General features: G+C 69.8%; 110 protein-coding genes (2 of these 110 running past the window's edge). 70 read left to right on the top strand and 40 right to left on the bottom strand.

What is annotated here, in order from left to right:
• From EZ313_RS15945 to EZ313_RS15900, 10 genes are all read left to right on the top strand, one after another.
• Positions 1-529, top strand: the end of a protein-coding gene (locus EZ313_RS15945; RefSeq protein WP_135264264.1) for an acyl-CoA dehydrogenase family protein. It extends 728 nt beyond the left edge of the window; only the last 529 of its 1257 coding nucleotides appear in the window; its start codon lies beyond the left edge, outside the window; it ends in the stop codon at positions 527-529.
• 25 nt (positions 530-554) lie between these two features.
• Positions 555-1610 carry an ABC transporter substrate-binding protein gene (locus EZ313_RS15940; protein ID WP_167772607.1) on the top strand — a complete coding sequence of 352 codons (1056 nt, stop codon included), beginning with the start codon at positions 555-557 and terminating at the stop codon, positions 1608-1610.
• 10 nt (positions 1611-1620) lie between these two features.
• Complete coding sequence (locus EZ313_RS15935; RefSeq protein WP_135264262.1) at positions 1621-2481, top strand: ABC transporter ATP-binding protein; 861 nt, start codon at positions 1621-1623, stop codon at positions 2479-2481.
• Positions 2478-3275, top strand: a complete 798-nt coding sequence (locus EZ313_RS15930; protein WP_135264261.1) for an ABC transporter permease — start codon at positions 2478-2480, stop codon at positions 3273-3275. The genes EZ313_RS15935 and EZ313_RS15930 overlap by 4 nt, the downstream gene beginning before the upstream one ends.
• Positions 3272-4030 carry an ABC transporter permease gene (locus EZ313_RS15925; RefSeq protein WP_135264260.1) on the top strand — a complete coding sequence of 253 codons (759 nt, stop codon included), beginning with the start codon at positions 3272-3274 and terminating at the stop codon, positions 4028-4030. Before EZ313_RS15930 ends, EZ313_RS15925 begins: the two co-directional genes overlap by 4 nt.
• 22 nt (positions 4031-4052) lie before the next feature.
• Complete coding sequence (locus EZ313_RS15920) at positions 4053-5114, top strand: phosphotransferase family protein (protein WP_135264259.1); 1062 nt, start codon at positions 4053-4055, stop codon at positions 5112-5114.
• A 4-nt stretch (positions 5115-5118) separates the two neighbouring features.
• On the top strand, positions 5119-6306 hold the full coding sequence (locus tag EZ313_RS15915) for an acyl-CoA dehydrogenase family protein (protein WP_135264258.1): 1188 nt from the start codon (positions 5119-5121) through the stop codon (positions 6304-6306).
• Positions 6303-7358, top strand: coding sequence for an MBL fold metallo-hydrolase (locus EZ313_RS15910; protein WP_135264257.1), 1056 nt, complete (start codon positions 6303-6305; stop codon positions 7356-7358). Before EZ313_RS15915 ends, EZ313_RS15910 begins: the two co-directional genes overlap by 4 nt.
• Positions 7359-7494: 136 nt before the next feature.
• A complete protein-coding gene (locus tag EZ313_RS15905) occupies positions 7495-8151 on the top strand; it encodes a DUF433 domain-containing protein (RefSeq protein WP_135264256.1) in 657 nt (218 codons plus the stop codon).
• Entirely contained in the window at positions 8142-8579 is a 438-nt protein-coding gene (locus tag EZ313_RS15900) for a PIN-like domain-containing protein (protein ID WP_167772606.1), read from the top strand. Before EZ313_RS15905 ends, EZ313_RS15900 begins: the two co-directional genes overlap by 10 nt.
• A 7-nt stretch (positions 8580-8586) precedes the next feature.
• On the opposite strand, the gene EZ313_RS15895 is transcribed toward EZ313_RS15900, so the two are convergent.
• The 3 genes from EZ313_RS15895 to EZ313_RS15885 all read right to left on the bottom strand — a co-directional run bounded on the left by EZ313_RS15895 (position 8587) and on the right by EZ313_RS15885 (position 11959).
• On the bottom strand, positions 8587-9561 hold the full coding sequence (locus EZ313_RS15895; protein ID WP_135264254.1) for a Bug family tripartite tricarboxylate transporter substrate binding protein: 975 nt from the start codon (positions 9559-9561) through the stop codon (positions 8587-8589).
• Positions 9558-10826: an acyl-CoA dehydrogenase family protein gene (locus EZ313_RS15890; RefSeq protein ID WP_135264253.1), complete on the bottom strand. Its 1269-nt coding sequence runs from the start codon at positions 10824-10826 to the stop codon at positions 9558-9560. Before EZ313_RS15890 ends, EZ313_RS15895 begins: the two co-directional genes overlap by 4 nt.
• Before the next feature lie 89 nt (positions 10827-10915).
• The gene (locus EZ313_RS15885) at positions 10916-11959 is read right to left on the bottom strand and encodes a phosphotransferase family protein (protein ID WP_167772605.1); all 1044 of its coding nucleotides are present in this window, start codon (positions 11957-11959) and stop codon (positions 10916-10918) included.
• Positions 11960-12044: 85 nt separating this feature from the next.
• Between EZ313_RS15885 and EZ313_RS15880 the strand changes: the two genes are divergently transcribed.
• The 3 genes from EZ313_RS15880 to EZ313_RS15870 are packed head-to-tail and all read left to right on the top strand — an operon-like array spanning position 12045 to position 13948.
• Positions 12045-12845 (top strand): enoyl-CoA hydratase/isomerase family protein, encoded by an 801-nt coding sequence (locus tag EZ313_RS15880; protein WP_135264251.1) that lies wholly within the window; start codon positions 12045-12047, stop codon positions 12843-12845.
• 12 nt (positions 12846-12857) lie between these two features.
• Positions 12858-13220: a DUF6285 domain-containing protein gene (locus EZ313_RS15875; RefSeq protein WP_135264250.1), complete on the top strand. Its 363-nt coding sequence runs from the start codon at positions 12858-12860 to the stop codon at positions 13218-13220.
• Entirely contained in the window at positions 13199-13948 is a 750-nt protein-coding gene (locus EZ313_RS15870) for a tyrosine-protein phosphatase (protein WP_135264249.1), read from the top strand. Before EZ313_RS15875 ends, EZ313_RS15870 begins: the two co-directional genes overlap by 22 nt.
• On the opposite strand, the gene EZ313_RS15865 is transcribed toward EZ313_RS15870, so the two are convergent.
• The 4 genes from EZ313_RS15865 to EZ313_RS15850 are packed head-to-tail and all read right to left on the bottom strand — an operon-like array spanning position 13938 to position 18491.
• Entirely contained in the window at positions 13938-14945 is a 1008-nt protein-coding gene (locus tag EZ313_RS15865; RefSeq protein ID WP_135264248.1) for a Bug family tripartite tricarboxylate transporter substrate binding protein, read from the bottom strand. The genes EZ313_RS15870 and EZ313_RS15865 overlap by 11 nt on opposite strands.
• A 20-nt stretch (positions 14946-14965) precedes the next feature.
• Entirely contained in the window at positions 14966-16003 is a 1038-nt protein-coding gene (locus EZ313_RS15860; protein WP_167772604.1) for a phosphotransferase family protein, read from the bottom strand.
• Positions 16000-17226, bottom strand: a complete 1227-nt coding sequence (locus tag EZ313_RS15855; RefSeq protein ID WP_135264246.1) for a CaiB/BaiF CoA transferase family protein — start codon at positions 17224-17226, stop codon at positions 16000-16002. The genes EZ313_RS15860 and EZ313_RS15855 overlap by 4 nt, the downstream gene beginning before the upstream one ends.
• Positions 17223-18491: an acyl-CoA dehydrogenase family protein gene (locus EZ313_RS15850; protein WP_135264245.1), complete on the bottom strand. Its 1269-nt coding sequence runs from the start codon at positions 18489-18491 to the stop codon at positions 17223-17225. The genes EZ313_RS15855 and EZ313_RS15850 overlap by 4 nt, the downstream gene beginning before the upstream one ends.
• Positions 18492-18789: 298 nt before the next feature.
• Here EZ313_RS15850 and EZ313_RS15845 point away from each other — a divergent pair, with 298 nt between their 5' ends.
• Positions 18790-19791, top strand: coding sequence for a Bug family tripartite tricarboxylate transporter substrate binding protein (locus tag EZ313_RS15845; protein ID WP_135264244.1), 1002 nt, complete (start codon positions 18790-18792; stop codon positions 19789-19791).
• Positions 19788-20777, top strand: coding sequence for an NADPH:quinone oxidoreductase family protein (locus EZ313_RS15840; protein ID WP_135264243.1), 990 nt, complete (start codon positions 19788-19790; stop codon positions 20775-20777). The genes EZ313_RS15845 and EZ313_RS15840 overlap by 4 nt, the downstream gene beginning before the upstream one ends.
• 41 nt (positions 20778-20818) lie before the next feature.
• Here the strand turns inward: EZ313_RS15840 and EZ313_RS15835 are convergent, their stop codons facing one another.
• From EZ313_RS15835 to EZ313_RS15815, 5 genes are all read right to left on the bottom strand, one after another.
• Positions 20819-21361 carry a GAF domain-containing protein gene (locus EZ313_RS15835; RefSeq protein WP_135264242.1) on the bottom strand — a complete coding sequence of 181 codons (543 nt, stop codon included), beginning with the start codon at positions 21359-21361 and terminating at the stop codon, positions 20819-20821.
• 82 nt (positions 21362-21443) lie between these two features.
• Positions 21444-21830, bottom strand: a complete 387-nt coding sequence (locus EZ313_RS15830) for an EthD domain-containing protein (protein WP_135264241.1) — start codon at positions 21828-21830, stop codon at positions 21444-21446.
• Positions 21831-21838: 8 nt separating this feature from the next.
• On the bottom strand, positions 21839-22522 hold the full coding sequence (locus EZ313_RS15825; RefSeq protein ID WP_205960408.1) for an SDR family oxidoreductase: 684 nt from the start codon (positions 22520-22522) through the stop codon (positions 21839-21841).
• 7 nt (positions 22523-22529) lie between these two features.
• Positions 22530-24248 (bottom strand): N-acyl-D-amino-acid deacylase family protein, encoded by a 1719-nt coding sequence (locus EZ313_RS15820; protein ID WP_135264240.1) that lies wholly within the window; start codon positions 24246-24248, stop codon positions 22530-22532.
• A gap of 22 nt (positions 24249-24270) precedes the next feature.
• Positions 24271-25095, bottom strand: a complete 825-nt coding sequence (locus tag EZ313_RS15815) for an enoyl-CoA hydratase-related protein (protein ID WP_135264239.1) — start codon at positions 25093-25095, stop codon at positions 24271-24273.
• 165 nt (positions 25096-25260) lie between these two features.
• Here EZ313_RS15815 and EZ313_RS15810 point away from each other — a divergent pair, with 165 nt between their 5' ends.
• The 12 genes from EZ313_RS15810 (at position 25261) to EZ313_RS15755 (ending at position 38642) form a co-directional block, all read left to right on the top strand.
• Positions 25261-26253 carry an NAD(P)H-dependent flavin oxidoreductase gene (locus EZ313_RS15810; RefSeq protein WP_135264238.1) on the top strand — a complete coding sequence of 331 codons (993 nt, stop codon included), beginning with the start codon at positions 25261-25263 and terminating at the stop codon, positions 26251-26253.
• Positions 26240-28381: a fatty acid oxidation complex subunit alpha FadB gene (gene fadB / locus EZ313_RS15805; protein ID WP_135264237.1), complete on the top strand. Its 2142-nt coding sequence runs from the start codon at positions 26240-26242 to the stop codon at positions 28379-28381. Before EZ313_RS15810 ends, fadB begins: the two co-directional genes overlap by 14 nt.
• Complete coding sequence (locus tag EZ313_RS15800) at positions 28381-29175, top strand: SDR family NAD(P)-dependent oxidoreductase (protein ID WP_135264236.1); 795 nt, start codon at positions 28381-28383, stop codon at positions 29173-29175. Before fadB ends, EZ313_RS15800 begins: the two co-directional genes overlap by 1 nt.
• A gap of 8 nt (positions 29176-29183) precedes the next feature.
• The gene (locus tag EZ313_RS15795) at positions 29184-30329 is read left to right on the top strand and encodes an acyl-CoA dehydrogenase family protein (protein WP_135264235.1); all 1146 of its coding nucleotides are present in this window, start codon (positions 29184-29186) and stop codon (positions 30327-30329) included.
• Between the two features lie 8 nt (positions 30330-30337).
• The gene (locus tag EZ313_RS15790) at positions 30338-31159 is read left to right on the top strand and encodes an enoyl-CoA hydratase-related protein (protein WP_135264234.1); all 822 of its coding nucleotides are present in this window, start codon (positions 30338-30340) and stop codon (positions 31157-31159) included.
• A 27-nt stretch (positions 31160-31186) separates the two neighbouring features.
• The gene (locus EZ313_RS15785) at positions 31187-32170 is read left to right on the top strand and encodes a tripartite tricarboxylate transporter substrate binding protein (RefSeq protein ID WP_135264233.1); all 984 of its coding nucleotides are present in this window, start codon (positions 31187-31189) and stop codon (positions 32168-32170) included.
• Positions 32171-32183: 13 nt separating this feature from the next.
• Positions 32184-32990, top strand: a complete 807-nt coding sequence (locus tag EZ313_RS15780; RefSeq protein WP_135264232.1) for an enoyl-CoA hydratase — start codon at positions 32184-32186, stop codon at positions 32988-32990.
• Positions 32991-33130: 140 nt separating this feature from the next.
• Entirely contained in the window at positions 33131-34231 is a 1101-nt protein-coding gene (locus tag EZ313_RS15775) for a CaiB/BaiF CoA transferase family protein (RefSeq protein ID WP_135264231.1), read from the top strand.
• Positions 34232-34244: 13 nt separating this feature from the next.
• Positions 34245-35393 carry an acyl-CoA dehydrogenase family protein gene (locus EZ313_RS15770; protein ID WP_135264230.1) on the top strand — a complete coding sequence of 383 codons (1149 nt, stop codon included), beginning with the start codon at positions 34245-34247 and terminating at the stop codon, positions 35391-35393.
• Positions 35394-35405: 12 nt separating this feature from the next.
• Entirely contained in the window at positions 35406-36581 is a 1176-nt protein-coding gene (locus EZ313_RS15765; protein WP_135264229.1) for an acyl-CoA dehydrogenase family protein, read from the top strand.
• Between the two features lie 78 nt (positions 36582-36659).
• Positions 36660-37442: an SDR family NAD(P)-dependent oxidoreductase gene (locus tag EZ313_RS15760; protein ID WP_135264228.1), complete on the top strand. Its 783-nt coding sequence runs from the start codon at positions 36660-36662 to the stop codon at positions 37440-37442.
• 21 nt (positions 37443-37463) lie between these two features.
• Entirely contained in the window at positions 37464-38642 is a 1179-nt protein-coding gene (locus EZ313_RS15755) for an acetyl-CoA C-acetyltransferase (protein ID WP_135264227.1), read from the top strand.
• Here EZ313_RS15755 and EZ313_RS15750 read toward each other — a convergent pair.
• The 7 genes from EZ313_RS15750 to EZ313_RS15720 all read right to left on the bottom strand — a co-directional run bounded on the left by EZ313_RS15750 (position 38620) and on the right by EZ313_RS15720 (position 46016).
• Positions 38620-39345, bottom strand: coding sequence for a TerC family protein (locus EZ313_RS15750; RefSeq protein WP_135264226.1), 726 nt, complete (start codon positions 39343-39345; stop codon positions 38620-38622). The genes EZ313_RS15755 and EZ313_RS15750 overlap by 23 nt on opposite strands.
• 232 nt (positions 39346-39577) lie before the next feature.
• On the bottom strand, positions 39578-40942 hold the full coding sequence (locus tag EZ313_RS15745) for an MmgE/PrpD family protein (protein ID WP_167772603.1): 1365 nt from the start codon (positions 40940-40942) through the stop codon (positions 39578-39580).
• A 7-nt stretch (positions 40943-40949) separates the two neighbouring features.
• Positions 40950-42140, bottom strand: coding sequence for an acyl-CoA dehydrogenase family protein (locus tag EZ313_RS15740; protein WP_135264224.1), 1191 nt, complete (start codon positions 42138-42140; stop codon positions 40950-40952).
• Positions 42141-42156: 16 nt separating this feature from the next.
• Positions 42157-43110, bottom strand: coding sequence for a hydroxymethylglutaryl-CoA lyase (locus EZ313_RS15735; protein ID WP_135264223.1), 954 nt, complete (start codon positions 43108-43110; stop codon positions 42157-42159).
• A 1-nt stretch (position 43111) separates the two neighbouring features.
• Positions 43112-43909 carry an enoyl-CoA hydratase/isomerase family protein gene (locus EZ313_RS15730; RefSeq protein WP_135264222.1) on the bottom strand — a complete coding sequence of 266 codons (798 nt, stop codon included), beginning with the start codon at positions 43907-43909 and terminating at the stop codon, positions 43112-43114.
• Positions 43906-45045, bottom strand: a complete 1140-nt coding sequence (locus tag EZ313_RS15725) for a CaiB/BaiF CoA transferase family protein (RefSeq protein WP_240788664.1) — start codon at positions 45043-45045, stop codon at positions 43906-43908. The genes EZ313_RS15730 and EZ313_RS15725 overlap by 4 nt, the downstream gene beginning before the upstream one ends.
• 2 nt (positions 45046-45047) lie before the next feature.
• The gene (locus tag EZ313_RS15720) at positions 45048-46016 is read right to left on the bottom strand and encodes a Bug family tripartite tricarboxylate transporter substrate binding protein (RefSeq protein WP_167772602.1); all 969 of its coding nucleotides are present in this window, start codon (positions 46014-46016) and stop codon (positions 45048-45050) included.
• A gap of 125 nt (positions 46017-46141) precedes the next feature.
• Here EZ313_RS15720 and EZ313_RS15715 point away from each other — a divergent pair, with 125 nt between their 5' ends.
• Genes EZ313_RS15715 through EZ313_RS15705 form a run of 3 tightly spaced genes read left to right on the top strand, consistent with a single transcriptional unit; the run spans position 46142 to position 48896 of the window.
• The gene (locus EZ313_RS15715) at positions 46142-46915 is read left to right on the top strand and encodes an SDR family NAD(P)-dependent oxidoreductase (RefSeq protein WP_135264220.1); all 774 of its coding nucleotides are present in this window, start codon (positions 46142-46144) and stop codon (positions 46913-46915) included.
• Between the two features lie 5 nt (positions 46916-46920).
• The gene (locus EZ313_RS15710; RefSeq protein ID WP_135264219.1) at positions 46921-47688 is read left to right on the top strand and encodes a GntR family transcriptional regulator; all 768 of its coding nucleotides are present in this window, start codon (positions 46921-46923) and stop codon (positions 47686-47688) included.
• Entirely contained in the window at positions 47685-48896 is a 1212-nt protein-coding gene (locus EZ313_RS15705) for an MFS transporter (RefSeq protein WP_135264218.1), read from the top strand. Before EZ313_RS15710 ends, EZ313_RS15705 begins: the two co-directional genes overlap by 4 nt.
• Before the next feature lie 11 nt (positions 48897-48907).
• On the opposite strand, the gene EZ313_RS15700 is transcribed toward EZ313_RS15705, so the two are convergent.
• The gene (locus EZ313_RS15700) at positions 48908-49663 is read right to left on the bottom strand and encodes an IclR family transcriptional regulator (protein ID WP_135264217.1); all 756 of its coding nucleotides are present in this window, start codon (positions 49661-49663) and stop codon (positions 48908-48910) included.
• A gap of 72 nt (positions 49664-49735) precedes the next feature.
• Here EZ313_RS15700 and EZ313_RS15695 point away from each other — a divergent pair, with 72 nt between their 5' ends.
• Genes EZ313_RS15695 through EZ313_RS15675 form a run of 5 tightly spaced genes read left to right on the top strand, consistent with a single transcriptional unit; the run spans position 49736 to position 54570 of the window.
• The gene (locus tag EZ313_RS15695) at positions 49736-50512 is read left to right on the top strand and encodes an enoyl-CoA hydratase/isomerase family protein (protein ID WP_135264216.1); all 777 of its coding nucleotides are present in this window, start codon (positions 49736-49738) and stop codon (positions 50510-50512) included.
• A gap of 1 nt (position 50513) precedes the next feature.
• Positions 50514-51710, top strand: coding sequence for a CaiB/BaiF CoA transferase family protein (locus tag EZ313_RS15690; RefSeq protein WP_135264215.1), 1197 nt, complete (start codon positions 50514-50516; stop codon positions 51708-51710).
• Between the two features lie 36 nt (positions 51711-51746).
• Complete coding sequence (locus EZ313_RS15685; RefSeq protein ID WP_135264214.1) at positions 51747-52730, top strand: tripartite tricarboxylate transporter substrate binding protein; 984 nt, start codon at positions 51747-51749, stop codon at positions 52728-52730.
• Positions 52731-52740: 10 nt separating this feature from the next.
• Positions 52741-53718: a quinone oxidoreductase family protein gene (locus EZ313_RS15680; protein WP_135264213.1), complete on the top strand. Its 978-nt coding sequence runs from the start codon at positions 52741-52743 to the stop codon at positions 53716-53718.
• Positions 53719-53724: 6 nt separating this feature from the next.
• Positions 53725-54570 (top strand): alpha/beta fold hydrolase, encoded by an 846-nt coding sequence (locus tag EZ313_RS15675; protein WP_135264212.1) that lies wholly within the window; start codon positions 53725-53727, stop codon positions 54568-54570.
• Here EZ313_RS15675 and EZ313_RS15670 read toward each other — a convergent pair.
• From EZ313_RS15670 to EZ313_RS15650, 5 genes are all read right to left on the bottom strand, one after another.
• The gene (locus EZ313_RS15670; protein WP_135264211.1) at positions 54560-55432 is read right to left on the bottom strand and encodes a carbohydrate ABC transporter permease; all 873 of its coding nucleotides are present in this window, start codon (positions 55430-55432) and stop codon (positions 54560-54562) included. The two genes, EZ313_RS15675 and EZ313_RS15670, sit on opposite strands and share 11 nt — an antisense overlap.
• A complete protein-coding gene (locus tag EZ313_RS15665; protein WP_135264677.1) occupies positions 55429-56328 on the bottom strand; it encodes a carbohydrate ABC transporter permease in 900 nt (299 codons plus the stop codon). The genes EZ313_RS15670 and EZ313_RS15665 overlap by 4 nt, the downstream gene beginning before the upstream one ends.
• Before the next feature lie 31 nt (positions 56329-56359).
• Positions 56360-57673, bottom strand: coding sequence for an ABC transporter substrate-binding protein (locus tag EZ313_RS15660; RefSeq protein WP_135264210.1), 1314 nt, complete (start codon positions 57671-57673; stop codon positions 56360-56362).
• 41 nt (positions 57674-57714) lie between these two features.
• Positions 57715-58794, bottom strand: coding sequence for an ABC transporter ATP-binding protein (locus EZ313_RS15655; protein WP_135264209.1), 1080 nt, complete (start codon positions 58792-58794; stop codon positions 57715-57717).
• A 122-nt stretch (positions 58795-58916) separates the two neighbouring features.
• Positions 58917-59615 (bottom strand): DUF938 domain-containing protein, encoded by a 699-nt coding sequence (locus EZ313_RS15650; protein ID WP_135264208.1) that lies wholly within the window; start codon positions 59613-59615, stop codon positions 58917-58919.
• A gap of 231 nt (positions 59616-59846) precedes the next feature.
• Between EZ313_RS15650 and EZ313_RS15645 the strand changes: the two genes are divergently transcribed.
• The gene (locus EZ313_RS15645) at positions 59847-60815 is read left to right on the top strand and encodes a hypothetical protein (RefSeq protein WP_135264207.1); all 969 of its coding nucleotides are present in this window, start codon (positions 59847-59849) and stop codon (positions 60813-60815) included.
• A 40-nt stretch (positions 60816-60855) separates the two neighbouring features.
• Here the strand turns inward: EZ313_RS15645 and EZ313_RS15640 are convergent, their stop codons facing one another.
• On the bottom strand, positions 60856-61611 hold the full coding sequence (locus EZ313_RS15640) for an IclR family transcriptional regulator (RefSeq protein ID WP_135264206.1): 756 nt from the start codon (positions 61609-61611) through the stop codon (positions 60856-60858).
• 106 nt (positions 61612-61717) lie between these two features.
• Between EZ313_RS15640 and EZ313_RS15635 the strand changes: the two genes are divergently transcribed.
• The 10 genes from EZ313_RS15635 (at position 61718) to EZ313_RS15590 (ending at position 70167) form a co-directional block, all read left to right on the top strand.
• Positions 61718-62683, top strand: a complete 966-nt coding sequence (locus EZ313_RS15635; RefSeq protein ID WP_135264205.1) for a Bug family tripartite tricarboxylate transporter substrate binding protein — start codon at positions 61718-61720, stop codon at positions 62681-62683.
• Positions 62684-62697: 14 nt separating this feature from the next.
• Positions 62698-63378 (top strand): RraA family protein, encoded by a 681-nt coding sequence (locus EZ313_RS15630; protein ID WP_135264204.1) that lies wholly within the window; start codon positions 62698-62700, stop codon positions 63376-63378.
• Positions 63375-64307 (top strand): NAD(P)-dependent oxidoreductase, encoded by a 933-nt coding sequence (locus EZ313_RS15625; protein WP_135264203.1) that lies wholly within the window; start codon positions 63375-63377, stop codon positions 64305-64307. Before EZ313_RS15630 ends, EZ313_RS15625 begins: the two co-directional genes overlap by 4 nt.
• A 153-nt stretch (positions 64308-64460) precedes the next feature.
• Positions 64461-65357 (top strand): NAD(P)-dependent oxidoreductase, encoded by an 897-nt coding sequence (locus EZ313_RS15620; protein ID WP_135264202.1) that lies wholly within the window; start codon positions 64461-64463, stop codon positions 65355-65357.
• Entirely contained in the window at positions 65354-66037 is a 684-nt protein-coding gene (locus EZ313_RS15615; protein WP_135264201.1) for an amino acid ABC transporter permease, read from the top strand. The genes EZ313_RS15620 and EZ313_RS15615 overlap by 4 nt, the downstream gene beginning before the upstream one ends.
• The gene (locus EZ313_RS15610) at positions 66034-66702 is read left to right on the top strand and encodes an amino acid ABC transporter permease (RefSeq protein ID WP_135264200.1); all 669 of its coding nucleotides are present in this window, start codon (positions 66034-66036) and stop codon (positions 66700-66702) included. Before EZ313_RS15615 ends, EZ313_RS15610 begins: the two co-directional genes overlap by 4 nt.
• Positions 66699-67427 carry an amino acid ABC transporter ATP-binding protein gene (locus tag EZ313_RS15605; RefSeq protein WP_135264199.1) on the top strand — a complete coding sequence of 243 codons (729 nt, stop codon included), beginning with the start codon at positions 66699-66701 and terminating at the stop codon, positions 67425-67427. The genes EZ313_RS15610 and EZ313_RS15605 overlap by 4 nt, the downstream gene beginning before the upstream one ends.
• 36 nt (positions 67428-67463) lie before the next feature.
• Positions 67464-68264, top strand: coding sequence for a transporter substrate-binding domain-containing protein (locus EZ313_RS15600; RefSeq protein WP_205960407.1), 801 nt, complete (start codon positions 67464-67466; stop codon positions 68262-68264).
• Positions 68265-68274: 10 nt separating this feature from the next.
• On the top strand, positions 68275-69282 hold the full coding sequence (gene araD1, locus EZ313_RS15595) for an AraD1 family protein (RefSeq protein WP_240788663.1): 1008 nt from the start codon (positions 68275-68277) through the stop codon (positions 69280-69282).
• Between the two features lie 3 nt (positions 69283-69285).
• Positions 69286-70167, top strand: a complete 882-nt coding sequence (locus EZ313_RS15590) for an amidohydrolase family protein (protein WP_135264198.1) — start codon at positions 69286-69288, stop codon at positions 70165-70167.
• 15 nt (positions 70168-70182) lie between these two features.
• Here the strand turns inward: EZ313_RS15590 and EZ313_RS15585 are convergent, their stop codons facing one another.
• Positions 70183-71148 (bottom strand): LysR family transcriptional regulator, encoded by a 966-nt coding sequence (locus tag EZ313_RS15585; RefSeq protein ID WP_135264197.1) that lies wholly within the window; start codon positions 71146-71148, stop codon positions 70183-70185.
• A gap of 104 nt (positions 71149-71252) precedes the next feature.
• Between EZ313_RS15585 and EZ313_RS15580 the strand changes: the two genes are divergently transcribed.
• The 7 genes from EZ313_RS15580 (at position 71253) to EZ313_RS15550 (ending at position 81125) form a co-directional block, all read left to right on the top strand.
• Positions 71253-72551, top strand: coding sequence for an L-fuconate dehydratase (locus tag EZ313_RS15580; protein WP_240788662.1), 1299 nt, complete (start codon positions 71253-71255; stop codon positions 72549-72551).
• 32 nt (positions 72552-72583) lie between these two features.
• On the top strand, positions 72584-73543 hold the full coding sequence (locus tag EZ313_RS15575) for a Bug family tripartite tricarboxylate transporter substrate binding protein (RefSeq protein ID WP_135264673.1): 960 nt from the start codon (positions 72584-72586) through the stop codon (positions 73541-73543).
• On the top strand, positions 73543-74553 hold the full coding sequence (locus tag EZ313_RS15570; RefSeq protein ID WP_135264196.1) for a 4-hydroxythreonine-4-phosphate dehydrogenase PdxA: 1011 nt from the start codon (positions 73543-73545) through the stop codon (positions 74551-74553). Before EZ313_RS15575 ends, EZ313_RS15570 begins: the two co-directional genes overlap by 1 nt.
• A 28-nt stretch (positions 74554-74581) precedes the next feature.
• Positions 74582-75553 (top strand): Bug family tripartite tricarboxylate transporter substrate binding protein, encoded by a 972-nt coding sequence (locus EZ313_RS15565; protein WP_135264195.1) that lies wholly within the window; start codon positions 74582-74584, stop codon positions 75551-75553.
• Entirely contained in the window at positions 75553-76746 is a 1194-nt protein-coding gene (locus EZ313_RS15560) for a fumarylacetoacetate hydrolase family protein (RefSeq protein WP_135264194.1), read from the top strand. Before EZ313_RS15565 ends, EZ313_RS15560 begins: the two co-directional genes overlap by 1 nt.
• 264 nt (positions 76747-77010) lie before the next feature.
• Positions 77011-78108 (top strand): hypothetical protein, encoded by a 1098-nt coding sequence (locus EZ313_RS15555; RefSeq protein WP_167772601.1) that lies wholly within the window; start codon positions 77011-77013, stop codon positions 78106-78108.
• Complete coding sequence (locus EZ313_RS15550; RefSeq protein WP_135264192.1) at positions 78105-81125, top strand: IPT/TIG domain-containing protein; 3021 nt, start codon at positions 78105-78107, stop codon at positions 81123-81125. The genes EZ313_RS15555 and EZ313_RS15550 overlap by 4 nt, the downstream gene beginning before the upstream one ends.
• Here EZ313_RS15550 and EZ313_RS15545 read toward each other — a convergent pair.
• Positions 81091-82362 carry an MFS transporter gene (locus EZ313_RS15545; RefSeq protein WP_167772600.1) on the bottom strand — a complete coding sequence of 424 codons (1272 nt, stop codon included), beginning with the start codon at positions 82360-82362 and terminating at the stop codon, positions 81091-81093. The two genes, EZ313_RS15550 and EZ313_RS15545, sit on opposite strands and share 35 nt — an antisense overlap.
• 187 nt (positions 82363-82549) lie before the next feature.
• Here EZ313_RS15545 and EZ313_RS15540 point away from each other — a divergent pair, with 187 nt between their 5' ends.
• Together EZ313_RS15540 and EZ313_RS15535 are read left to right on the top strand one after the other, a co-directional pair.
• Positions 82550-82876, top strand: a complete 327-nt coding sequence (locus EZ313_RS15540) for an ArsR/SmtB family transcription factor (protein ID WP_135264191.1) — start codon at positions 82550-82552, stop codon at positions 82874-82876.
• Between the two features lie 21 nt (positions 82877-82897).
• Entirely contained in the window at positions 82898-83578 is a 681-nt protein-coding gene (locus tag EZ313_RS15535; protein ID WP_135264190.1) for an aquaporin, read from the top strand.
• Between the two features lie 131 nt (positions 83579-83709).
• On the opposite strand, the gene EZ313_RS15530 is transcribed toward EZ313_RS15535, so the two are convergent.
• The 9 genes from EZ313_RS15530 to EZ313_RS15490 form a co-directional block, all read right to left on the bottom strand.
• Positions 83710-85287 (bottom strand): gamma-glutamyltransferase, encoded by a 1578-nt coding sequence (locus EZ313_RS15530; RefSeq protein WP_240788661.1) that lies wholly within the window; start codon positions 85285-85287, stop codon positions 83710-83712.
• Positions 85287-86180 carry a polysaccharide deacetylase family protein gene (locus tag EZ313_RS15525; protein ID WP_205960406.1) on the bottom strand — a complete coding sequence of 298 codons (894 nt, stop codon included), beginning with the start codon at positions 86178-86180 and terminating at the stop codon, positions 85287-85289. The genes EZ313_RS15530 and EZ313_RS15525 overlap by 1 nt, the downstream gene beginning before the upstream one ends.
• On the bottom strand, positions 86177-87133 hold the full coding sequence (locus EZ313_RS15520) for a Bug family tripartite tricarboxylate transporter substrate binding protein (protein WP_135264189.1): 957 nt from the start codon (positions 87131-87133) through the stop codon (positions 86177-86179). Before EZ313_RS15520 ends, EZ313_RS15525 begins: the two co-directional genes overlap by 4 nt.
• 25 nt (positions 87134-87158) lie before the next feature.
• Positions 87159-88169 carry a Gfo/Idh/MocA family protein gene (locus EZ313_RS15515; RefSeq protein ID WP_135264188.1) on the bottom strand — a complete coding sequence of 337 codons (1011 nt, stop codon included), beginning with the start codon at positions 88167-88169 and terminating at the stop codon, positions 87159-87161.
• A gap of 114 nt (positions 88170-88283) precedes the next feature.
• Positions 88284-89288 carry a Bug family tripartite tricarboxylate transporter substrate binding protein gene (locus EZ313_RS15510; RefSeq protein WP_135264187.1) on the bottom strand — a complete coding sequence of 335 codons (1005 nt, stop codon included), beginning with the start codon at positions 89286-89288 and terminating at the stop codon, positions 88284-88286.
• A gap of 13 nt (positions 89289-89301) precedes the next feature.
• Positions 89302-90477 (bottom strand): 4-hydroxybenzoate 3-monooxygenase, encoded by a 1176-nt coding sequence (locus tag EZ313_RS15505; protein ID WP_135264669.1) that lies wholly within the window; start codon positions 90475-90477, stop codon positions 89302-89304.
• Complete coding sequence (locus EZ313_RS15500; RefSeq protein WP_135264186.1) at positions 90477-91319, bottom strand: class III extradiol dioxygenase family protein; 843 nt, start codon at positions 91317-91319, stop codon at positions 90477-90479. Before EZ313_RS15500 ends, EZ313_RS15505 begins: the two co-directional genes overlap by 1 nt.
• On the bottom strand, positions 91319-91681 hold the full coding sequence (locus EZ313_RS15495; RefSeq protein WP_135264185.1) for a protocatechuate 3,4-dioxygenase: 363 nt from the start codon (positions 91679-91681) through the stop codon (positions 91319-91321). The genes EZ313_RS15500 and EZ313_RS15495 overlap by 1 nt, the downstream gene beginning before the upstream one ends.
• Before the next feature lie 156 nt (positions 91682-91837).
• On the bottom strand, positions 91838-92974 hold the full coding sequence (locus EZ313_RS15490; RefSeq protein WP_205960405.1) for an MBL fold metallo-hydrolase: 1137 nt from the start codon (positions 92972-92974) through the stop codon (positions 91838-91840).
• Between the two features lie 587 nt (positions 92975-93561).
• On the opposite strand from EZ313_RS15490, the gene EZ313_RS15485 reads away from it, so the two are divergent.
• The 3 genes from EZ313_RS15485 (at position 93562) to murI (ending at position 95084) form a co-directional block, all read left to right on the top strand.
• Positions 93562-93810, top strand: coding sequence for a hypothetical protein (locus EZ313_RS15485; protein ID WP_135264184.1), 249 nt, complete (start codon positions 93562-93564; stop codon positions 93808-93810).
• A gap of 62 nt (positions 93811-93872) precedes the next feature.
• Positions 93873-94292: an arsenate reductase (glutaredoxin) gene (arsC, locus tag EZ313_RS15480; RefSeq protein WP_135264183.1), complete on the top strand. Its 420-nt coding sequence runs from the start codon at positions 93873-93875 to the stop codon at positions 94290-94292.
• Positions 94293-94304: 12 nt separating this feature from the next.
• A complete protein-coding gene (gene murI / locus EZ313_RS15475) occupies positions 94305-95084 on the top strand; it encodes a glutamate racemase (protein WP_135264182.1) in 780 nt (259 codons plus the stop codon).
• A gap of 19 nt (positions 95085-95103) precedes the next feature.
• Here murI and EZ313_RS15470 read toward each other — a convergent pair whose 3' ends face one another.
• Positions 95104-95967 carry an IclR family transcriptional regulator domain-containing protein gene (locus EZ313_RS15470; protein ID WP_135264181.1) on the bottom strand — a complete coding sequence of 288 codons (864 nt, stop codon included), beginning with the start codon at positions 95965-95967 and terminating at the stop codon, positions 95104-95106.
• Positions 95968-96047: 80 nt separating this feature from the next.
• Here EZ313_RS15470 and EZ313_RS15465 point away from each other — a divergent pair, with 80 nt between their 5' ends.
• From EZ313_RS15465 to EZ313_RS15455, 3 genes are read left to right on the top strand one after another with little or no spacing between them, the layout of a single operon-like run.
• Positions 96048-97043, top strand: a complete 996-nt coding sequence (locus EZ313_RS15465) for a Bug family tripartite tricarboxylate transporter substrate binding protein (RefSeq protein ID WP_135264180.1) — start codon at positions 96048-96050, stop codon at positions 97041-97043.
• 14 nt (positions 97044-97057) lie between these two features.
• The gene (locus tag EZ313_RS15460) at positions 97058-98473 is read left to right on the top strand and encodes an FAD-dependent oxidoreductase (RefSeq protein WP_135264179.1); all 1416 of its coding nucleotides are present in this window, start codon (positions 97058-97060) and stop codon (positions 98471-98473) included.
• A 10-nt stretch (positions 98474-98483) separates the two neighbouring features.
• Positions 98484-99458, top strand: a complete 975-nt coding sequence (locus EZ313_RS15455; RefSeq protein ID WP_135264178.1) for a Bug family tripartite tricarboxylate transporter substrate binding protein — start codon at positions 98484-98486, stop codon at positions 99456-99458.
• A 27-nt stretch (positions 99459-99485) separates the two neighbouring features.
• Here the strand turns inward: EZ313_RS15455 and EZ313_RS15450 are convergent, their stop codons facing one another.
• The gene (locus tag EZ313_RS15450; RefSeq protein ID WP_135264177.1) at positions 99486-100421 is read right to left on the bottom strand and encodes a LysR family transcriptional regulator; all 936 of its coding nucleotides are present in this window, start codon (positions 100419-100421) and stop codon (positions 99486-99488) included.
• A gap of 106 nt (positions 100422-100527) precedes the next feature.
• Between EZ313_RS15450 and EZ313_RS15445 the strand changes: the two genes are divergently transcribed.
• From EZ313_RS15445 to EZ313_RS15410, 8 genes are all read left to right on the top strand, one after another.
• Positions 100528-101493, top strand: coding sequence for a Bug family tripartite tricarboxylate transporter substrate binding protein (locus EZ313_RS15445; protein ID WP_135264176.1), 966 nt, complete (start codon positions 100528-100530; stop codon positions 101491-101493).
• Between the two features lie 4 nt (positions 101494-101497).
• Positions 101498-102520 (top strand): 4-hydroxythreonine-4-phosphate dehydrogenase PdxA, encoded by a 1023-nt coding sequence (locus EZ313_RS15440; protein ID WP_135264175.1) that lies wholly within the window; start codon positions 101498-101500, stop codon positions 102518-102520.
• 37 nt (positions 102521-102557) lie between these two features.
• Complete coding sequence (locus EZ313_RS15435) at positions 102558-103754, top strand: L-rhamnonate dehydratase (protein WP_135264174.1); 1197 nt, start codon at positions 102558-102560, stop codon at positions 103752-103754.
• Positions 103751-104680: a dihydrodipicolinate synthase family protein gene (locus EZ313_RS15430; RefSeq protein ID WP_135264173.1), complete on the top strand. Its 930-nt coding sequence runs from the start codon at positions 103751-103753 to the stop codon at positions 104678-104680. Before EZ313_RS15435 ends, EZ313_RS15430 begins: the two co-directional genes overlap by 4 nt.
• A gap of 100 nt (positions 104681-104780) precedes the next feature.
• Positions 104781-105764, top strand: coding sequence for a tripartite tricarboxylate transporter substrate-binding protein (locus EZ313_RS15425; protein ID WP_240788660.1), 984 nt, complete (start codon positions 104781-104783; stop codon positions 105762-105764).
• A 10-nt stretch (positions 105765-105774) separates the two neighbouring features.
• Entirely contained in the window at positions 105775-107178 is a 1404-nt protein-coding gene (locus EZ313_RS15420; RefSeq protein ID WP_135264172.1) for an FAD-dependent oxidoreductase, read from the top strand.
• A 19-nt stretch (positions 107179-107197) separates the two neighbouring features.
• Positions 107198-108820 (top strand): thiamine pyrophosphate-dependent enzyme, encoded by a 1623-nt coding sequence (locus tag EZ313_RS15415; RefSeq protein WP_135264171.1) that lies wholly within the window; start codon positions 107198-107200, stop codon positions 108818-108820.
• 73 nt (positions 108821-108893) lie between these two features.
• The gene (locus tag EZ313_RS15410) at positions 108894-109703 is read left to right on the top strand and encodes an enoyl-CoA hydratase/isomerase family protein (protein WP_135264170.1); all 810 of its coding nucleotides are present in this window, start codon (positions 108894-108896) and stop codon (positions 109701-109703) included.
• A 12-nt stretch (positions 109704-109715) separates the two neighbouring features.
• Here the strand turns inward: EZ313_RS15410 and EZ313_RS15405 are convergent, their stop codons facing one another.
• A complete protein-coding gene (locus EZ313_RS15405) occupies positions 109716-110612 on the bottom strand; it encodes a LysR family transcriptional regulator (protein WP_167772599.1) in 897 nt (298 codons plus the stop codon).
• Positions 110613-110753: 141 nt separating this feature from the next.
• Between EZ313_RS15405 and EZ313_RS15400 the strand changes: the two genes are divergently transcribed.
• Positions 110754-110800, top strand: partial view of a thiolase family protein gene (locus EZ313_RS15400; protein ID WP_135264168.1) — the 5' portion only. The gene runs 1153 nt beyond the window's last position; 47 of the gene's 1200 nt are visible here — the first part of the coding sequence; it begins with the start codon at positions 110754-110756; its stop codon lies off the right edge, out of view.

The following is a 110800-nucleotide window of genomic DNA, read 5'->3' as shown; positions in this document are numbered from 1 at the left end:
GCGGGTTCCCGCGTCGAACATCCTGCTGGGCGAAGGCCGCGGCTTCGAGATCGCGCAGGGCCGCCTGGGCCCCGGGCGCATCCACCACTGCATGCGGCTGGTCGGACTGGCCGAGCGCTGCCTCGAACTCATGTGCAAGCGCGTGGTGAGCCGTGTGGCCTTCGGCAAGCCCCTGTCGGCGCAGACGGTGACGCAGGAACGCATCGCGGAGGCGCGCTGCCGCATCGACATGGCGCGCCTGCTCACGCTGCGCGCCGCCTGGAAGATGGACAACCACGGAAACAAGGTGGCGAAGAACGACATCGCGATGATCAAGGTGGTCGCCCCGAGCATGGCGCAGCAGGTCATCGACTGGGCCATGCAGGCGCACGGCGGCGCCGGCCTGTCCCAGGACTTCCCGTTCGCCAAGTTCCTGGCGAGCGCGCGCACGCTGCGCATCGCCGACGGGCCGGATGAAGTGCACCGCAACGCGATCGCCAAGAACGAACTCGGCCCCCACCTCGCCGCGGCGCAGGCCGCTTCCCGCTGAAACCACGATCCCACGGAGACACCCCATGAAGCGATACATCCTCGCGGCCGCTCTGCTGCTCGGCCTGCAACTGCCCGCAGTGGCGAACGAGAAGGTCGTCCTGGCCATCCCGACGAGTGTCGGGGCCCAGTATTCGGACATGCTGTACGGCAAGGAGCTGGGCTACTTCGCCGAGGAAGGCATCGACCTGCAGCTCACCGGGTTCACCGGCGGCACCGCGGTCGTCGTGCCGCAGGTGGCGAACAAGTCGGTGCTTTTCGGTCTGGGCGAGCCGTCGCTGCTGATCGCCAACGTCGCCAAGAAGACGCCGCTGCCGGTGCGCTACGTCTACAGCTACCTGGCCTCGACGACCTACGACTTCGCCGTGCTGCCGGACAGCCCGATCAAGTCGATCCCCGACTTCAAGGGCAAGAAGGTCGGCGTGGTGAGCATGGCGGCAGGCAACATCATGCTGACGCGCGCGCAGTTCAAGCAGGCGGGCCTGGCCGTTCCGAACGACGTGACCCTGGTGCCCGTCGGCAGCGGCCCGGCCGCCTGGAAGCAGTTGCAGGAAGGCAAGGTCGACGCGCTCAACCTCTGGTTCAGCGAGGACGCCCGCATGGTGCTGGGCGGCGTGCCGATCCGGCGCATCCCGCACTCGGAGAACCTGCGTCCCATCTTCTCGTCCGGGATGATGGCCCACGTGGACACGATCAAGGAGCGCCCGCAGCTCGTCGCCGGCATGGGCCGCGCGATCGCCAAGTCGTCGGTGGCGTGCGCCGCCGCGCGCGAGAAGTGCGTGCGCGCCTACTGGCGCTTCGACCCGACGAGCAAGCCCACGCCCGACAAGGAGGCCGAGTGGGTCAAGGGCGCGGTGGCGGTGCTGGAGGCGAACTACGCGGCGATCGACTACGCGCTCAAGCGCAACCCGCAATGGGGCGCCTTCGATCCCGCGGTGATCGACACCTACGTGAAGGTGCTGGAGCAGGGCGGCACCGTGCCGCCCGGCGCGACCGTGCCGCCGGGCGAGATCGTCACCAACCAGTTCGTCCCGGAGTTCAACAAGTTCGACGCGCTGGTGGTGCAGCGCGCTGCCCGCTGAGGCAGGCGCCATGAAGGAGGCAGTGCGAGCGCAGGGCGCCGCGGCCCCCACGGGCGCCGTCGAGGCCGAGATCGCGCTGGCGGCGCCGGCGGCGAATGCGCCGCACTCGGCATCGCTCGCGATCCGGGACCTCGACCTCGTCTATGAGTCCAGCCGCGGGCCCGTGCCGGCGCTGCAGCGCCTGTCGTTCGACGTGGCTCCCGGCGCGTTCGTCTCGGTACTCGGTCCCTCCGGCTGCGGGAAGTCGACGCTGCTGAAGCTGGCCTCGGGCCTGCTGCGGCCGAGCGGCGGCCGCATCGAACTGTCGGGCCGCGCGATCGACCGGCCGAGCCCGGAAGTGGGCATCGTCTTCCAGCAGCCGACGCTGCTGCCGTGGAAGACGGTGCTGGAGAACGTGCTGGTGCCGGTGCGCTCGATGCGCGGCGACGTCGCGGCGGCTCGCGAGCGCGCCGCCAAGCTGCTGCGCATGGTCAAGCTGGAGAACTTCGCGTCGCACTACCCGCAGGAGCTCTCGGGCGGCATGCAGCAGCGGGTCGGCATCGTGCGTGCGCTGGTGCACGACCCGGCCCTGCTGCTGATGGACGAGCCGTTCGCGGCGCTGGACGCGATGACGCGCGAATCGATGATGGTGGAGCTGCAGAAGATCTGGGCGGCCACCCAGAAGACGGTGCTGTTCATCACGCATTCGATCCCCGAGGCGGTGTTCCTGTCCGACCGCGTGGTCGTGATGTCGCCGCGGCCCGGCCGCGTGCTGCAGACGCTGGAGATCGACCTGCCGCGCCCGCGCACCATCCAGACCATGGCCAGCCCGCGGTTCGCGGAACTCTCCACGCAGCTGCGCGAGGTGTTCGCCGGGATGGAAGCGGCATGAAGAGCCGCATTGCCGCGCATGGCGGCCTGCGTGCCGCCGCGCCTTTCATCACGATCGCCGCCGTGCTGCTCGCCTGGCTGCTCGCTACCCGCGTGCTCGGCGCGCCGGCGATGCTGCTGCCCGATCCCTGGCTGACGCTGCAGGGCCTGTGGGCCGGACTGCGCTCGGGCGAGATCCTGCTCGATGCCTGGGCGACGGTGTCTGCCGCGGCCGTCGGTTACGCGATCGGTGCCGGGGTCGCGTTCGTGCTGGCCGCGGCCATGGCCCTGTCGCGGCCGATCGAGCGGCTGCTGGTGGTGCCCGTGATGGCGTTCCAGTCGATCCCGAAGGTCGCGCTTGCCCCGCTCATCTACATCTGGATCGGCTTCGGCATGCGCAGCAGCGTGGCGCTGGTGGCGCTCGCCTGCATCTACCCGGTGTTCGTCAACAGCTTCATCGGCTTCCGCTCCGTCGATGCCGCCCTGATCGACCTCTACCGCGCGAGCGGAGCGGGCCCGCTGCGCATCCTGTGGTCGGTCCGGCTGCCGTCGGCGGCGCCGCAGGTGTTCGTCGGGCTCGAGGTGTCCGTCGTGTTCGCCTTGCTCGCCGCCGTCGTGATGGAACTGGTGGCCGGCGAGCGCGGGCTCGGCGTGCGCATCCAGTCGGCCTCGACCACGCTCGACATGGCGACGGTGTTCGGCGCGGTGGCGGTGCTCGCCGCTATCGGCGTGTCGGCCAGCGCAACGCTGCGCGCGGTGCGCCGGCGCATCGTGTTCTGGCAGCGCGAGGAAGCTTTGGTGGAGGCCACCGCATGAAGGACGCGGCCAAGACCTTCGCCGCGTCGCTGGTGACGCTGGCCGTGCTCGTCACGCTGTGGTGGTGGCTCACGCTGCCCGGCGGGTTCGAGAAGTCGGTGCTCCCGTCGCCGCTGGACGTGGCCGGCGCCCTCAGGGCCGGGCTGGTCGACGGAACGCTGCATCCGCACATCGCGGCCACCGCACGCGCGGCGCTCGCCGGGCTGGCCCTGGGCGTGGCGCTCGGCGTCGCCGCCGGCAGCATGGTGGTGCTGGTGCCGGTGCTCGAGATGTTCCTGCTGCCCGTGGTCACCGCGATGCAGTCGATCCCGAAGGTTGCTCTGGCGCCGCTGATCGTCGCCTACCTCGGCTTCGGGATCGCGTCCAAGATCTTCACGGCGGCGCTGCTCGCTTTCTTCCCGGCTTTCCTGGCGGCCGTGGCGGGCCTGCGATCGGCGGACCGCGCGCACCTGGACCTGTTCCGCGCCTGCTCCGCCTCGCCCCTGCGCACCTTGTGGCACGTGCGCCTGCCGGCGGCGGCACCCTTCCTTTTCGGCGCGCTGCAGGTGGCGGTCGTCTTCAGCCTGATCGGCGTGGTGGTCTCCGAGTTCATCGCCGCGACGCAAGGCCTGGGCTTCGTCATCAAGGCGCGCTCGCTCGAGCTGGACGTCTCGATGATGTTCGCGGCCATCATCGTGCTGTGCGCGATGGGCGCGGGCGCGGGCCTGCTGGTCCGCCTGCTGCAGCGGCGCATCGTCTTCTGGCGGCACGCCTGAAACGGGACTTCTTCGGCAACACATGATCAACGAGACCATCGACGTCCTGCCGCAGAACCGCATCGACGAAGCGGCGCTGGACCGCTACCTGTCCGCTCACCTGCCGGGCTACGCCGGTGAGCTGCAGGTGCGGCAGTTCCCGGGCGGGTTCTCCAACCCCACCTACGCGTTGAACGCGCGCATGGCCAACGGCGGCCGGCGCGACTTGGTGATGCGCAAGCGTCCGGCGGGGAACCTGCTGCCTTCCGCGCACCAGGTCGACCGCGAGTTCCGCGTCATCCGGGCCCTGCAGGGCAGCGGCGTGCCGGTGCCGGCCACGCACTTCCTCTGCGAGGACGAGGCCGTGCTCGGCCAAAGCTTCTTCGTAATGGACCACGTGCCCGGGCGCATCTTCGGCGACCCGGCCATGCCGGGCTGCCCGCCCGCGGAGCGCCGGGCCGTGTACGGGGCCATGATCGACACGCTCGCGCGGCTGCACGCGGTGGAACCGGGGGAAGTCGGGCTGGCCGACTACGGCAGGCCGGGCGATTTCCTGGCGCGTTTCGTCGACCGGTGGTCGCGCCAGTACCGCGCCTCGCAGACCGACGACCTTCCGGAGATGGAGCAACTCGCCGCCTGGCTGAAGGCGAACCTGCCGCCCGCGCAGCCCGCGTGCGTGATGCACGGCGACTACCGGCTCGGCAACCTGATCGTGCACCCCCGGGAGCCGCGCATCGTCGCCGTGCTCGACTGGGAGCTGAGCACGCTGGGCGACCCGTTCTGCGACCTGGCGTACACCTGCCTCGTCTACCACATCCACGAAGGGCCGATCGGCCTGGAAGGCGCGGACTACCGCGCGCTCGGCATCCCCGACGAGGACGAGCAGGTGCGGCGCTACTGCCAGGTGCGCGGCATCGACCAGGTCCCGCACTGGCGCTTCTACATGGCGGTCAACCTGTTCAAGCTCGCCGCCAACGCGCAGGGCGCGTACAAGCGGGCGCTGGACGGCACCGGTTCGGCCGCCGGGCTCCGGCGCAAGCACCATGTGGCGCGCCGCGCCCGCATGGCCTGCGAGCTGGCCGGGCTCGCGACCTCCGAGGCCTGATGCGATGACCCCCTCCGCTCCCACCGAACGCAGCCGCGAGATCGCGGCCCGCGTCGAAACCTTCGTGCGCGACGTGGTGTTCCCCTACGAGCGGGACGCTCGTTGCGGGCCGCACGGCCCGTCCGCCGAGCTGGTTGGCGAGTTGCGCGCGAAAGCGCGCGACGCCGGCGTGCTGACCCCGCACATCCTGTCCGACGGCAGCCACCTGACCCAGCGCGAGACCGCCGTGGTGCTGCGGCGCAGCGGCCTTTCGCCGCTCGGCCCCGTGGCGGTGAACACCATGGCGCCCGACGAAGGCAACATGTTCCTGCTCGGCAGGATCGGCACGCCCTGGCAGAAGGACCGCTTCCTCGCGCCGTTGGTGCGCGGCGAGGCGCGCTCGGCCTTCTTCATGACCGAGCCGGCGGCCGAGCAGGGTGCGGGTTCCGATCCTTCGATGCTGCAGACCACCGCGGTGCGCGAGGGCTCCGGCTGGCGGATCTCCGGCCGCAAGATGTTCATCACCGGCGCGGAGGGCGCTTCGGTCGGCATCGTCATGGCCCGCACCGGCGGCGCGGACGAAGGCAAGGCCACGATGTTCCTGGTGGACCTGCCGGACCCCGCCGTCCGCCTCGAACGGGTGATCGACACCATCGACAGCTCCATGCCCGGTGGGCATGCGCAGGTGCTGCTGGACGGCCTGCGCCTGGGGGACGAGCACGTGCTCGGCGAAGTGGACGAAGGCTTCCGCTACGCGCAGGTGCGGCTCGCGCCGGCGCGTCTGTCGCACTGCATGCGCTGGCTGGGCTCGGCAACGCGCGCGCAGGAGATCGCGACGGAGTACGCCACCACCCGCAAGGCCTTCGGCAAGCTGCTCATCGACCACGAAGGCGTGGGCTTCATGATGGCCGAGAACGCGATCGAGCTGCAGCAGTGCGAGCTGATGATCGAGTGGTGCGCCGGCGTGCTGGACGCGGGCTCGCCGGGGGGCACGGAAAGCTCGATGGCCAAGGTGGCCGTTTCCGAGGCGCTGTACCGCATCGCCGACCGTTGCGTGCAGGTGATGGGCGGCTCGGGCGTCGCCCGCGACAGCGTGGTCGAGCAGGTGTTCCGCGAGACGCGCGCCTTCCGCATCTACGACGGCCCGAGCGAGGTGCACAAGTGGTCGCTGGCGCGCAAGATCAAGCGCGACGCGCTGGCGGCCAGGGCATGACGCAGGGCGCCCGCGACGGCAATCCCCTGCTGACGTATCCGCTGGCCACGCCCGGAGAAGGCAGCTTTGTTCCGGTCGCGCCGGGCGTGTGGTGGGTCCGGCTGGCCTTGGCGGGTCCGCTCGCGCACATCAACGTCTGGGCCCTGGAGGAGGGGGAGGGCTGGACGCTGGTCGACACCGGCGTGGGATCGGAAGCCACCATCGCGGCGTGGGAAGCGTTGCTCGCGCAGGAGCCGTTCGCGCGCCGCCTCCGCCGCGTGATCGTCACGCACATGCATCCCGACCACATCGGGATGGCCGGCTGGTTCACACGCCGATTCGGCGTGCAGCTGTGGATGTCGAGGCTGGAGTACCTGACCTGCCGCGTGACCGCGTCCGACACCGGCCGTGAGCCGCCGCCCGACGCGATGGCGTTCTACCGCGCGGCCGGCTGGGACGATGCCGCGCTGGCCGCCTACCGCCAGCGCTTCGGCCGCTTCGGCCGCTACATCCAGCCGATGCCCGACAGCTACCGCCGGCTGCGCGACGGCGAACGCATCCGCATCGGCGATGACGAATGGGAGGTCGTGACGGGCAACGGCCACTCGCCCGAGCATGCGTGTCTCTACTGCGCCGGACGCCGCCTCCTGATCTCGGGCGACCAGGTGCTGCCGCGCATCTCCTCCAACGTGTCGGTGCAGCCGATGGAGCCGGGAGCGAATCCGATGGCGGACTGGCTCGCCTCGCTCGAGAAGCTCCGGTCGCGGGTGCCGGACGACGTCCTGGTCCTGCCCGCGCACAACGAATGCTTCCGCGGCCTGCACGCGCGGCTCCGGCAACTCGAAACCGGCCAGCACGAAGCCCTGGACAAGCTGCGCGAGCGGCTGCGCGAGCCGCGGCGGGTGGTGGACTGCTTCGTTGCGCTGTTCCGCCGGACGATCGAACCGGGCGACGCGAGCCTGCTGGGGATGGCGACGGGAGAGACCGTCGCCTGCCTCAATTGGCTGATCGCGCGCGCCGAGGCCGTGCGCTGGATCGAACGCGATGTGGCGTGGTACCGCATGGCCAATTGATCTCCACTGATCGTGACTTTGAGGGAAACACAAAGCACTGATTGCATGTACAGTCGCGGCTAGTATCCCCCCGAGATGGATAGTTGCCGTGACGACCTTGGTTGCTGAGCGTGGAGTCGCGCCGTGGAGGCGCCGATTGTTCCTGCCCGCGTACAGGGTGTCGGACGCCGCGAGGTACGCCGATATCTCGGGGCAGACGATCAGGAACTGGCAGGCCGCCGGCGACTGTGTTCCCCCGGCGATCGGAGAGCGTGAGCGCGGTGAGTCACTGAGCTATCTCCAGCTCGTGGAGGTCGCGTTCGTGGCCGCAATGCGGCGAACGGGCGTGAAGCTTCAGGACATCAAGAACGCGCGCGAATACCTGGCCGTCCAACTGCAATCCGAGTATCCGTTTGCTGAAAGGCGCTTCAAGACCGATGGCAAGGACATCTGGATGTCCCTGGACAACCTGGTCGCGGGAGAGTCGAGGAGCAAACTGGTCAAGGTGAACAAGGGCGGGCAGATCGCCTGGGCCGAAATCGTCCAGACCCGGTTCACTGAGTTCGAGTATGAGGACGACTTGGCCGTTCGCTGGCATGTTGCGGGGACGGACTCACCAATCGTGATCGACCCGCGCGTGTCCTTCGGAGCGCCCGCGGTCAAGGGAATCGCCACTTGGGCGATCAAGGGGCGGTGGCAAGCCGGCGAGTCCATCGACGACATCGCGGACGACTTTTCGCTGCCGGAATCCGAAGTGAAGCAAGCCTTGCAGTTTGAGGGCATAGACCTCTCCGAACTCAAGGCGTGGCAATAAAGCTGTACTTCGACAAGAACGTAGGACTCAGGCTGCCGGAGATCTTGGCCAGGCTGGACATGGATGTCGCCTGGCACGCAATGCCGAAGTCGAAGCTCGGCGTCACCGGTTCAGCGCACAACGAGCCCCTGTTCCATCCGGAGGAGTCCGACGACGCCTGGCTGGCCGAGGTCGGCAGAAGAGGCTGGATCGTTTTCAGCCACGACAGGAAATTCCACACGGTGGGCTTCGAGTCCGAGCTGTCGGCGATCAAGCAGCATGGCGTGGGCTGCTTCTATCTGTGGGGTGGCAGTGCGAAGAAGTACGAGAAGGCCCAGTGCTTCTTCAAGGCCTATGACCGCATCCTCGCTGCCATCGAAAGCACGCCGCTACCCTTCATCTTCGACGTTCAACGCAGCGGCAGGTTGAAGCGGGTCGAAATTCCTTGAGGGGCGCTTACTCCGCCGGCTTGATGCCCGTCGCCTGCACGACGCGCTTCCAGTAGTCGATCTCCTTGCGCATGTCGCCGGCGACGTCCTCGCGCTGGCCGGAGGTCGGCTCCAGGCCGATGGCGAGCATCTTCTGCTGGATGTCGGGCATGCGCAGCACGCGCAGGACGGCTTCGCGGATCTTCTCCACCGTATCGGTCGCGACGCCGGCGGGCAGCAGCAGCCAGTAGCGGCCGCCGGCCGTGATGTCGTAGCCGAGTTCCTGGAAGGTGGGCACTTCGGGCAGCAGCGCGGAGCGCTTCGTGCCGGTGATGGCCAGCACCCGCAGCTTGCCCGCCTTCACGTGCGGCAGGCTGTCGAGGTTGCTCACGCCGGTCTTGACATGGCCGCCGAGCAGCGCATTGGTCAGCGGCGGCGTGCCCTTGAACGGCACGTGCACCAGGTTCAGGCCGTTCTTCTGGTTGATCAGGCTGGAGTACACGTGCCCGGTGGTGGCCGGGCCGTAGCTGCCGAAGTTGTACTGCTCGGGGTTCTGCTTCGCCCTGGCGACGAAGTCCGACATGCTCGTGATCGACGGGTCGCCGGTCAGCAGCACAAGCGGCACGTCGTTCAGGCGCGCCACCGGGACGAAGTCCGCCATCGGGTCATAGGGCGTCTTGACGCCGAATGCCGGCGCCTGCACCAGCGCGCTGAATCCGAGCAGCATGGTGTGGCCGTCCGGCGGCGCCTTGGCCACGAACTGCGCGCCGATGGCGCCGTTGGCGCCCGGCTTGGACTCGACGACGACGGGCACCTTCCATTCGTCCTTGAGCTTGTCGCCCAGCATGCGCAGCACCTGGTCGCCCGCCGAGCCGCTGACGGAAGGCAGCACCAGCGTGATCGGCTTGCCCGGCGTGGGAAAGGGATCGGCCGCGAGCGCGCCCATGGAGGCCGCGGCCAGCGCACCGGCGGCCGCGAGATGAAGTGCCTGTCTCCTGTTCATTCCGTCTCCTTGCTTCGCTTGATCTTGTTGGGGCCCGCCATGCCGAAGAGGAAGCCCGCGACCTTGCGGATCTGGACCTCGTCGGAACCTTCGGTGATGCGGTAGCGGCGGTGGTGGCGGTACATGTGCTCGAAGGGCTTGCCGCGCGTGTAGCCGATGCCCCCGTGCACCTGGATCGCCAGGTCGGCCGCCTTGCAGGCGAGCCGGTTGGCGCGGAAGTTGGCGATGCCCACCATGTCGCTGATCTTCTCGTGCGGCGTGCGGTCCATCTCCCACGCGGTCTTGAAGACATAGTTGCGGACGATCTCGACCTCGGCATGCATCTCGGCGAGCGGGAACTGGATGGCCTGGTGCTGCGCGATGGCCTTGCCGAACGTCTTGCGCTCGCGCGCGTACTTCACCGACTCCTGCACGCAGTAGCGGGCCGCGCCCACGCTCTGCGCGGCCTGGCGGATGCGGTTCTTGTGCACCACGTGCTGCGCGAGCATGAGGCCGTCGCCCTCGCGGTGCAGGATCGCCGAGTGGGGCACGCGCACGTTGCGCAAGCTCACTTCCGCATGGTCCGTGGGCATGTTGAAGGTGTAGTGGTAGTACTCGATGTTCACGCCGAGCGTGTTCATCGGGACGATGAAGCCGGTGATGCCCTGCGCGTCTCCCGCCTTGCCGGCCGTGCGCGCGAGCACCAGGTCGGCCGCGGCGGTGTGCACGCCGCTGTTGAAGCGCTTGGCGCCGTTGATCACCCAGAAGTCGCCCTCGCGCACGGCGGTGGTCTCCATCCAGGTCGCGTCGCTGCCGTGGTCGGGTTCCGTCAGGCCGAAGGCGACGCGCTTCTCGCCGGTGATGATGCCTTCCAGGTATTCGGCCTTCTGCTGCTCGTTGGCATAGCGGTCGAACACCTCGGCCATCGAGATGCTGCCGACCACCGAGATCTCGCTCTGCAGGTCCGCATGCAGGCCGATGCCCTTGCCGGCCAGGTGCTCGCGCAGCACGGCCTGGCCCAGGTTGCTGCCGTCGCGACCGCCCAGCCGCTTGGGCAGGCCGTAGCGGTAGAAGCCCGCGCGGTCGGCGCGGCGGCGCATCTCGCCGAGCAGCGCTTCCCACTCGGCGGTCGGCACGCCGCCGGCGTCCCAGTTGGTGCGGGCGTGCTCGCGGCGGTGGTCGAAGAACTGCGGGTTGGCGGCCTCCAGCGGCTTGATCTCGGCCTGGATGAAGGCGTCCATCGTGGCGATGAGGTCCTGCAGTTCGCGGGGGATGTCGAAGTCCATGGATGGGGCGGAAGGAAAGGGTCGGACGATCATCCGCAGCCCGCGCGGCGGGGCCATCGTCCGTTACGACGAAAACACGCGCGACGCGTCTAGCGCGCCACCAGCTCGAGCGCGATGCAGGCGCGCTGCGCGACCTGTGCCTTCTTCGACAGGCCGGCGCTCGGCCCCGAGCCCTCCAGCGCCCGCCGGTACACGCCCTGCAGGAGGGAGGCGCTCTTGTACAGCTGCAGCGCCATGTGGAAGGGCCAGTCGGTCACCGGCACGCCGGCCCTTCGTTCGTAGCGCTCGATGAATTCGCGCTCGGACGGGATGCCCAGCGACACCGGGTCGGCCCCGCCGAAGCCCACCGGCGGCTCGGCGATGTGGTAGCACAGGCAGGTGTAGGCGACATCGCAGAGCGGATCGCCCAGCGTGCTCAGCTCCCAGTCGAGCACCGCGACGACCCGCGGCTCGCCCGGGTGGATCAGCACGTTGTTCAGCCGGTAGTCGCCGTGGACGATCGCCGTGCGCCCGTGCGCGGGCAGGTGCGCCGCCAGCCACTGGCCGAGCGCTTCCATCTCCTCGAGCGCCTCGGTCTGCGCGCTTCGGTACTGGCGCGTCCACAGGTCGACCTGGCGCGCGAGGTAGTCGCCGGGCTTGCCGTAGCTCGCCAGGCCGAGCCGTTCGACGTCCTGCGCGTGCAGCCGTGCCAGCACGTCGACCAGGCTGTCCCAGATGGCGCTGCGCTCGCCGGGGCTGAAGCCGGGCAGCGCCGGGTCGGTCAAGAGCCGGCCCTCGACCCGGTCCATCACGAAGAAGCTGGTGCCCAGCACATCGGGGTCTTCACAGAGGACCCGCGCCTGCGGCACCGGCACATCCGACTCACGCAGCGCTCTCAGCACGCGGAACTCGCGGTCCACCCGGTGCGCCGACGGCAGCAGCTTGCCGGCGGGCCGCTTGCGCAGCACGTACTGCCGAGGCCGCCCATCGCGGTCGTTCGCCGCAAGCGCGTAGGTAGGGTTGGAGAAGCCACCGGGAAACTGCCGCACCCGCAGCCCGCCGCCGTACTCGGGCAGGTGCGCGGCGAGGAACCGGTCCAGGGCGGCCTCGTTGAGCCGGTGCTGCGGCGGCACCTCGACGGTCTGCGGGATCATGCGGGCACTGTAGGGATGGCGCGGTGCCGCAGGCATCGTCGGTTGCGACGAAGCGGCGAGGGTCGCGCGAGCACACACTGGCGCCATGGACGTGCTCCTGATCGAACGCCACGGCGCGACCGCCGTGCTCACCATGAACCGCCCCGAGCAGCGCAATGCGCTCGCCCCGGCGTTGCGGGACGCATTCGCCTCGGCCATCGCGCAGGTGCGCGACGACCCGGAGGTGCGCGCCGTCGTGCTCACCGGCGCGGGCGGCCATTTCTGCGCCGGCGGCGACGTCAAGGCGATGGCCCCGGCGCCCTCCGGCCAGGACCGCGTGTTCGGCGGCCGCGAGCGCCTGCTGCGGCTGGACCGCTGGTTCGACCAGCTCGTGGACCTGGAAAAACCCGTGATCGCGGCCGTCGACGGCGTGGCCTTCGGCGCCGGCCTGTCGCTGGCCCTCGCGGCGGACTTCATCCTGGCCTCGCCGCGCGCGCGCTTCTGCAGCGTGTTCGCGCGGCTGGGCTTCGTGCCCGACGCGGGCGGCATGTACCTGCTGCCCCGGGCGATCGGCCTGGCGCGCGCCAAGGACCTGGTGTTCAGCGCGCGCGTGGTCGAGGCGTCCGAGGCGCTCTCCATCGGCCTCGTGCAGCAGCTCTGCGAGGGTGACGTGCTGCAGGCGGCGCTCGCGTTCGCGCATCGGTTCCATTCGGCGCCGACCGCCGCCCTCGGCATCGCCAAGAACGTGATGAACCACGCCTTCGAGTCCGAGCGGCGCGAAGTCTATGCGCAGGAAGCGCTGGCCCAGGCGCTGTGCCTGCAGAGCGAGTTCCACCGCGAGGCGGCGCGTCGCTTCGTCGCCAAGGAACCCCCGCTGTACCAGTGGCCCGACCCGCCCAAGGCCTGAGGAAAAGAAGCCATGCCCAACAGCCGCCCCGTTGCGACCGACCTGCTCGCGATCGTGCAGGAGTACCTCGAGACCGAGATCTCCCCGCAGGTGAGCCCCGTCCACCAGTTCCAGCTGAAGATCGTCTCGCGCGTGCTGTCGACCGTGCGGCGCGAGCTGCACCAGTTGCCGTCCGCCAACGAAGCGGAGGCGCAGCGCCTGCACTCGCTGCTGCGGCGCGAGGGCACGCTGGAGGACCTCAATGCCGAGCTGGCGCGCGCCATCCGCGCGGGGGAATTCGCCGTCGACGACACGGCGCTGCTCGCGCACCTGCGCGCGTCGATCGAGGACGCGCTGCGCATCAACAACCCGAAGTGGCTGGCCCCGACCGCCTAGCGGCGATGCTGCACGGCGCGCCGAACTTCCGCGACCTGGGCGGGCTGCCGACGCATGACGGACGCACGGTGCGGCCCGGGTGCCTGCTGCGCTCGGGCCAGCTCGGCGACCTGCACGCCGGGGACATCGAGCTGCTTCACGCGCGCGTCGGCCGCGACGTCTGCGTGATCGACCTGCGCGGCGCCGGCGAACGCGCGGGCAAGCCCGCCTGCGCGTTGCCGGGCGCCACGGTGCATTCGCTGCCGATCGAGCCGACGGTCGCGCGCAAGCTGGACGCGCTCGCGGCCGCCGGCATGTCCCTGGAAGTGGAGGCCGCGCGCCGATTCATGCGGGAGGCCTACGAGGGCTTCGCGCGGAACGCGCACGCGCAGCTGGCCATGCTGTTCGAGCACGTGCTGTCGCGCGCCGGCCGGCCGCTGCTGGTGCATTGCGCGCACGGCAAGGACCGCACCGGCTTCATGGTGGCGATGCTGCTGTCCGCGCTGGGCGTGCAGCGCGCCGCGATCATGGAGGACTACCTGTTGACCAACCAGCGGGTGGTGCCGCGTGCCAGCGGCCGCTATCCCGCCGGGATCCTGCACGTGCTCGGCAGCGTGCGGGCCGAGTACCTGCAGGCCGCCTTCGATGCGATCGACGCGCAGGGCGGCGTCGACGCCTACCTCGAGCGGGCGGGCGGCCTCACGCCGCCGCGCCGCGAGCGCCTGCGCCAGGCGCTGCTCACGCCCTGACCTGCACGCCCGCCTTCTTCAGCAGCTCGCGCCAGACCGGCCGCTCGCGCGCGAAGGTCTCGGCGAAGGTCTGCGCGTTCGCGCCGATCGGTTCCAGGCCCATCTCGCTGATCTTCTCGTTCACTTCCGGGTGCTTCACGGCGGCGGAGAACTCGGCTTCGAGCCGGCGGACGGCTTCCGCCGGCGTCCCCGCCGGCGCGATGATGCCGATCCAGCCCGCATTCATCTGGTAGAGCGGGTTCTTGAAGCCCTGCTCGGCGAAGGTGGGCACGTTGGGGAACAGCTTGATCCGCTTGGTGCCGGACACGGCCAGCAGCTTGACGCGCTTGGCTTCGGCCATGGCGCGCACGGCGGGCGGCGTGATCAGCGCCATCTGGATCTGGCCCGAGATCAGGTCCTGCAGCAGCGGCGCCTCGCCCTTGTAGGCCGCGTGCACCATGCCCGCCTCGAAGGTGTCGCTCACGTCCTTGAGGACGACGTGGCCGAAGTGGCCGACGGCCATCGACCCATAGCTCAGCTTGCCCTTCTGTTCCCTGAGGTAGGCCGGCAGCTCCGACGCGCTGTTGACGGGGACGGACGTGTTGACCGCCAGCAGCATGGGCGCGACGGCCAGCAGCGAGACGAACACCAGGTCCTTCTGCACGTCGACGGTGGATTCCGGATTGGTCAGCGGCGTGGCGATCAGCGTCGACGTGGCGCCCACGCCGACCGTGTAGCCGTCCGGCGGCGCCTTGGCGACGACGTTGGTGCCCACCACCCCGCCCGCGCCGGGGCGGTTGTCCACCAGGATGGGCTGGCCGATCTTCTCGGCCACGTGCTTGCTCACCAGCCGCAGCGTCACGTCGTTCGCGCCGCCCGGCGCGTACGGCACGATCAGCCGGATCGGCTGCTTCGGCCAGTCGGACTGCGCGAAGGCGCGCGGCCCGGCGGAAATGGCGAGGCCGGCGGCGCCGGCATGCGCCAGCCACTGGCGGCGCGTGAGGGGGAATCGGTTCATGGCTGTCTCCTTGGCGGGCGTCAGTCGCGCCCTTCGATCACATTGAGCAGATCGTAGACCGGCTCCTCGATGCGCCGGCCGACGGCGGCGAATTCAAGCTTGCGTTCGCGCTGGTGGCGCCACGCGTGCGCGCGCCGCACGCAACCCAGCGCCCAGCGCATCGCGCCCACGACTTCCCAGAAGCGCGCTTCCTGCGGATCGACGGTGAGACCCGAAGCCTTCTCGTAGGCCGCGAACAGTTCCTCGCGCGCGCCGAAGCCGCCCACCGGGCCGGGTCCGCCGAAGCGCCAGGTGCGCATGCACAGGTAGCCCAGGTCTTCCATCGGGTCGCCGACGTGGGCGATCTCCCAGTCGAGCACCGCGCGGATGCCCTCCGGGCCGACGATGAAGTTGCCGGTGCGGAAGTCGCCGTGCACGAGGCTGCGCCGCGGCGCGCGCGGCATGCGCTCGCGCGCCCAGCGCAGCGCGAGTTCGAGGGGCGGCAGCGGCAAGCCCACCGCATCCAGCGTGCGCTGGAACAGGTCGAGCGTGGCCTGCGCGTCGAACTCGCGCAGGAAGTGCAGCCGGTCCACGGGCACGCGGTGGATGCCGGCCAGGATGCGTCCGCATTGCGCGGCCATGCGCACGCGCGCACCTTCCAGTTCCGGCTGGCGCAGCACGCGCGCGGGGATCGTCTCGCCGTCGATGCGTTCGGTCACCGCGCCTTCACCGAGCCCGTCGTCGGGTTCCAGGATGTGCCGTACGTGCGGCACCGGCACGTCGCCCGCTTCGGCGGCCAGCATCACCTGGAACTCCTGCGTGCCGTCCAGGTGCGGCACCCAGTCGTCGGGGCCCGCGTCCGGATCGGGCGCGCCGGAGGGCGCCTGGCGTTGCAGGATGAACGAGGCCTGCCGGTCGTCCACCGGCGCGCGGAACGCCCAGGTGCCCTTGTTCGCGCCCGCCGTGAGCGTCTGCAGGTCCGTCACCGGCCCGGTGGCGCCCAGGCGCCGGCGCGCGAGCGCCTCGACGCGCGCGTGCAGCGTCTCGCCCGTGGAGAACGTGGAGGCCGGGTCGCTCAAACGGTGGCCCCCGCCTGCCACTGGCGCGCGACGCCTTCGGCCAGCAGGCCGTCGACCTCGTCGCCGCGGAACTCGTACTCGCGCAGCACCTCGCGCGTGTGCTCGCCCAGGCGCGGCGCGAGGCGCCGGATCGAAGGCGGCGTGCGCTTCAGGCCGATCGGATTGGAAGCGACGCGCAGGGTGCCCTCGGTGGGATGTTCCATCGACTGCCAGAAGTCGACGCTCTTGAGGTGGGGGTGCTCCAGCATGTCCTCGATCTGGTTGACCGCGGCCATCGGGATGTCCTGGTCGCCGAACAGCTTCACCCACTCGGCGGTGGTGCGCTCGCGCAGCGTCTCGCGCACGAAGCTGAACACCAGGTCGTAGTTCTTCATGCGCGCCGGGAAGGTCGACAGGCGCTCGTCGTCGACCAGCTCGGGCCGGCCGACCAGCCGGAAGAACTTGTGCCAGTGCAGGTCCGAGTAGGGCAGGAACGCGAGGTAGCCGTCCTTGGTCGGGTAGGGCTTGCGCACGCCGCGGCGCACGCTGTCGTAGCCCATCGAGCCCAGCGGCGGCTGGAACGCTTCGCCCCACAGGTGCTCGGTGAGGTTGAACGCCGTGATGGTCTCGAACATCGGCAGTTCCACCTCCTGGCCCTGGCCGCTGTGCTCGCGCTCGAACAGGGCCAGCAGGATCGCGTACGCAGCGTGGATGGCGCAGATCTTGTCGACGATGGAGGATGGCACGTAGCGCGGCTCGCCGGCCACGACGGACTGCAGCATCGCCAGGCCGCTCTCGGCCTGCATCGTGTCGTCAAAGGCGGGCTGCCCGGCGTAGGCGCCGTCGTCGGAATAGCCCTTGACATGGCAGTAGACCAGGCGTTCGTTGAGCTTGCGCAGCTCGCCATAGTCCAGCCCCAGCTTGCGCGCGGGAGCGGTGCGCACCGAGTGGATCAGCACGTCGCTGCCGGCGACCAGCCGATGCAGCACCTCGCGTGCACGCGGCTGCTTGAGGTCCAGCACGATGCTGCGCTTGTTGCGGTTGCAGGTGATGAACACCGCGCCCATGTCGGCCGACTTGCGCGGGCCGATCGATCGCGTGAGGTCGCCCTCGGGCGCCTCCACCTTGATCACGTCGGCGCCCATGTCCGCCAGGTGCTGCGCCGCCACCGGTCCCATGATGACCGAGGCGAGGTCCAGCACCTTGATGCCCGCCAGCGGGCCCTTCCTGCTTTCGGGCTTCATGTCTCCACGCCTTTCTTCGGCAGCTTGCCGGGACCGGCGAAGCCGAACAGGAAGGCGGCGATCTTGCGGATCTGCACCTCGTCGGAGCCCTCGGTGATGCGGTAGCGGCGGAAGTGCCGGTAGAAGTGCTCGAACGGCTTGCCGCGCGTGTAGCCGATGCCGCCGTGCACCTGGATCGCCATGTCCGCCGCGTTGCAGGCGAGGCGGTTGGCGCGGAAGTTCGCGATCGCCACCTGGTCGCTGACCGATTCCATCGGCTTGCGGTCCAACTCGTTGGCGACCTTGAAGACGTAGTTGCGCACCATCTCCACCTCCGCGTGCATCTCGGCAATGGGGAACTGGATGGCCTGGTGCTGCGCGATCGCCTTGCCGAACGTCTTGCGCTCGCGCGCGTACTTCACCGATTCCTGCACGCAGTAGCGCGCCACGCCCGCGCTCTGCGCGGCCTGCCGGATGCGGTTCTGGTGCACGAAGTTCTGCGCCACGTCCAGGCCCTTGCCTTCGCGGCCCACGATCGCGGTGTGCGGCACGCGCACGCCGGCCAGCTTCACCTCGGCGTGGTCGCTCGGCATGTTGAAGGTGTAGTGGTAGTACAGCACTTCCAGCCCGGGCGCGTCCATCGGCACCAGGAAGGCCGTGATGCCGTCGGCGTCGCCCGCCTTGCCGGAGGTGCGCGCGAACACCAGGTCGGCCGTGGCCTTGTGCGTGCCGCTGTTGAACCGCTTCATGCCGTTGATGACCCAGTGGTCGCCTTCGCGCACGGCGGTGGTCTCCAGCCAGGTGGCGTCGCTGCCATGGTCGGGTTCGGTCAGCGCGAACGCGAGGCTGTGCTCGCCCGTCACCAGGCCTTCGAGGTACTTCGCCTTCTGTTCGGGCGTGCCGAACGCATTCATGAGGTGCACCATCGGCATGCTCGGCACGACCGACGACTCGTCGTGCAGGTTGCCCTGCAGGCCGATGCCGCGCGCCGAGAGGTGCTCGCGGATGATGACCACCGTGAGGTTGGAGGCTTCCTGGCCGCCCACCGATCTGGGCAGGCCCAGGCGCAGGAAGCCGGCGCGGTCGGCGCGGCGGCGCGCCTCCAGCACCAGGTCCTCGAACTCGCGCGTGGGCAGGCCGCCGCGCTCCCAGTCGGTGCGCGCGTGCTCGCGGCGGTGGTCGAAGAACTGCGGGTTGGCCCGCTCCAGCGGCGCCAGCTCACGCTCGACGAAGGCGTCGATCTCGCGCAGCGTGCTGCGGATGCCCTCGGGAATGTCGAAGTCCAAAGCTCTGTCTCCTGCTCTCGTGGCGCGTGCTGCGCCACCGTGGAGGGGATGCTAGGAACGGGGTGCCGCAGGAACATCGTCGCAAACGACGAATCGGGCGCAGGCCGCCGGGCTTGACGCTTCGTGCCGCCCCGGCGGCCCGAAATCGTGCCGCCGGGCGGCTCGAAATCGTGCCGCCGGGCGGCTCGAAATTCGTCGCAACCGACGATGGCCCCCGCGGGGGGCGTTCCTAGCATGCCCCGCAGGCTTGCCGCACGTACGGTCGCAGCCGCATCCGCACATCCCCGAAGGAGACAGCATGGACACCCGCATCTACACCCGCCGGCAACTGCTGGGCCACGCGGCCGCCGGCGGCGCGCTGCTGGGCCTCGGCTCGCGCGCCCTGGCCCAGTCCGACTACCCGAAGCAGCCCATCCGCTTCATCCTGCCGTACGCGCCCGGCGGCGTGACCGACCTGACGATGCGCACCGTGAGCAAGGAGGTCGAAAAGAAGCTCGGCCAGACCATCGTCATCGACAACCGCGCGGGCGCCGGCGGGGCCGTGGGCATGACGGCGGTGGCCAAGGCGCCGCCCGACGGCTACACCATCGGCGCGACCGCCAGCTCGACCATCATCGCCACGCCGATGCTCAATGCGGTCTCTTACGACGGCAGCGACTTCGCCTTCATCAGCTTGCTGGCCACCGTGCCGATGGTGCTGACCGTCAACGCGTCGGTTCCGGTGCGCACCGCCGAGGAGTTCCTGAAGTACGTGAAGGCCAACGCGGGAAAGCTCAACTACGGCTCGACCGCTATCGGCCACTACGGCCATGTCGCGATGATGGAAGTGAGCGAATCGACCGGATCGGCGATGGTGCACTCGCCCTACAAGGGCGAGTCGCCGCTGATGCAGGACCTGGTGGGCGGCCAGCTGCAGTTCGCTTTCTTCGCGCCCTCCACCGCCAAGCCGATGGCCGAGAGCGGCAAGCTGCGCATGCTGGGCGTGTCCGGCACCAAGCGCATCAAGTCGCTGCCCAACGTGCCCACGCTGGCCGAGCAGGGCTGGAGCGCGCCGATCTTCAAGATGAACCCCGGGTGGGTCGGCGTGGTGGCTCCGGCCAAGACGCCGCAGGCCATCGTCCAGCGCCTGAGCGCCGAGTACGTGGCCGCGATGAAGGTGCCCGAGATCAACGACCAGATCGCCAACTACGGCATGGATCCGGTGGGCAGCACCAGCGAGCAGTTCGCCGCGACCTTCCAGGCCGAGAAGCCGATCTGGCGCCAGCTGCTGACCAAGGCCGGTCTCGAAGTGAAGGGATGAGGGCCGTCCTCGCGCGCCGCCACGGCCCGCCCGAGACGCTGGTCGTCGAGGACCTGCCGCCGCTTTCGCCGAGCGCGGGCGAGGTGGTCGTGTACGTGCACGCGAGCGCGGTCAACTTCCCCGACACGCTGATCATCGAGGACAAGTACCAGATCAGGCCGCCGCTGCCCTTCTCGCCGGGCAGCGAGGTGGCGGGCACGGTGAAAGCGGTGGGCGAGGGCGTGTCCGGCTTCGCGCCGGGCGATCGGGTCATCGCAGCGTGCCGCTGGGGCGGCTACGCGGAGGAGGTGGTGACGACGCCGGACCGGCTGGTGCCGATCCCGGCGGGTGTCGCGATGGACGTGGCGGCCTCGCTGCTCGTCACCTACGGCACCACGCATTACGCGCTGCAGGACCGCGCGCGGCTGCGGCCCGGCGAGACCCTGCTGGTGCTGGGCGCGGCCGGCGGCACGGGCCTGTCGGCGATCGAGCTGGGCAAGCTGATGGGCGCTCGCGTGATCGCCGCGGCCTCCAGCGAGGAGAAGCTGGCGCTGTGCCGCGAGCGAGGCGCCGACGACACGATCCTCTACACGCCCCAGAACCTGAAGGACGAGATACGCAAGGTGACGGACGGCCGCGGCGTCGACGTGGTGTACGACCCGGTCGGCGGCGACTATGCCGAGCCCGCGCTGCGCGGCATGGCCTGGGGTGGGCGTTACCTCGTCATCGGGTTCACCGCGGGCATCCCGAAGCTGCCGCTGAACCTGCCGCTGCTCAAGGGCTGCAGCATCGTGGGCGTGTTCTATGGCGCGTTCGCGCGCGCCGAGCCGCAGCGGTACGCGCAGTTGCGCCAGGAGCTGGTCGGCTGGCTGGCGCAAGGGCGGATCCGGCCGGCGATCACGGCGCGGTATCCGCTCGAACAGGCCGTCGACGCGTTGAAGGTCGTGGCCGCGCGCAAGGCGATCGGGAAGATCGTGCTGACGACCCGGCTGGGCCGGGGCGAGTGAGTTCTAAGGAGAGCTGAGCAGGCGAGTGACCCACTGCGCGGCTACGCGTGCGGGTGTTCTGCCCGCGCCCGGCCAAGCGCGTCGCCGATGACGCGGGCGACCTCGCGCAGTGCATCGCCGTCCGATTCCACCAGGTCCGGCCGCGCGCTGCGGCTGAAGCAGCAGAGCGTGCCGAACGCGCGTCCGTCAGGCAGCACCACCGACGCACTCACGTAGCAGCCGATGCCCAGGCGCTCGGTGATCGGGAGCAGCGCCGCTCGATGCGCGCTCGTGCGGACATCCCGGATCACCGGCGGCAGGCGCCCCTGGACGACGTACATGCAATACGTGTCGAGCAGCGCATCCGAGTGACCGGCCTGCAGGTCCGGGTCGGGCCCGCGCGACGAGCTGACGACCTGGAAGACCCGCCGCTCGTCCACCAGCTCCGACACGAAGGCGACCTCCATGCCCAGCGCTTCGCGGACCTCGGCGAGATAGGGCGTGAGCCACCGCAGGCGCTCATCGGTGGCGCCGGCCGAGGTCGCGAAGGCAATCGCCTGCGCGATATCGACGAGCCGTGAGGCCCGGGACGCACTCGGTTCCATGCGGTCACGGTAGGCGCTGGCGTGCCCGGGTGCAAGCAGGCGCGCACCGGCTGGGGTTCATCGCCCGGTCGGGATGAGCGGGTCAGGGAGCGCGCGAGTCCACGAATGTCCGCAGCACCTCGTGGTCCTCCACCAGGAAGATCGGCGAGTTCGGCAGGTCGATGAAGCGTCGCTCGTCCTGCAGCAGCTCGGCATTCGCGAGCCGCGCCGCCTCCTTCTCGCCGGCCGTCCTCTGCCGTTCTTGCCACCACAGCTGCGCAACCCCATCGAACGACGGCGGCGCGCCGCGCTCGAGCGCCAGCCGTCCGGAAGCCTCCTGCGGCAGCGCGTGGCTTTGCACGTAGGCAGACAACCCGAACGCCTGCGCATGCGATCGCACCAGCGGGCCGTGCACGTCGCGCCAGTAGTCCTGGAACTGCTCGCGCGTGAGGTGCGGCAGCCGGCGCAGGCAGAACATCAGGTGCGCCATGCGAGCGCTCAGGTCTTTCCGGTGACGGGGATGAGCGCGCCGGTGACGGACGCCGCGGCGTCGGACAACAGGAACGCGATCACGCGCGCGATGTCGCGCGGCGGCACCCAGCGGTCGTGCTTCGCCTGCGGCATTTCGGCGCGATTGGCGGGCGTGTCGATGATGCTGGGCAGCACCGCGTTGACGGTGACGCCCTTGAGCTTGAGTTCGTCGGCCAGCGCCTCGGTGAAGCGCATGACGCCCGCCTTGGACGCGGCATAGGCGCCCATGCCGCTCGCCCCCTTGACCGCGCCCATCGCGCCGACGCTCACGATGCGCCCGGCCCCGCTGCGCAGCAGGTGGGGCAGAGCCGCCTTCGAGGCCGTCACGCAGGTGCGCACGTTCATCGCGTGCAGCAGGTCCCATTCGGAGAGGTCGCTGCTCGCTTCCAGCGTCTGCCATCGAAAGCCTCCCGCCACGTTGGCCAGTGCATCCAGGCGGCCGAAATGCTCGGCGATCTCGTCGAAGGTGCGTGTCGCATCCGCCAGCGAAGTGAGATCGACCCTCCAGGCGCGCGAGCCCTCGGGAGCCTGGCCGCCCGAGACGTCCAGCAGCGCCACGCGGGCGCCCTGGGCCCGCACTTCCTCGACGACCGCGCGGCCGAGCTGCCCGAAGGCGCCCGTGACCGCCACCACCTTGGCTTGCATCTGCATGGCGGGCTCAGGCGGCGACAGCGGCCTGCGGACCGCGCACGAGCCGGCCCGGCAGTTGGCCCGTGGCTTCGCCGTCGCGGTAGGTGACGGCGCCCGAGACGATGGTGGCGCGGTAGCCGTCCGCCTTCTGCAGCAGGCGCTTGCCGCCCGCTGGCAGATCGAACGTCATCCGGGGCGCCGTGAGGCCCAGCTTGTCGACGTCGATGATGTTGATGTCGGCCTTCATCCCGGGCGCGATCACGCCGCGGTCGTTCAGGCCCACGGTGCGCGCGGTGTCCGACGTCTGCCGCTTGATCAGCCAGCTCAGGTCGAAGCCGTCGCCGCGGCCGCATTCCTTGGACCAGTGCGTCATCAGGAAAGTCGGGAAGCTGGCGTCGGAGATCATGCCCACGTGCGCGCCGCCGTCGCCCAGGCCGATGACCGTGTTCGGGTCGGCCATCATCTCGCGGCAGGCCTGCAGGTTGCCGTCGTGGTAGTTGGCGAAAGGCGTGTACAGGAACGCGCGGCCCTCGTCCTGCAGGATCAGCTCGTACGCGAGCTCGTCGGGGTTGCGGCCCGAGCGCTCGGCCTGCGCGGCGATCGAGGTGGACGGGTCCGGCTCGTAGTTGGGCGGATCGCCGAACGGGAACAGCAGCCGCAGGTCCAGGCGCTTGCGCGTGGTGCGCGACAGGTGGTCCAGCACCGCCGCCTTGAACTTCGGGTCGCGCATGATGGCCACGCGCTCGGCCAGCGGCTTGTCCGCGATCTCGCGGACCATCGGCGAGCCGGAGAACGGGTTCAGGCTGGCCTGCAGCCCGAGCAGCATGCCGATCGGTCGCGGCGCCACCTGGCCGCGGATGGGCAGGCCGTCCTTCACCGCCTCGTCGATCAGCTTGAGCAGCTTGCGCCAGCCCTGCGGGTCGTCGTGCTTCTGCGCGACGGTGAACGACAGCGGCCGGCCGGACTTCTCCACCACCCGGCGCAGCATCGCGAACTCCTCTTCCATCGACGGCGTGTCGAAGTCCGACAGCAGCTGCAGCACGCCGCGGCCGGCGTCGGCCAGGCCCATGGCGATGCCGGTCAGCTCGGCCTCGCTGGCGCGCAGCGAAGGCGTGGGGTCGCCCTTGATCGTGCGGTGGTTGATGGAGCGCGACGTGGAAAAGCCCAGCGCGCCCGCGCGCATCGCTTCGGCCGCGATCTCGCGCATGCGCGCGACGTCCTCGGGCGTGGCCGGCTCCAGGCGCGCGGCGCGCTCGCCCATCACGTACACGCGCAGCGCGCCGTGCGGCAGTTGCGCGCAGACGTCCACGTCGTGCGGCCGGCGCTCCACGGCGCCCAGGTAGTCGTCGAAGCTCTCCCAGGCCCAGTCCAGGCCCTCGTGCAGCGCGACGCCGGGGATGTCCTCCACGCCTTCCATGAGTTCGATGAGGCGCTCGCGGTCGTGCTCGCGCACCGGCGCGAAGCCCACGCCGCAGTTGCCCATCACCACGGTAGTCACGCCGTGCCAGCTGGACGAAGCCAGGCGCGAGTCCCACATGGCCTGGCCGTCGTAATGCGTGTGGATGTCGACGAAGCCGGGCGCGACCACCGCGCCGGCCGCGTCGATCACCTCGCGCGCGTTGCCGTCGATGCGTCCCACGGCCGCGATGCGTCCGTCGCGCACCGCGACGTCGGCCTCGAACAGGGGCGAGCCCAGCCCGTCGGCCACGCGGCCGTTGCGGATGAGCAGGTCGTAATTCGTGTTCATCGTGTCGTCTCCTTCACTGCCGTCACCACCACGGGTACAGCGCCGGCAGGTCCTGGCTGGCGCGGCCGGGGAAGCGCGGCAGCCGCTTCTCGCGGAAGGCGGTGAAGCCTTCCTTCACGTCCGCAGTCTGCGCCAGTGCGAGGTTGAGCGCGGAATCGACGCGCAGGGCGCCTTCCGGATGAGGTGCGGCCGAAGCGCGCCACATCAGCTGGCGCGTGAGCACAGTTGCGACGGGCGCGGTGTTCTCCGCGATCTCGCGGGCGATGGCGCGGGCGCGCGGCAGCAGCTGGTCCGGCGGAACCACTTCGCTGACCAGCCCGGCGGCGCGCGCGTCTTCCGCGTTGACGGTGCGGCCCGCGTAGACCCATTCCAGCGCCTTGGGCAGCCCGACGATGCGCGGCAGGAACCACGCGCTGCCCGCCTCCGGCACCAGGCCGCGGCGGGTGAAGACTAAGCCGAACTTCGTGTCCTGCGCGCAGATGCGGAAGTCCATCGGCAAGGTCATGGTGACGCCCACGCCCACGGCCGCGCCGTGGATCGCCGCGATCAGCGGCTTGTGCGACTCGAACAGGCGCTGGCCGATGCCGCCCGGCGGCAGGCCCTTGCGCTCCATGCCGGAGCCGGCGCCCACCGAGCCGCCGTCGGAGATGTCGGCGCCTGCGCAGTAGCCGCGCCCGGCGCCGGTGAAGATGACGACGCGGACGTCGTCGTCCCGGTCCGCGCGATCCAGCGCGGCGCCGATCTCCTGGCCCATCTGCGTGGTGAACGCGTTCAGCTTCTCGGGCCGGTTGAGCGTGATGGTGAGGATGCCCTCGGACAGTTCCGTGGTGATGTGTTCGCTGGCCATGGCGGATGGGTTTTGGGGGAGCCTGGAGTCTAGGAAGCGGGTGGGCCGCGGCCATCGTCGGTTGCGACGAATTCCGGCGCCGCGCGGCCCGCCGGGCAAATTCGTCGCATGCGACGAGGACCCCGCCGCACCCCCTGCCTAGCATCCGCCGGGCAAGGAGATTCCATGAAGACGCGCGTCACCGAGAAACTCGGCATCGCCTACCCGATCATCCAGGGCGGCATGCAGTGGGTGGGCCTGGCCGAGCTGGCCTCGGCCGTGTCCAACGCCGGCGGCCTCGGCATCCTCACCGGGCTCACGCAGCCCACGCCCGAGGCCCTGCGCGACGAGATCGCCCGCTGCCGGTCGATGACCGGCAAGCCCTTCGGCGTGAACCTCACCATCCTGCCCACCGTGAAGCCGCCGCCGTACGCGGAGTACGTGCGCGCCATCATCGAGAGCGGCGTCAAGATCGTGGAGACGGCGGGCAACAGCCCTCGCGAGTTCATCGCCGCGTTCAAGGAGCACGGCATCACCCTCGTCCACAAGTGCACGACGGTGCGCCACGCCCTCTCGGCCGAGCGCAATGGCGTGGACATCGTCTCCATCGACGGGCTCGAATGCGCGGGCCATCCGGGCGAGGACGACGTCGGCGGCCTGGTGCTGATCCCCGCCGCGGCGCGCGCGCTGAAGATCCCGGTGGTGGCCTCCGGCGGCATCGCCGACGGCCGCGGCATGGCGGCTGCGTTCGCGCTCGGCGCCGAGGGCATCAACATGGGGACGCGCTTCTGCGTGACGCGGGAGGCGCCCATCCACGACAACATCAAGCAGGCGCTGGTGGGCGCCAGCGAACGCGACACGGCGCTGATCTTCCGGACGCTGAAGAACACGGCGCGCGTGTACAGCAACGCGATCGCGCGCGAGGTGCGGTCGATGGAGTACCGCCCGGGCGGCTGCCGGTTCGACGAGATCCGCCCGCTGGTGGTCGGCACCCGCGGCCGCGCGGCGCTGCAGAGCGGCGAAGTCGATGGCGGCGTGATCTCGGCCGGCCAGGGCGTCGGCCTGATCGACGACGTGCCCACCTGCGCCGACCTGATCGAGCGCATGGTGGCCGACTGCCGCCAGCGCCTGCACATCGCTTCCGCCTGGGCCGAAGGAGCCGCCGATGTTCGCCGGTGACTGCGTACGGGTGACGCCGCTGGAAGGCGGGCTGGTGGAGTTGTGCTTCGACCGCGCGGGCGAGGCGATCAACAAGCTCGACGACAAGGCCGTGGCGGAGTTCGGCCGCGCCGTGCAGGCGATCGCCGGGGCGGACGGCGTGCGCGGCGTGCTGGTGACGAGCACCAAGGACGTGTTCATCGTCGGCGCGGACATCACCGAGTTCGGCCGCAAGTTCCGGCACTCGGGCGAGCAGGTCGCGCGCGACGTGCTGGCCGCGAACCAGGTCTTCGTGCGCTTCGAGGACCTGCCGGTGCCCACCGTGGTCGCGATCAACGGCTTCGCCCTCGGCGGCGGGCTGGAGCTGGCGCTGTCCGCGTCGCAACGGGTGATGTCGGAGAAGGCCCAGGTCGGCGTGCCCGAGGTCAGGCTGGGCCTCTTCCCCGGATTCGGCGGCACCGTGAGGTTGTCGCGCGTGGCGAGCGAGCGCGTCGCGATCGAATGGGTGATGAGCGGCCGTCCCGCGAAGGCGGCCGATGCGCTGCGCGCCGGCGTGGTGGACGCGGTCGCCGCGCCGGATCGCCTGCGCGAGGAGGCACTGGCCCATTTGTGGCGCTGCGTCGAAGGCGCGGTGGACTGGCAGGCGGCGCAGCAGCGCAAGCGCGAACCGGTGCGCACGCCCGATGCGGCCGCTTACGACGAGGCGTTCGCGCAACTGGCGAAGCAGGCCGCGCGCCACCAGCCTGCGGCGGAAATGGCCGTCAGCATGATGCGTGAGGCGGCCCGCTGCGACCGCACTCGCGCACTGGAGCTCGAAGCCGCGGCGTTCGGGGCCGTGACACAGACGCAGGCGGCCCGATCGATGGTGCAGACCTTCCTGAACGAGCAGGCGGTGAAGAAGCTCGCGCGCCGGCATGCACAGGGCGGGCGTCCCGTGGCCCGCGCCGCCGTGATCGGCGCCGGCATCATGGGCGGCGGCATCGCCTACACGACGGCGCTGCGCGGCATGGCAGTGCGCATGAAGGACATCGCGCCGGCCGCGCTGGAGCTGGGCATGGGCGAGGCGCGCCGGCAGCTCGACAAGCAGGTGCAGCAGGGCCGCATGGGCCGCGAGAAGGCCGATGCGGTGCTGGCCGCCATCAGGGCGCAGCTGGACGACGCGGACCTGCAGGAATCCGACCTCGCCATCGAGGCCGTGGTGGAGAACCTGTCCGTGAAGCACAAGGTGCTCGCGGACCTGCAGGCCAAGTTGCGGCCCGGCACCGTGCTGGCGTCGAACACGTCCAGCCTGCGCATCGACCACATCGCCGCGCCGCTGCCTCGGCCGGCCGACGTGGTCGGGCTGCATTTCTTCAACCCGGTGCCGGTGATGCCGCTGGTCGAGGTGGTGCGCGGCAAGGCGAGCAGCGATGCCGCCGTGGCCACGGCGACGGCTTATGCGAGCGCGCTCGGCAAGACGCCGATCGTGGTGAAGGACTGCCCCGGCTTTCTCGTCAACCGCATCCTCACGCCGTACATCATCGCGTTCTGCGACCTCGTCTCGGAAGGCGCGGACTACGAGCGCGTGGACCGCGCGCTGGAAGCCTTCGGCTGGCCGATGGGCCCTGCCTACCTGGAAGACGTGGTGGGCATGGACACCGGCAGCCACGTGATCGACATCATCTCGGCCGGCTACCCGCAGCGCATGCGCCCGCCCGAGCGCAATGCCATCCGGGCCCTGGTGCGCGAGAAGCGCCTGGGCCAGAAGAGCGGCGCGGGCTTCTATGACTACGACTCGGCCGGCGGCAAGCCGCGCCGCAGCGCCTCCCCGGCCGCACGTGCGCTCATCGCGCAGCTGCAGCAGGGCGGGGGCGCGAGCTTCAGCGACGAGCAGGTGGTCGAACGCATGATGGTGCCGATGCTGCTGGAGGCGATCCGCTGCCTCGAGGAAGGCGTGGCCGGCAGCGCGGCGGAGCTGGACATGGCGATGCTGCTCGGCGTGGGCTTTCCGGCCTACCTGGGCGGGCCGCTCAAGTACGCGGACTGGATCGGCTTGCCCAAGCTGCTGCAGCGCTGCGAGGCGCTGGCCGCGCACGGGCCGATGTACGAGCCCCCGGCGCTGCTTCGGGACATGGCGGCAAGCGGCCGCGAGTTCTACCCGGTGGCGTGATGGACGCGTCCACGGCTGCCACCGCGGTCTTCGCGCCGTTCTCGCTCGCCGGCCGCTGCGCGCTGGTGACCGGCGCTTCCTCCGGCCTGGGCGCGCACTTCGCCGGCGTGCTGGCCGATGCGGGTGCGCAGGTCTGGCTGGCGGCACGCCGCACCGACCGCGTGCAGGCGCTCGTGGCCTCGCTGCGCCAACGCGGCGCACGCGCGCAGGGCGTTGAACTGGACGTCACGCGCAGCATCTCCGTCGCGGCCGCGTTCGACGCCATGGCGACTGCGGGGACCCAGCCCGACATCGTCATCAACAACGCCGGGGTCGGGCTGGGCACGCCCGCATTGGAAACTTCCGAAGGCGACTGGGACGACGTCGTTGACACCAACCTCAAGGGCGCCTGGCTGGTCGCCACCGAAGCCTCGCGGCGGCTCGTGGCCGCCAACCGTGCGGGCAGCATCGTCAACATCGCTTCCATCCTGGGCGAGCGGGTGGGCGCCTTCGTCGCGCCGTATGCCGCCTCCAAGGCCGGGCTGATCCAGCTGACCAAGGCGCTCGCGCTCGAATGGGCGCGCCACGGCATCCGCGTCAACGCGCTCGCGCCGGGCTACATCGCCACCGACATCAACCGCGAGTTCCTCGCCAGCGAGGCCGGCGACAGGATGCGCAAGCGCATCCCGCAGCGGCGGTTCGGCGAGGCGCGCGACCTCGATGGTCCGCTGCTGCTGCTGGCGAGCGACGCGGGCCGCTACATGACCGGTGCGGTGGTCGCGGCGGACGGCGGCCACCTGGTCAGCGGTCTCTGAAGGACGGCATGCGATTCGAACCCGACACCGACCAGGAACAGCTGCAGGGCAGCCTGCGGCGGCTGCTGCAGTCCGAAGCGTCGTTCGAGCGGCGCCGCCGCACCGCGGCGGGCGAGACGGGCTGGGACAGCGCGCTGTGGCGCAGCCTCAGCGAGCTGGGCGTGACCGCGCTCACGCTCACCGAGGACCACGGCGGCTTCGGCCAGCGGCCGGTCGCGTGGTTGCCCGCGCTGCAGGAGCTCGGGTACGCGTTGGCCTTGCAGCCCTTCATCCCTTCGGCCGTGCTGGCGGCCACCGCGATCTCGCGCGCCGGGACTCCCGCGCAGCAGCAACGCCTGCTGCCAGGCGTGGCGCAGGCTTCGCGCGTGCTGGCCTTCGCGCACGACGAGGCCGCGGCTCGGCATGCGGCCCTGTGGGTCGAAGCCACCGCGCGACAGGAAGGCGGGCAGTGGCGGATCGACGGCGTCAAGCAGGGTGTGCTGTTCGGCGCGGCGGCGGACCTGCTGGTCGTGACGGCACGCACCGGTGGATCGCCCGGCGATCCCGCGGGACTCGCGCTGTTCATCGTCGATCCCGCGCAGGAAGGCGTGCGCCGCACGCCGCTGCGCCTGATCGACGACACGCCCGCCGCGGATATCGCGCTGCACGCCGCGCGCGCGGAGCCGCTCGGCGAGATCGACGGTCCCGGGCCCTGGCGCGCCGTGCAGGCCGCGCAGGAAGCCGGCCTCGCAGCGGCCTGCGCGGAAGGCCTGGGCGTCGCCGAGCGCGCCTACGCGCTCACCGTGGAGTACGTCCAGACCCGCCAGCAGTTCGGCCGCCCGATCGGCGCCAACCAGGTGGTGCGGCACCGTGTGGCCGAGATGCGCGTTGCGCTCGAGATGCTGCGCAGCGCGGCGCTCGCGGGCCTGCTCGCACTCGAGGAAGAGGATGCGCAGGCGCGGTCGCGGGAGCTGTCGCGCGCCAAGCTGCTGCTCTCGCGCCACGGCAGCTTCGTCACCGGCCAGGCCATCCAGCTGCACGGCGGCATCGGCATGACGGCCGAATACGCGGCGGGGCATTGCCTGCGCCGCTTCACCGTGCTGGACCAGCTTTTCGGCGACGGCCCGACGCATGCGGCGCGCCTCGGCGCAAGCCTGGCCGCAGCGGCGCACTAGGAGACCCCATGCAACTCGAGCACATCCGGATGGAGCGCGACGGCGACGTGGCCGTGATCACGCTGGACAACCCGGGCCGGCGGAACGCGCTGAGCCGCCCGATGCAGGAGGGCCTGGGCCGGCTGCTGCAGCAGGTGCGCGAAACACCGGACATCCGCGCCGTGCTGCTCACGGCGGCCGGCGATGCCTTCTGCGCCGGCGCCGACCTCGCGGGCAACGCGATCCCGCCCGGCGACGAGCACCTCACGCGCGGCCAGTCCACGCGCAAGGTGATGGAGCAGCTGTCCAACCCGCTCATCACCGGCCTGCGCGAGCTGCCGGTGCCGGTGGTCTGCGCGCTGCCGGGCGTCGCGGCGGGCGCGGGGGTCGGCATCGCGCTCGCGGCCGACGTGGTGATCGCCGCGCGCTCGGCCTACTTCTACCTGCCCTTCATCCCGAAGCTGGGGATCGTCCCCGACCTCGGCACTACCTGGTTCCTGGAGAAGCTCCTGGGCCGCGGCCGCGCGACCGCGCTGACCCTGCTCGGCAGCCGCCTCGGCGCGGAGCAGGCGCAGGCCTGGGGCCTGGTCTGGTCCTGCGTCGAGGGCGAGAAACTCCGCGAGGAAGCGATGGCCGTCGCGCGCCAGCTCGCGAGGCTGCCCTCGCATGCGGCGCTGGAGACGCGCCGCGCCTACGACGCCGCCGGGCGCAACGACCTGGCCGCGCAACTGCAGTACGAAGCCGATCGGCAGGCCGAGCTGATCGACCGTCCCGATTTCGAGGAGGGCGTGCGCGCCTTCCTGGAAAAACGAGAGCCCGACTTCGCCCGGCTGGGGAAGCGGGGCACCTGAGCAAACCCACCACAGGAGACACGACGCATGCCCCATCCGATGTCCCGCCGCACCAGCCTGGCGGCCCTGGCGCTCGCCGCAGCGGCGGCTTCGCTGCCGCTGGCCGCGCAGGAGAGCTTCCCGATCGCGGGCAAGCCGGTCACGCTGATCCTGCCGGCCGTCGGCGGCTCCACGGGCGATCGCGTGCTGCGCATGTTCGCCGACCGCCTGAAGGAGGACTGGAAAGTGCCGGTGATCGTGGAAGCGAAGCCCGGCGCCGCAGGCGTGGTGGGCACCGTCCACGGCGTCAACGCCCCGCCGGACGGCCACACGATCCTGCTGGGCTACAGCCACCTGACGCAGGCCTACGCTTTTAACCAGAAGCGGCCGTACGACGCACTGACGGACCTGATCCCGGTCGCACGCATCTGCGACCTGCCCATGATGTACCTGACGGCCGACACCTCCGTGCGGACGCTGGACGCGGCGATCGCGAAGATGAAGAACGCCAAGGGCAGCTATGGCAGCTACGGGAACGCGACCACCTCGCACATCTATTCCGAGCTGGTGAACAGGCGCAACAACCTGGGCATGGTGCACGCAGCCTACCGCGGCACGCCGCCCCTGATCACGGACCTGCTGGGCGGCCAGATCAACACCGCCGTGGTGGACCTGGGCAACACGATCTCGCACGTCAAGGCCGGCAAGCTGAATGCCCTGGCGATCACGGGCAACCGCCGCAACAGGCTGGTGCCGGACGTGCCGACCTTCGCCGAGCTGGGCTACACCGAGGTGTCGCAGCCCGGGCGCTACTGGCTGATGCTGCCCAAGGGAACGCCCGCCGCAACGGTGGAGCGCATCCGCACGTCGGTGCTGAACGTGCTGAAGTCGCCCGAGGTGCAGGAGCAGATGCTCGCGATGGGCATCGACCCCGCGCCGCCCGAGCGCGAGGACGTCGCCGCCAACATGCGCGCCGACGTCGAGTACTGGAAGCGCGTGGTGCAGATCACGGGCATCAGGGCGAACGACTGAGCCGGACCGCGGCATGGCCGACGAGCAAGCTTCGCTGCTGACCGTGGAGCGGCCCGAGGAGGGCTGCGTGCTGCTCACGCTCCAACGCCCGCAGGCCTTCAACGCGCTGTCGTTCGCGCTGCGCCGCCAGCTCGCGCGTACGCTGCAGGAACTCGGGGCCGATGGCCGCACGCGGGTGGTGGTGCTGACCGGCGCCGGCCGCGCGTTCTGCGCCGGCGTCGACCTGCGTGAGCTGGCGGGCGCCGAGAACCTGTCCGAGATGGCCGTGGGCGGCGCGGCCGACGATCCGGTGCACGCCGTGCTCGCCTTCCCGGGGCCGGTGATCGCGGCGGTCAACGGCCCGGCTGTCACCGGCGGGCTGGAGCTGGCCATCGCCTGCGACATCGTGATCGCGTCCGAGCGCGCCACCTTCGCCGACACGCATGCGCGCGTGGGCGTGCTGCCGAGCTGGGGCCTGTCGCAGCGGCTGCCGCGGCTGATCGGCCGCGGCCGCGCGCTGGAGATGTCCCTGTCGGGCAACTTCGTCGATGCGCGGCAGGCGCAGGCCTGGGGACTGGTCAACCGCACGGTGGGCCACGACGAACTCCTTCCCGCCGCGCTGCGGCTCGCGTCCGACATGCTCTCCACGGCGCCGGGGATGCTGGCGCAGTACAAGCGGCTGATCGATGACGGACTGGCCACGACGTTGCAGGAAGGGCTCGTGATCGAAGCCCGGCGGGCGCGTGAATGGGCGGCGTCCGTCGATCGCTCGGCGCTGTCCGCCCAGGCCGCGGCCGTCAAGGAGCGCGGCCGCGGCGCGAACCCGCGAGGCGAGGGTTGAGCCGATTCGTCGTAACGGACGATCCAGTGCGCGGGACCGATCCCTACGATCGGTTTCTACGTCATTCCCATGAAGAGTGAAGGTTTTCGTCATGGCCCCACGTCAACAGCGCGCTGCGCAGCAACCGAAGAAGGCCGCACATGCCCGGGCCGCTTGAAGGCGTCCGCGTCGTCGAGATGGCCGGCATCGGCCCCGGCCCGTTCTGCGGGATGGTGCTGGCCGACCTGGGCGCGGACGTGGTCTGCATCGAGCGCCCGGGCACCGAGCGCGATGCCTCGGACATCACCGCGCGCGGCAAGCGGCGCGTCGCCATCGACCTGCACGCATCCGGCGGCCGCGAGGACGCGCTCTCGCTGATCGCGCAGGCGCAGTTGCTGGTGGAGGGCTTCCGCCCCGGTGTGATGGAGCGCCTCGGGCTCGGCCCCGCCGCCTGCCACAAGCTCAATCCCGCGCTGGTTTACGGCCGCATGACGGGCTGGGGCCAGACCGGCCCGCTGTCCGGCGCGGCCGGCCACGACATCAACTACATCGCGCTGACAGGCGCGCTGCATGCCATCGGCCGTCCGGGCGAATCGCCGCCACCGCCGCTGAACTACGTGGGCGACTACGGCGGTGGCGCGATGCTGCTGGCGGTCGGCCTGCTGGCCGCGCTGCACGAGGCGCAAAGGTCCGGGCGCGGCCAGGTGGTCGATGCGGCGATGACGGACGGCGCGGCGCTGCTTTCGGCGCTGTTCTACGGCATGAAGGCCGCGGGCCGGTGGAGCACGCAGCGTGGCGAGAACCTGCTGGACGGCGGCGCGCACTTCTACGACAGCTACGCCTGCGCGGACGGCCGCTTCATCTCGGTCGGCGCGCTGGAGCCGAAGTTCTTCGCCCGGCTTTGCGAGCTGTGCGGGCTGGAGGACGAGTTCTGCGCGGGCCAGATGGACCGCTCGCGCTGGCCGCTCATGAAGCTGCGGCTGGCGGACGTCTTCCGCACCCGCACGCGCGACGACTGGTGCGCGCTGCTGGAAGGCACGGACGCCTGCTTCGCGCCGGTGCTGGACTGGGACGAAGCGCCGGCGCATCCGCACAACCGCGCGCGCGGCACCTTCATCGACCTGCAGGGTGTGGTGCAGCCCGCGCCGGCGCCGCGTTTCTCCCGCACGGCGGCGGCGCAGCCCATGCCCGCGCGCGTCGAGCCGCTCGCTCGCGTGCTCGAGGGCTGGGGCGCAGCGGCCACCGCCGGCGCCGAGGCCTGAGACGAACCAAGCCATGGCCCTCGAATTCAAGCGAAGCTGGAGCGATCCCGAGCTGGAGCTGTACCGCCAGACCGTGGTGCGGTTCATCGACGAGGAGCTCGCGCCGGGCGACGAGGAGGCGCGCAAGCGCGGCCACGTCGGGCACGCCGTCTGGCGCCGGGCGGGCGAGCTGGGGCTGCTGTGCGCGGACATCCCCGACGATTGGGGCGGCGGTGGCGGCGATTTCCGCCACGAGGCCGTGGTCTACGAGGAGATGGCGCGGCGCAGCCTGACGGGGATGAACACCTCGGTGCACGCGATCGTGGCGCACTACCTGCTCAACCACGGCACCGAGGAGCAGAAGCGCAAGTACCTGCCGCGCATGGCGCGCGGCGAGTTGGTGGGCGCCATCGCGATGACGGAGCCGGGCACCGGGTCCGACCTGCAGGCGATCCGCACCCGCGCGACGCGCACCGCCGAAGGCTGGCGCATCGACGGCAGCAAGACCTTCATCACCAACGGCTACCTGGCCGGGCTGGTGCTGGTGGTCTGCAAGACCGACCCGGCGCAGCGCGCCAGGGGCACGTCGATCCTGATCGTGGAGACCGAGGGCGCGCGCGGCTACAGCGTCAGCCGCGTGCTGCCCAAGATGGGCCTGAAGGCGCAGGACACGTCGGAGCTGTTCTTCGACGGCGTGGAAGTGCCCGGGCAGAACCTGCTGGGCGGCGTCGAAGGCCAGGGGTTCTACCAGCTGATGAGCGACCTGCCCTACGAGCGGCTGATCATCGGCGTGATGGCGCTGGCCGCGATGGAAGGCGCCTACCACGCCACGCTCGACTACGTGCGCGAGCGCCAGGTGTTCGGCAAGCCGCTCGTGGAGCAGCAGAACACGCGCTTCAAGCTGGCGGAGATCGCCACGCAGATCATGGCGGGCCGCGCTTTCATCGACCAGTGCGTGGACAGGCTGCTGCGCGGCGAGCTCGACACGGCCACAGCCTCGATGGCCAAGCTGTGGGGTTCGGAAGCGCAGGGCCGCGTGGTCGACGAATGCCTGCAGCTCTTCGGCGGCTACGGCTTCATGGACGAATACGTCATCAGCCGCATGTACACCGATGCGCGCGTGCAGCGCATCTACGGCGGCACCAGCGAGATCATGAAGGAAGTGATCGCGCGGGCGCTCTGAAGGACCCGACGCATGGACCTGCAACTCGAACCCGCGCACGCCGCCTTCCGCGACGAGGTGCGCGCCTTCCTGCGCGAGCGCCTGCCGCCCGAACTGCGCGACCGCGTGCGCCGCGGCCTGCGGCCCTCGCGCGAGCAGACGGTGCAGTGGCAAAGGACGCTGCACGAGCGCGGCTGGGCTGCCCCGCACTGGCCGCGCGAGTTCGGCGGCGCCGACCTCGGGCAAATGGAGCGGCTGATCCTGGTCGACGAGCTGCAGCGAGCGCCGGCCCCGATGCCGCTGCACTTCAACGTCACGATGCTCGGACCGGTGCTGCTGCGCTACGGCACGCCGGAGCAGAAGCGCGACTGGCTGCCGCGGCTGGCGCGCCTGGACGTGTGGTTCTGCCAGGGCTTCTCCGAGCCGGGCGCCGGCTCCGACCTGGCTTCGCTGCGTACCGCGGCGCGGCGCGAGGGTGACCACTACGTCGTCAACGGCCAGAAGATCTGGACGACCTACGCCCACATGGCCGACTGGATCTTCTGCCTGGTGCGCACCGACCCCGGGGCCACGCGCAAGCAGGAGGGCATCAGCTTCCTGCTGGTCGACCTGCGCTCGCCGGGCATCACCATCCGGCCGATCCAGACGATCGACGGCGAGCACCACCTCAACGAGGTGTTCTTCGACAACGTGCGCGTGCCGGTGGCCAACCGGGTGGGCGACGAGCACCGCGGCTGGGACGTCACCAAGTACCTGCTGGGCAGCGAGCGCACCGGCCTGGCCTACGTGGGCACGAGCCGCGATCGGCTGGACCGCGCGCTGGAACTGGCGCGCGGCACGCGTGACGGAGCGCGGCGAGTGATCGACGGTCCCGCGGTGCAGGCGGAGTTCGCGCGGGTGGACGCCGAGCTGCGCGGCCTGGAGATCGCCAACTGGCGGCTGCTGCTGTCGGAAGCCGCGCAGCGCGACAACCCCGCGTTCGCCTCCGTGCTCAAGCTCAAGGGCGTGGAGATCCAGCAGCAGATCGCGGAGCTGATGCTGCGCATCGCCGGGCCGGCGGGGCTCGCGCGCTGCGACGACGAAGAGGACAACGCACGGGCGGATCGCGCCGCGCCCGCGACCCGGTTCCTGTTCTCGCGCGCCTCGTCGATCTACGGCGGCACCAGCGAGGTGCAGAAGGACGTGCTGGCCCGCTCCATCCTGGGTTGATTTCGTCGCTTTCGACGGTTCGCGGGGGCAAGCGCCTGCCTAGAGTCGTGCCATTCCCAAGGCACAGAACTCTCCCCCATGAAGCTCGATTCCAGCATCTCCGCCGTCGTCACCGGCGGCGCCTCCGGCCTCGGCGCGGCCACCGCGCGGCGCCTGGCCTCGCAAGGCGTGCGTGTGGCCCTGTTCGACCTCAACGCCCAGGCCGGCGAGGCGCTCGCACGCGAACTCGGCGGTGTCTTCTGCAAGGTGGACGTCACCTCGGAGGAGCAGGTCCAGGCCGGCTTCGCGAAAGCCCGCGGCGTGCACGGGCAGGAGCGCATCCTGGTCAACTGCGCCGGCACCGGCAACGGCATCAAGACCGCCAGCCGCGACAAGGCCACCGGCCAGCCCAGGCACTTTCCGCTGCCCGAGTTCGAGAAGATCATCCAGATCAACCTCATCGGCAGCTTCCGCTGCATCGCGCATGCCGCGGCGGGCATGCTGACACTGGAGCCACTCCAGGACCGCGAGCGCGGCGCGATCGTCAACACCGCTTCGGTCGCGGCCGAGGACGGCCAGATGGGGCAGGCGGCCTACTCCGCATCGAAGGCGGGCATCGTCGGGCTCACCCTTCCGGTGGCGCGCGACCTGATGGGCGAGGGCATCCGCGTCAACACCATCCTGCCGGGCATCTTCGCGACGCCGCTGCTGATGGCGCTGCCCGACCACGTGCTGAAATCGCTCGGCGAGTCCGTGCCGTTCCCCAAGCGTCTGGGCGACCCCGAGGAATACGCCCACCTCGCCGAGACCATGATCACCAACGGTTATTTCAACGGCGAATGCGTGCGCCTGGACGGCGCGATCCGCATGGCGCCGCGCTGACCCCTTCAGGAGGAATTGCAAATGGCAGAAGCTTTCATCGTCTCCGCGGCTCGCACCGCGGGGGGCCGCCGCGGCGGCAAGCTGGCGGGCTGGCACCCGGTGGACCTCGCGGCGCAGGTGCTGAACGCGCTGATCAAGCGCGCCGACTGCGATCCGGCGCTGGTCGAGGACGTGCTCATGGGCTGCGTGAGCCAGGTCGGCGAGCAGTCCACCAACGTCGCGCGCAACGCCGTGCTGGCTTCGCGACTGCCCGAATCGGTGCCCGGCACCTCGATCGACCGGCAGTGCGGCTCGTCGCAGCAGGCGCTGCATTTCGCCGCGCAGGCGGTGATGTCGGGCGCGCAGGACGTCGTGATCGCCGCCGGTGTCGAGAGCATGACCCGCGTCCCGATGTTCACGCCCTCCGCGCTGCCGCAGAAGAACGGCATGGGCCACTACATGGGCCCCGAGATCCGCCGCCGCTACGGCGACCGGGATTTCAGCCAGTTCACCGGCGCCGAGATGATCGCGGAGAAGTACGACCTGCCCAAGGAGGCGCTGGACCGGTACGCGCTGCTGAGCCACCAGCGCGCCGCGAATGCCACGCGCGAGGGCCGGTTCGAGGGCGAGATCGTGCCCGTGCGCGTGCGTGACGCGAACGGCGCCGACACCGGCGAGGTGCACACGCGCGACGAAGGCATCCGCGCCGAGGCGAGCCTGGAGGCGATCGCGGGCGTGAAGCTGCTGGCCGAGGGCGGCCGCATCAGCGCCGCCAGCGCCAGCCAGATCTGCGACGGCGCCAGCGGCGTGCTGGTCGTCAACGAGCGCGGCCTGAAGAAGCTGGGCGCCAAGCCGCTGGCACGCATCCACCACATGAGCGTGATGGGCCACGACCCGGTGATCATGCTGGAGGCGCCGATCCCCGCGACGCAGCGCGCGCTGGACAAGGCCGGCCTGAAGATCGGCGACATCGACCTGTACGAAGTCAACGAGGCCTTCGCGCCGGTGCCGCTTGCCTGGCTGCAGGTGCTGGGGGCGGACCCCGACAGGCTCAACGTGCATGGCGGTGCGATCGCCCTGGGCCACCCGCTCGGCGCTTCGGGCACCAAGCTGATGACGACGCTGCTGTACGCCCTGCAGCAGACCGGCGGCCGCTACGGCCTGCAGACCATGTGCGAGGGCGGCGGCATGGCGAACGTCACGATTGTCGAGCGCTTGTGAGGCCGCCCCGGCGGGCCGCCAGCTGCTGGCGCCGCCGCGCGCTGAACCAGCCCGCAACCAGCACGCCCGCGACCGCCACTGTGTAGAGGCTCCAGCGCAGCGCCGTGTGGTAGGCGGCCGGCGCGTCGAACACGGGGTCGAGCAGCGGCTCACCCACTATCATCTTGGCGGCCGTGAAGGCCAGGACCGCGGCGCCGCCCTGGATGATGAGGGGGAAGCGATCCACCAGCTTCAGCACGACCGAGCTGCCGAACACCACGATGGGGATGCTGACCAGCAGGCCGATGACCACGAGGTCGAACGAGCCGTGCGCCGCACCGGCGACGCCCAGCACGTTGTCCACGCCCATGAGCGCGTCGGCCACGATGATGGTCTTCATCGCGCCCCAGAAGGTGGACGCCGCCGGGCCGTGTTCGTCCTCGTCTTCGCCTTGCGCGAGCAGCTTGTAGGCGATCCACAGCAGTCCCAGGCCGCCGACGAGCATCAGGCCGGGGATCTTGAGCAGCCAGACCACACCGATGGTCATCACGGAGCGCACGGCGATGGCGCCGACGGTGCCCCAGACGATGGCGCGGCTGCGCAGGTGCGACGGGAGGTTGCGCGCAGCCAGCGCGATGACGATGGCGTTGTCGCCGGCCAGCACCAGGTCGATCAGGATGATCGCCAGCAGCGCCGAGAACCAGGCGGTCGAGAACAGTTCCATGTGAGCTCCAGGTCAGTCGTGAATGGACGACCCGGCACCGGGAACGAGGACGCGAGCGGCGCCTGAGCCTCGAACGGGCCCGGTGCAGGGCCGCTGTTCGAAGGTCTTGCTCGGCTTGCTTGAAGTCGGGCCCGGCGCGCCGGAAGCCGCGCGGGCTCCGTATTGACGACACGCCGATCGGCCGCCGCGGGGCGCGGCGGGCCGGGGAGCTACTCCCCTTCGTGGGACCGGATTAGATCACACCGGGTCGCTGCTGCGGCGCAGCGGGCCAGCGGACTCGAGCGTCCTCTGCGGCCATGACCGACGCCCACCACGCGTCCGCCACCGCGCCCTCCAGCATCAGGGAAGCGCACGTGAGGAACTTCTGCCGCAGCGCCGCGTCGCCGATGGGACGGCTGGCATGCCCCAACGCCCGGTGCACCGGTTCGGCCTCGAGCCTGGAGCCGTCGCGCAGGCGGACGATCAGCCGATCCTGCGGCGAGAAGAGCGGCTCGAGCGGATCGCGCTCGGCCTGCGTTGCCACACGCACCTTGCGCAGCAGCTGCTGCACGTCGGGCGCCTTCACGGTTTCGTCGGTAAGGTCCTGCAGATCCACGTGGCCGCGCGCCAGGGCGCAGGCCACCGTGTACTGCGCACTGAACTTGGCGTCCAGGGCGGTCTCGGGCCGGCTGGATCGCAGCATGGCGGCCTGCAGCTCGCCGATCTCGACGACGGCTTCCTCGATTTCGCCGATCCGGTCCGACACGTGCGGATGCAGGGCCAGCGCCGCATCGATGATGCGGTGCGTCGCATAGCAGGTCGGGTAGCGCTTGACGTTCAGTCCCTGGCGCACGATCTGCCACTCGCGCCCCGCGCCGGAGGGTCCATCGAGCCGCACGCGACCGGCCGGCGACAGTGCAGCCAGCAACCCGCGCGGGCTTTCCAGCGCATCGTCCGCAGCGGTCACGCCTCGCTCCGCGAGCGAGGCCGCGACGATCGCATTGCGCGCCGCGAAGCCGACCTGCAGCGGTTTGGTCATCGAACCGAAGTTGGCGACCAGGCCGCCCGCCATCGACGCCGCGATCCCGAGCGCATCGCTCACGAGTTCCGCGGGCAGGCGGCGCAGGCAAGCGGCGGCGGCCGCGCCGGCGACCACGCCGAACACCGCCGTGGGATGCCAGCCCTTGCCGTGGTGCTTGTCCTGGTCGCGCCCGATCAGCTCGGCCCAGGTTTCATAGCCGGCCACGTATGCGGTGACCGCATCGCGCCAGCAGCGGCCGAGCCGCTCCGCCTCGGCCAGCACCACCGGCGCGAGCACCACGCTCGGGTGGCCATCCAGCCCCGTGTCGTCGAAGTCCAGGGCATGGGCGATCGTGGCATTCACCAGGGCCGCATCGGCCGCTGCCACCGACTCCGGCCGGGTCCAGATGCGCGAGGCACCTGCCGCCGCGGCGTCCACGAGCGCCATGGCGTGGCCGGCGACCGGCTCATTCGCCCCGGCGAACGCAACGCCGACGCAATCGGCGATCCCGCGGCGCACGGTGGGGATCGCTTGCGCCGGGATCGCGGCTGCATCGAGCCCGGCCACGAAGCGGGCGAGTTCCTGCGTCAGGCCCATGCGGCGCTCAGTAGGACCGCGGCAGGCCGAGCACATGCTCGGCGATGTACGACAGGATCAGGTTGGTCGAGATCGGCGCCGTGCGCTGCACCCGCGCCTCTCGCCACTTGCGCTCGATGTCGTACTCGCGCGCATAGGCGAAGCCGCCGTGCGTCTGCATGCACGCTTCGCCCGCTTCCCAGGCCGCCTCGGCCGTCAGCAGCTTGGAGAGGTTCGCGTATTCGCCGCAGGGCTGGCCCGCCTCGAACATCGCGGCGGCCTTGCGCAGCATCAGCTCGGCAGCCTGCGTCTGGGCGTAGGCCTTGGCGATCGGGAACTGGATGCCCTGGTTCTTGCCGATCGGGCGGTCGAACACGACGCGGTCGTTAGCATAGCGCACGGCGGTTCGGGTGAACCACTTGGCATCGCCCAGGGATTCATGCGAGACCAGGATCCGCTCGGCGTTCATGCCGTCGAGGATGCAGCGCAGGCCCTTGCCTTCCTCGCCGATCAGGCTGTCGGCGGGGATGCGCAGGTTGTCGAAGAACACCTCGGTCGTGTTGTGGTTGATCATGGCCTTGATCGGCCGGATGGTCATGCCGTTGCCGACCGCCTGCCGCATGTCGACCAGGAACACGGACAGACCGTCGGTTCGCTTGGTGACCTGCTCCAGCGGCGTGGTGCGCGCCAGCAGCAGCATCAGGTCGGAGTAGAGGGCGCGCGAGGTCCAGATCTTCTGGCCGTTGATCACGTAGTGGTCGCCCTGGCGCTCCGCGCGCGTCTTCAGCTTCGTGGTGTCGGTGCCGCTGGTCGGCTCGGTCACGCCGAAGGCCTGCAGCCGCAGTTCGCCCGAGGCGATCTTGGGCAGGTAGCGCTCCTTCTGCGCGGCGCTGCCGTGGCGCAGCACCGTGCCCATGGTGTACATCTGGGCGTGCGTGGCTCCGGCGTTGCCGCCGCTGGCATGGATCTCCTCCAGCACGACGCCGGCTGCGCGCAGGGGAAGTCCGGCGCCCCCGTATTCCTCGGGGATCAGCGATGCCAGGTAGCCCGCCTCGGTCATGGCCTTGACGAACTCCGCGGGGTAGGCCTCGCGTTCGTCGAGGTCGCGCCAGTAGGCGCCCGGGAAGTCGGAGCAGATGCGGCGCACGCTTTCGCGGATCTCGGGATAGTCCTCGCCGAGGTCCAGGGAGACGTGGGCGGTGTCGTGGGTCGTGTTCATCAGTGGTCGCTGTCGTTCAGTGCACGGCGGCCGCGCGCTCCGCGGCGGTGCGGTAGTGGCGGGGGAGCCCGGCGCGCGCGAGGGCGCCGGTGAGGGTGGATTCGCCCAGGTGCTCCGCGGGGATGCGCCGCACTTCGAGCAGCCGGCCCAGGTCGACGCCGGTGCGCAGGCCCATGGAATCCAGCATGAAGCAGAGGTCTTCCATGACGATGTTGCCGCTGGCGCCCGGCGCATAAGGGCAGCCGCCCAATCCCCCGAGCGATGCATCGAAGCGGCGGATGCCGCAGTCCAGCGCCGCGGAAACGTTGGCGAGGCCGGTGCCGCGCGTGTCGTGGAAATGCGCGGCGACCGGGATGTCGCCCGTTTCCGCCAGCACGGCCCGGAAGACCTCGCGCACCTGCTTCGGATCGGCATAGCCCACGGTATCCGCGACCATGATCTCGTCAGCCCCGGCCTCGGCCAGGAACGCGGCGCATTGCCGCACCTCGTCGACCTCGATGCGGCCTTCGTACGAGCACCCGAGCGCGGTGGACAGGCCTGCGGCCAGCTGCGTCCGCGCCTTCAGGCCGGCCGCATCGCGCGCTTGCACGATCCGCTTGAAGTCCTCCAGCGAGGCTTCGCGTTCGCGGCGCACGTTCTTCAGGTTGTGCGTGCGGCTGACGGAAACCACGTAGTCGACCTTGTGCACGCCCAGCGCGAAGCCGCGCTCCGCGCCTCGCAGGTTGGGCGCCAGGGTCATCACCGTCAGGCCCGGCAGCTTCATCGCTTCCACCGCCACCTGTTCGGCGTCGGCGAACTGCGGGATCAGCTTGGGCGGCACGAACGAGGTGACCTCGATCTCGCCCACGCCGGCCGCCAGCTCCGCGCGGATCCACGCCAGCTTGGCTTCGGTCGGCACGAAGGTGGAGACCATCTGCAGCCCGTCGCGCAGCCCCACCTCGCGCACGAGCACGTCGTTGCCGTTGTCCATCTCATCGTCCCTGGAAGTTCGGCGCGCGCTTCTCGTTGAAGGCGCGCACGCCCTCGTGCCGGTCTTGCGAGGACACGAGGCGGTTGTAGGCTTCGATCTCGAAGCGGCAGCCGGTCCGCAGGTCGCCCTGCAGGCCGAAGTGGATCGATTTCTTCGCCTGGCGGACCGAGAGCGGTCCGTTGCGCGCGATGTCCGTGGCCGCGGCGAGGGCATCGTCGAGGACGCGGCCCGGCTCGCTCAGGTGGTTCACCAGTCCCCACTGCAGGCCTTGTTCCGCGTCGAACGCCTGCGCGCGCAGGATCAGCTCCTTGGCGCGGCGCTCGCCGACCGCGCGCGCCAGCGTCTGCGTGCCGCCGCCGCCGGGCATGATGCCCAGGCGCGTCTCGGACAGGGCCAGCCGCGCATTGCGGGCCGCGTAGATGAAGTCGCAGGCCAGGGCCGTCTCGAAGCCGCCGCCATAGGCATGGCCGTTGACCGCGGCGATCACCGGCACCGGCACGTCCAGCAGCGCGAAGAACGAGCGCTCGAAGATCTCGTGCTGCGCCCGCCATTGCTCGTCGGTCATGCCGTGGCGCTCCTTCAGGTCGCCGCCGGCGCAGAAGGCCCGGTCGCCCGCGCCGGTCAGCACCACGCAGCGCGTGTCGCCCGTGTCGGCGGTCAGCCGCGTCCACAGGTCCAGCATGTCGCGGCCCATCTGCGTGTTGATCGCATTGAGCGCGTCGGGCCGGTTGAGCGTGACGACCAGCAGGTGCGGCCCGCCGGCGGAAAGCTTCAGGGTGGCGTAATCGGGATGGCTCATTCGAGGCTCGCGTTCATCTCGCCCAACGCAGGCGATGCACTGCGCGGCGCGGGCCGCTCGCCGTCGAAGCGGATCGGCAGGCCCAGCAGGGGGATGGAACTGCCCGGCACCGGTTGCAGCATGCCGAGCGCCTCGGTCTGCGGATGCCGCAGCATGCCGGCCACGTCCTGCACCGGCGCGCAGGGGATGCCCGCCCGGTCCAGCAGCTCGATCCACTCGCCGCTGGTGCGGCGCTCGAAGTGCTTCTCCAGCATCCCGTACAGCAGCGCGGCGTTTTCCACGCGCGAGGGGTTGTCGGCGAAGCGCGGGTCCTCCGGCCAGCCGGGCTCGTCCAGCACCTTGCACAGGCGGCGGAACAGGTCGTTGTTGCCGGCCGCCACCACCAGGTCGCCGTCCGCGGTGCGGTAGGCGCGGTACGGCACGATGCCCACCTGGCCCGAGCCGTTCTTGCCGGGCAGCCGGCCGCTGGCGAGGTATTGCGCGGAATACATCGTCATCCAGGTGGCGGCGGTCTCGAACAGCGAGACGTCCACCAGCCCGCCTTCGCCGGTGGACTGCCGGCGCATCAGCAGCGAGACGATGCCGAGCGCCGCCCACATGCCGGCGCCCATGTCCACGATCGAAGGACCGACCCGAACCGGATTGCCGCCCGGCTCGCCGACCACGCTCATGATGCCGCTGAAGGCCTGCATCAGCGGGTCGTAGCCGGGCCGGTCGGCCAGCGGCCCGACGGAGCCGAAGGCGCCCAGGTTGCAGTACACCAGCGAAGGCTTTCGCGCGCGCAGCGTCGCGGCATCGAGACCGAGCGTGTCCACTTGGCCCGGGCGCATGTTCTGCAGCACCACGTCCGCGCGCTCGTCGATCAGGCGGTTCAGCTGCGCGAATGCCTTCGGGTCGCGCAGGTCGAGCACCAGCGACCGCTTGTTCCGGTTGAGGGACTGGAACGTGGCCGCCGCGCCGTCCACGAAGGGCGGCCCCCACTGGCGCGCGTCGTCGCCCGCGGGCTTCTCGACCTTGATGACCTCGGCGCCGAGATCGCCCAGGATCTGCCCCGCGAAGGGCGCGGCGACGCTGTGGCCCATCTCGACGACCACGCGGCCGGCGAGGGGAAGCTGCGATGCGTTGTCGGCGGGCAAGTTCAGTCCGCCTTCACGCCGGCATCGCGGATGATGCGGCCCTTGAGTTCATAGTCCTTGCGCTGCATGTCGGCCAGCTCCCTGGGACCGCCGCCGACCACGATCAAGCCGCTTTCGGTGAGCTTGGCTTTCACCTCGGGGTCGTTGAGCGCTTTCACGATCTCGCCCGAGAGGCGGCTGGCGATCGGCGCAGGCAGGTTGGCCGGGCCGAAGAAGGCGAGCCAGGAGGGAACGTCGAATCCTTCCAGCGTCTCGGCGATGGTCGGCACGTTGGGCATCTTCTCCCAGCGCGCCGCGCTGGTGATGGCGATGGCCTTGGCGCGGCCGCCCTGGATGTGCGGGATCACCGTGATGGCGCTGGCGAACAGCATCGGGATCTGGCCGCCGATCAGGTCGTTCAGGGCCGGGCCGCCGCCGCGGTAGGGCACGTGGGTGAACGGCGCGCCGGTGCGCGAGCGCAGCAGTTCGCCGGCCAGGTGGTGCGGCGAACCGGTGCCCGAGCTGCCGAAGCCCGCCTTGTCCTTGTTGGCCTTCACGTACGCGATCAGCTCCTGCAGGTTGCTGGCCGGCACGGACGGGTGCACCACCAGCACGATCGGGTTCATCGCCGCCAGCGCCAGGGGCGTGAAGTCGCGCAGCGGCTGGAACGGCGGGTTGGCCACCAGGTGGGTGTTGGCCGCGTGCGTGGCATCCGTGCCCAGGCCGAACGTGTAGCCGTCCGGGGGCGACTTGGCGACCGCCTCGGTCCCGATGTTGCCGCTCGCGCCGCCGCGGTTGTCCACCACGACGGGCTGGCCGATCGAGGCCGAGACCTTCTGGCCGACGAGCCGGCCCAGGGCGTCCGTCGACGCGCCGGGCGGATAGGGGACGATGAGCCTGATCGGCTTGTCCGGGTAGGTCTGGGCCGAGGCCAGCCCGGGAAGCGAGAAGGCGAGGGCGGCCAGTACAAAGCCGGCGTGGCGTCGGTGCATGGAGTCTCCTGGGTTCTTTCGGTGGCCCGGCGGCTCCTCGACACGAGAAAACCGCAAACGTCCGGACGTCCGCATGTTATGCTCGCGGCGACACGGACGTCAACTGAACCGCTCGAGATTCCCCCATGGCTGAAGCACCGATCCCGCGCTCGCTCGCAGGCCGCACCGCGGTCGTCACCGGCTCCGGCCGCAACATCGGCCGTGCGATCGCGGTCGCGCTGGCGGCGCAGGGGGCCAAGGTCGTGGTCAACGGGCACAGCGACTCGTCCGCGGTCGATGAGGTCGTCCAGCAAATCCGGCTGGCGGGCGGCGAAGCGACGGGCGTGATGGCCGACGTCGGGCGCGACGACGAGGTCGCGCGGCTGATCGCCGCGGCCGCTGCGCAATTCGGCTCGGTCGACATCGTGGTCTCGAACGTCGGCATCCGCCGCAAGCAGCCGTTCCTGGAGATCACGCCCGAGCAGTGGGACGAGGTGCTGCGCACCAACCTGTCGGCCGCGTTCTATCTCGCACGCCACGCGGTCCCGCACATGCAGGCGCGCAAATGGGGCCGCATCGTCCTGATCTCCGGCTTCGACGGCTTCTGGGGCCAGGTCACCCACCGCGCCCACAACATCACGGCCAAGGCCGGGCTGCACGGGCTGGCCATGGCGCTGGCGCGCGAGTTCGGCCCGGACGGGATCACGGCCAACACGGTCGCGCCGGGCGCGATCGACACGGTCCGCGACTGGTCGCAGTACACGCACCAGCAGCGCGAACAGCTCGAGCGCGAGATCCCGCTCGGCCGCTATGGCAAGCCCGACGAAGTGGCCGCCGCCTGCGACCTGCTCTGCTCCGAGCGGGGCGGCTTCATCTCCGGGCAGGTGATCCACGTCAACGGCGGCCACTACATGTATTGACCGCCATGCACGCTGCCCCCCGCGAGTCGGCGGCGCCCGCCAACGCGCCGCGCTACCAGCAGTTGAGCGCGATGCTCGCGCGCGAGATCGGCGACGGCCGCTATGCCGTGGGCAGCCTGCTGCCGCCCGAGCCGCAGCTTTGCCAGCGGTTCTCGGTCTCGCGCCATACCGTCCGCGAGGCGGTGCGGCAGCTCTGCGACATGGGCCTCGTCTCGCGCCACCAGGGCGTGGGCACCGTGGTCCGGGCGAGCCGCAGCGACAAGCAGTATTCCGCTTCGCTCGCGTCACTGGGCGACCTGATGGCCTACGCGCAGGGCACGCGGCTCAAGGTGCTGGGTTCGCGCTGGGTCGAAGCCGACGCCGCGCTGGCTGCGCAGCTGCGTTGCCAGGAGGGCGAGCGCTGGCTGGAGTGGAACACCGTCCGGCTGCCCGCCGAGGGCGGCGAGCCGATCGTGCACATGCGCGTGTTCGTGCGTCCGGAGTGCGAGGGCATGCGCGAGGAGCTGGAAAGCGGAAAGGCCTGGGTGTTCGGACTGATCGAGAAGTACGGCGGCGAGCGCATCCACGAGGCGCAGCAGGTGGTCGCCGCGGTTGCCGTGCCTGCGGCCAGCGCGCGCCTGCTGGGCGTGAAGCCGCGCTCGCCGGGGCTGCTGGTGCGCCGCTTCTACCTCGGCCGCAACGGCCGGCTGCTGTCGGTGTCGCTGAACGTGCATCCGCCCGGCCGGGTCGAGTTCACCACCACCTGGCGCCTGGACAACACAGCCGCCGCATGACCGGCAGTCAGCTGCCGGGCCATCCCTGGCTGGCGCTGCAGGTGACCCTGGCCGCGCAGATGCTGTCGACGGTCGTGCTCAGCGCCGCGCCGGTGCTGGCGCCGGCCGTCGCGCCGGCCCTGGGGCTGGCCCCCGAACGCGTGGGCCTCTTCACCGGCACCGCCTACCTGTTCGCGATGGTGTCCGGCCTTGCCGGCGGGCCCTGGGTCAACCGCATCGGCGGGGTGCGGCTGACGCAATGGGTCCTGCTCGCCGTCGCGGCGGGCGCCGTCTCGGCGACTCTCGGCATGCCGGCGGTGCTGCTGCTGTCCGCCGCGCTGATCGGCGCCGGCTACGGCGTGGTGAACCCGGCCGCCGCCGCGATCCTCGGCCGGCATGCGCCGGCTGGTTCACCCGGCCTCTTCTTCTCGCTCAAGCAGGCCGGCGTGCCGATCGGCGTGGCCTTGTCGGGCCTGTTGATGCCGCTCGGCCTGGTGGCGATCGGCTGGCGCGGCACCGCGTGGGCCACCGCAGCCGCTTGCCTTGCGCTGGCGGCGTTGTTGCTGCCTGCGGGCACGCGCCTGGATGCCGGCGAGCGTGGCACGGCGCCACCCCGCGCGGCCTGGCTGCAGACGCTGCGGACCGTGTTGCAGCATGCTCCGCTGCGGCGCCTCAGCCTCGTCTCGCTCGCGTACGCGATGGCGCAGCAAGGCTTCCTGACCTTCTCGGTTTCGCTGCTGACCCTGGAACTCGGGATGCCGCTGGCCCTGGCGGCCGCCCTGCTCGCTGCTTCGCAGGTCGCCTGCACCGTCATGCGGATCGTCCTGGGACACGTCGCCGACCGCTGGGTCACACCGCGCGTGCTGCTGGGCGCGCTCGGCCTGTGCATGTCGGCCAGCTGCGTCGCGCTCGGTGCGCTGCCGACAGGCGTTGCGCTGCCGCTCGCAGCGCTCGTGATGGTGGCGTGCGGTGCGACGACGATGGGCTGGAACGGCGTCTACTTCGCGCAGCTGCTGCGCACCGTGCCGCGCGAGGAGCTGGCGGCCAGCGCCGGCGGCACGCAGTTCTTCACCTTCGCGGGCGGAATGGCAGGACCGTTCCTGTTCGCGCAACTGCTGCACGTCTGGGGCTCGTACACGGCCGGGTACGCGTGCCTGGCGGTGCTGTCGGGGGCGGCGGGGCTGGTGATGCTGTGGCGTCCGGCGCAGCCCGCTGCGGTCACGTCATAGCCCGATGCGGCTCATTGCGAGACGATCTTGAGCATCGGCGCCACCGCGTCGTGGAGGATGCGCAGGAGCCTCGTCTTCTCCCGCGTGATCTCCTTGACCGGCCCGCCCACGCTCAGCGTCATCGGCTTGGCGCCGCGCGCCACCGGCAGCAGGATCGCCAGCGCGCCGGCGCCGGGCACCGACGTGCCGGTGGACATCGCATAGCCGTTGCGCAGGTTGGTCTCCCGCTCCCGCAGCACGCCGGGCAGGTCGAGCGCAAGCTTGCGGTCCGTTTCCAGGGCGTTCGCGCGGCGCAGCAGCAGCGCGACTTCGCGTTCGGTCTTCAGGGTCAGCAGCATCTTGCCGGTCGCGCTGCGGAACAACGGTCGCAGCGAGCCGGTCTTGGCGGTGAAGCTTCCCTCCCTCGTCGCCTGCAGCACGTGCAGGTAGCGCACGTGCACGCCGTGCTGGGCGCCGATCATCACGGTGTGGCCGGTCGGGCGGTGCACCTGCTCCATCAGGCGCAGCAGGCTCTGTTCGCTGAAGAGCTGCTCGCCGATCCACTCGGCGGCCAGCAGGATGCGCACGCTCGGCGCATACATCGCGGTGCGCGGATCGTGGTCGTAGTAGCCGGCTTCGGCCAGCGCGCTCAGCAGCATGGAGGTGCTGGACTGCGGATAGCCGAGCGACTGCGAGATCTCCTTGACGCTGGCCGGGCGCCGCCAGTCGGCGAAGAACTCCAGCAGTTCCATCGCCCGCTGAGCCGACTTCACGCCGCCTTCGCGCATTCACGATCCTGATCTTGAATCACGAATGTGATTGTGCGACATGGACGCTCCCGGCGGCCCTATGCTGCGCCGATGCAAGCCGAAGCCTCCCAGACGCCGCGTTTCTCCGTGCAGGACGGCATCGCCCGCATCACGCTGGCGCGTCCCGCCCACCGCAACCGGCTGCAGAACGAGGACCTCGCGGTCCTGAAGGATCGTTTCCACCAGATCGACCAGGACACAACGGTGCGCGTGGTCGTGCTGACGGCCGAGGTCCTGCCGGAGCGGCCGGTGTTCAGCGCCGGCTACAACACGGCCGACTTCGAGGCGGGTCCCCCGGCGGTCGGATTCGAGGAAGTGGTGGAAGCGCTGGAACGCTTGCGGCCGGTCACCGTCTGCGCCCTCAACGGCAGTGTCTACGGCGGCGCCACCGACTTCGTGCTGGCCTGTGACCTGGCACTGGGTGCGGAAGGGATCGAGATGCGCATGCCGGCCGCCTCGCTGGGCATCCACTACTACGCGAGCGGACTCGTGCGCTACGTCTCGCGCCTGGGTGTCAGCGCGGCCAAGCGCGCCTTCCTCACGGCCGAGCCGCTCGACGCGCAGACGCTGCTGCGCATCGGCTATCTCCAGGAAGTAGTTCCGGCCGCGCAGCTGGACGAACGGGTCGAGGCCCTGGCGCGTCACATCGCCGGGCTGGCGCCGATGGCCGTGCAGACGCTCAAGCAGTCCTTGAACGAGCTCGCGCGCGGCGAGTACGACATCGCGCAGCTGCGGGCGCGCGAGAAGGCCACCATGCAGAGCGACGACTTCGCCGAGGGCCGACGCGCGTTCGCCGAACGCCGCGCGCCGGTCTGGAAGGGGCGCTGACATGGCGCGCATACGAGCGGGTGAGGCGCTGGCGCCGTTTCGCGTGCTCGATCTGTCACGGGTGCGCGCAGGGCCGACCTGCGTGCGGATGCTGGCCGACTTCGGCGCCGACGTCATCCGGGTCGAGCCGCCGCCCGGCGTGGACGCCAACGACAACATGTTCGTCGACAGCCGCGAGGGCGGGGACTTCCAGAACCTCAACCGCAACAAGCGCTCGCTCACCCTGAACCTGAAGCGGCCCGAGGGGGTCGCGCTGTTCAAGCGGCTGGTGAAGACCGCGGACGTGGTGGTGGAGAACTGGCGGCCCGACGTGAAGACGCGGCTCGGGATCGACTACGAGTCGCTGCGAGCCGTCAATCCCCGCATCGTCCTGGCCAGCATCTCCGGCTACGGCCAGGACGGTCCGTATGCGAAGCGCCCGGGGTTCGACCAGGTCATCCAGGGGATGGGCGGGCTGATGTCCGTGACCGGCTTTCCGGGTCAAGGCCCGGTGCGCGCGGGGTTGGCCGTGGCCGATTCGAGCGCGGGGCTGTATGCGGCGCTGGGCATCTTCGCCGCGCTGCTGGAGCGCGAGCGCTCGGGCCAGGGCCAATGGGTGCACACGTCGCTGCTGCATGCGCAGATCGCGATGATGGACTTCCAGGCCGCGCGCTACCTGAATGACGGTGCGGTGCCGGTCCAATGCGGCAACGACCATCCGAGCGCCAGCCCGATGGGCCTGTACCGGGCGAGCGACGGGCACCTGAACATCGGCGCCGCGGGCGGCGGCAACTGGCGGCGCTTCTGCGAAGCGCTGGACCGCACGCGCTGGCTGGCCGACGAACGCTATGCCACCGACGCCGCCCGCATCGCCAACAGGGCCGCGCTGTCGGCGGAGATCGAGGAAGTGTTCGCGACCGCAACCGTGCAGCACTGGGTGGACCTGCTCAATCGCGCGGGCGTGCCGGCCGGGCCGGTCTACACGGTGCCGCAAGTGTTCGAGGACCCGCAGGTGCGGCACATGAACGCGACCGCCCAGGCCGTGGCATCGAGCGGCAAGACCTGCACCTTCATCACGCAGCCGGTGCACCTGGAACGCACGCCCGGCTCGGTGCAGGCGGCGGCGCCCGACTGCGGGGAACACACGGACGAGGTCCTGCGCGAGGCGGGACTCGACGACCAGGAGATCCGCGCGCTGCGCGAACTTGGCGTGGTGTAGCACCACCGCATCGATCACCAGCACAGGAGACAAGCCATGCATCCCAACACCCGCTCGATGACTCCCGTGACGCGACGAGTCGCCTTGGCCGCCGCGGCGTGCGCGCTGTGCGGCGCCGCTTTCGCGCAAGCCTGGCCCGAGCGCGCGATCAAGCTGGTGGTGCCGTTCCCGGCCGGCGGCGGCGCCGACGCGGCCGCTCGCGCCTACGGCGACAAGCTCTCGGCCGCCCTGGGACAACCCGTGATCATCGACAACCGCCCGGGAGCGTCCGGCAACATCGGCGCCGAGCTGGTGGCCCGCGGCCCGGCCGACGGCTACACGCTGCTGTTCGCCAACGAGTTCCTCGCGACCAATCCCTTGATGTTCAAGGAGATCCGCTACGACACGCTGCGGGACTTCACGCCGATCGCCAAGGTGGCGAGCACCGCGGTCGCGATCGCCGTGCATCCCTCGGTGCCGGCCAAGACGATGCAGGAACTGCTGGCGCTGGCGCGCACCAGGCCGCTGAACTATGCGTCGCCCGGCGTCGGCACCGGGCCGCACCTGTTCGGGCAGCTGATCGCGCTGAACGCGGGCGCGAAGCTGAACAACGTGCCGTACAAGGGCTCGGCGCCGGCGATGGCCGATGCCGTCGGCGGGCAGGTGGACTTCATCATCTCGACCCTCGCACCGATGGTGCCGCACCTTCAGTCCGGCAAGCTTCGTGGCCTGGCGGTGACCGGTGCCAAGCGTTCCCCGCAGGCACCGGACGTGCCGACGCTGGCCGAAACGGGTTCCGTCGCGCAGCGCTACGAGGTCTGGTACGGCGTCGTCGCGCCGGCCGCCACGCCCAAGCCCGTGCTCGCGCGGCTGCTGCAGGCCTCGACGCAGGTGCTGCGCGATCCGGAGCTGCTGAACAAGCTGCGCGTTGCGGGCTACGAGGTGGAGCCCACCATCGGCGACGACTTCGGCGCCGAGATCCGCGCCGACCAGGAACGATGGGCCCGCGTCATCCGCGACGCGAAGATCCAGCGGGAGTGAGGAGATGCTCATGAAGTCGTGGTGGATCCGTACGGCCGGCGACGGCATGGCCGTGGAACTGCGTGAGGTTCCGCCGCCGCGGCCCGGTCCGGGGCAGGTGGCGATCCGCATCCGCGCGGCCTCGCTCAACCGCGGCGAGTTCATCGCCGGCCACGGGCTGCATGCCGCATCGGCTCCTGCGCGCCCGGCGGGTTTCGAGGCGGCCGGCGAAGTGACGGCCGTGGGGGAGGGTGTGGTCTCGCACCGCGCAGGCGACCGTGTCATGGGACGGTGCGACGGGGCGTTCGCCGAGCACGGTTGCATGCAGGCCGTTGAAGCCTTTCCCGTGCCCGCGGGAATGGCATGGGAGCAGGCCGCGTGCGCCACCCTGGTCTACGGCACGGTACACGACTGCCTGATCGCCCAGGGACGCCTGGCCGCCGGCGAATGGCTGCTCGTGACCGGTGTCTCCTCCGGGGTGGGCGTGGCCGCGCTGCAGGTGGGCAAGGCGCTCGGCGCGCGCGTGATCGGCACCTCCGGCTCGGCGGAAAAGCTCGAGCGCCTGCGAGGCATGGGCCTGGACGTGGCGCTGCAGACGCGCACCTCCGACTTCGTGCCGGCGGTGCTGCAGGCGACGGGCGATGCCGGCGCCGACGTCGCGGTGAACACCGTCGGCGGGTCGATGTTCGCCGCGTGCGTGGAGGCCCTGGGCTTCGAGGGGCGGCTCGCGGTCGTCGGTTACATGGACGGCATCGTCCGTGCCGGCATCGACCTGGCCGCGGTGCACAAGAAGCGGCTGCAGCTGTTCGGCGTGTCGAACAAGATGCGCAAGCTGGAGCATCGCGAGCAGGCGGCGCGCGCGTTCGAGCGGGACCTGTTGCCGATGCTGGCGGACGGCAGGCTGGTGCCTGTGGTCGACCAGGTCTTCCCGTTCGCTGAGCTGCCGGCGGCCCAGGCCTGCATGGAACGCAGCCAGGCGCTGGGCAAGATCGTCGTGCGGATGGACTGACGGACGATGGTCGAGCCGGACGCACTGCCGCCCTCGGCACTCTCCTGCTTGCGGCAGGCGACGCGGATCGACTCGAACTGGAATGGATCGCGCGTCGTCTGGCGTGAATGGGGCGACGCGGCGGGAAGGGCGCTGGTGCTGCTGCACGGGGGCAGCGGCAGCTGGACGCACTGGCTGCGCAACATCCCGCACTTCGCTGCCGCGGGAGCGCGGGTCCTGGTCCCGGACCTGCCCGGGTTCGGCGACTCCGACGCCTTGCCGGGCGTGGAGGACGTCGACGGCGCCTGGCCCGCCGTTGGTGACGGCCTGCAGCAGCTGGTGGGCGCGCGACCGTTCGATGTGGCCGCCTTCTCCTTCGGCGGCATGGTCGCGGGCTACCTGGGCACGGAACGGCCGCAACTGCAGATGGACCGGCTGGTGCTCGTCGCCCCGGCAGCCCTGGGACTGCCGGTTCCGGAGCTTGGATTGGAGTCGGCGCGTGGCGTCACCGATGCAGGCGATCGCGCGCGGATCCATGCCGGCAACCTGGGCAAGCTCATGCTGCACAGGCCGCAGAGCATCGATGCGGAAGCGATCGCGCTGCAGGAATCCAACATCGCGCGCGACCGGATGCGCCGCCGAAAGCTCGCACGCACGGACCTGCTGCTGCGGCAGCTCCCCCGGCTGCGCTGCGACGTCCACGCCATCTACGGCACGGAAGATGCGCTCTATCGCGAGGTCCTGGGCGAGGCGGAAGCGCTGCTCGCGCGGGCGCCTTCATTCAAGGGCATGTCCCGCGTGGACGGGGCGGGGCACTGGGTCCAGTACGAAGCGCCCGCCGCGTTCCACTCGACCGTGGACGCTATTCCTTGACCGCGCCGGTGAGGCCCGACACGTAGTACTCGACAAAGAACGAGTAGATGACGGCCACCGGCAGCGAGCCCAGCAGCGCGCCGGCCATGAGCGCACCCCAGTGGTAGACGTCGCCTTCGACCAGCTCGGTGACCACGCCCACGGGCACCGTCTTGACCTCGGACGAGGAGACGAAGGTCAGCGCGTAGATGAACTCGTTCCACGACAGGGTGAACGCGAAGATGCCGGCCGAGATGAGGCCCGGCACCGACAGGGGCAGCACGATCTTCCACAGGATCTGCAGGCGGCTGGCGCCGTCGATCAGCGCGCATTCCTCCAGCTCGAACGGGATGGAGCGGAAGTACCCCATCAGGAGCCAGGTGGAGAACGGGATCAGGAAGGTGGGGTAGGTGAGGATCAGCGCCCACTTGGTGTCGAACAGGCCGAGCTGGAACACGATGCTGGCCAGCGGGATGAACAGGATCGAGGGCGGCACCAGGTAGGCCAGGAAGATCGACAGGCCGACCTGGCGCGAGCCGCGGAACCGAAGCCTCTCGATGGCGTAGGCGGCGAGCACCGACGCCAGCAGCGACACGAAGGTGGCGACCACCGAGACGAACACGGTGTTCCACATCCACTCGGGGTACGAGGTGTTGAACAGCAGCTTCTTGAAGTGGGCGAGGGTGGGCGCGATCACCCAGAACGGGTTGCCGCTGCGCGAGAGCAGTTCGTTGTCCGGTTTGAACGACGTGACCGCCATCCAGTAGAACGGGAACAGCAGCACGAAGACGAAGATCAGAAGCGGGATGTAGAGGGTCACCACGCGCCGCGGCAGCGACGCGAGGTAGGCCATGCCCTGGGTGTCGTTGTCGCTCGCCTTCATTGGTCGCTGCCCTGCTGCCACGCGCGGCGCTGCAGCCCGAAGTAACTGAAGAGGATGGCCGCCAGCAGGAACGGCACCATCGCCACCGCGATCGCCGCGCCTTCGCCGAGGGCGCCGCCGGAAATGGCGCGCTGGAACGACAGCGTGGCCATCAGGTGCGTGGCATTGAGCGGGCCGCCGCGCGTGAGCACGTAGATCAGCTGGAAGTCGGTGAAGGTGAAGAGCACCGAGAACGTCATCACCACCGCGATGATGGGCGTCAGCAGCGGCAGCGTGATGTAGCGGAAGCGCTGCCAGCCGCTGGCGCCGTCGATGGCGCCGGCTTCGTAGAGCGAGGGCGAGATCGTCTGCAGGCCCGCCAGCAGCGTGATGGCCACGAACGGCACGCCGCGCCAGATGTTGGCGACGATGGTGGCGAGGCGGGCGTTGTACGGGTCGCCCAGGAAGTCGATGTACTGGTCGATCAGGCCCATCTTCACCAGCGCCCAGCTGATGATGGAGAACTGCGAGTCGTAGATCCACCAGAAAGCGATGGCTGACAGCGCCGTGGGCACGATGTACGGCAGCAGGATCACGCTGCGGAAGAAGGTCTGGAAGGGCAGGCGTTCGTTCAGCAGGATGGCCAGCCACAGGCCGAGCCCGAACTTGATGACGCTGGCCACCGTCGTGTAGAAGAGCGTGTTGAACAGGGCCAGCCGGGTGACGCTGTCGCCCCAGAGGAACTCGTAGTTCTGCAGCCCGATCCATTCGCCGCCGCGGCCGATCTTGGTGTCGGTGAAGCCGAGCCACACGCCCAGCCCGAGCGGATAGGTGAGGAACAGCAGCAGCAGCACTCCCGCGGGCAGCATGAATGCCAGCCCGAGGAAGTTGCGGCTGTTCTGGAGGCGGTGCAGCACGCCGGGCCGGGGCGGCACGGCGGGCCGGGCCTCAGAGCTTGTAATAGCGCTCGGCACGCTGCTGCGCCCGTTGCATCGCTTCCTTCGGCGACTTGGAGCCGCTGACGGCTTCGGCCACCATGTTGACGATGATGAAGTCCGCACCCGCGCCGGCGGACGCGTAGCCCAGCCTGCCGGCATAGCCCGCGGGACGCATGTTCTTCACGGCGTCGCGGTAGGGCGTGTTCTTCGGGTCGGCGGTCCACACCGGGATCTTGGTGTAGGCCTCCAGCGGGGGCGCCACGTAGCCGCCAGCGCCCGTCAGCCAGGGCTCGAACTGCTCCTGCTCCATCATGAAGCGCAGGAACTCCTTGGCCGCCTTCGGGTACTTGCTGTACTTGAAGATCATCTGGTTGAAGAACAGGTGCGACTCGGTCGGCTGGCCGACCGGACCGACGGGGTACGTGGCATGCTGGATGTCAGAGGCCATCTCCTTGACCTTGGCTTCCTGCGAGTTCTTGGCGGCGTAGTAGATCGAGATGCCGTTGTTGGTCACCGAGATCTGGCCGTCCAGGAACGCCTTGTTGTTGTTGGGGTCCAGCCACGACAGCGTGCCGGGGATGAAGGTGGCGTACAGCTCCTTGCCGTACTCCAGCGCCTTGGCGGTCTCGGGGCTGTCGATCACCACCTTGTTGTTCTTGTCGACCAGCATGCCGCCGAAGGCCCACACCAGCCAGTTGCACCACAGGCCGTCGCCGGTGGCGTTGCCCAGCGCCATGCCGCCCGGGGTGCCCTTCTCCTTCAGGGCCTTGAACAGTTTCAGGAAGTCGTCGGTGCTCTTGGGGAAAGCGTCGAAGCCGGCGGCCTTCACCATGCCCTGGCGGTAGACGATCATCGAGCCGGCGCAGCCGAGCGGCACGGCGATCCACTTCTTGCCGTCCGGCCGGCAGTAGGCCTGCGCGCCGGGGTACCAGCCGCCGTACTTCTTGCCCAGGTACTCGGACAGGTCGGTCACGTCGAGCAGCTTGTCCGGGTACAGGTTCGCGTCGTCGTTGGTCGACAGGATGATGTCGGGGCCGCCGCCGGTGTTGGCCGCCACGGCCGCCTTGGGACGCACGTCCTCCCAGCCCTCGTTGTCCACGCGCACGTCGATGCCGTACTTCTCGCTGAACTTCTTGACGTTGACCATGTAGGCGTCCTCGTCGCCCTGCACGAAGCGCTTCCAGCGCAGGACGCGCAGCTTCGCGCCCTTTTCCGCCTGGTTGTTCCACTGCGCCTGGGCGACGCCCGGCCAAAGCATCGGCACCGACACCGCGGCGGCGCCGGCGGAGGCTTTCTTCAGGAACTTGCGACGGTTGTCAGACATGGTGTCTCCTTCGTTGGTGGGGTTGCGCAAGGGAATGGTGCTCAGGCGGCCAGGCGCACGCCGGTGGCCGCGTCGAACAGGTGGGCCCGCGTGACGTCGGGGCGCAGGCGGATGACCTCGCCGGGACGGAACGCATGGCGGTCGCGGAACACGCTGGTGATGTCCACGCCGGCGAGCTTGGTGAAGACCTGGGTGTCGGCGCCGGTGGGCTCCACGACGACGACCTCGGTCGGAACGCCGTCGCCTTCGGCGGCCAGTTCCATGTGCTCGGGACGCGTGCCGTAGATGACGCTGCGGCCGTCCTCGGCCGATACCGCGTTGGCCGGCGCAGGAAGCGACAGGCCCCCGTCCAGCTCGACGCGCGTGGCGCCGCCGGAGCGGCGCACCACGCCGGGCAGGAAGTTCATCGCCGGCGAGCCGATGAAGCCGGCCACGAACTGGTTGGCGGGGTGGTCGTACAGCTCCAGCGGCGTGCCGGTCTGTTCGACCACGCCGTCGCGCATCACCACGATGGTGTCGGCCATCGTCATCGCCTCGATCTGGTCGTGGGTGACGTACACCGACGTGGTCTTCAGGCGCTGGTGCAGTTCCTTGATCTCGGTGCGCATCTGCACCCGCAGCTTGGCGTCCAGGTTGGACAGCGGCTCATCGAACAGGAACACCTGCGGGTCGCGCACGATGCAGCGGCCCATGGCCACGCGCTGGCGCTGGCCGCCCGACAGCTGGCGCGGGTAGCGATCGAGCAGGGCCTCCAGGCCCAGGATGCCGGCCGCCTTGCGCACGCGCTCGTCGGCCAGCGCCTTGGGCTGCTTGGCCAGCATGAGGCTGAACGCCATGTTGTCGCGCACCGTCATGTGCGGGTACAGCGCGTAGTTCTGGAACACCATGGCGATGTCCCGCTCCTTGGGCAGCATGGAATTGACCACGCGGCCGCCGATCAGCACTTCGCCGCGGCTGATCTCCTCCAGCCCCGCGATCATGCGCAGCAGCGTGGACTTGCCGCAGCCCGACGGCCCGACGAGCACGGTGAACTGGCCATCCTGGATGTCGATGTCGACGCCCCGGATGATGTGCGCCGTACCGAAGAATTTCTCGACCTTCCGGATCTGAACAGAAGCCATCGTCTCCCCGAGCGTAGGCCGGCGCGGGCCCGTCCTGGGTCCGCACCACCGGCGCGCCATCAGAATCCGCCGGGGGTGCTGCCCGCAACCGGGGAAACACCGAGCACCGGCAGGAACGATCGTCAGCGCGGCGCCCCATTTGCTGGTTCCGCACCGGACGGTGCTTCGTGCTGGCTGGATGCGGCACGGTTGAGCAAAGTCCGGGCACCCTTGCGGAAGACCAGGAGCAGGTTGTTTGCGGGCATCGCATGGCGCTCCAGCAGCACCAGGCCGGCCCGCTGGGCTTGTGCCGACACGTCGGACACGCGCCGGATGCCCCAGGCCGGATCGCGTGCCCGCAGGCTTGCATCGAAGGCCAGGTTGCTGGGCGCCGCCGCACAACCTTCTTCGAAGTACGGACCGTAGGTGACCAGCTCCCCGCCTTCGACCAGGTGCCGCGCGGCGCCGCTCATGAGCGCAGCACAGGTGCTCCACGGCGAGATGTGAAGCATGTTGGCGCAATAGACGGCATCGAAGCGATGCGGGAAAGGCGCAGACGCTGAAGGCCAGTGGGGTGCCATCACGTCGAGCAACAACGGCGGACGGACATTCGCGAGGCCGGCTTGCGCGACGCGCAGGGCGATCGCGGGCAGCAGCTGCGGATCCGCTTCGGTGGGCTGCCAGTCCCAGCCTTCGAGCACGCTCGCGAAGAAGGCGGCATGCTGTCCCGTTCCGGACGCGATCTCCAGGGCCGTGCCACTCGCGCCCAGGAGTTGCCGCAGGACCGCGAGGATGGGCTCCTTGTTGCGATCGGCGGCGATGCTGTAGGGAAGGTCCGGCATCCGTGTTCTCAGTCGCCGCTTCAGCGTACACCGGCGGGAACTGAAGGGGCAGGCGCGCGCGTGTTTCCGCTGCGTCACCGGCAGGTAACGCGCGCCCTCGCGACAACGGAATCACTACACACCGTGCGTCGCCGGACGCCTGCGCGTTACCGGCGCTTCCCAGACTGCATCCCGGCCCGCCTCATGGCGAGTGCGGGCCGCAACCTCCAGGACTTTCGAAAGGAAAGCACCATGAACGCCCCCACCACCACCGAGCGCTATGCGCGGGTCATCGAGGTTTCCAAGCGCGTGCGCTGGGAGATCGAGCGCGACGTCATCCGCGGCCGCCGCTTCGACTACGACAAGACCTTCATGCCCGACGGCCTGTCGCTGGCCCCGGAGCTGCCCTTCCTGAGCCCGGCCGACGCGCGGCTGCTCAGCCAGGTGCAGGGCCGGACCTATTCGTACATGTTCGGGCTGGTCGAGCGCTTCATCAGCGCCAAGGTGCTGGACGTCAGCCGCGATCACGTCTTCGGGGACCAGGTCGCGCTCGAGGCCATGGTGCGAATGAATGACGAGGAGATCAAGCACCAGGAGCTGTTCCGCAGGCTCGAGACGCAGATGGCGCAGGACATGCCCGCCGGCCATGTGCAGACGGCGGCCCCCAACGAAGTCGCGCACGTGGTGCTGGGCAAAAGCACCTGGGCCGTGCTGGCGCTGACGCTGAACATCGAGCTGATGTCGCAGGCCCACTACCGCGCCAGCATCGGGCCGCAGGTGGGACTGTCGGAGCTGTGGAAGGACGTGTTCCTGTTCCACTGGCGCGAGGAGTCGCAGCACGCCATCCTCGACGAGATGGAGCTGCGGCGCGAGGACGCCCGGCTGGACCCTGCTCAGCGCGCCGCCGCGGTCGGCGAGCTGATCGAACTGGTGGGCGCGATCGACGGCATCCTGCAGGGCCAGGCCGCCGCCGACGCCGCCTACTTCACCAGCGTGGCGGCAGCGACGTTCACGGATTCGCAGCGCCAGCAGATCGGCGAGAAGATGCTCAAGGCCTACCGGTGGCAGTACATCGTCTCAGGGGCCATGGAGCCGCGCTTCCGCCAGGTGCTGTTCGGCCTGATCGGCGACGAGCAGCGCCAGCGCATCGAGACCGCGCTCGCGCCTCTGACCTATGCGGTTCCGGCGGCGAACGAGATCGAGATGCCGCTCGCGGCCTGAACGTAAGCTGCAGGAGTGCTCGTGGCGGCCCCCGTGGCCGTCACGGGTGCCACCGTGAAACCGCTGCCGGCGTGGCGGCCGACCGGCTGCCCGCGAGCGCATAGGACAACTGGTTGGCGGCACGGATCACGCTTTTCGCGTGCTTCTCCAGCTTCGCCTTCGTGAGGCGCGAACTCGGCCCGGAGATGCACATCGACCCGAGCAGCCGCCAGTTCAAGCCGAAGACAGGCGCAGCCACGCTCGACACTTCGGCTTCGCGCTCGCCCGTCGAGACGTGGTAGCCCCGCTCCCGGATGCCCTCGTACGGCTCGCCCTTGGCGCCGCTGAAGGCGAGGATGACGCGGCCGGGCGCGCCCTTGTTCAGCGGCAGCCGCTCGCCGATGCGCACGTTGTGCCGGACGGACTGGGGGCCCTCCACTCGCGCGACACACGAGCGGATGTCGCCCTCGCGCACATAGAAGGAGGCGCTCTCACCCGTCTCCTTCACCAGCTGGTGCAGCGCGGGTTCGACCACGTTGTTGACGTCGAAGCCGGCCTGGTAGCGGGCACCCAGCCACCCCGCGGCCGGCCCGAGGCGCCACTGCCCGTCCTCGGTCTGCACCATGTACTGGCTGAGCGCCAGCGTGCGCGCCAGGCGCAAGGCCGTGGTCTTGTGCATCCCCGCGCGGCGACTGAGCTCCGCGAGCGTGAGGGTGGATTCGCCCACCTCGAACGCCTCCATCAGGGAGAGCGCGCGCGTTACGGCGATCACGCCGCCCGCCGGCTCGCCGGCCTCGTCAGTCGATGAGTTGCGCATCCTGCACCAGGGTCCACTGTGTGAAACGGCATTGTACTGTGCGCAACCCGGACCTACAGTTTGTCCATCGGGCGCTGTTCGTGCGCCTTTCAACGGAGACAACCCCATGCAGCTTTCCCGCCGTTTCCTGTTCGCTTTCGCCGCCGGCGCCGTGCTCACCGGCGGCGTGCAGGCCCAGGCCTGGCCCAGCAAGCCCGTCCGTCTGATCGTTCCGTTCCCGGCCGGCGGCGGCACCGACCTCATCACGCGCGAAGTCGCCAACAAGCTGACCGATTCCGGCTACCGGTTCGTGGTGGACAACAAGCCCGGCTCCGGCGGCAACCTGGGCGTGGACGCCGCGGCCAAGTCCCCGGCCGATGGCTACACGCTGGTGATGGGGCAGACCAGCAACCTGGCGATCAACCCCACGCTCTATTCCAAGCTGCCGTACGACCCCGTCAAGGACCTGGCGCCGGTGAGCCTGGTGGCCAGCGCGCCGCTGGTGATCGTGGTCGGCGCCGACTCCCCCTACAAGAGCCTGGCCGACATCGTGAGCGGCGCCAGGGCCAAGCCCGGCAGCATCAACTACGCGACGTCCGGCAACGGGACCGTCGCGCACCTCGCAGCCGAGTCTTTCCAGAGGACCGCCGACGTCAAGCTGACGCACGTGCCGTACAAGGGCGCCGCGCAGGGCGCCACCGACGTGATGAGCGGCCAGGTGCAGCTCTACGTGTCTTCCATCCCGACGCTGCTCGGCCACATCAAGAGCGGCAAGATGCGCCCGATCGCGGTCACCTCCAGCAAGCGCGTGGACGACCTCCCCCAGGTGCCGACGATCGCCGAGACGTACAAGGGCTTCGAGGCCGTGACCTGGTTCGGCATCCTCGGTCCCGCGAACCTGCCCAAGGACGTCGTCGCCAAGCTGAACGCCGACATCAACAAGGTCCTGAGGGATCCCGGCGTGCAGAAGAAGCTGAGCGACCAGGGCGCGGACGTGGCCGGCAGCAGCCCCGAAGACTTCGCGAAGCTGATCCGAGACGACATCGCCCGCTGGGGACAGATCGTCAAGGAATCGGGCGCCAAGGTCGACTGAGGAGAAGGGCAGTCATGACCACCGACATCGTCCGCGATTTCGAACGCGTTTCTCCGGAGCTCGTCAGGCAGGCCTCCGGGTTCCAGGCCGCCATCCTGGCCGACGTCGCGGGCCGCCGCGGCGCCATGCATGGCCGCATCGCCGCACTGCGCCCGCGCATGAAACTCGCCGGCCCGGCGCTGACCGTCGACGTGCGCCCCGGCGACAACCTGATGATCCATGCGGCCATCGCGCTGGCCAAGCCGGGCGACGTGCTCGTGATCGACGGCAAGGGCGACCAGACGTCGGCGCTCATGGGCACGATCATGATGACCGCGTGCCAGCAGCTGGGCATCGCGGGCGTGGTGATCGACGGCGCGGTGCGCGACAGCCTGGAGATCGACGAGATGGACTATCCCGTCTTCTCCGTGGGCACGAACCCGAACGGGCCGACCAAGAACGTCCCCGGCCGCATCGGTCATCCCGTCAGCTGCGGCGGCATCACGGTGCGCTCCGGCGACCTGGTGCTGGCCGACGCCGACGGCATCGTCGTGATCGAACGCGAGCGCGTGGAAGGCCTGCTGGTTCAGGCGCGCAAGAAGGTGGCCGACGAGACCGCACGGATCGTGCAGATCAAGCAGGGCAACACCAGCGCCTCGTGGCTGGCGGCCGCCCTGCGCACGGCCGGCGTGCTGAAGGAAGGGGAGACGCTGTGAGCCGCAGCGCCATCCTCGTCACCGGAGCCGATCTGGCCGCGCAGGCGCTGGACCTGCTGAAGGACTTCGAGGTCGTGTACGCGGGCAAGACGCCGCAGGAATCCGACCTCGTGGCGCTCTGTGAGAAGCACGACCCGGTGGCGATCATCGTCCGGTACGGGAGGATCCCGGCCGCCGTGATGGATGCGGCGCCCTCGCTGCGTGTCATCTCCAAGCACGGCAGCGGGACGGACACCATCGACAAGGACGCCGCCAAGGCGCGCGGCATCGAGGTGCGCGCCGCCGTCGGCGCCAACGCGGCCGCGGTGGCCGAGCAGGCGCTGGCGCTGCTGCTCGCATGCGCCAAGTCGGTCGTGCAGCTCAATGCGCGGATGCACGCCGGCCACTGGGACAAGGCCACCCACAAGAGCGTGGAGCTGCATGGCCGCACCGTCGGCCTGGTCGGGCTGGGCGCCATCGGGCAACGCTTCGCGCGCATGTGCGACGCGATGGGGATGAAGGTGATCGGCCACGATCCCTTCGCGCAGGACCTGCCCGCGTTCATCCGCCCGGTGGAGCTCGAGACGATCTGGCGCGAGTCCGACGCGATCTCGCTGCACTGTCCCCTGACGGCCGAGAACCGCGGGATGGTGAACGCGCAGACGCTGCAGGCCTGCCGGCGCGGCGTGATGCTGGTGAACACCGCGCGCGGCGGGCTCATCGACGAGGCGGCGCTGCTCGCGGCGGTCCGCTCGGGACAAGTGGCCCGCGCCGGCCTGGACAGCTTCGCCGTGGAACCCGTGACGGCGCCGCATCCCTTCCACGGCGAGCCCGACATCGTCCTCAGCCCGCACATCGGCGGCGTGACGGGCGATGCGTACATCAACATGGGCGTCGGCGCTGCCCGGAACGTGCTGGCCGTGCTGCAGGCGCACGCCCAGGCAGCTTGAAACCGGACCGGGATCGGTCGCGCCTCCGCGGGTTTTCCCGCCTCCAGCGATCCCGAAACCGGGATCGGATCATCGCAATAGACGATTGGACCGGGATCGGTTGCGTCCCTACTCTTGCCCTGCTTTTCGACAAGCGAAACAGGAGACAAGCGTATGGCAGGCACCGCACCGCGGCCGCGGCTCGGGTTCATCGGGCTCGGCCTGATGGGCACCGCGATGACACAGCGGCTGCTGGAGCAGGGCTGGGGCGTGACCGTCTGGAACCTGGAGCCGGAGCGCATTCCACCGCTGGTGGCCGAAGGCGCGGTGGCCGCGGAGACGCCGGCCGCCGTCACCGCCGCCAGCGACATCGTGATCCTGTGCGTCCTGCACACCGATGCCGTCCATGACGTGGTGTTCGGTCCGCAGGGCGTCGCCAGGTCGGCCGGCCCCGGCAAGGTGCTGGTGGACCACTCGACCATCGATCCCGCCCGCACCCGCGCGATGGCAGCCGAGCTCCACGCCGCGAGCGGCATGCGCTGGATCGATGCGCCGGTGTCCGGCGGGCCGCTCGCTTCGCGCGCCGGCACCCTCACCGTGATGGCGGGCGGCGCGGCGGAGGACGTCGCCGTCGTCAAGCCGGCGATGGACGACCTCGCCGCCAACTTCACGCTGATGGGTCCGGTGGGCGCGGGCCAGACCGCCAAGATGATCAACCAGGCCATCGTCGGCGCCGGCTACGTGGTGATGGCCGAAGCGCTGCGCCTGGCCGAGCAGGCGGGCATCGCGGCCGACCAGCTGCCCCGCTGCCTGGCGGGCGGCCATGCCGACAGCACGCTGCTGCAGCAGCTTTATCCGCAGATGCAGGCGCGCGCGTTCGATCCGCCGCGCAGCTACGCGCGGCAGCTGCTCAAGGACCTGAAGGCGGTGCAGGCGTTCGCCCGCGGCCTGGGGCTGGAGCTGCCGATGGTGGAGCTGGCCACCAGCCGCTACACCGAGTACGTGGAGGAGCGCGGCCACGGCATGAGCGACACCGCGTCCATCGTCAACCTCTACACGCCTGCGAAGTGACGTACAAGTTCGATTTCGCGAGCGTGCTGGCGCAGTGGCCGCTGTTCCTGCACGGCGCCTGGCTGACGATCAAGCTGTCGCTCGCGGCGACGCTGCTGGGCCTTCTGATCGGCACGCTGTGTGCCATCGGCCGCGGCAGCCGCAATGCGTTCGTCGCGCGCGCGTGCGCCACCTACGTCGAGGCGATCCGCAACACGCCGCTGCTGGTGCAGATCTTCCTCGTGTACTTCGGGCTGGCCAGCGTCGGCCTGAAGGTGCCGGCCTTCGTTGCCGCGGTGCTGGCGATGGTGATCAACGTCGGCGCCTACACCACCGAGATCATGCGAGCCGGCATCGAGTCGATCCACCGCAGCCAGATCGAGGCGGCCGAGTGCCTGGCGCTGTCGCGCGCGCAGGTCTACTGGCACGTGATCCTGCGGCCGGCGATGGAGCGGGTCTACCCGGCGCTCACCAGCCAGTTCGTGCTGCTGATGCTGGCCACCTCCATCACGTCGCAGATCTCGGCCGAAGAGCTGACGGCGATCGCCAACCGGGTGCAGTCGGACACCTTCCGCTCGTTCGAGACGTACGCGGTCGTCGCGGTGTTCTACCTGCTGCTGTCGCTGATGATGCGCGGGCTGTTCTGGGCCGCGGGCCAGGCGCTGTTCACCCGCCGGCGCAAGCTGGGGACGCCGCTGTGAGCGTTTCATTCAACGCCAACCACCTGCAGTTCCTGCTGCAGGGCGCCGGCTGGACGCTGATGCTGTCGCTGATCGCCTTCGTGGGCGGCGGGCTCGTCGGCTTCGTGGTCGCGCTGTGCCGCATCTCGCCGCTCAAGCCGCTGCGCTGGGTGTCGATGGGCTACGTGCAGCTGGTGCAGGGCACTCCGCTGCTGATCCTGATGTTCCTGGCCTACTTCGGCCTGAGCATCCTGGGCCTCACCCTGCCCGCCATCGTCGCGGCGGGCCTCTCGATGACCATCTACGTCAGCGCGTACATCGGCGAGATCTGGCGCGGCTGCATCCAGGCCGTGCCGCGGACGCAATGGGAAGCCGCCGAGTGCCTGGCGCTGTCGCGGGTGCAGCGCATGGCACTCGTGGTCCTGCCGCAGGCGCTGCGCATCGCCACGCCCCCCACCGTGGGCTTCATGGTGCAGATCGTCAAGAACACCTCGCTGGCCTCGGTGGTCGGCTTCATCGAGCTGGCCCGCGCGGGGCAGGTGGTGAACAACTCGATCTTCGAGCCCTTCCTCGTCTACATGCTGGTCGCCGGCCTGTACTTCCTTCTCTGCTTCCCACTGTCGTGGTGGAGCCGCAAACTCGAGCGCCGCCTGATGGTCGTCGCTCCCCGACTGGAGACTGCATGAGCGCTGTCGTGCAACTGGAGAACGTTCACAAGAGCTTCGGGACGCTGAAGGTTCTCGACGGCGTGAGCTTCGAGGTCGGCCGCGGCGAGGTGACCGCCATCATCGGCCGCAGCGGCTCGGGCAAGAGCACGGCGCTGCGCTGCATCGACCGGCTGGAGAAGGTCGACCAGGGCCGCATCCGCGTCTGCGGCCACGAGGTCAGCGACGCCAGGCTCGACCTGCGGCAACTGCGGCGCGACGTCGGCATCGTGTTCCAGAGCTACAACCTGTTCCCGCACCTGACGGCCGCCGAGAACATCGCTCTCGCGCCTCGCCATGCGCGAGGCAAGACGCGGGCCGAGGCGAAGGAGATCACCGAGCGCGTGCTCGCGCAGGTGGGGCTGTCGGACAAGGCGCACAGCTATCCCGAGCAGCTCTCGGGCGGCCAGCAGCAGCGGGTGGCGATCGCCCGCTCGCTCGCGATGGAGCCGCAGGTGATGCTGTTCGACGAGGTCACTTCCGCGCTCGACCCTCAGCTCACCGGCGAGGTGCTCAAGGTGATGGCGGACCTTGCCGCCGGCGGAATGACGATGGTGCTCGTGACGCACGAGATGGCCTTCGCCCGCAACGTGGCCGACACCACGATCTTCATGCATCGCGGCCGCGTCTGGGAGCAGGGCGGCCGCGAGATGTTCGACCGGCCCCAGACCGCGGAACTCAAGCAGTTCTTCGGCAACGGCCTCTGACCGACGATTTCCCCCACCACCACCACTGGAGACACCATGAGCCCCAAGAGCCTGATCCGCCGCACGCTGGTGCTGGCCACCCTGACCGCCGCCGCCTTCGGCGCGCAAGCCGACACGCTGGACAACATCCGCGCCGCCAAGAAGATCCGCGTGTCCATCGACCTCGCGGTGCCGCCGTCGGGCATGACCGACGCCAACATGAAGCCGACCGGCTCCGACTACGACGTCGCCGTGCTGCTCGCCAAGGACCTCGGCGTGGCGCTCGAAGTGGTGCCCACCGTCGGCGCCACGCGCATCCCGAACCTGCAGACCGGCAAGGCCGACATCATCATCTCCACCCTGGCCTGGACGCCGGAGCGCGCCAAGGTGATCGACTACTCGGTGCCGTACGCCCCGCAGATCTCGCTGGTCGGCGGGGTCAAGGGCATCAACGTCAAGAGCATGGCCGACCTGGCCGGCAAGAGCGTGGCGGTGAACCGCAGCACCACGCAGGACGTGGACCTCACGAACAATGCCAAGGGCGCCACCGTGGTCCGCTACGACGACGACGCCGGCGTGATCACCGCGGTGGTGACCGGCCAGGCCGACCTGGTGGGCACTTCCAACGCGCTGTTCCAGACCATGCAGCAGAAGGCGCCGAACCGGAACCTGGAGATGAAGTTCATCCTGCGCACAAACGACCTGGGCATCGGCGTGCGCAAGGACGACGCGAAGCTGCTGGCCTGGGTCAACGACTGGGTGCGCGCCAACCACAAGAACGGCAAGCTCAACGAGATCTTCAAGAAGTACCACGGCACCGACATCCCGGCCGACGTGGTCGAGAAGTGGTTGAAGTAAGGACTGCGTGATGGCCGGGCTGCGGCTCCTGCAGTTCCGCCGCCCCGAGGGCGGCCGCGCGGTCGGCATCGTCGAATCGGCCACTCGCGTGCGGGTGCTGGCGGGCTGCGACACGACGCATTCGCTGGCGACTCGCGCGATCGGGCATGACGTGCCGGTCGCCAGGCTGGCGCGCGAGCTGGCCGGCGCGGAATTCGTCGACTACGAGGCGCTGGTCGAGAGCCAGGCGGTGCTGGTGCCGATGGACCATCCGGACCCCGCTCACCTGCTGGTGAGCGCGTCCGGGCTCACGCATCTGGGCAGCGAGCGCACCCGCGAGCAGCTGCGGCGGGCGCTCGAAGCCGACGAGGCCAAGCTGAGCGACTCGCTGCGCCTCTTCAAGCTCGGGCTCGACACGGGCCGGGCCGAAGACGGCCAGCCGGGCGCGCCGCCCGAATGGCACTTCAAGGGCACCGGGCACTCGCTGGTCCATCCCTGGCAGGACTTCCCGGTGGCCGGCTTCGCGACCGATGCCAGCGAGGAGCCGGAGCTGGCCGGCATCTACCTGATCGGTGCGGACCGCATGCCGCACCGCGTCGGCTTCGCGCTGGCCAACGAGCTGTCGGACCACGCCATGGAACGGCGCAACAGCGGCTGGGCCTCGCGGGCCAAGCTGCTGGCCAGCTCGTTCGGCCCCGAGCTGCTGCTGGGCGAACTGCCTTCGCACATCGAAGGCCTCTCGCGCATCACGCGCAAGGGACGCCGCCGCTGGGAGAAACCGTTCTTCACCGGCGAGCGAAACATGGCGCACTCGATCCCGAACATCGAGTTCCACCACTTCAAGCACGACCAGTTCCTGGTGCCGGGCGACGTGCACGTGCACTACTTCGGCACGGCCACGGTGTCGTTCGCGGAGGGCATCAAGGTGGACGCGGCCTGCACCTTCGAGATCTCCGCGCCGCCGTTCGGCCGGCCGCTGGTCAACGGCCTGCGGCGCGTGGACCCCGCGTTCTCCTTCGGCGGCGTGAGGGCCGCCTGACCCATGCTGTCCCTGATCGACGCCCACCATCATTTCTGGGACCCGCGAGCCCACTACTACCCGTGGCTGAACGATGCCGGGCATCCGCCGCACCGCTACGGCGACCACTCTTCGCTCAAACGCCCCTACCTGCCGGCGGATTACCGGCGCGACACCGCGGGTTTCGACCTCGTCGGCAGCGTCTACGTCGAGGCCGAGTGGGACCCGCGCGATCCGGTCGGCGAGATGCGCTATGTCGCGTCGCTGCGAGAGCAGAGCGGGCTGCCGTCAGTAGCGATCGGGCAGGCCTGGCTGCACCAGCCGGATGCGGCCGCCACGCTGGAGCAACTGGCGCAGTTCGACTTCGTGCGCGGCGTGCGGCAGAAGCCGCGCGCGAATCCGGCGCCCGGCGGCGCTCCGGGCGGGATGACGGACGGGGCTTGGCTGAAGGGCTATGCGCAGCTGCTTCCGCTCGGGCTGCACTACGAACTGCAGACGCCCTGGTGGCACCTGCACGAGGCGGCGCGGGTGGCGCGCGACTTCCCCGACACGCGGATCGTGATCAACCATGCCGGCATGCCGTCCGACCGCAGCGAGGCGGGGCTGAAGGCCTGGCGAGCGGCGCTGGCAGAGATGGCCGGATGTCCGAACGTGGCGATCAAGATCAGCGGCATCGGCGAAGCCGGCGGGCATTGGCGGCTCGACGCCAACCGTCGCGTGGTGCTGGAAGTGATCGAGCTGTTCGGGGTGGACCGCTGCATGTTCGGCAGCAACTATCCCGTCGATGGGCTGTGCGCGAGCTTCAGGACGATCTTCGACGGGTTCGCGCAGATCGTGCAGGGGTTCAGCGAAGGGGAGCGGTCGAAGCTGTTCGTGGAGAACGCGCAGCGGGTTTACGCGATCTGACCCGGCAACACCGGGTCAACGGCCCAACCGGCTCTCCAGGATGCTCTCCTTGAGCGTCCGCAAGAACGCCCGCACCGCCGGCGACAGCTCCTTCTGCTTGCGCGTGAGGACGCCCAGCTTGGCCATCGCGATCGGCAGTTTCACGGGCAGGATCGCCAGCATCCCGTAGTTGGCGTAGTGCTGCGCCACGTCCAGCGGCACCACCGAGATCATGTCGGTGGATTCCAGCAGCGCGGTGGTCGCGAGGATGGACGAGGTCTCCACGATGTCGGGCGGCGGCGCCATGCTCGCTTCCTGCAGCGCCTGCTCGATGCGCCGGCGCATCGGGCTTCCGGTGGGGTGCAGGATCCAGGTCTGGGCCACCAGGTCGGCGATCTTCAGCTTCGGCCGGTCGAACAGCGGATGCCCCGGCCGCGCCACCACGGCCATCGGTTCGCCCTCCATCGACTCGATCTCCAGCTCCGCGCCGCCTTCGAACTGGTCGGGCAGCCGTCCCAGCACCACGTCGAGATCGCCGCGCACCAGGCCGGGAATCAGCAGGTCGCTCGTGTCCACCTGCAGCGTCACGCGAACCTTCGGGTGCCCGTCCTTGAAGCGCGCCAGCGCGCCGGTGAGCATCACCGGCATGGCGCCCATCACGGTCCCGATGCGCACCAGTCCCGCCTGGCCGGCCACCAGCGCGGCCATTTCATCGCCGGCGTGCTCGAAATCGTGCAGCACGCTGCGGGCGTAGCGGATCATCACCTCGCCATAACGGGTGGGCTCCATCCCGCGCGCATGGCGCTCGAACAACGGCACGCCCAGCCCTTCCTCCAGCTGCTGCAGCAGCGCGGTGGCGGCGGGCTGGGTGGTGTGGATCGCGGCAGCGGCACGGCGCAGGTTGCGGTGCTCATCCAGGGCGTCGAGCAGCATGATCTGCCGGCTCTTGATCCTGAGCCGCCGGAACAGGTTGGCTGGCGGGGCGGCAGGAGCGCGGTCCATGACTGATTCCGGAAAGGGGATCGCAGCATCATAAAAGACGATTGGATGCATATCGCTTCCCTCCCTAAGCTGCGTTCCACCTTTCCCGAACACGCAAGGACCCCGTGGCCACCCGAATCACCCAGCTCGCCGTGCGCGACATCCGTTTCCCCACCTCCAGATCGCTCGACGGCTCCGACGCCATGAACGCGGCGCCCGACTATTCGGCGACGTACGTGACGCTGCACACCGACGCCAAAGACGGCCACGTGGGCCACGGCCTGACCTTCACCATCGGCCGCGGCAACGAGATCTGCGTGGCGGCGGTGAAGTCGCTGGAGCCCTTCATCGTGGGCCGCACGCTGCAGGAGATCACCGCCGACATGGGCGGCTTCTGGCGCGCGATCACCGGCGACAGCCAGCTGCGCTGGCTCGGCCCCGACAAGGGCGTGATCCACCTGGCCACCGCCGCGATCGTCAACGCGGTGTGGGACCTGTGGGCCAAGTCCGAGGGCAAGCCGGTCTGGAAGCTGCTGGTGGACATGAGCCCCGAGCAGCTGGTGCGCTGCCTCGACTTCCGCTTCGTCACCGACGCGCTGACGCCCGACGAGGCGCTGGCGATGCTGCGCCGCGCGGCGCCGGGCAAGGCGGCGCGCGAGCGCGAGATGCTGCAGCAGGGCTACCCCGGCTACACCACCTCGGCCGGCTGGCTCGGCTACTCCGAGGAAAAGGTGCGACGCCTCGCCCGCGAAGGCGTGGCGCAGGGCTGGACCCACTTCAAGCAGAAGGTGGGCGGCAACCTGGAAGAGGACATGCGCCGCGCCGCCATCCTGCGCGAGGAGATCGGCTGGGACCGCAAGCTGATGATGGACGCCAACCAGGTCTGGGAAGTGGACGCCGCGGTGGAGAACATGCGCAAGCTGGCCGCCTACGACCCGATGTGGATCGAGGAGCCCACCAGCCCCGACGACATCCTCGGCCATGCGGCGATCCGCGAACGCATCTCGCCGATCGGCGTGGCCACCGGCGAGCACTGCCACAACCGCGTGATGTTCAAGCAGCTGCTGCAGGCCAGGGCCATCGACTATTGCCAGCTCGATTCCGCGCGGCTGGGCGGCCTGAACGAGGTGCTGATCGTCGTGCTGCTGGCCGCCAAGTTCGGCGTCCCGGTCTGCCCGCACGCCGGCGGCGTGGGGCTGTGCGAGTACGTGCAGCACATCTCGCTGTTCGACTACATCGCCGTGTCCGGTTCGCTGGAAGGCCGCGTGCTGGAGTACGTGGACCACCTGCACGAGCACTTCGTCGAGCCCGTCGTGATTCGCAACGGCCGCTACATGCCGCCCAAGCGCGCCGGCTACAGCATCGAGATGCATGCCGCGTCGCTCAAGCAGTTCGAGTTCCCGCAAGGCCCGGCCTGGGCCTGATCCCGATTCCCCACAGGAGACATCCGATGAACATGAACAAGACTTCCCGCCGAGGCCTGCTGGCCACCGTGCTGTGCGCGCTGGCCGTGCCGGCGTCCGTGCTCGCGCAGTCGTTCCCGGCCAAGCCGATCGAACTCATCGTGCCGTACCCGGCCGGCGGCGGCACCGACGTGCTGGCGCGCGCGTTCGCGCTGGCGGCCGTGAAGCACCTGCCGCAGCCGATGGTGGTGGTCAACAAGCCGGGTGCCGCCGGCATGATCGGGCTGGGCGACGTGCTCAATGGCAAGGAGCCGGGCTACAAGGTCGGGGTGCTCGCCACCGACCTCATGACGCAGCCGAACATGGGGCTGACGAAGATCACGCACGAGGACTTCACGCCCATCGCGCGCTTGAACTACGACCCCGCCGCGATCACGGTGCGAGCCGATGCCCCCTGGAAGACGGTGGAGGAGTTCATCGCCGCCGCGAAGAAGGGCGACTTCCGCATCGGCAACGGCGGCAACGGATCGACGTGGCACCTCGCGGCCGCGGCGGTCGAGGACAAGACCGGCGCGAAGTTCAACCACATCCCGTTCGCGGGCGCCAACCCCGCGGCGCTGTCGCTGCTGGGCGGCCACATCGAGGCGATCACCGTGAGCGCGGCCGAGGTCTTCCCGCACGTGGCGGCGGGCAAGCTGAAGCTGCTCGCCGTGATGTCCGACGAGCGCATCAAGGGCTTCGAGAACGTGCCCACGCTCAAGGAGAAGGGCCTGGACATTTCCATCGGCACCTGGCGCGGACTGGCCGTGCCCAAGGGCACGCCGCCGGACATCGTCGCCGTGCTGCGCGCCGCCACCGCGAAGACGGTGCAGGAGCAGAGCCTGCGCGACGCGCTGGAAAAGCAGAACATGGGCTATGCGTACGCCGAGGGCGAGGCGTTCGCGGCCGTGATGGCCAAGGACCACGCGTTCTACCGGGCCCTCATCCAGAAGCTCGGGCTGAAGGGGCAGTGATGGCGTCCGGCAAGCCGCGCCTGGCGGTGGTGCTGGGCGACCCGGCCGGCATCGGCCCCGAACTGGTTGCCCGCCTGCTCGCCGAACCCGGTGTGCGGGAGGCGGCCGACCTGCTGCTGATCGCCGATCGGAACGAACTGGAGCAGGGCATGCAAGTCGCCGGCCTGCGCACGCCCTACGCGGTCGCGCAGTCTGCGCAGTCCGCCGATTTCACGGCCGGCCTGCCGGTGCTGGTGGACTACCGCGGCGGGACCACCGGTCCGTTCGTGCGCGCGCAGGCTTCGGCCCAGGGCGGCCGCTACTGCCTCGACACCTTGTCGCGCGCACTCGAGGCGACGCGGCAAGGCCACGCCGACGCGATCCTGTTCGCACCCCTGAACAAGACCTCGCTGCACGAGGCGGGCATGCACACCAGCGACGAGCTGCACTGGCTGGCAGAGCAGATGGCGTTCACCGGCCCGGTGTGCGAGTTCAACGTGCTCGACGGCCTGTGGACCTCGCGCGTGACGTCGCACATCGCGCTGAAGGACGTGGCGCAGCGGATCACCTTCGACGCGGTCACCGACGGCATCGAGCTGATCCACCGCGAACTGCTGCGAAGCGGCATCGAACGGCCGCGCATCGCGGTGTGCGGCCTCAATCCGCACAACGGCGACAACGGTTCCTTCGGCCGCGAGGAGATCGACGTGATCGGCCCGGCCGTGCAGGCCGCGGGCCAACGCGGGTTGACGGTCGAAGGCCCGTTCCCGGCCGACACCATCTTCCTGAAGGTGCAGGGCGACCAACGGCAATACGATGCGGTCGTGACCATGTACCACGACCAGGGCCAGATCGCGATGAAGCTGATGGGCTTTTCGCGCGGCATCACGGTGCAGGGCGGCCTGCCGGTGCCGATCCTGACGCCGGCGCACGGCACCGCGTTCGATATCGTCGGCAAGGGTGTCGCCAATCCCGGCGCGATGCTGGCCGCGTTCCGGCTGGCCTGCCGGATGGCGACCGCACGCCGCTGAAGCACATCCAGCAAGGAGGCAAGGAACCATGAACCGCAAGACCTTCATCTCCGCCGCCATGGCAACGCTGCTCGCGCTCGGTGCGGGCGCATCGCTCGCGCAGGACTACCCGGCGAAACCCGTCAGGATCATGGTGGGCGCCACCGCCGGGGGCGGCACCGACATCCTCGCGCGCATGCTGGCCGACAAGTTCCGCGTGTCCATGAAGCAATCCTTCGTGGTGGAGAACAGGCCGGGTGCGGCGAACACGCTCGCCGCGGATGCGACCGCGAAGGCGCCCGCCGACGGCTACACGCTGCTGGTGGCCACCAACACGGGGCAGGCGATCGCGCCCCACCTGCTGAAGCTGGCCTATGACCCGTTGAAGGACCTGCAGCCGATCGGCATGGTGGTCGTCGTGCCGCACCTGCTGCTGGTGGGCGCCGACGAAAAGGCCCGCAGCGCCGGCGAGCTCATCGCGGAGATCAAGGCCAATCCCTCGCGCTATGCCTATGCGTCGTCGGGCATCGGCAGCACGCAGCACATCGCCGGCGAATCCCTCAACCTGACCGCCGGCACCAAGGCCGTCCACGTTCCCTACAAGGGCAGCAGCGCCGCGCACACCGACCTGATCGGCGGACAGGTCCAGTTCATGCTGGACACCACGTCGTCGGCGATGGGGCAGGTGAAGGCCGGTGCGCTGCGCGCGCTGGCCGTCACCACCCCGAAGCGCCTGGATGAACTGCCGAACGTCCCGACCGTGCGGGAGCTCGGCATGCCGTCGCTGGAGATCACGACCTGGTATGGCCTCTACACCACGGCCGGCACTCCCAGGGACGTGGTCGACAAGCTCGGTGCCGAACTGCAGCGCACGCTGAAGCTGCCCGATGTGCAGGAGCGGCTGCGTGCGCTCGGGGGACAATCGGAAGACCTCACGCTCCAGCAGTTCACGGAGTTCGGCCGAAGCGAGTTCGAGCGGTTCGGCAAGCTCGTGAAGGCCGCCAACATCAAGGCCCAGTGATGGCAACCCTCGACCTCGAACTCCAGGTCCGCCGCTTCCTTCCCGACGACGGCTACGCCGGCACGCTGGTCGCTCGCGTGTGGCGCCCCGACGTGCAGGGCCCTTCGGTGGTGGCCTTGCGCGAGACCGGCGTGTTCGACGTGAGCGCCGAGTTCGCCACCATGGCCACGCTGCTGGAGCGGCCGGACCCCGTGAGAGCCGTGCGCGGCTCCGCGGGCGAACGCCTGGGCAGCGTCGACGACATCCTCGCCAACAGCGACGAGGCCCGCCGCGATCCGCGCAAGCCCTTCTTCCTCGCCCCCTGCGACCTGCAGGTGGTGAAGGCGGCCGGCGTCACGTTCGCGAGCAGCCTGATCGAGCGCCTCATCGAAGAACAGGCGGACGGCGATCCCGCCAAGGCGCAGGAAGTGCGAGCCCGCGTCGTGGCGCAGATCGGCACCGACCTGTCCAGGCTCAAGCCGGGTTCACCGCAGGCGATGGCGCTGAAGAAGCTGCTGCAGGAGCAGGGGCTGTGGTCGCAGTACCTCGAAGTGGGCATCGGCCCCGATGCCGAGGTGTTCAGCAAGGCGCCGGTGCTGTCCGCGGTGGGCACGGGCGCGGAGATCGGCATCCGCTCCGATTCGAGCTGGAACAATCCGGAGCCCGAGGTGGTGCTGGCTGTCAACAGCCGCGGCCGCATCGTGGGCGCCGCGCTCGGCAACGACGTGAACCTGCGCGACCTGGAAGGGCGCAGCGCGCTGCTGCTCTCCAAGGCCAAGGACAACAACGCCTCCTGCGCCATCGGCCCGTTCATCCGTCTGTTCGACGCGAGCTTCGGCCTGGCCGACGTGCGGCGCGAAAAGGTGGACCTGCGCGTGGACGGACCGGAAGGCTTCGTCATGGAAGGCCTGAACTCGATGGAGTTCATCAGCCGCGAACCGCAGGACATCGTCGACCAGACGATCGCCGCGCACCAGTACCCGGACGGCTTCATGCTGTTCCTCGGCACGCTGTTCGCGCCGACGAAGGATCGCGATGCGCCGGGCGCGGGCTTCACCCACAAGCTGGGCGACCGCGTCTCGATCCGCAGCGCGCGGCTGGGCGAGCTGTGCAACCGCGTGAACCACAGCGAGAAGGCGGCGCCCTGGACGTTCGGCCTGCGCGCCTTCATGGCGAACCTGGCGCAACGCGGACTGCTGGGCAAGGGGCTCTGAAGAGATTCAGCCGCCCTGTCGCAGGGTGGCGTTCAGCACGCGCTGGCGCGACTGTTCCCACGCGGCGCGTTGCTGCCTGACCTGCACCTGACCATGTCATCGGACGCACATCCCGTGCGCTGTTAGCGCGCCAACGGTCCAGTGGTTTGCGCGCACCAAAAACACCTTGGTACATGCCGCGCCTTGCAGTCGACTGAAAGGCGATTCCAAATGCACCGAGGTGGGGATGTTTCCCACCAGCTCGGCCTGGAGCAGGAGGAGACCATGCACAGAGCGCCAACGTCGTGCGGCCATCATTGCGCCCGCGCGCTCCTTTGGATCTTCCTGTCCGCAGGCGCGGCTGCGGCAAGCGCCGCACCTTCCTACACCCTCACCGACCTCGCCGCACTCCAGCCCGGTCATCCGAACGTGGTCCGCGGCCCGAACAACCAGGGGCGTGCTGGAGGCGGTGGCCGGCTCGTCGACGACCGGGGCCCGCGCAGGGGCCTGATCTTCGAAGGCGGTCCCGTGGCGCAGCAGGTCGCCGGCGCGGCGGGGAGCGAGAACTCCACGATCTACCGCATCAACGACGGCGGCACCTTCGTCGGCAGCGCGAATTCGTCGAACGGCCTGCGGGCGTTTGCGGGTTCCACAGGCGGAGCAACGAGGGAACTGCCCCCCTTGCCCGGCGACACCAACAGCGCGGCTTTCGGCATCAACAACCTCGGCCAGGCGACCGGCTTTTCCAGCGGCCCCGGCGGCCAGCGCGCGGTCACCTGGAATGCCGGCGGCACGCCCGCTGCGCTGCCCGCAGTGGCCGGCGCAAGCAGCAGCCGCGGCAACGACATCTCGACCCGCGGCGATGTCGCGGGGCTGGTCAGTGGCGACGCAGGGGACCGCCCTGTGCTGTGGCCGGCCGGGCAAGCCGCCACGGAGCTGCAACTGATCCCGGGCGACTCGACCGGTGAAGCGCGCGCGGTCAATGCCACGGGCGACGCGGTGGGCTACACCGGCAGCGCGGGCGGCGTCATGCGCCATGCGGCCCTCTGGACTTCGGCGGGCCTGGTGACGAGCCTGGGGGCGCTGCCCGGCGGCGAGTTCAGCGAGGCGTTCGGCATCAACGATTCCGGCGCCGTCGTCGGGACGACCAGCAGCAGCGCCGGCCGCCGAGCTTTCCTGTGGACCCGCACGGGCGGCATCCAGGACCTCAATACGCTCATCCCGCCCCTGCACGTGGTGCTCACCAAGGCGGTCGGCATCAACAACGCGGGCGCCATCGTGGCCGTCGGCCATGCGGCCCCGCCCGGCCAGGCGGGCGACGACCACGCATTCCACGACGCGCCCCTGCGCGTCTTCCTGCTGCGTCCGGTGGGTGCGCCATGAACGCCGCCCGCGCACTGCGTACCGGGCTGTTCGGGCTGCTCGGCGTCGCTTCCCTGCTAGGCGCCCACGAGTCTTTCGCGCAAGCGAGTTCCGTCGGCCAGTGGACGCGCTCCCAGGCCCTGCCGTTCGCGCCGGTCCACAACGTCTATCTCCCCAACCAGAAGGTGATGCTGTGGGCGCCCGGCGGCGGGCACACCCTCTGGGATCCCGTCACCGGACAGGTGAGCAACCTGCCCGGCGCCGGATTCGACCTGTTCTGCTCGGGCCACGCGCTGCTGCCGGACGGCCGGGTGCTGGTGGCCGGGGGGCACATCGAAAACGACATCGGCCTGCCCCGGGCCGCCATCTACAACCCCGCGACCAACAGCTGGTCGCCGGCGCCCAACATGAACGCGGGTCGCTGGTACCCGACGGTGACGACCTTGCCCAACGGCGATGCGCTGGTGGTGTCCGGGTCCGTCGACCTGACCGTCGGCGTGAACACGCTGCCGCAGGTCTACCAGCTGTCGACCAACAGCTGGCGCAGCCTCACCGGCGCGCATCTGAGCCAGTCGTACTACCCGAGGATGGTCGTGGCGCCCAACGGCCGGGTGTTCGACCTCGGGCCCGACCAGATCACGCGCTCGCTCGACACCAGCGGCACCGGCAGCTGGTCGCAACTGGGTTCGCGCAACGGAGTCTTCCGCGACTACGGCACGGCCGCGATGTACGCGGACGGCAAGGTGCTGGCGGTCGGCGGGGGCGACCCGCCGACGACGACGGCCGAGGTCATCGACCTCAATGCGGCGACGCCGGCGTGGCGCGCCGTCCGGCCGATGTCCGTCGCTCGCCGGCAGGTCAACAGCACGGTGCTGCCGGACGGAACCGTGCTCGTGACCGGCGGCACCTCCGCCGCGGGCTTCAACAACGCGTCAGGCGCGGTCTTTTCCGCCGAGCTGTGGAACCCCGACACCGAAGCGTGGACCACGATGGCCAGCGCGACGGTGCCGCGCCTGTACCACTCGGGCGCCATGCTGCTCCCGGATGGCCGAGTAGCCGTGACCGGCGGCGATGACCAGCCGGTGCCGGAGATCTTCTCGCCGCCGTACCTGTTCAAGGGCGCCCGGCCGACCATGAGCGGCGTGCCGGCCCAGATCGCCTACGGCCAGCGGTTCTCGGTGCAGAGCGCCGAGGCTGCGGGCATCCGCAAGGTGACCCTGATCCGGCTGTCGTCCGTCACGCACGCCTTCAACATGGACCAGCGCCTGAACGTGCTGCAGTTCACCGCGGGCACCGGCACGCTGGAGATCACGCCGCCGGCCAACGGCAACCTGGCGCCGCCCGGCCACTACATGCTCTTCCTCGTCGACGCCAACGGCGTGCCGTCGGTCGGCAGCATCGTCCAGGTCGGAAACACCGCGTCGCCCACTCCACCCGCAGGCGGCGGCCCCGCCGTGACTTCGCTGGCGCCCGCAACCGCGCCGCCGGGCGGGCCGGCTTTCACCCTGACGGTGAACGGCAGCAATTTCGTATCGGGCGCCGCGGTGCGCTGGAACGGCGCTGCGCGCCCGACCACCTTTGTCAGCGCGACGCAGCTCACGGCGGCGATCCCCGCCACGGACATCGTCACGGCGGGCACTGCCGCGGTGTCCGTGCTCAATCCGGGCGGGGCCGCTTCGGGCACCAGCACGTTCACGATCACGGCGAACACCACCACGCCGACCACCTGCGTCTTCCCCAACTGGGTGCAAGGGCGGCAGTACGCGGCGGGCACCATCGTCACCTACCAGGGCGCGCTGTACATCGCGAAGTTCGCGAACCCGGGCTACAACCCGACGATCAGCACCTTCTACTGGGCGCCGTACCAGTGCACGGCCACGCCGACACCAACGACGGGGGCGCCTGCCGTGGCGTCGCTGGCGCCGAACACCGCCACGGCCGGCGGTGCGGCCTTCACGCTGACAGTCAACGGCAGCAACTTCGTCTCCGGCGCGGCGGTGCGCTGGAACGGCGCGGCGCGGACGACCACCTTCGTCAGCGCGACGCAGCTCACGGCCGCCATCACCGCAGCCGACATCGCCACTGCAGGGACGGCCCAGGTGTCCGTGCTCAACCCGGGAGGCGCGGTCTCCGCCAACGCTGCATTCACCACCACAGCGCCGGCAGCAGCGACGCCTCCCGCCGTCGCGTCGCTGGCCCCGAACACCGCCACGGCGGGAGCAGCCGCGTTCACGCTGACGGTGAACGGCAGCAACTTCGTTTCCGGCGCGGCGGTGCGCTGGAACGGTGCGGCGCGCACGACCACTTTCGTCAGCGCGACGCAGCTCAGGGCCGCGATCACCGCAGCCGACGTGGCCACTGCAGGCACGGCCCAGGTGTCCGTCGCCAATCCGGGAGGCGCCGTGTCCGCCAATGCTGCGTTCACGGTCACGGCCGCGGCGACCGCCACTTGCACGTTCCCCGCGTGGGTCCAGGGTCGGCAGTACGCGGCCGGGGCGATCGTCACCTATCAAGGCGCGCTGTACATCGCGAAGTTCGCGAACCCGGGCTACAACCCGACGATCAGCACCTTCTACTGGGCGCCCTACCAGTGCACGGGCACGCAGACACCTCCCGCCGGCGCGCCTGCCGTGGCGTCGCTCGCGCCGAACACGGCGACGGCGGGCGGTGCCGCGTTCACGCTGACGGTCAACGGCAGCAACTTCGTCTCCGGCGCCACCGTGCGCTGGAACGGCGCGGCGCGCACCACCACCTTCGTCAGCGCGACACAGCTGCGGGCGGCCATCACCGCGGCCGACATCGCCGGCGCGGGCACCGCCCAGGTGTCGGTGCTCAACCCGGGAGGAGCCGTGTCGGCCAATGCCGCATTCACGGTCACGGCTGCGACGGGGTGCACCTTCCCGGCCTGGGTGCAGGGCCGCCAGTACGCGGCCGGGGCGATCGTCACCTACCAGGGCAACCTGTACATCGCCAAGTTCGCCAATCCGGGCTACACGCCGACGATCAGCACTTTCTACTGGGCACCGTACACCTGCTGACCTGGTCTTCTTCCGGCGGATGCACGCGCCGGAACATGGCCAGCAGCAGCAGGTCGTAGACGATCTTCAGCGCGCCTCCGACCACCAGCGGCCATCCGAAGCTGGACAGGCCCAGCAGGTATCCCGCCAGCACCGGGCTGGCGGTCGCTGCCAGGCTGCGCGGGACGGACGTCACGCTGGCTGCAGCGCTGCGTTCGGCCGGCGTGACGATCGCCATGACATAGGAACTGCGGGTCGGCACGTCCATCTGCGAGAGGGCGCTGCGCACCAGCAGCAGGGCGATCGCGCACCCGAGCCCGGTGCAGAACGGCATCGCGATCAGGCACAGGCTCGAAGGCAGGTGCGTGTAGACCATGGTGCGAACCAGGCCGATGCGATCGGCGATGCGGGCTGCGACGAGGTAGGAGAACGCCGTCAGCACGCCCGTCCAGAAGAAGATGGAAGCGGCGGCCTCGAGCGACAGACCGAACCGCTGGAACAGCCACAGCGCGAGGAGCGACTGCACGACGAAGCCGCCGCCCAGAGCGTCCAGGCTGAACAACGCCGCCAGCGTGTAGACGCGTCGGCGGGAAGGGCCGAGGCCTGCGGGCTGCTGCGGGTTCGCGTCGACCACCGACTGGGTGCGCAGGCCGCGGTAGAGGATGGCGACGCCGATCCCGAGCACGGCGTAGAGCAGGAACATGCCTTGCAGGCTCGCAAGGAGCGGCAGACCGCTGTGGCGACTCAGAAACGCGGGCACTGCCGCGGCCAGCGCGCCCGCCGCCGCCGACAGACTGCCGACCAGGCTGTAGCGGGCAAACGCTGCGGTGCGCGCCTTGCCCTCCGCGCTCTGGGCGAGCAGCGCGTGCTCCGCGGGCAGGAACACGCTGGTGTCGCCGCCTGAAGGATTGAGCGTCCCGACGAAGGCGACCACCATCAGCGGCCAGAAACCGCTGAAGGAGGAAACCCCGACGCCGGTGGCCGCCATCAGGGTGCTGGCCGCCAGCAGCAACCGCTGGTGGCCCAGCCGCTGGCCCAGCAGGCCGGCGGCCAGGGTCAGCAGCCCGGAGCCCAGGAGCGTGGTGGTGGCGACCAGGCCGACCTGGAAGGGCGTCCAGCCGAGTTCCAGCAGGTACGCCGGCAGCAGCAGGCTGACGAAGCCGTCGCCGAAGCCGCGCAACGCTTTGGCGCAGAGCAGGCGTCGCACATCGCCGCTCCAGCGGAACGGCGCATCGGGGGAAGGGGAACTGTTCGGCAAGTCAGGCTCCCAACCGGGCAGGGCCCGTGATCAGGAGCAGCACTTGGACGCGGCGCGTCTTGGGAAGAGCGGGGAGTCTGCTCACGTCCCCGGCGGGAAATTCTACCGAGGCGCCGCGTCGTCCACTGAGGCCGCGAAGTTGGCTTCCACCCTTCGATAATGGTCGAAATGTGGTAGCGTGCCGTCCATGACCGAAGCGGAAGTCGTGAAGTCCCTGGCCGCACTGGCCCAACCCGTGCGCCTGCAGGTGTTCCGGGCCCTCGTCATCGCCGGCCCCCGTGGCATGACTCCCTCGACCATGGCCGAGGGGCTGGGCATGGCCGCCAGCTCCTTGTCGTTCCACCTCAAGGAGCTCACGAATGCCGGGCTGGTGACGCAGGAGCGCGCGAGCCGCAACCTGATCTACCGCGCAGCCTTCGCACGCATGAACGAACTGCTCGGCTACCTGACCGACAACTGCTGCGAGGGCGGCGAGTGCGCTGTCGCACCTGCTGCTGCGCATTGCCGGTGCTGAATCGCGTCTCCATCAGCTGACATGAGCGCCGCACGGAAGTTGTTCGCCGAGGTGCTGGGCACAGCGCTTCTCCTGGCCATCGTGATCGGCTCCGGGATCATGGGCGAGCGCCTGGCCGGGGGCAACGTGGCTGTCGCGCTCGTGGTCAACACGCTCTCCACCGTCGGCGGGCTCTACATCCTCATCGAGGTGTTCGGCCCGATCAGCGGCGCGCACTTCAATCCGGCCGTATCGGCGGTGATGGCCGTGAAGGGCCTGCTGCCGCGGAAGCTTCTTCCGCTGTACGTCATCGCCCAGCTCGGGGGCGCCGTGCTCGGCGCGTGGATGGCGCACGCGATGTTCGATGTGAGCATCCTGCAGCTCTCGACCAAGATCCGGAGCGGGGCGGGGCAGTGGTTCGCGGAGCTGGTGGCCACCACGGGGCTGCTCCTCGTGATCCTGCGGGCGCCGGCGGCACGGGTCGCGGCCATGGTCGCCGCCTACATCGGCAGCGCCTACTTCTTCACCGCGTCGACATCCTTTGCGAACCCCGCCGCCGCGTTCGGGAGGATGTTCACCGAGAGCTTCGCGGGGATCGCGGCGTCCAGCGTCCCGGCCTTCGTCGGCGCCCAGTTGGCCGGTGCGGCCCTGGCGGTCGTCATCTCGAACGTCTTCGCGGGCGCTCCGGTCGCGCCCGAAGTGCAGACCGAACCAGATGCCTGAACTGGAGTGAACCTGCCGCAGCAGCCCAACTGCGCGGCCAGGAAATCCACCACGCGTTCGAACGGATCGAAGCGGAACGCGGCCGCCACGGACGGGGGTGGAGTTCGCGTTGACGTCGTGATGACGTTTCCTCAGCCGGCCACCGCATCGCCCCACGGCGACATGATCTCGGTGCACCCCATGTTCCTGCCGCCGGCGCGCATGACGCCGGCCGGGCAGGCGAAGGCGTACGGAAACACGGTGCGCCGCACCACGCTGGTGGGCATGATCTCGCCGAGCGCCTTCAGCACATCCTGCGGCAGCGTGCGATCCGCGGTGATCTGGCCGCCGCCGCTGACGTCGATGCGCGGCTGGTGGAAGGCCTGCTCCAGGTCCATGCCGTGGTCCAGGGTGAAGGAGCTCAGCTGCATGACGGCGCCCAGGATCTTGCGCCCGCCGGAGGCGCCGATCGCGAAGACGCGCCGGTCCTCGCCGACGCCGACCACCGGGCAGTAGTTGGCCAGCACGCGCTTGTTGGGGGCCAGCGAATTCGCCCTGCCCGGCTCGGGATCGAACCACATCACGCCGTTGTTGAGCAGCAGCCCCGTCGACGGCGACACGACGCGCGAGCCGAAGATGGACAGCAGCGTCTGCGTCACCGCGCACATGTTGCCGTGGCGGTCCACCACGCTGAAGTGGGTGGTGCAGGGTGGGGACTTCGGCGACTCGTGGTCGCCCATGTCGCTCAGGCGCGTGCGGAACGCGGCGTCCAGCGTGCGCGCGATCGCCTGGTAGGCCCGGGCGTCGGGACCGCGGCCTGCCGGTTCGAACTCCTTCTCGAGCTGGGCAAGCGCCTGCGCATAGGTGGGGCCGCCGGTCAGCCCGGGCGTGGCGTGCACCTGCCCGCCGCGGTAATCGACCGTGAGCGGCTCGTTCCATTCGGCCTGGTAGGCCGCCAGGTCGGCTTCGCTGAGGCACCCGCCCTTGGCGCGTACGTCGCGCACCAGCGCGCGGGCGATGGGTCCTTCGTAGAAAGCCTTCGGCCCACCTTCGGCGATCTGCTGCAGCGTGCCGGCCAGCTTGCGCTGGTCGAGGTGGCGCTCGGTCACGGCCGTCCAGCCGCCCAGGATCGGCCAGGTCCCTTCGTCGAGGAACATGGCCGCCGCGTCCGGGTCCTGGGCGAGGCCCTTCGCGTTGGAGGCGGTGATCAGGCCCGAGTACCAGTCGACCAGCAGGCCTTCCTGCGCGAGCCGCACGGCCGGCGTGACGAGTTCGCGCCAGTCCCTGCGCCCGTAGCGCTCGTGCGCGAGTGCCATGCCGGCGATCACCCCCGGCACCGCGACGGCCGTCGCGCCCTGGACGTTGCGGTCGTCCACCACGGCTTTCCATGGGAACAGGTCCGAGCTGCGGCCGTCGCCCGTGAGCGGGTAGTCCTCTGGCTTCAGTTCGCGCGGCGAGCGCATGTTGAAGTTGACGACTTGCGCGCGGCGCTCATCGGCCCGCCACAGCACCATCGCGCCGCCGGCCGCGCAGCCGCTCATCCACGGTTCCACCACGCCAAGCGCGAACGAAGTGGCCACGGCAGCATCCACCGCGTCGCCGCCGGCGGCCAGCACTGCGGCGCCCACTTCGGCCGCGCGCTTGTGCTGCGAGGCCACGACGCCCGCCTCGGTGGCGACCACCGCCTTGCGCACGACCTGCGCATCGGAGAAGTTGTCGATCATGGTCATCACTGCGCGTGCGCCTTGGCATGCCGCACGATGTCGGCATGGGCGGCGAACCAGACATTGCCCAGCGACTTCGCGTGCCGGATCAACTCCTCCAGGATCCAGATGCGCGAGCGGTAGCCGCTGATGTGCGGATGCATGGTGAGCTGGAAGATGCCGCCTTCCGCGTGCGCCGCCTCCAGCTCGCGCCGGAAGATGTCGAACACGTCCGCCGGCGGCGTGTAGGGGCGCAGGCCGGCGAAGCGGTTCATGTTGAAGTAGACGGCGTCGTCTCGGATCCACTCCACCGGCAGCTCCACCACGCCGGTGGGCTCGCCGTCGAGCAGCAGCTCGTAGCAGTCGACGTCGGCCATGAGGGACGAGTCGTACAGCAGCCCCATCTCGCGCGTGATCTTCAGCGTCGACGGGCTGAAGTCCCAGGAAGGCGTGCGGATGCCCACGGGTCGCTTGCCCGCGAGTTTTTCCAGCACGTCGGCGGCGCGCAGCATCAGGTCGCGTTCCGCCGCCTCCGGCAGCACCGAGTTGCGCTCGTGGATCCAGCCGTGCAGCGCGAGCTCGTGGCCTTCGGCGGCGACGCGGCGCTGTTCGTCCGGGTAGAGCAGGGCGGTCACGGCCGGCACGTAGAAGCTGGCCTTGACGCCGTGCTGCGCCAGGATGCCCAGGATGCGCGGGATGCCCTGCCGGTTGCCGTACTGGCCCTGCGAGAGCTTGCCGATCGACTCGCCGCCCTCGCGCAGCTCGTTGGTCTCGTGGTCGGAGTCGAAGGACAGCGCGATCGCGCAGCGCGCGCCGCCAGGCCAGCTGGCCGGCCGGAGCGTGCGGCCGGCGCGCACATGCTCGACGATGCCGCGCCAGTGGGCCTCCGGCCATTGCCAGGGCTGCAGGGGCTCGCTCACTTCCGGATCCTCCGCGCGATGTCCTGCGCCGCGCGCTGTTCGCTCGCAACGAAGGTTGCGAACTCCGCCGGCGGCATGGCCACGCCTTCCAGGCCTTGCTTTTCGAACTGCTGCTTCACTTCAGGGTCGTTGACGGCCTGCGCGACAGCGCGGTGGATGCGGTTGACGACGTCCGGCGGCGCGCCGGCCGGCAGCCAGAGGCCGAACCAGTTCACCTTGTTGAAGCCCTTGAGGCCCTGCTCGTCCATGGTCGGCAGGTCCGGCATGCCGCTCCACCGCTTGGCGCCGGTGAGCGCCAGTGCGCGGAGCTTGCCGCTCTGCACGTGCTGCAGCGCGATGTTGGTGCCCACGAAGAACATGTCGATGCGCCCGGCGATCAGGTCGTTCGTGGCTTCGGCCACGCCCTTGTACGGGACGGACAGGATGTCCACGCCCGCCATGGTCTTCATCACCTCGGCCGGGATGTGGCTGGCCGTGCCGTCGCCGGCGTTCGCGTAGGTGAGCTTGCCGGGATTGCGCCTGGCCAGGGCGATCAGCTCCTGCACGTTCTTCGCTTCCAGGCCGGGATGCACCACCAGCACCTGCCCGAAGTTCTGCGCCGCCAGCGTGACGTGGCTGAAGTCCTTCACCGGGTCGTACTTCGCGTTCTCGTTGAAGGGCGGGATGTTGACGTGCGAAGCCGTGGTGAAGAGCCAGGTGTAGCCGTCCGCCGGCTGCGCCGCGACATGGGCCGTGCCGACCAGGCCGCCGGCGCCGGCGCGGTTCTCCACCACGACCGGCTGGCCGAGCACCGCGTTCAGCCGCGGCAGCATCGCGCGCAGGATCAGGTCGGGCGGGCCGCCCGGCGGCGAGGGCACCACCGCCTTGATCGGCCGGTCGGGAAAGCCTTGCGCGCGGGCCGCGAAGGGCAGGGTGAGCGCGGCCAGCGCCGCGATCCAGGAACGTCGGTTCATCGTTCGCACTCCTCGGGGTGGGGAATCAGTGCACGCGCACCGCTTGCTGCGTCCGGGCCGAAGCGAGGATCGCCTCCAGCACCGCCACGTTGTGGACCGCGTCGCCACCCGGCCGCGCGATGGATTCGCGGCTGGCGGCCTGGCGGGCGAAGTGTTCGAGCTCGGCGCGCTCGGTGCTGGTCCTGGGGAAGGTCAGCACCTCGGGCCGCTGCTTCACGGTGATGTTGTTCCGGTCGATGCGGCACACCTTCAGGTCCCAGGTGTGCAGGTGCTCGACGTCGCCGACTTCGGCCCACGCGTTGCTGCCGAACACCTGCAGGCGCCACGTCTCGGCGGTGGCGATGACAGTGCCCAGGTACCCGGTGGCGCCGCTCGCGAAGCGGAACAGCATGGACGTGGTGTCGTCGACGCCGAAGTCCTGCGCCAGCCGGAAGCTCTGCGCCGTCACCTGCTCGATGTGGCCCGCCAGGTACAGCATGGCATCGACCACGTGCACGCCGCGCCCGGTCATGCCGCCGGCGGGCGCCTCCTCCGTGTCGTGGCGCCAGTGGCCCTTGGGAAAGCGGTAGGCGCTCGGGCCGCAGAAGTTGCCTTCGAGGTGCAGCACGCGGCCGAGCGTGCCATCGTCGATGAGCTCGCGGATCTTCTGCAGCGCGGGCTGGTAGCGCCAGTTGTAGCCCACGCCGAGTGTCACGCCCTGGTCCGCGCAGGCCTGTGCGGCGCGCTGCGCGTCGGCGGCGCTCAGGCCCAGCGGCTTCTCGCTGAAGACGTGCTTGCCGGCGCGCGCCGCCGCGATGATCTGGTCCGTGTGCATCGAGTGCGGCGTGGCCAGCACCACGGCGTCGACCTCGGCGTCGGACAGCGCGGCTTCGTAGCTGGGCAGCATGCGCAATCCGTTGGCTTCGGCGAACTCGCGCGCCTTGTCGGGTGTGCGGGTGGCCGCAGCGGTGAACTGGATGTGGGGGCTGGCGCCCTGCACGCTGCGGACCAGGTTCTGGCCCCACGTGCCGAGTCCGATGATGGCGGCGCGGATCATGGCGGGGAGGTGTGGGAGGAGCCTTGGTTATAGCGGCTGGCGGGCAGAATCGTAAGCATGCCAACCCGAACAGGACGGGAGCGGGTACTGCAGAGCTGAGCGAGAGGCGCCGGCTCAGGTCGCCGTGATCTTGCGCTCGCGGATGACGGCTCCGTACCGCTTGCTGTCTTCGCGCATCAGGGCGTCGAACTGCGCCGGCGTCATCGGGGTCGCATCCGCCGCAAGGTTCGCGATCTGCTGCTTGGCGGCGGGCGTCGCGAGGATCGTGTTGATCTCGCGGTTGAGGCGCTCGACGATGGGGGCCGGCGTGCCGGCGGGCGCGTACATGCCGTGCGTGGTGCCCGCATCGAAGTTCTTCAGCCCCGCTTCATGCAGCGTCGGGATGTCCGGGTAGAGCGGCGAGCGCTGCGGCGCGCCGATGGCCAGCAGCTTCAGCTTGCCCGACTTCACGTGCTGCAGGGCGATGCCCGGGTCGAAGTAGAAGTCGATCTGGCCCGCCAGCAGTTCCTGCAGCGCGAGCGATGCGCCGCGGTAGGGCACGTGGACGGCGAACACGCCGGCCTGGCTCTTGAGCATCTCGCCGGCCAGGTGCAGCCCCGTCGCATTGCCCGCCGAACCGTACGTGGCCTTGCCCGGATTCTTCTTCAGGTACGAAAGGAATTCGGCGACGTTGCCGGCGGGGAAGTCGCCGCGCGTGACCAGGAAAAGATTCAGCCGCGCGAGCGCCGCGACGGGCGTGAGGTCCTTCGCCGGATCGAACGGCATCTTCGCAAACACATGCGGATTCGTCGTGATGGTGCTGCCGGCCGTCATCAGCAGCGTGTAGCCGTCGGGCGGGGCCTTGGCCACCGCCTCGGCGCCGATCATGCCGCTCGCGCCTGCACGGTTCTCGATCACCACGGACTGCCCCAGTGCCTGCCCGAGCGGTTGGGAAATCGCGCGGACCAGCGCATCGGGGGAACTGGCGGGCGGGAAGTTGCAGATCACCTTGACCGGGCGCGAAGGCCACTTGTCGTCCTGCGTCACGCCCACGCGCGGGAGGACCAGGCCGGTGCCCAACCCCACGGCGGCCTGCGCCAGGAACCTGCGCCGGCGGTGCGAAAGCGGAACGTCGTGCATCCCTTGCTCCTGTTCATGCCTCCACCGGCAGCCCGGTGAAGTTTTCCGAGAATTCCAGCCGGCCGGGGGCGTGCATCGTCATGTACTCCAGGTCGGCGCGCTGCAGGCGCCGCACGAACGGCTCGTCGCCGCGGAACTGGTGCGTCATCGTGCACAGTCCCGAGGAGAAGCGCTGCACCAGCCACATGCGCTTGAGGCAGATGTCCGAGTAGCGCTCCAGCCATTGCCCGTTTTCGTTCCGGTACTGCTCCGTGAGCGCCCGCGCCAGGACCTTCACGTCGGCCAGGGCGGAGTTGAGTCCCTTGGCGCCCGTGGGCGGCACGATGTGGGCGGCGTCGCCGGCCAGGAAGAGGCGGCCGTACTGCATCGGCTCGGCCAGGAAGCTGCGCATCGCCGTGACGCCTTTCTGCGTGATGCGGCCCTCTTCCAATCGCGGCAGGCCCGGCACGTCCAGGCGCTTGTGCAGCTCGGCCCAGATGCGGTCGTCCGGCCAGTCGTCGGGGTTCTCGTCCGGCTCGCACTGCAGGTACAGGCGCGTGACGGTGGGCGAGCGGATGCTCATCATCGCGAAGCCGTCCTCGTGGCAGCCCCAGGTGATGTCCTGGATGGCGGGCTTCGCGTCGGCCAGGATGCCCAGCCAGCCGAACGGATAGATGCGGTCGTAGACCTTCAGGCGGTCCGCGGGGATCCAGGAGCGGCTGATCCCGCGAAAGCCGTCGCAGCCGGCCACGTAGTCGCATTCGAGGCGAAGCGGTTCGCCATCGCGCTCGTAATGGATCACGGGCCTGCCGCCGTCGAGTCCCTCGATGCGCGAGACCGGCGCGTCGTAGACCACGGGCAACCCGCTGCGCTCGCGCGCCGCCATCAGGTCGGAGACGACCTCATGCTGCGGGTACACCCAGGTGTTGCGGCCGCAGACGGATTCGAAGTCGATCGGGTGCGACTCGCCGTTGAACCGGAAATCGATGGCGCGCTGCCTCAGGCCGACCTTCATCACGCGCTCGCCGACGCCGAACTCGCGCATCATCTCGACCGTGCCCTGTTCGAGCACGCCCGCGCGCAACCGCGAACGCACATGCTCCTGGCTGGCACGCTCGATCAGCACCGAGTCGATGCCCTGCAGGTGCAGGATCTGGGCGAGCATCAGTCCGGCCGGCCCGGCGCCCACGATGCCCACCTGCGTGCGCATCACGCGGTCTCCTCGAGCGTCAGCAGGCCCATGCCGGTCGTCATCGGCGCGTAGTAGTTGCGGTGCATCCGCCGGGCGCCCGATGACAGCGCACCGCGCATCACCAGCCACATGATCAGCTCGATGCCCTCGACGCCGTACTTCTCCATCATGGTCTGGTGGGTCAGGGCCGTCAGGCTTTCGGGGTCCTGCTCGATGCGGTCGAGGAACTCGAGGTCTTCCTTCTCGTTCATGGCGCCGAAGTTCGGCCCGGTCAGCTGGTGCGACATCCCGCCGGTGCCGATGATCGCGACCTTGATGTCCTTCTCGTAGCTGTCCACGGCGCGGCGGATCGCCTGGCCCAGCCTGTAGCAACGCCGCGCGGTGGGCAACGGGTGCTGCAGCACGTTCACTTCCACGGGGATGGACGCCACCGGCCAGCCGTTCTCCTGCGGATCGAAGCACAGGTGCATGGGCACGAGGAAGCCGTGCTCGACGGCCATCTCCTGGCAGACCGTGATGTCGAATTCGTCGTACACGAGCGAACTGCACAAGTGCTGCGAGAAGGCCAGGTCGCCGCGGATCGGCGGCAGCGGACGGACCCCGAAGCCTTCATCGGCGATGGGGTAGCTCTCGGCGCAGCCGACCGCGAAGGTGGGGTACTTGTCGAAGAAGAAGTCGGCGCCGTGATCGTTGTAGACCATGATGCAGACATCGGGCTTGAGCCGGCCGAGCCACTCGCGCACCGGCACATACGCATCGAACAGCGGCTTCCACGCGGGCGTGGCCGTCTTGCCGCGGTCGTACGCCCCGCCGATGGAAGGAACGTGGGAGGTGCCGATCCCGGCGACGATGCGGCCCATCAGGTGGCCCCCTTGTCGTTGCGCGTGGCGAGGAACTGCTCGTAGGTCTCGCCGCGCATCTTCGCGCCCATCATGTAGAGGCCGTTGCCGGTCACCACGCCGAGCTTGAGCAGGAAGTAGATGTTGCCGCCCGCCGCGAGCAGGCCGGAGAAGTCGCGCTTGCGAACGAGCTCCTTCTCCTGCTCCGTCAGGCGCCAGGCCGCCATGAAGCCTTCCTCGTCGCGCTTGAACGCGTCGCGGTTGGCGGCCTGCGACAGCGCATTGCACATCTTGTTGATGCGCAAGCCGCGCCAAGAATTGGCGAGGTCGAACACCTCGGAACCCTGGATGCGGATCCCGGGCGTGAGCTGGGGGGTGGACATGGTGTTGGACACTGGAAAAGCTGCGGGACAGTCTAGGTGCGAAGCCGATAGTCGATCTACACAACCATCGCCGAATCCCTCACGCCATGAGTCTCTCTCATCCCGGCAGTCGACCTGCTGAACTGCCGGCCCAGCCGCGGATGGAAGCTGAAGGCCTCAGCGCACGGCCTCCCACCACGCGGTCGACTTGAACTCGCGGTCCGCATCCACCCACTCGCCCAGGCGCGGGGTCACCAGCTCGACCCCCACGCGGGCCGCCTCGGCCACGGTTCGCCGGATCGGCTCGTCCCAGTCGTGGTACGCGAGGTTGAAGGTCGACCAGTGGACCGGGAACATGCGCCGGGCACGCACATCGCGGTGCACCTGCACCGCCTGCTCGGGCGGCATGTGGATGTCCTCCCAGGAGGCGCCCGGCCCGTAGGCACCGATCTTGATGAATGCGATGTCGAACGGGCCCAGGCGCGCGCCGATGTCCTGGAAGTACTTCGAGTAGCCGGTGTCGCCGCTGTAGAAGAAGCGGTGCTGCGGACCGACCACCGACCAGCTCGACCACAGGGTGGAACTGCGATTGCGCAGACCCCGGCCCGAGTAGTGGCGTGTCGGCGTGCACACGATCTGCACGCTCCCGAGCATGCGCTGCTGCCACCATTCCATCTCCTCGATCTGGTTGGCCGGCACGCCCCAGTGTTCGAGATGCGCGCCGATGCCCAGGGGCACGAAGAACCTCGACCCGCGCCGGGCCAGGTGGCGCACGGCCTCCATGTCCAGATGGTCGTAGTGGTCGTGCGAGATGAGGACGGCATCGATCGGCGGCAGGTCGGCCAGCGCGATCGGCGGGGCATGGAAACGCCTCGGCCCGACGGGCAGCGGCGACACGCGCTCGGCGAACACCGGGTCCAGCAGCACGCGCACCCCGTCGATCTCCACATAGGTGCTGGCGTGGCCGATCCAGAAAGCGCGCAGCCCGCTCGACGGCGGCGCGGCCGCCAGCGCCGCTTTGTCCACGGTGAGCACGGGCACGGGTGCCGGCGGCTCACGCACCTCGTTGCCGGAGAACTGGCGCACCGTGTAGTCGACCAGCGACGTCGTGCTCGGCGCCTCCGGCTCCAGGTTGACGAAGCGGCCTTCGCGGTACTGGGGATTGGCCATGGCGCGTGCCAGCCGCGCACCGGCCATGGGGGCTCCGAACTGCGGCTGCGACAAGACGGCCCACCCCGCGGCCACGAGCACTGCGGCCAGCGCGGCCAGCACGACGGCCGTACGCACAACCCAGCGGACAAGCCTGGATTTCATACGGCGGTGGGTGCAGCTGGGGCGCCGGACATGCTCATGGCCCAGTGTGCCGCAGCCCCGGCGCCTCCGGTCTTCGCGCCGGATCGTCGTGGCTTGGGTTCGGCAGGGCTCTTGAACAAGGCCGAGCAGGGTGCGACGAGGGCTGGAGCTCCAAACGTTTTGCGGGCTCGCGTTATTCCGCTGGAGCACGCCGCGGCCACTCTCCCTTACACGTCCGACCTTCCGTTACGCGCATGGATGAGTACCAGGGAGGAGACTTGCGGCAGCGGTTTCCTACGCGCCGGTCGGCGGAAACCTACGAGTGTCGGAGAGCCTCGGAGGTAGACCAGCTCATCAGCGGCGTTCGCGCCAGTCCGGGATCCGGCGGGCGCGGTCATCCGTTTCGGGCTATGGAGGAGGGAGTGGGGCTCCCCATAAAAATGCAGCTCTGCGGCTGCGGCGCGCTGTCTCCTGGCGCTTACTCAAGCCTCTGGCCTGCGGGCCAGGGGCTTTTCTCTTTCTGTCCCGCGGTTGCCTCTTTGGACCGTTCAGCCATCCCCGAAAACCCTAGCTGTCGAGCCCCCGGGCCGGTGCCGTATGCTGGCGCCATGTTGTCCAGCCATCTCCGGTCCCTTGGTTTCATCGCCGCTGCAGCCGGTGCGGCATTGGGCGCCTACGCCAGCCGGGGGACGCCCCTGGCCAGCGCAATGCTGGCGCTGCTCTGTGCCGGCCTGCTCGGCCTTCTCTGGTCGAGAGCGGGGCGGGGGAGGGACGACGACTTGCACGATCCCGGCATCTCGACGCTCGTGTTCCCCCCGGAGTCGAGGTTCGACCAGCCGGTGCTGCCGCCGCGCTGACGGCGCAGTTGCCCCGCGGGCAAGCGCGGCAGCGGGCGTGAGATGATGGCTGGGGAGCCTTCATGTCCGTCACCATCTTCCACAACCCGGCCTGCGGCACCAGCCGCAACACCCTCGCGCTCATCCGGCATGCCGGCATCGAGCCGGACGTCGTCGAGTACCTGAAAACGCCCCCGTCCAGGGAACAGATCCGCCAGCTGCTCGCAGAGATGGGCCTCTCCGTCCGGGAGCTCCTGCGCGAGAAGGGCACGCCCTATGGCGAGCTGGGACTCGGCGACCCGAAGTGGACCGACGAGCAGTTGCTCGATTTCATCCAGCAGCATCCCATCCTGATGAACCGGCCCGTCGTCCGCACGCCGCTGGGCACCAGGCTCTGCCGGCCTTCCGAGGCCGTGCTGGAGATCCTGCCGGTGGGCCCCGTGCCGCCCTTCACGAAAGAGGACGGCGAGGTGGTGCGCGACACCGGGACCCGGCGGTCCTGACAGCTCGCGGACATGGGGTCAGGCAAGCCGATCGGCGTCTTCGACAGCGGCGTCGGCGGCCTCAGCGTCCTTCGCGCGCTGCGGCGCGAGCTGCCGCAGGAGGAGTTCGTCTACTTCTCGGACGCCGGGCATGCGCCCTACGGCGAGCGCGGCGATGCGTTCGTGGCGGAGCGGTCGCGCTCGATCGCGGCGAAGCTGCTCCAAGAGCACCGCATCAAGGCGCTCGTGGTCGCGTGCAACACAGCCACCGCGGCCGCGGTGCACCTGCTGCGCGCCGAGCATGAACACCTGCCATCGGTCGGCGTGGAGCCGGCGCTCAAGCCGGCCGCCCACCTGACGCGCACGGGACGGGTAGCCGTTTTCGCGACCAGGGGAACGCTGGCGAGCGCCAAGTTCCGGGCCCTGCACGACTCGCTGCGAAGCCAGGCGGAGTTCGTGCTGCAGCCGTGTGACGGCCTCGCCGCGGCCATCGAGAACGACAGCCAGGACGAGGTGCGGACCCTTTGCCGGCTCTACGCGCGTTCGGCGGGCGAGTTCGGGAGCGCAGCGGGCCAGATCGACACGCTGGTGCTCGGTTGCACCCACTATCCGTTCGCCGTGCGTGTGCTGGAGGACATCGTCGGACCGGAAGTCCGCATCGTGGAGACCGGCGAGCCGGTGGCGCGGCAGACCAGGCGCTTGCTCGAGCGGCGGGGCCTCCTCAATCAGCGAGGTCAGGCGCAGGTGACGCTTCTCACCAGCGGCTCGGTGACTGCCTTGCACCAGGCCGCGCAGCGCTGGCTGGGTCTGTAGCGTTCCAGGCGAGACCCCTTCAGGTCCGCCAGTCGCACCGTTCGGCCTGCCCGCACCGGAACAGCTCCTCGTGCAGCTCCTGCTGGGCCGCGGCCGCCGCGATGCCGGCCGCGGCAGCCTGCAGCGCAACGAGATGGCGCCGCACCGCTTCGCGCTCCGTCATCGCCTTGCGGTTCCAGTTGATGTTCAGCGCGCCGAACACCCAGCCGGCATGCACCACCGGAACAGCCATGGCCTGCAGCGCGTCGTCGCGCGGCTTGGCTTCGAAGCTTCCTCCGCGGTAGAGCGGATGCCGCAGCGCGTAGCCTCGCTCGCGCACCTGCTGCAGCCTCGTCGCGAGGTCTTCGGTGTGGGCGATCTTCGTGTTGTGGATGTCGTCGCCCGCGCGCGCGGCCTGGATCAATCCGTCGCGGCGTTCGTCCTGCAACGCGGCGAGATACGCCCTGCCGGCGGCTGACCCGAGCAGGTTCACCCGCACGCGTCCCGGCGCGCGGCGGACGTAGAAGCGCGACTGTCGCAGGCTCGATTCCAGCACCCGCATGAAGTCTTCGTCCCCCGTGTGGACCGCCAGGTCCGACGGCCATTCGACCTGCCGGCACAAACTGTCGAGCCAGGGCGCGGCCAGGTCCGCCAGCCGCTCCACCGGGCTGAGGCCCCGGCCGAGCGCGTGGAGCTGCACGCTCGTACGGTAGCGCTGGTCCGTCGTGCTGCGGCGCACAGCCTTCGCGCCGATGAGCGTCTTGAGCAGGCGAAGAAGGGTCGGTCCCGACAGCCCCGTCGCCGCCTGGAGTTCGACCAGCGTCGCCCCCTGGGGTGTGTGCTGCAGCGCTTGCAGGACCTCGAACGCGCGCTCGACGGCGCGGATCGTCTTGACGCTCTCCATCTTTCACGCAGTGTAATTCGAGGCTTTTCTTCTTGGCCGCGAGGGCGGGTGCGCCTTACCGTATCGGCAGGAGACAAGCAATGATTCGATTCGCACCCGGCGTCTCTCGCCGGCACCTGCTTTGCGCTGCCGCGGCACTGGCGGCGGCCGCGCCGTTCCACTCGCTGGCCCAGGCCCGCAAGCTCGCCACGATCACCACCGGCTTCGCGACCGGCGGCTCGCTGGACGTGACCGCGCGCGTGCTGGCGGACCACCTGCGCGGCAAGTACGCGGAGTCGGTGATCGTCGAGAACAAGGCGGGCGCCAGCGGCCGCCTGGCCGTGGAGCACGTCAAGTCCGGCGCCGGCGACGGCAGCAACCTGCTGGTGAGCCCGAGCGGGATGATGGTGCTGTTCCCGCACATCTACCGCAGCCTGCGCTACGACCCGCTCAACGACTTCACGCCGGTCACGCCGCTGGCCAAGTTCCCCTTCGTGTTCGCCATCAGCCCGCTGGTCCCGTCCAACGTGCGCACGCTGTCCGACTTCATCGCCTGGTGCAAGGCCAACCCGAAGCAGGCCTCGTTCGGCTCGCCGGGCGCGGGCACCAGCGCGCATTTCTCCGGGATCATGCTGGGCCGCCGCGCGAACATGGAGTTCGCGCACGCGGCGTACCGCGGCATGGCGCCGCTGGTGCAGGACCTGCTGGGCGGCCAGATCGCCTCGGGCGTGCTCACGCCGGCCGACGCGCTGCCGCTGATGTCATCCGGCAAGCTGCGCCTGCTGGCCACTACCGGCACCACGCGCTCGCGCTTCACGCCCGACGTGCCCACCTACACCGAAGCGGGCTTCCCCGAGATCGTGATCGAGGAGTCCTATTCGCTGTATGCACCAGCGGCCGTGTCGCAGGACACCGTCGTGCAGCTGGCGGCACTCGCGCACGAGATGCTGGCGCGCCCCGAAACCCAGGCGCGGCTCGCGCAGATGGGACTCGAAGCGGCCCCGCAGCAGCCCGCGCAATTCAAGGCCGCCCTCAAGGCGTTGCACGACCGCTGGGGCGGCATCGTGAAGACGTCCGGCTTCACGCCCCAGGACTGAACAAGGAAGTTGACATGAACCAGCAAGAGCAGGCCCTCGGCAGGACGCCGAAGGGCGTTCCCGTCGTCGCCGAGGCCGATGTCGTCGTGATCGGCGGCGGCCCGGGCGGTTTCGCAGCCGCATTGCGTGCGCGCCGCGAGGGATGCAGCGTCATCATGGTCGAGAAGTTCGACATGCCCGGCGGCGTCCACACCTCGGGCCTGCAGGGCGCCGCGAACACCGGCGTCGGCGGCATCCACACCGAACTGATGGAGCGCTTCGAGCGCGAGGGCTGCATCTTCACCGCGGATGAAACCAACCTGCCCGATTGGGCCGGCAACGCGATCTCGCACTACGACTACTACCTGCCACCGGGCAGCCCGTTCAAGCGCGTCTCGTTCAACCCGGACGGCGCCGGCAACATCATGGTGAAGATGCTCGAGGAAGCGGGCGTGCACGCCATCTACGGCGCCAGCTTCGCCGACGTCGAGATGGAGCAGGACGGCGCGGAGCGGCGCATCACCCACGCGATCATCGAGACCGTCGCCGGCCGCCAGGCGCTGCGCGGGCGGGTGTTTGTGGAAGGCACGGGCACCGCGGAAGTGGTGGCGCGCGCGGGCGCACCGTTCGTGCGCGGCGGGGGCCGGCAGCGCGAGACGGTGACGAACGATCCCGAGAAGCGCCCGATCCCCGGCGGGCTGCTGTGGATCATGAGCGGCATCGACTTCGCCGAGACGGCCGCCTACCAGAAGCGCGAGAACGATCCCGCGCTGAGCAAGCTGATCAACAAGGCGCGCGCCGCCGGCGACATCCCGCCCGAGCTGTACCGGCCGCGGATGGAAGGCGGCCGCAACGTCTATGGCGAGCACTACATCGGCCACCCGACGGTGGACATGAGCCCGATCCAGGCGCCCGGCACCTTCATCCTGTGGCAGAACGTGCCCTACGAGTGGGCGCTGCACATGGACGACGACGCGGAACACGCGTCGCGCGCCAAGAAGGAACTGCGCCGCCTGATCGATGCCGAAGCGCGGTTCCTGACGAAGTACGTCCCCGGATTCCAGAACGCCTTCATCTCGCACGTGGGCCGCTACGTCGGCGTGCGCGATGGCCGCCACCCGATCGGCGAGTACGTGTTCTCGATCGACGACGCGCGCGAGGAACGCCGCTTCCCCGACGCCGTGACCAGGCCGATGACCAAGACGTTCTTCTGGGACGCGTACACGAAGTACACGTTCGAAGTGCCTTACCGCTGCTTCCTGCCCAAGGAAGTCAGCAACCTGCTGCTCACGGGCGCGTCGCTCTCGTTCACCTTCGAGACGATCTTCATGGTGATGCGCAACTTCCCGTGGTGCACCCAGACCGGCGAGATCGCGGGCCTGGCGGCGGCCCGCTCCGTGCGGCGCGGCATCACTCCCAAGCAACTGCAGTGGAACGAGCCGCTGTTCTGACGAGGGATCCATGCTGACACGCCGACAGCTCTGCACCGCCGCAGGCGCCGCCACCATCGCGTCCTTCGCCGGCGTGGTCCGCGCGCAGGCCCTGCCCAACACGGTCCGCATCATCGTGGTCGTGCCCCCCGGCGCGTCGATGGACAACGTCGCGCGCGTCACGGCCGAACGCCTGAAGGACTCGCTCAAGCGCAACGTGATCGTGGAATACAAGCCCGGCGGCACCGGCCTGGTCGCTTCGCAGTTCCTCAAGTCCACCGAGCCGGACGGCAGCTGGGTGATGTTCGCACCGCTCGCCGTCGCGTCGTTCTTCCCCTTCCTGTACAGCAGGCTGTCGTTCGACCCCGACACGGACCTCCTGCCGGTGTGCGACGGTGTCCACATCCCGCATGCGTTGACGGCCAGCCCGGGCCTGGGCGTGCAGAACCTGCAGCAGTACCTGGCCGCCGTGAAGGCGGATCCGTTGAAGGGGAGCATCGGCACGTCCAGCATGAGCAGCGTCGGCGCGCTGCTGATGCACCGCCTCCGCCAGATCTCGGGCGCGGACCTGCAGCTGGTCGCCTACAAGGGCGGGACGCCGCTGCTCGCCGACCTGATGGGCAACCAGATTCCCGCCGGCATCTCGGTGATCTCGGACTACCTCGCGCAGTACAGGGCCGGCCGCGTGCGCATCCTTGCGACGGGCGCACCGAAGCGCACCGCACTGGCGCCGGACGTGCCGACCCTGGTCGAGTCCGGCTATCCCGACCTGTATGGCGTTTCGTCGATCGGCTTCTTCATGCGCGGAGGAACGCCGGCGCCGCTCGTGTCGCTGATGTCCAGGGAGATCACCGCCGTGCTGCGGACGCCCGAGGTGCGCACGCGCCTGCTCGACATGGGCGCCGAGCCCGTCGGCGGAACGCCCGAGGAGTTCAGGCGCCTGGTGCTGTCCGAGCGCTCTCGCTGGGCCCCGGTCGCGAAGGCGGCAAACGTACGCGTGGAATGAGTTGCTGCGCGCGGGCCGCGGGCTTGGTCACCGCGCCTCGTGCAGCAGCTCCAGGAACCGCAGGGCCGCCCGGCTGGGAGGCCGCTCCTCCGGCACGATGCTGCCGTACGACTCCAGCGTCCGCGCGAAGCGATAGGGCAGCACCCGGACCTTGCCGTGCTGCGCATCGCCCAGCGCCACGGCTTGCGGGACGACCGCGAGGAACTGCGAGTCGCGCACCAGGTTGATGGTGGTGAGGATCGAGCCCGTCTCGATCAGGCCGCGCGGCAGGCGAAGTTCGTTCTCGCGGAATTCGCGCTCGATCAGGTCGCGCATCGGGCTGCCCGGCGGCTGCAGCACCCAGGGGTAGTCGAGCAGCGCCGGCAGATCGAGCTTGCGCCGGCGCGCCAGCGGGTGGTCGTTGGCTGCGATGAGGGCGAGGGCCTCGTCGTCGATCGCGCGGAATCGGCACGGCAGGTTGACGGTGCCGGTCATGCGCCCGATCACCAGGTCCAGCACTCCCTCGTCGAGCTGCGCCAGCAGCCTGTCGCTGGTGTCGACGGCCACTTCGACGGCCAGCATGGGCATCTCCTGTTTCAGGCGCAGCAGCGCATGGGTCAGGCGGCCGGGCGAGGCGGCCATGATGCTGCCGATCGTGAGCTTGCCGATGCCGCCCGCGCGGATCTCTCCCAGCTCGCGGTTGAGCGCTTCCATGCTGCCGCGGATCGACTGGAAATGCGCGATCACCCGGTCCCCTGCCGCGTTGCGCTGCAGCCCGCGGCCGACCCGCTCGAACAGCCGCTGGCCCAGCGCCGTCTCCAGCTCGTGAAGCATCTTCGTGGCCGCTGGCTGCGTCAGGCCCAGGTGCTCGGCCGCGGCCCGCAGCGTGCCGAGTTCGTCAAGAGCGAGCAGCAGCGCGATCTGCCGCATGCGCAGCCGGTTGAGCAGCTGCGGCGTGCTGTGCTGGCGGTCCACGGAACCCATTGCGTTTCGATAACCTCAGGTGATGCTTCCATCAATTGGATTCAGTTTACGGTGATCAAACCGGTCCCTAGCATCCGCGCACTGAATTGGATCGGAGTCAACTTGCATGAACAGACGTGACGCGGTCGCCGGCGCCCTGCTGGGCGCCCTCATCCCCGCCGCCTTCGCACAGTCCGCCGCCTGGCCCAGCCGTGCGCTGCGCATCATGGTCGGCTCGGCGCCCGGCGGCGGCACCGACGCGATGGCCCGCGCGGTGGCCGACCGGCTCGGCCCCGCGTTCAAGGTGCCGGTGGTGGTCGAGAACAGGCCGGGCGCCTCGAACACGATGGCCGCCGACCTGACGGCCAAGGCCACCGACGGCCACACCATGGTGATGGGCGTGTCGACGGCGCACGCGATCGCGCCGCACCTCATGAAGCTCGGCTACGACAACGGCAAGGACCTCGTGCCCGTCGCCTTCGTCGGATCGGTGCCGAACGTGCTGGTGGTGAACAACGAACTCGGCGTGAAGGACGCGGGCGAGCTCGCCGCCCTGGCCAGGCGCAAGGCCGGCCAGCTGAACTACGCCTCCAGCGGCGCGGGCAGCACGCAGCACATCGCCGCCGAGCTGTTCAAGGAAGCCACGGGCACCACGATCACGCACGTCCCCTACAAGGGCAGCAATCCGGCCCTGATGGACCTGATCGGCGGTCAGGTGCAGATGAGCTTCGACACGATGGCGTCCGTGCTGCCGCACATCCAGGCCGGCAAGGTCAAGGCCCTCGCGGTCGCCGGCGCGAAGCGCAGCCCGCGCCTGCCGAACGTGCCCACAATGGCCGAGGCCGGCATCCAGAACGTGGAGATGGGCGCCTGGTACGGCATCTACATGCCGGCCGGCACGCCCTTGCCCGTGCAGCAGAAGGTGCACGAGGAAGTCAACAAGCTGCTCGCGCTGCCCGAGACCCGCACGCGGCTCGAAGGGATCGGTGCCGAGATCAGCCCGATGACGCAGGCGGAGTTCGCGGCGTTCCACGAAGCCGAGAACAAGCGCTACGGCGAGCTGATCAAGCGCCGCGGCATCCGGGTGGACTGACGCGATGGCAGGCCCCAACGCACAGCCGGTGGTCGCCGTCACCCTCGGCGATCCCGCGGGCATCGGCCCGGAACTGGTGGCGCGCCTGCTCGCGCGGCCCGAGACCCTGGCGCAGGCCAACGTGGTCCTCGTCGGCGACCCGTGGCTCTGGCAGGCCGGTCAGGAAGTGGCCGGGCTTCAGGTGCCCACGGATGCGGTCGAAAGCTTCGCGGCCGTGCGTCGCCGCGCAGACACGCGGCGTCCCGCCTTCCTGGCGCTGGATACCGTGGCGCCGCAGGACGTGCAGCTCGCGAACGCAAACGCCGCGGGAGGCCGGTCCGTGCTGCGCGTGCTGGACCGCTGCATGGATGCCGCGCGCGAAGGCGAGGTGGATGCGATCTGCTTCGCGCCCTTGAACAAGCATGCGATGAAGCAAGGAGGCCTCGGCCACGAAGACGAACTGCACCACTTCGCGAAGTACCTGGGCGTGACCGGCTACTTCTGCGAGTTCAACACGCTGGACGGGCTGTGGACCTCCCGCATTTCCTCGCACGTGCCGCTGGAGGAGGTGCCCCGGTACGTCGACAGGAAGCGCATCGTGGAAGCGACGACGCTGATCTACCGTTCGCTGCAGGCGAACGGCGTCGCCGCGCCGCGTGTAGCGGTCGCGGGCCTGAACCCGCACAACGGCGAAGGCGGCACCTGCGGCCGCCAGGAGATCGACGTGATCGAGCCCGCCGTGCGCGAGCTCAACGCCGCGGGGCTGCCCGTGGTCGGCCCTTTTTCCGCGGACACGATCTTCCTCAAGGCGCGCGACGGTGGCCTGGACGCCATCGTGACCATGTACCACGACCAGGGCCAGATCGCCCTGAAGCTGCTCGGCTTCTCGCGCGGCGTCACCGTGCAGGGCGGCCTGCCGATCCCGATCACCACGCCCGCCCACGGCACGGCCTACGACATCGCCGGCCAGGGCCGCGCCGATGTCGCCGCCACCGCCAATGCGTTCGCCATCGCCGCGCGCATGGCGCGGGCGCGGCTGCCCGCCTGACCGTTCTCCTTTCTCCCACCTCATACCTGGATCGCTCATGAAGATCAAATCCGTCCGCGCCCGCGTCTTCGAATGGCAGGGCAAGACCGTGCCCCCGCAGGGCAACTTCTGCTCGAACGCGATGGACCTCGTCTACGACAACCGCGCGAGCAGCCACGCGTCCGGCACGGACACGATGAACACCTTCCGCTTCCACGGCTGGACGGTGGTCGAGGTCGAGACCGATGACGGCATCGTCGGCCTGGGCAACGTGGCGCTGGCGCCGCGCATCGCCAAGGCGATCGTCGACGAGTACCTCGCGCCGCTCGTCGTCGGCCAGGACCCCTGGGACTACGAGTACCTGAACCAGCGCATGTACCGCGCCACGCAGGCCTGGGGCCGCAAGGGCGTCGGCATGGCTGCGATCTCCGCCGTCGACATCGCGATCTGGGACATCCTGGGCAAGTCGGTGGACAAGCCCGTGTTCAAGCTGCTGGGCGGCCGCACCAAGGAGAAGATCCCCTGCTACTACAGCAAGCTGTACCGCACCGACCTGAAGGAGATGCAGGCCGAGGCCGAGAAATACCTCAAGCAGGGCTTCCGCGCCTTCAAGATGCGCTTCGGCTACGGGCCCGCGCACGGGCAGCAGGGCGTGGTGGAGAACCTGAAGTCCGTGCAGGCCGTGCGCGAGGTGATCGGCTACGACAACGACCTCATGCTCGAGTGCTACATGGGCTGGAACGTCGAATACGCCAGGCGCATCCTGCCCAAGCTGGAGAAGTTCCAGCCCCGCTGGCTGGAGGAGCCGGTCATCGCGGACGACATCGACGGCTACGCCGAGCTCAACCGGCTGACCAGCATCCCGATCTCCGGCGGCGAGCACGAGTTCTCGCTGTACGGCTTCAAGCAGCTGCTGGATCGCAAGGCGGTGTCGGTGGTGCAGTACGACACCAACCGCGTCGGCGGCATCACCATGGCGCACAAGATCAACGCGCTGTGCGAGGCCTATTCGGTGCCCGTGATCCCGCACGCCGGCCAGATGCACAACTACCATCTCACCATGAGCAGCCTCAACTGCCCGATGAGCGAGTACTTCCCCGTGTTCGACGTGGAGGTCGGCAACGAGCTGTTCTATTACATCTTCGACGGCGAGCCCGTGGCGCAGGATGGCTTCCTGCAGCTGCGCGACGACGTGCCCGGGCTGGGCCTCACGCTGAAGACCGACTACCTCGACCAGTTCAGGATCATCGAATGACGGCACATCCGCGGCCCCGCTACCGGGGCGTGTTCCCCGTGGTCCCCACGACCTTCCGCGAGGACGGCACGCTCGACCTCGAAAGCCAGAAGCGCTGCGTCGACTTCATGATCGACGCTGGCTCCGAGGGCGTGTGCATCCTGGCGAATTTCTCGGAACAGTTCCTGCTGGCCGACGCCGAACGCGAGGTGCTCACGCGGACGATCCTGGAGCATGTGGCGGGCCGCGTGCCGGTGATCGTCACCACCACGCACTTCAGCACCGACGTCTGCCGCGAGCGCAGCCGGCAGGCGCAGGCGATGGGCGCCTCGATGGTGATGGTGATGCCGCCGTACCACGGCGCGACGATCCGCATCGGCGAGCCGGGCATTTACGAGTTCTATTCACGCCTGTCCGACGGGATCTCCATTCCCATCATGATCCAGGATGCGCCGGTCGCGGGCACGCCGCTTTCGCCCGCGTTCCTGGCGCGGATGGCGCGCGAGATCGAGCACGTCGCCTACTTCAAGATCGAAACCGCTGGCGCGGCGAGCAAGCTGCGCGAGCTGATCGCGCTCGGCGGCGAGGCCATCGAAGGCCCCTGGGACGGCGAGGAGGCGATCACGCTGCTGGCCGACCTGGACGCCGGCGCCACCGGCGCGATGACAGGCGGCGCCTACCCGGACGGCATCCGGACCATCACCGACCCCTACTTCGCCGGCAACCGCGAGCAGGCCGTCGAGGGCTACGCGCGCTGGCTGCCGCTGATCAACTACGAGAACCGGCAGGGTGGCATCCCGACCGCCAAGGCCCTGATGAAGGAGGGCGGCGTGATCGACTGCGACGCGCCGCGCCATCCGTTCCCGCCGATGCATCCGGCGGTGCGCACGGGACTGCTCGACTGCGCGCGCCGGCTCGACCCGCTCGTGCTGCGCTGGGCGCGCTGAGGCACCGCCGACTCCTGCGGCCGGCATGACGGCGCGGGGCACTTCCATCTACGATGCGAAGGAGAGGCCGCACACCGGCCCGGACCCCCAAGGAGACAACGTGCCGTCTACCCCGTTCGATCGCTTCACCCGCCGCGGCGCGCTCGCCGCACTGGCCGGCATGGCCGCCGCGCCCGCGTTCGCGCAGGCGCAGAAGTTTCCGGGCCGCCCGGTGAAGATCGTGCTTCCGCAGCCGCCCGGCGGCGCGGCCGATCGCCTGGCCCGGGTGCTGGGCGACCGCCTGGAGGCCCACTGGAAGCAGCCCGTCGTGCTGGAGAACAAGCCCGGCGGCGGGGTCGTCATCGGTACGCAGGCGGTGGTTCGCTCGCCGGCGGACGGCTACACCATCGGCCTCTTGGGCAGCTCGCTCAGCATCAACGCCGTGCAGCGCAAGGACCTGCCGTACGACATCAAGGACCTGCAGCCGCTCGCCCGCGTCGGCTACTACACGGTGGCGCTGGTGGCCGCGGCGAACTTCCCGGCCAACGACATCAGGGAGCTGATCGCGATGGCCAAGGGCAAGCCGGCCAGCACCATCTCGTTCGGCTCCAACGGCATCGGCACGTCGGCGCACGTCGCCGGCGAGATGCTCAACCACATGGCCGGCATCGAGCTGCAGCATGTGCCGTACAACGGCGCGGCCAAGATGTACACGGACATCGTCGGCGGCGTGCTGCCGATGGGCTTCTCGGTCGTGAGTTCCGCCGAGCAGTTCCTCAAGGCGGGGCAGATGAAGGTGCTCGGCGTCACGAGCGCGAAGCGCAGCCCGCTGTTCCCGCAGTGGCCCGCCATCGCCGAGACGCTGCCCGGCTTCGAGGCGGTGAACTGGGCCGGCTTCTGCGGACCGGCGGGCATGCCGGCCGACATCACGCAGCAGGTCAGTGAAGGACTGCTCGCCGTGCTCAAGGCCGAGGACATGCCCAAGGTGCTGGCCGCCATGGGCATCGAACACGGGCCGCAAGGCCCGGCCGAATTCGGTGCCTTCATCCAGAGCGAGATGAAGCGCTTCGCCGCCGTCACCCGGCCGCTGGCCGCGCAGAAGTGAGTCATTCCCGATGAGCGCAAGCTACCAGCTCTCCCGAACCATTCCGTCCGATCCCGGGTACGACCTGGTCGTCGCAGGAGGAGGCCCCGCCGGCACGGCAGCCGCCGTGTGCGCGGCGCGCCTGGGCCTGAAGGTCCTGCTGGCCGAAGCCACCGGGTGCCTCGGCGGCATGGGCACCAGCGGACTCGTCGCGTCCTTCGGCCCGGTCTCCGACGGCGAACGCATGCTCGTCGGCGGCTTCATGAAGGAGCTGCTGGCCACCATGTGGGAGCAGAAGGCATTCGCCCCCCAGGTCACGCAGGAGTACCTGAACAAGCAGCTCAATCGGTGGGTGCCGTTCAGTCCCGAGCACCTGAAGCGAATCCTGGACGAGTTCGCGGTGCAGGCCGGCGTGGAGGTGCGCTTCTTCACGCGGGTCGTCGAGGCCGATGTCAGCGGCAAGCGCGTGAACGGCGTCGTCGTGAGCAACGTCGAGGGCCTGTGCTTTGTGCCGGCCAAGGCATTCGTCGATGCGACCGGCGACGCCGCTCTGGCGGCGTTGGCGGGCGCCGAATGCAAGGTGGTGCTGCGCGACACCGAGACGGTGGCGCCGAGCACGCTGTGCTCGCTGCTCGCGGGCATGGACTGGAACGATCCTGCGTATGCCGGCAACGGCATCGACGCGGTGAAGGCGCGCGTCAGGAACGAGCTGGTGCCCAAGGCCATCGACGACGGCTTCTTCACGCAGGAGGACCGGTTCTTCCCCGGCATGAACCGGGTCGGCCCGCAGGGCGCGACGCTGAACGCCGGCCATGTGTTCAACCTCAACCCGCTCTCGGTGCGCAGCCTTTCGGACGGGATGGTGTTCGGGCGCAAGCTGGCCGTCGAATACACCGAGTTCTACCGGAAGTACGTGCCCGGTTGCGAGCAGGTCGAACTTCTCACCACGGCGCCCGTGATGGGGGTGCGCGATTCGCGCCGCATCGTCGGCGAGTTCGAGCTGAAGATCGAGGACTTCCTGGCGCGCCGCCAGTTCCCCGACCAGGTGGCCGTCTACAACCGGCCCACCGACGTCCACCCGAGCGACACCAGCAAGAAGGAATACGAGCGCTTCCTCAAGGACTTCCACGGCAAGGACAACCTGGGCCGCGGCGAAAGCGTCGGCATTCCCTACAGCATCCTCGTGCCGCGAGGGTCGCAGAACCTCTGGGTGGCGGGACGCTGCCATTCCAGCGATACCAAGGTGCACGGTTCGATCCGCGCGCAGTCCGCGGCGTACATGATGGGGCAGGCGGTGGGCACGGCGGCCGCGCAGTCGATCGCCACGGGCCAGCCCGCCAACGACCTGGACACGCGTGAGCTGGTCGAATCGCTGCGCCGGCAGGGCGCCTACCTGCCGCAGGAAAGCCTGGCGCGCGAGATGACCCGGCGTTGATCGCATGGAGTAGCCCCCGATGAGCGAGCCCACCTGCGCGCAGCACGTCGTCCGCGGCCTGCTGGACCACGGCATCGACACCCTTTTCTGCCTGCCGGGTGTCCAGAACGACCACTTCTTCAACGCCCTCTACGACGAGCGCGAGCGCATCCGCATCGTCCACACGCGGCATGAGCAGGCCGCCTCGTACATGGCGCTCGGCGCGGCGATGGCCACCGGGCGGCCGGCGGCCTATTGCGTGGTGCCCGGGCCGGGCGTGCTGAACACCACGGCCGCGCTGTCGACGGCGTACGCCTGCAACGCGCCGGTGCTGGCGATCACCGGGCAGATCCCGCACCGGCACATCGGCCGCGGCTACGGCATGCTGCACGAGCTGCCGGACCAGCTCGCGATCCTGCGTTCGCTGACGAAATGGTCCGAGCGCATACGCGCGCCGCACGAGGCGCCGCTGCTGGTGGCCGAGGCCTTCCGGCAGCTGCGCAGCAGCCGCCCGCGGCCGGTGGCGCTGGAGTGCGCGATGGACGTGTGGGGCCGCCGCGGCGCGGCCGCTGCCGTTCCGGTGGCCGTACCCGCCGCACCGGCCGTCGATCCGGCGGCGCTCGACAAGGCCGCGGCGCTGCTGCTCGAGGCTCGCCGTCCGCTGATCGTGGTCGGCGGTGGCGCGCAGGACTGCGGCGAGGCCGTCCGCCGCCTGGCCGAGGCGCTGCAGGCGCCGGTGCAGTCCTATCGCATGGGCCGCGGCGTGCTCGATGCGCGGCATCCGCTGGCGATCACGCCGCCGGTCGGGCACCGGATGTGGCGCGAGGTCGACCTCGTGCTGGCCATCGGCACCCGGATGCAGACGCAGTCGATGGTGTGGGGCATGGATGCGGGTATCAAGGTGGTTCGCATCGAGGTGGACCCCGACGAACTCGAGCGCCACGGCGTGCCCGACGCGGCGCTCTGCGGGCGTGCAGCCGAGGTCGTGCCCGCGTTGCTGGAGCGCGTGCTGGCCGGCGTGGGCACGCGACCCTCGCGCGAGGCCGAACTCGACACGCACCGTCGCGCCGTCGACGAGCAGCTCGCGGCGATGCAGCCGCAGCTGGACTACATCCGCGCGATCCGCGAGGTGCTGCCCGAGGACGGCATCTTCGTCGAGGACATGACACAGGTGGGCTACACCAGCCGTGTCGCCTTCCCGGTCTATCGGCCGCGCACCTATCTCTCGAGCGGCTACCAGGGCACGCTGGGCTGGGGTTACGCGACCGCCCTGGGCGCGAAGGTGGCGCGGCCGCAGGCGGCGGTCGTGAGCGTGAACGGCGACGGCGGCTTCATGTTCAACGTGCAGGAGCTCGCGACCGCCATGCAGCACGGCATCGGCGTCGTGGCCATCGTGTTCGACGACGGCGCCTTCGGCAACGTGCGGCGCATGCAGCAGATGCAGTTCCCGGGACGCACGATCGCCGAGACGCTGGTCAATCCCGACTTCGTCCAGCTGGCCCGCTCGTTCGGGATGTCGGCCGAACGTGCCGAGAGCCCCGCCGAGCTGCGGCGCTCGCTGGGCGCCGCACTTGCATCCGACCGCCCCACGCTGATCCACGTGCCGGTGGGCGAGCTGCCCGATCCCTGGCGCTTCCTGAACATGCCGCGGCTTCGCGGCTGACCACATCCGGGACACTGTTTCCCGTTTCCGCGCCTATCGCCGGTCCCACCCGCTGGCTACCATCTTGCGCACCATGAGCGAAGCACAGCCCAACTACATCGACATCGCCGTCAGCCGGCGCGAGCAGTGGATCGAGATCGAGATCCGCCGCCCCGAGAAATTCAATGCGCTGCGCGAGCAGACCGCGGCGGAGATCATGGAGGCCATGGCGCTGGCCGAGGAGGACGATGCCATCGTGGCGGTGCTGCTGTCCGGCAACGCCAAGGCCTTCTGCTCAGGCATCGACACCGTGGAATTCCAGGTGCCCGAGGGCAAGTACTTCGACTTCTACCGCAAGCGCAAGCGCAGCAAGCGCTTCGCCCGCCTGTTCCGCGACCTGCCTCAGTACACCAAGCCGGTGATCTGCGCGGTGGAGGGCGTCGCACTGGGCGGCGGCCTGGAGCTGGCGCTGGTGGCCGACATCGTGGTGGCGGGCCGTGACGCGCGCTTCGGCTTCCCCGAGACCGGCATCGGCATCATGCCCGGCGCCGGCGGCACGCAGACGCTTCCGCGCCTCATCGGCAAGGCCCTGGCCAAGGAACTGATCTGGACCGGGCGGCGGATCGCCGCCGAAGAGGCGCTGGCGATGCGGCTGGTCAACCACGTGGTCGATGCGGGCGGCGCGCTGGACAAGGCCCGGGAGATCGCCACCGCCATCGGCCGCAATGCACCGCTTGCGGTGATGCAGAGCAAGGCCGTGATCGAGCGCGGCTTCGACCTGCCGCTGGCCGATGCGATGGCGATGGAGTCGGACGCCGTCTTCATGCTGTATTTCAGCGAGGACCGCCGCGAGGGGCTGCAGGCGTTCCGCGAAAAGCGGCCCGCGCGCTTCCGCGGCGCCTGAGGTCGCCCGCGCTCACGAGGGCTGCGACGCCGCCAGCTGCTCCGCCACGAAATCGAGGAACACGCGGGTGCGCTTGGGCAGCCGCGTGCGCGAGAGCGTCAGCGCCACGATCGGCAGCGAGGGGCTGTTCCAGGACGGCAGCACGCGCACCAGCGCGCCCGAGTCCACGTGGCCGGCGCACATCATGTGCGGCAGCAGCCCCAGGCCCGCGCCGCTGACCACCAGCTCGCGCGCCAGCCTGATGCTGTTGACCCGCAGGCGGCCCTGCACGCGCACGTTGCGGCGCCCGCGGGCGCCGCTGAAGCTCCAGACGCCTTCGCGCAGCTGGATCTCGGTCACCACGCAGTCGTGCTGCCCGATCTGGTCCAGCGATTGCGGCAGCCCGCGCCGCCGCGCATACAGCGGGCTGGCATAGATCCCCGAGGTGAGGGCGCCCAGGCGGCGCTGCGTCAGGCTCGACGGCTTCGGGTGGCCGTAGGTGATGGCGATGTCGCGTGACTCGTCGATCAGGTCGACCACGCGACCGCTGACGTCGACCTCGACCGCCATCTCCGGGTACTGCACGGCGAAGTCGGAGATCGCCTTGCCGAGCCAGCCGGTGCCGAACTCGATCGGGATCGCCACCCGAAGCGTGCCCTGCAGTTGCCCTGTGGTGCGGGCCGTCAGCTGCCCGATCGCGGCCGCCTCGGTGGCGATGCGCGCGCAGTGTTCGCGGATCGCCAGCCCCAGGTCGGTGGGTGCGAGCTTGCGCGTGCTCTTCTTGAGCAGCAGCACGCCCATCTCCTTTTCCAGCTGCTGCAGCCGCCGGCTCAGCGTGGAGCGCGGCACGCGAAGGCGCTCGCAAGCGCCCGCGAGGCTGCCGGCGCCCACCACTTCGTTGAACATCATCAGCGCGTTCAGGTCCAGCATGCGTGTCGCTCGTGGTTGGCCAGGAAACGGGACAGAGTTTCCCATTTCTGAACCTGTTTCTTGCAGGGGCCTTGACCTATCATGGGTCGAACGCGCCGCCACTTTCGCCTCGCGATCCGGCGCCCCGACCCCAGGAGACACATGGCCCCCGAAAGCCTCGGCAGGACCGCCGCGCGTGAGAGCGCGCA

The sequence above is a fragment of the Ramlibacter henchirensis genome (assembly GCF_004682015.1).
GTDB lineage: Bacteria > Pseudomonadota > Gammaproteobacteria > Burkholderiales > Burkholderiaceae_C > Ramlibacter > Ramlibacter henchirensis.
This window is presented reverse-complemented; position numbering and strand designations above follow the sequence as displayed.

What these genes read in the sequence shown, in the direction of transcription:
- EZ313_RS15940 (WP_167772607.1), top strand. Translation starts at nt 555, where the DNA reads ATGAAGCGATACATCCTCGCGGCCGCTCTGCTGCTCGGCCTGCAACTG.
- EZ313_RS15935 (WP_135264262.1), top strand. Translation starts at nt 1,621, where the DNA reads ATGAAGGAGGCAGTGCGAGCGCAGGGCGCCGCGGCCCCCACGGGCGCC.
- EZ313_RS15930 (WP_135264261.1), top strand. Translation starts at nt 2,478, where the DNA reads ATGAAGAGCCGCATTGCCGCGCATGGCGGCCTGCGTGCCGCCGCGCCT.
- EZ313_RS15925 (WP_135264260.1), top strand. Translation starts at nt 3,272, where the DNA reads ATGAAGGACGCGGCCAAGACCTTCGCCGCGTCGCTGGTGACGCTGGCC.
- EZ313_RS15920 (WP_135264259.1), top strand. Translation starts at nt 4,053, where the DNA reads ATGATCAACGAGACCATCGACGTCCTGCCGCAGAACCGCATCGACGAA.
- EZ313_RS15915 (WP_135264258.1), top strand. Translation starts at nt 5,119, where the DNA reads ATGACCCCCTCCGCTCCCACCGAACGCAGCCGCGAGATCGCGGCCCGC.
- EZ313_RS15910 (WP_135264257.1), top strand. Translation starts at nt 6,303, where the DNA reads ATGACGCAGGGCGCCCGCGACGGCAATCCCCTGCTGACGTATCCGCTG.
- EZ313_RS15895 (WP_135264254.1), bottom strand. Translation starts at nt 9,561, where the DNA reads ATGAACAGGAGACAGGCACTTCATCTCGCGGCCGCCGGTGCGCTGGCC.
- EZ313_RS15890 (WP_135264253.1), bottom strand. Translation starts at nt 10,826, where the DNA reads ATGGACTTCGACATCCCCCGCGAACTGCAGGACCTCATCGCCACGATG.
- EZ313_RS15885 (WP_167772605.1), bottom strand. Translation starts at nt 11,959, where the DNA reads ATGATCCCGCAGACCGTCGAGGTGCCGCCGCAGCACCGGCTCAACGAG.
- EZ313_RS15880 (WP_135264251.1), top strand. Translation starts at nt 12,045, where the DNA reads ATGGACGTGCTCCTGATCGAACGCCACGGCGCGACCGCCGTGCTCACC.
- EZ313_RS15875 (WP_135264250.1), top strand. Translation starts at nt 12,858, where the DNA reads ATGCCCAACAGCCGCCCCGTTGCGACCGACCTGCTCGCGATCGTGCAG.
- EZ313_RS15865 (WP_135264248.1), bottom strand. Translation starts at nt 14,945, where the DNA reads ATGAACCGATTCCCCCTCACGCGCCGCCAGTGGCTGGCGCATGCCGGC.
- EZ313_RS15855 (WP_135264246.1), bottom strand. Translation starts at nt 17,226, where the DNA reads ATGAAGCCCGAAAGCAGGAAGGGCCCGCTGGCGGGCATCAAGGTGCTG.
- EZ313_RS15845 (WP_135264244.1), top strand. Translation starts at nt 18,790, where the DNA reads ATGGACACCCGCATCTACACCCGCCGGCAACTGCTGGGCCACGCGGCC.
- EZ313_RS15840 (WP_135264243.1), top strand. Translation starts at nt 19,788, where the DNA reads ATGAGGGCCGTCCTCGCGCGCCGCCACGGCCCGCCCGAGACGCTGGTC.
- EZ313_RS15835 (WP_135264242.1), bottom strand. Translation starts at nt 21,361, where the DNA reads ATGGAACCGAGTGCGTCCCGGGCCTCACGGCTCGTCGATATCGCGCAG.
- EZ313_RS15830 (WP_135264241.1), bottom strand. Translation starts at nt 21,830, where the DNA reads ATGGCGCACCTGATGTTCTGCCTGCGCCGGCTGCCGCACCTCACGCGC.
- EZ313_RS15825 (WP_205960408.1), bottom strand. Translation starts at nt 22,522, where the DNA reads ATGCAGATGCAAGCCAAGGTGGTGGCGGTCACGGGCGCCTTCGGGCAG.
- EZ313_RS15820 (WP_135264240.1), bottom strand. Translation starts at nt 24,248, where the DNA reads ATGAACACGAATTACGACCTGCTCATCCGCAACGGCCGCGTGGCCGAC.
- EZ313_RS15815 (WP_135264239.1), bottom strand. Translation starts at nt 25,095, where the DNA reads ATGGCCAGCGAACACATCACCACGGAACTGTCCGAGGGCATCCTCACC.
- EZ313_RS15810 (WP_135264238.1), top strand. Translation starts at nt 25,261, where the DNA reads ATGAAGACGCGCGTCACCGAGAAACTCGGCATCGCCTACCCGATCATC.
- fadB (WP_135264237.1), top strand. Translation starts at nt 26,240, where the DNA reads ATGTTCGCCGGTGACTGCGTACGGGTGACGCCGCTGGAAGGCGGGCTG.
- EZ313_RS15800 (WP_135264236.1), top strand. Translation starts at nt 28,381, where the DNA reads ATGGACGCGTCCACGGCTGCCACCGCGGTCTTCGCGCCGTTCTCGCTC.
- EZ313_RS15795 (WP_135264235.1), top strand. Translation starts at nt 29,184, where the DNA reads ATGCGATTCGAACCCGACACCGACCAGGAACAGCTGCAGGGCAGCCTG.
- EZ313_RS15790 (WP_135264234.1), top strand. Translation starts at nt 30,338, where the DNA reads ATGCAACTCGAGCACATCCGGATGGAGCGCGACGGCGACGTGGCCGTG.
- EZ313_RS15785 (WP_135264233.1), top strand. Translation starts at nt 31,187, where the DNA reads ATGCCCCATCCGATGTCCCGCCGCACCAGCCTGGCGGCCCTGGCGCTC.
- EZ313_RS15780 (WP_135264232.1), top strand. Translation starts at nt 32,184, where the DNA reads ATGGCCGACGAGCAAGCTTCGCTGCTGACCGTGGAGCGGCCCGAGGAG.
- EZ313_RS15775 (WP_135264231.1), top strand. Translation starts at nt 33,131, where the DNA reads ATGCCCGGGCCGCTTGAAGGCGTCCGCGTCGTCGAGATGGCCGGCATC.
- EZ313_RS15770 (WP_135264230.1), top strand. Translation starts at nt 34,245, where the DNA reads ATGGCCCTCGAATTCAAGCGAAGCTGGAGCGATCCCGAGCTGGAGCTG.
- EZ313_RS15765 (WP_135264229.1), top strand. Translation starts at nt 35,406, where the DNA reads ATGGACCTGCAACTCGAACCCGCGCACGCCGCCTTCCGCGACGAGGTG.
- EZ313_RS15760 (WP_135264228.1), top strand. Translation starts at nt 36,660, where the DNA reads ATGAAGCTCGATTCCAGCATCTCCGCCGTCGTCACCGGCGGCGCCTCC.
- EZ313_RS15755 (WP_135264227.1), top strand. Translation starts at nt 37,464, where the DNA reads ATGGCAGAAGCTTTCATCGTCTCCGCGGCTCGCACCGCGGGGGGCCGC.
- EZ313_RS15750 (WP_135264226.1), bottom strand. Translation starts at nt 39,345, where the DNA reads ATGGAACTGTTCTCGACCGCCTGGTTCTCGGCGCTGCTGGCGATCATC.
- EZ313_RS15745 (WP_167772603.1), bottom strand. Translation starts at nt 40,942, where the DNA reads ATGGGCCTGACGCAGGAACTCGCCCGCTTCGTGGCCGGGCTCGATGCA.
- EZ313_RS15740 (WP_135264224.1), bottom strand. Translation starts at nt 42,140, where the DNA reads ATGAACACGACCCACGACACCGCCCACGTCTCCCTGGACCTCGGCGAG.
- EZ313_RS15735 (WP_135264223.1), bottom strand. Translation starts at nt 43,110, where the DNA reads ATGGACAACGGCAACGACGTGCTCGTGCGCGAGGTGGGGCTGCGCGAC.
- EZ313_RS15730 (WP_135264222.1), bottom strand. Translation starts at nt 43,909, where the DNA reads ATGAGCCATCCCGATTACGCCACCCTGAAGCTTTCCGCCGGCGGGCCG.
- EZ313_RS15720 (WP_167772602.1), bottom strand. Translation starts at nt 46,016, where the DNA reads ATGCACCGACGCCACGCCGGCTTTGTACTGGCCGCCCTCGCCTTCTCG.
- EZ313_RS15715 (WP_135264220.1), top strand. Translation starts at nt 46,142, where the DNA reads ATGGCTGAAGCACCGATCCCGCGCTCGCTCGCAGGCCGCACCGCGGTC.
- EZ313_RS15710 (WP_135264219.1), top strand. Translation starts at nt 46,921, where the DNA reads ATGCACGCTGCCCCCCGCGAGTCGGCGGCGCCCGCCAACGCGCCGCGC.
- EZ313_RS15705 (WP_135264218.1), top strand. Translation starts at nt 47,685, where the DNA reads ATGACCGGCAGTCAGCTGCCGGGCCATCCCTGGCTGGCGCTGCAGGTG.
- EZ313_RS15700 (WP_135264217.1), bottom strand. Translation starts at nt 49,663, where the DNA reads ATGCGCGAAGGCGGCGTGAAGTCGGCTCAGCGGGCGATGGAACTGCTG.
- EZ313_RS15695 (WP_135264216.1), top strand. Translation starts at nt 49,736, where the DNA reads ATGCAAGCCGAAGCCTCCCAGACGCCGCGTTTCTCCGTGCAGGACGGC.
- EZ313_RS15690 (WP_135264215.1), top strand. Translation starts at nt 50,514, where the DNA reads ATGGCGCGCATACGAGCGGGTGAGGCGCTGGCGCCGTTTCGCGTGCTC.
- EZ313_RS15685 (WP_135264214.1), top strand. Translation starts at nt 51,747, where the DNA reads ATGCATCCCAACACCCGCTCGATGACTCCCGTGACGCGACGAGTCGCC.
- EZ313_RS15680 (WP_135264213.1), top strand. Translation starts at nt 52,741, where the DNA reads ATGAAGTCGTGGTGGATCCGTACGGCCGGCGACGGCATGGCCGTGGAA.
- EZ313_RS15675 (WP_135264212.1), top strand. Translation starts at nt 53,725, where the DNA reads ATGGTCGAGCCGGACGCACTGCCGCCCTCGGCACTCTCCTGCTTGCGG.
- EZ313_RS15670 (WP_135264211.1), bottom strand. Translation starts at nt 55,432, where the DNA reads ATGAAGGCGAGCGACAACGACACCCAGGGCATGGCCTACCTCGCGTCG.
- EZ313_RS15660 (WP_135264210.1), bottom strand. Translation starts at nt 57,673, where the DNA reads ATGTCTGACAACCGTCGCAAGTTCCTGAAGAAAGCCTCCGCCGGCGCC.
- EZ313_RS15655 (WP_135264209.1), bottom strand. Translation starts at nt 58,794, where the DNA reads ATGGCTTCTGTTCAGATCCGGAAGGTCGAGAAATTCTTCGGTACGGCG.
- EZ313_RS15650 (WP_135264208.1), bottom strand. Translation starts at nt 59,615, where the DNA reads ATGCCGGACCTTCCCTACAGCATCGCCGCCGATCGCAACAAGGAGCCC.
- EZ313_RS15645 (WP_135264207.1), top strand. Translation starts at nt 59,847, where the DNA reads ATGAACGCCCCCACCACCACCGAGCGCTATGCGCGGGTCATCGAGGTT.
- EZ313_RS15640 (WP_135264206.1), bottom strand. Translation starts at nt 61,611, where the DNA reads ATGCGCAACTCATCGACTGACGAGGCCGGCGAGCCGGCGGGCGGCGTG.
- EZ313_RS15635 (WP_135264205.1), top strand. Translation starts at nt 61,718, where the DNA reads ATGCAGCTTTCCCGCCGTTTCCTGTTCGCTTTCGCCGCCGGCGCCGTG.
- EZ313_RS15630 (WP_135264204.1), top strand. Translation starts at nt 62,698, where the DNA reads ATGACCACCGACATCGTCCGCGATTTCGAACGCGTTTCTCCGGAGCTC.
- EZ313_RS15620 (WP_135264202.1), top strand. Translation starts at nt 64,461, where the DNA reads ATGGCAGGCACCGCACCGCGGCCGCGGCTCGGGTTCATCGGGCTCGGC.
- EZ313_RS15605 (WP_135264199.1), top strand. Translation starts at nt 66,699, where the DNA reads ATGAGCGCTGTCGTGCAACTGGAGAACGTTCACAAGAGCTTCGGGACG.
- EZ313_RS15600 (WP_205960407.1), top strand. Translation starts at nt 67,464, where the DNA reads ATGAGCCCCAAGAGCCTGATCCGCCGCACGCTGGTGCTGGCCACCCTG.
- araD1 (WP_240788663.1), top strand. Translation starts at nt 68,275, where the DNA reads ATGGCCGGGCTGCGGCTCCTGCAGTTCCGCCGCCCCGAGGGCGGCCGC.
- EZ313_RS15590 (WP_135264198.1), top strand. Translation starts at nt 69,286, where the DNA reads ATGCTGTCCCTGATCGACGCCCACCATCATTTCTGGGACCCGCGAGCC.
- EZ313_RS15585 (WP_135264197.1), bottom strand. Translation starts at nt 71,148, where the DNA reads ATGGACCGCGCTCCTGCCGCCCCGCCAGCCAACCTGTTCCGGCGGCTC.
- EZ313_RS15575 (WP_135264673.1), top strand. Translation starts at nt 72,584, where the DNA reads ATGAACAAGACTTCCCGCCGAGGCCTGCTGGCCACCGTGCTGTGCGCG.
- EZ313_RS15570 (WP_135264196.1), top strand. Translation starts at nt 73,543, where the DNA reads ATGGCGTCCGGCAAGCCGCGCCTGGCGGTGGTGCTGGGCGACCCGGCC.
- EZ313_RS15565 (WP_135264195.1), top strand. Translation starts at nt 74,582, where the DNA reads ATGAACCGCAAGACCTTCATCTCCGCCGCCATGGCAACGCTGCTCGCG.
- EZ313_RS15560 (WP_135264194.1), top strand. Translation starts at nt 75,553, where the DNA reads ATGGCAACCCTCGACCTCGAACTCCAGGTCCGCCGCTTCCTTCCCGAC.
- EZ313_RS15555 (WP_167772601.1), top strand. Translation starts at nt 77,011, where the DNA reads ATGCACAGAGCGCCAACGTCGTGCGGCCATCATTGCGCCCGCGCGCTC.
- EZ313_RS15550 (WP_135264192.1), top strand. Translation starts at nt 78,105, where the DNA reads ATGAACGCCGCCCGCGCACTGCGTACCGGGCTGTTCGGGCTGCTCGGC.
- EZ313_RS15540 (WP_135264191.1), top strand. Translation starts at nt 82,550, where the DNA reads ATGACCGAAGCGGAAGTCGTGAAGTCCCTGGCCGCACTGGCCCAACCC.
- EZ313_RS15535 (WP_135264190.1), top strand. Translation starts at nt 82,898, where the DNA reads ATGAGCGCCGCACGGAAGTTGTTCGCCGAGGTGCTGGGCACAGCGCTT.
- EZ313_RS15530 (WP_240788661.1), bottom strand. Translation starts at nt 85,287, where the DNA reads ATGACCATGATCGACAACTTCTCCGATGCGCAGGTCGTGCGCAAGGCG.
- EZ313_RS15520 (WP_135264189.1), bottom strand. Translation starts at nt 87,133, where the DNA reads ATGAACCGACGTTCCTGGATCGCGGCGCTGGCCGCGCTCACCCTGCCC.
- EZ313_RS15515 (WP_135264188.1), bottom strand. Translation starts at nt 88,169, where the DNA reads ATGATCCGCGCCGCCATCATCGGACTCGGCACGTGGGGCCAGAACCTG.
- EZ313_RS15510 (WP_135264187.1), bottom strand. Translation starts at nt 89,288, where the DNA reads ATGCACGACGTTCCGCTTTCGCACCGCCGGCGCAGGTTCCTGGCGCAG.
- EZ313_RS15505 (WP_135264669.1), bottom strand. Translation starts at nt 90,477, where the DNA reads ATGCGCACGCAGGTGGGCATCGTGGGCGCCGGGCCGGCCGGACTGATG.
- EZ313_RS15500 (WP_135264186.1), bottom strand. Translation starts at nt 91,319, where the DNA reads ATGGGCCGCATCGTCGCCGGGATCGGCACCTCCCACGTTCCTTCCATC.
- EZ313_RS15495 (WP_135264185.1), bottom strand. Translation starts at nt 91,681, where the DNA reads ATGTCCACCCCCCAGCTCACGCCCGGGATCCGCATCCAGGGTTCCGAG.
- EZ313_RS15490 (WP_205960405.1), bottom strand. Translation starts at nt 92,974, where the DNA reads ATGAAATCCAGGCTTGTCCGCTGGGTTGTGCGTACGGCCGTCGTGCTG.
- EZ313_RS15485 (WP_135264184.1), top strand. Translation starts at nt 93,562, where the DNA reads ATGTTGTCCAGCCATCTCCGGTCCCTTGGTTTCATCGCCGCTGCAGCC.
- arsC (WP_135264183.1), top strand. Translation starts at nt 93,873, where the DNA reads ATGTCCGTCACCATCTTCCACAACCCGGCCTGCGGCACCAGCCGCAAC.
- murI (WP_135264182.1), top strand. Translation starts at nt 94,305, where the DNA reads ATGGGGTCAGGCAAGCCGATCGGCGTCTTCGACAGCGGCGTCGGCGGC.
- EZ313_RS15470 (WP_135264181.1), bottom strand. Translation starts at nt 95,967, where the DNA reads ATGGAGAGCGTCAAGACGATCCGCGCCGTCGAGCGCGCGTTCGAGGTC.
- EZ313_RS15465 (WP_135264180.1), top strand. Translation starts at nt 96,048, where the DNA reads ATGATTCGATTCGCACCCGGCGTCTCTCGCCGGCACCTGCTTTGCGCT.
- EZ313_RS15460 (WP_135264179.1), top strand. Translation starts at nt 97,058, where the DNA reads ATGAACCAGCAAGAGCAGGCCCTCGGCAGGACGCCGAAGGGCGTTCCC.
- EZ313_RS15455 (WP_135264178.1), top strand. Translation starts at nt 98,484, where the DNA reads ATGCTGACACGCCGACAGCTCTGCACCGCCGCAGGCGCCGCCACCATC.
- EZ313_RS15450 (WP_135264177.1), bottom strand. Translation starts at nt 100,421, where the DNA reads ATGGGTTCCGTGGACCGCCAGCACAGCACGCCGCAGCTGCTCAACCGG.
- EZ313_RS15445 (WP_135264176.1), top strand. Translation starts at nt 100,528, where the DNA reads ATGAACAGACGTGACGCGGTCGCCGGCGCCCTGCTGGGCGCCCTCATC.
- EZ313_RS15440 (WP_135264175.1), top strand. Translation starts at nt 101,498, where the DNA reads ATGGCAGGCCCCAACGCACAGCCGGTGGTCGCCGTCACCCTCGGCGAT.
- EZ313_RS15435 (WP_135264174.1), top strand. Translation starts at nt 102,558, where the DNA reads ATGAAGATCAAATCCGTCCGCGCCCGCGTCTTCGAATGGCAGGGCAAG.
- EZ313_RS15430 (WP_135264173.1), top strand. Translation starts at nt 103,751, where the DNA reads ATGACGGCACATCCGCGGCCCCGCTACCGGGGCGTGTTCCCCGTGGTC.
- EZ313_RS15420 (WP_135264172.1), top strand. Translation starts at nt 105,775, where the DNA reads ATGAGCGCAAGCTACCAGCTCTCCCGAACCATTCCGTCCGATCCCGGG.
- EZ313_RS15415 (WP_135264171.1), top strand. Translation starts at nt 107,198, where the DNA reads ATGAGCGAGCCCACCTGCGCGCAGCACGTCGTCCGCGGCCTGCTGGAC.
- EZ313_RS15410 (WP_135264170.1), top strand. Translation starts at nt 108,894, where the DNA reads ATGAGCGAAGCACAGCCCAACTACATCGACATCGCCGTCAGCCGGCGC.
- EZ313_RS15405 (WP_167772599.1), bottom strand. Translation starts at nt 110,612, where the DNA reads ATGCTGGACCTGAACGCGCTGATGATGTTCAACGAAGTGGTGGGCGCC.